The following is a 111878-nucleotide window of genomic DNA, read 5'->3' as shown; positions in this document are numbered from 1 at the left end:
AAAGCATCCAGATCATGAGCGTGCGTTTGCGGTAGATGCCTGAGAAGAGTTCGCGCCAGTCGGTCCGGGCGGTCGCTTTCGGGTCCACGGGGCGCACAACGGGCTCGGAAAGGGCGTGGCCTGCTTTTCGGGCTTCATTTTCCAGCATGGTGACAACCATGTCAGCCCTGTTTACGTGTCCCCGGGAGGCGAGCCAGCGGGGGGATTCGGGCATCAGCCAGCGCATGGGAATGGTGAGCAGGGCGGGGACGATGCCGACGATAAACATCGCCTTCCAGCCCACCACCGGGACCAGGAAGTACCCGGCGATGCCGGCGAACATGAGGCCCACGGGGAAGATGACCTCGTAGAGGAGGAAGAACCTGCCGCGCTTTTTCGCCCCAACGAATTCGTTGATGTAGGCGCTGGCCACCGGGACCTCACCACCGGTTCCAATGCCCTGGATGAAGCGGAAGACGATCATCGACGCGGCGCCCCACGCGAACAGGCAGGCGACGTCCATGGAGACGAAGAGCAGGATGGTGATGAGCAGGACGGGAAGCCTGCCGATCCTTTCGGCCAGCTGGCCAAAGAAGAGTGAGCCGAAGATCTGGCCGACGTATCCGGCTGACAGGATCATCCCGATCTCCCCGGCCGTCAGGTGCCATTCCGTGGACAGCTGCGGCATGGCGAAGGCGATGGCCAGGACGGTATAGGCGTCGAAGAACGTGGCGGACCCGATGATCACGCGGATCAGGGTCAGGCGCCGGGTGAGCGGAAGCCTTTCGAGACGGGCTACGAGCTCTGCATTTATCCGGGCGGCGTTGGGGCCGCCAGCCATGGTGGTGGTGTTGTTCGGCTCGCGCATTGCGAGTCCTCCTTCTCCAGCGCGGTGCTGGGGTCCTCATTGACCAAGAGTGGAGATGGCAAAAGCCTAGGGGAGGATGGCGGGAGTTGTCCCCGCCATCCTCAGGATCCGTGGATCAGACAGTGGCGGTGACCTTGCCGATGTTTGCGGCGGCGAAGGCTTCCGCAATTTCGGTCTCGGCGCCTTCCGGCAGGGGAAGGAGCGGGGTGCGCACTGTGGCGTGCTCGAGGATTCCGCGGTTCACCAGGCCCCACTTCAAGGCGACGGTGCCCTCCATGTGGGAGCCGCGGTGGTAAACGTTCTTGGTCACTGGCAGCAGCCGCTCATGAATGGCGTGGGCACGCTTGTAGTCCTGCGCCTTGCCGGCCTCGATCAGTTCGACGAGCAGTTCGGGGGCGATGTTGCCGTAGCCGACGAGCAGACCGTCGACATCGAACATTGTCGGGAGCAGGTACTCGTCATGGCAGGACAGCACCTGCAGCTCGGGGTACGCGGCGCGCAGTGCGGGAATCTCGGTGTACCACCGGCGCATGTTGCGGACACCGTTCTTCGTGGCAAAGACGCCCTCCTGGCCGGCGATCTCCAGCTGGGTGTCGAGGTCGTAGGTCGCCTTGGTGTTATCGGGGTACTGGAAGAGGATCAGCGGCAGGCCCGACTCTTCGTAGATCTCCTGGTAGCGCGACTGCGGGGCACCCTTCTGGTATCCGAAGCGCAGCCACCCGTGCGAGGGGTAGACGAGACCAGCTGACGCGCCGGCCTCGACGGCCTTCCTGGCCTCGAGGGCCGCGGTCTTGTTGCCCTCCTTCGTGATGCCCGCCACGACCGGAATGCGGCCGTCGGTGGACGCCACGAACGCGCGGATGACGTCCAGCTGCTCCTCTTCGGTAAGGAACGTGCCTTCGCCGGCGTGGCCCAAGACGACGAGACTCTTCACGCCCTCAATCGATCCGAGCCACGAACCCAGACGCTGGATCGCAGCGAAGTCGACAGCGCCATCTTCGGTGAACGGGGTGACAGGTGCGGGGCTGAGTCCGCGGAGATCGAGTGTCATTACAGCTACCTTCTTGTCTTCTTTGATAGTTGGCAGTTCCGCTAGTATGGGAACGTTTGCAGGAACGTTTTCAAGTTTGCACGTGTCGCAGCTCACTGTCAAGGGAACGTTTGCATGTTGGAGGAATAGAGTGTCTGTTACACCCTTGCTGAAGAGGAGAACCGCGATGGAACGGGCCTTACCGGCTGAGATCGTTACCCTGAAGGACGTCGCAGCTGCCAGTGGCGTCAGCATCTCCACGGCCAGCCGGGCCCTGGATGAACGCACCCCGTCCCGTTCAGCGGCCGCAATACATGTCCGGAAAATCGCCGAGGAGCTCGGCTATCGGCGGAACTCCTTCGCCTCCAGTCTTCGCCGCGGCGAGACCCGGACGTTGGGTGTCTTGGTCCCCCGCCTGAGCGACACCGTCATGGCCCTGATGTTCGAAGAACTCGAAAAGGCCGCGTCTTCCCGCGGCTACTTCGCCATGGTCGCTACCAGTGGGGATGACCCCGAGGATGAACGACGCGCAGCCGAAACACTCCTGGACAGAAACGTCGACGGGTTGATTCTCGCCACGGCACGCCTCGATGACGAACTCCCCCGGCGGCTGCGTGAGCGCCGGGTAGCCCATGCGCTGGTGCTGCGCACCGACGGTATCAGCCCCTCCGCGCTCGGAGACGACGAGATTGGCGGATACCTCGCCGCACGCCACCTCATTGACCTCGGTCACCGTGACATCGCGGTTGTTACCGGTCCCGCCTTCACATCAACCGGAACCGCACGCCTGGCAGGAGCCCGGAAAGCACTGAGCGAAGCAGGGATACAGCCGCGCGAAGAATGGCTGATCGCGGCCGGATACGGCATCGAGAATGGATATTCGGCAGGTGAAACCCTGCTTGGACACACTGCGGGAAACCGACCCACAGCCATATTCGCAGCCAATGACAACATTGCCATGGGGGTCATTGCCGCTGCGCACCATCACCGGATCGAGATAGGGGAAGACCTGGCCCTCGTGGGCTATAACGACATCCCCCTGGCTGCCAGGCTCTCCACGCCCCTGACGTCCGTGCGGGTACCCCTGGACCAGATCGCCGCCACCGCGATCGACCTCATTGTGAATCCCGGAAAGGAACCGCGCATACGGAAATCCCTTCCAACGCTCATTCCCCGCGAATCCAGCGGCGCCCCCAAACACTTTCCGCGGTAAGGGGGCGTCTACCCTTACGCCTGGAGCCTCAGCTCCATGAACACGCTGTTGGGGTCCAGGACGTAGTCGGCGAAGGGCGGGCACTCGGTGAAACCGTGCCGGGCGTAGAGACGCCGTGCGGGCGCGAAGTAATCCTCTGTTCCGGTCTCCAGGAAGACGTGCCCAAGGTTCCGGGCACGGGCGTCCTCAAGGATATGCCGAATCATGAGGGTGGCCACACCCCGTCCCCGCGCCGTTGCCGTGGTGCGCATCGACTTGATCTCGCCGTGCCTTGCGGTGCCGGCGGGGGAGGGCAAAAGTTTGAGGGCGCCGCACCCCAGCAGCGCGCCGTCCTCGCGTGCGGTCCAGAACGAGATGGACGGCCCGGACAGCGCGGAATGGTCCAGGGCGTGGACGCTTTCGGCGGGCGAGGTGACGAACATGTCCGCCAGGTGCTCGCTCAGGAGCAGACGGACGTCATCACGCGCGGGGCTGTCCCGCTCAATCAAAATCATCGCTACAAATTTACCCGTTGCGCCCGGCCCAGCAGGTGTGCCAAGATTCCCATGATCGTGACCAGGCCGCAGGAGGTGAGACCCATGAATGCTGTATCCGCAATGGGTGCTCCCCGCAGTCCACGATCGAGCGGCTGAACTAGTCGCCACCGGGAGCGCCGAATCAGGCAATTCGCGAAGGGCGACTCCCATGAACTCAACACCTTCTTTAACCCCGCACGGCACCTCCGCGGTGTCTTCCGGGCGGGCACTGGTCCTTGGCGGCGGCGGCTCAACAGGAAATGCATGGCTGATCGGCGTCCTCGCCGGGCTGGCCGATGCCGGTTTGGACGTGGCCGGCGCCGAGCTGGTCATCGGCACCTCCGCCGGGTCAACAGCTGCAGCCCAGATCGCCGGCGCCCCTCCCGCCGAACTCTATGCGGCCGTCCTTGACGCTGCGCCGCAGCAACGAACGGCTCCGGCCGGAGCAGCTGCTGGGGTGAGTCCCGCCAGGCCGGTGTCCGACCACCTCGAGCGGACTGACAGGATCATCGCCTCAGCTGCAGATCCAGCCGACATGCGCCGCAGGATGGGCGCGCTGGCGCTGGACCTCGCTTCCGCGCATGACGCCACCGGGCGGTGGCGCGAAACCGTCGCCAGCCGGCTGCCAATCCGGGAGTGGCCGCAGCACAGGCTGCTCATTACGGCGGTCGATGCCCGCACCGGCGAACCGGCCGTCTTCGACCGCAACAGCGGCGTGGACCTGGTGGACGCCGTCGCCGCCAGCTGTGCCAGCGGGTTCGCCTACGGGATCGGGGACAGGCGCTATATCGACGGCGGCTACCGGCGCAACGAGAACGCCGACCTTGCCGCGGGGCACGGGCGCGTCCTGGTGCTTTCGCCCTTTGGCGGCAGGACCCGGATGCCGCTCGAATGGGGCATGCAGCTCACCGCGCAGATGGCGGAGCTGACCGCAGGTGGGAGCAGGGTGGAAACGGTCTTCCCGGACAGCGGTTCCGAGCACATGTTTGGCGCCAACGCCATGGATCTGTCACTTCGTCCGGCCGCGGCCCGGGCTGGGTTCGGCCACGGTGAAAAGCTGGCCCCGCAGCTCACTGAATTCTGGCGTTGAGTGGGTGGTTTTCCTGCGGCAATTTCGGAAATTTCGGCGCCATGCCCAAATCAGCAAAATCATCAATCTAATGTTTTTGTACTCCGCTCCGAAAATGACCAGACCCCGCCGCAGGGCAGGCGGAGGCGGCTGCGTGGGGCGATTTTGGGAGGGCTGGATAAATAAATAAAACGGCGTAGGGTGGCGGGTATCGCAAGCAAGGAAAGGCGTGATTCCGATGTCCGGAAAATCTCCCAGGGGCTCCGCTGCCAAAAAGGTCGGCAAGTCGATTCTTGAAAAACGGGCCGACAAAAAAGCGAAACATGAAAGCGGCATACTCAACATCGTGAAGCCGCGCAAGAACCAGCGCTGACAGGCGCGCGGGCGGCCGGAACTCCTAGCCCGGCCGCCCGCTGCTGACGGCCGGGATCAAAGCAGGAAGGACGACGGCGGGTGCCCACCCGCCGTCGTCCTTCCTGCCTGACTGCCAGTCCTCCGATGGTGACGCCGCGCCAGAAGGTGTTTTTGCCGCTCTCCCGCAGGTAGCCGGCGTTGACAGTGTCGCGCGGGAAGTAGTGGTGCCGGCGGCGGGCTTGTTTCCGGTGACGGCGCTATCGCGGGCTTTTGTCGATGACGCAGAACCGGTTCCCGTCCGGATCCTCCAGGACCACGAAGTCCGGGTCATCCGGGTACAGGTCCCAGTCCACCCGCTGGGCGCCCAGCGAGACCAACCGGTCAACCTCCGCAGCCTGGTCATCCGCGTAGAGGTCCAGGTGGATCCGCGGGTGGTCCTGGACGGGCGTTTCGCTGAGCTGGAGGGACAGTTCCGCGCCAGGGCCCGACGCCGGCACGAGGGTCACCCACGTGTCGTCGCCAGGTTCCCGCGGGACGTAGCCGATGGCGGCGTTCCAGAAGTTGGCGGCGGCGGCAACGTCGTTGACGCCGAGGACGATGGTTCCGATGGTCAACATCCGCCCAGCCTAAACCCGGTCCTTGGGGCCCGGCCAGGTTCCTGCGCATGGGGGAGCGCCGGTGTCTGCGAAAGCTGCGCGCCCACGGCAATAGGCACGAAAGAGTAAATTCTGAAGATATGACAGAGATCCGCTGGCTGGAAGCATTTGTTGCGGTTGCCGAAGAACTGCATTTCGGCCGTGCCGCACAGCGCCTGCACACTTCGCAGTCGCCGCTGAGCCAGACCATCCGGAAGCTGGAGGCGGACCTGGGGATGCGTCTCTTTGAACGCAACACCAGAAGCGTAGCCCTCACACCGGCAGGGTATGCCCTGCTGCCGCGGGCGTACCGTGTGCTCCATGAAATGCGCCTTGCCCGGGAGGCGGCCCAGACCGAGGAGGCGGGCGTCCGTGGCAACATCAGGATTGGATTCTCAGGTGCTGTAAACCATCTCACTCTTCCGCCGCTCACCCGCGCCGTCCGGCGTCGCTATCCCGACATCAAGATGGACCTCACCAGCCGGGTCCGAACGGCTGATGGACTGGCCAGCGTCGCGAAGGGCGCTCTCGACCTTGCTTTCGTTGGCCTTCCCGAATCCCCGCCAGCGTCGGTGATGACCAGGCTGGTTGCCAGTGAGGAAGTCGGCGCGGTACTTCCTTTGGACCATCCGCTGGCCCAGGAACAGTCCATCCCATTGAAGTCACTGGCAACCGACGACTTCATTTCCCCGCCGCTGGATGGCTCATCGTCAATGACCGACGTGATGCTCGCGGCCTGCCAGGCGGCGGGATTCCGTCCCCGCATCGTCCAGGAGTTGTCAGACCCCTACATGGTGTTGACCTTCGTCGCCGCCGGTGTGGGCGTCACCCTGATGAGCAGCGGGATAGCGGGCATCATTCCCTCCGGAGCCACATACGTGGCCCTGGATGACCCGCCGCATTTCATGAACCATGCCATCGCGTGGTCGGCGGAGAACGATTCAGCCGTCCTGGCCGCTGTGCTCGGAGTTGTCGAAGAGATCTTTCCGGAGATTCCCCGCTGACGGCACCTAACTCCACTTAGTGGAATAGCAGCATAGTGATAGATCATTTTAGTCGTGGACTAGCTAAGTGATGACAGCCACACTGGATGGAGCAGCCGCATCAAGCGGCGAACCACAAGAAAGGGAACTCCATGTCAGTGTCGACATCGGCTCCAGCACGCCCCAAAAACAACGCGAAAATCGCGGCCGTATCCGGCTTCGTGGGCAGCGCACTTGAGTACTACGACTTTTTCATCTTCGGCTCCGCGGCAGCGCTGATCTTCGGCAAGCTGTTCTTCGCGCCCGGTCCCTCCGCCATGCTGCTGTCCTTTGCAACGGTGGGCGTTGCCTACATCGCCCGCCCGCTCGGAGCAGTGGTCTGCGGGCACCTCGGCGACAAGTTCGGCCGCAAGCGGGTCCTGCTCCTGACCCTGCTGCTAATGGGTACCTCGACCTTCCTCATCGGCTGCCTGCCTACCTATAGCCAAATTGGGATGGCAGCGCCCATCCTCATCGTGGTTCTTCGCCTTGTGCAGGGACTTTCGGCGGGCGGCGAATCACCCGGATCAAGCTCACTGACCCTTGAGCACGCCCCTGACGGGAAGCGCGCCTTCTACACCAGCTGGACGATGAGCGGCATCATGTTCGGCATCGTGCTTTCCACCCTCGTCTTTATTCCGGTGGCATCCATGCCCGAAGACCAGCTGTTCTCCTGGGGCTGGCGCATCCCCTTCCTCGCCAGCGCAGTAGTCACAGTCATCGCCTTTATCCTCCGCCGCCTCCTCGAAGAGCCTGCCGTCTTCGAGGAAGTCAAAGAGCACGACGCAGTGGTCAAGGTACCGCTTGTTACGCTGTTCCGGCATCACTGGGCAACCGTCATCCGCGTCACGGCAATGTCGCTGTTCACCATCATCAACACCATCATCAACGTCTTCGCCCTCTCCTACGCCACCTCGGTGGTCGGCGTGGAAAAGGGACTCATGCTGACGGTGATCGCCGTCGCGAACCTTGCCGCCGTCGCCATGGGTCCGCTGGCAGGCATGCTGTCGGACCGGATCGGCCGCAAACCCGTCTTCGTCTCCGGGCTGCTGCTGCAGATCGGCATGATCTACGTGTTCTTCATGGCCCTCTCCGCCGCGAACGTCCCGCTGATCTTCCTCACCGGCATCCTGCTGATCGGTGTCGCCTACACGTCCACCAACTCCATCTACCCCGCCTACTTCCCGGAGCAGTTCCCGGTCAGGGTCCGGTACTCGGGCATGGCCATCAGCCTCATGTTTGGACTGCTCCTGGCCGGATTCGCCCCGGTCATTTCCGAGCTGCTGATCGGTGGGGACAAAGCCAACTGGGTGCCGGTCGCAACCTTCGCCGCGGTGGCCTGTGCCATCTCCGCGGTCGCTGCGCTGATGGCACCCGAGACCTTCAAGACTCCAACTGCCCAGCTGGGACTGAAGAAGTCTGACCTGGCGCGCCACCCGGCGTCGTCCGCCATTCCTGCGGCAGCCACCGCCAAGGTGCAGGCATGAGCCAGCTCGCGCTGCCTGGCCTGTGGTCATTCCAACCACGTGAAGCCGATACCGGCCACCGGTTTGTCGTCGGACTGCTCGGATCGGGGATCGGCGGCTCACTGACCCCGGCCCTGCATGAAGCGGAAGCCGATAGCCTGGGCCTTTCCTACACGTACCGAGTCATCGATCTGGACGTCATCGGAGAACCCGCAGAGCGGTCCGCGGCACTGGTGCGGCGCGCAGCAGACCTCGGATTCGACGGCCTGAACATCACCCATCCGAGCAAACAACTGGTGCAGGACGGCCTCGACGAACTCTCACCCGAAGCCCGGATCCTCGGTGCCGTCAACACCGTCACTTTCCACAACGGAAGGGCGGTGGGCCACAACACGGACCACGTTGGCTTCATCGGCGGTCTCCGGGCCGGCCTTCCGACCGCAACGACCGGCTCAGTGGTTCAGATCGGTGCCGGGGGAGCCGGTGCGGCAGTGGCCTTCGGGCTGCTCAGCGCCGGAACCAGGAACCTGGTCATTGCTGATATTGAACCGGCAAGGGCCGAAGATCTCGCCGCCAGGCTCGCCCGGCACTTCCCGGGCAGCCAGCTGTCAGTGAGCGGGACGGATGCCATCGCCGGAAGCCTCCGGGAGGCCGACGGGCTGGTGAACTCCACGCCCATCGGCATGACAGGCCACCCCGGTACACCGGTGGATCCGGACCTCATCCACCCCGGCCTGTGGGTGGCGGACGTGGTCTACCGGCCGCTCGAAACCCAATTGATCAGGGCAGCGCGTGGCAAGGGCTGCGCTGTACTTGACGGCGGCCGCATGGTGGTTGGCCAGGCAGCCGCCGCCTTCGAACTCTTCACCGGGATTCCCGCAGACGCTGACCGCATGCTTGCCAACTTCCGACGGGCGGTTAGCCGATGACACGCCAGGCACCGGCCACCATCACCGGGTCCCGCTGCCTGGTGGTCGGGGCAGCCAGCGGCATCGGGCGTGCGACGGCGTCATGCCTTCGGGCGTCCGGGGCGGCGGTGGTCGGCGCCGACCTGCCCTCGGCCACCTGGCCCGGAGAAGCCGGGACCTCGTCACTGGCCATGGACGTCACCAACCCGAGGTCCGTTGCTGCGGCCGTGTCCGCCGCAACGGAGGACATGGGAGGGCTCGACGCGGTGGTGAACTGCGCCGGCATCCTGGGTCCCGTGTCCCCTGCGGCGGACATGTCCGTGGAAGACTTCGAACGCATCATCAGGATCAACCTGACCGGGGCGTTCATCGTCTCCCGGGCCGTCCTGCCGCGAATGGCAGAAGCAGGCTACGGCCGGCTGCTCCACATTTCCTCGACAGCCGGCAAGGAAGGCGTGGCCAACATGGCCGCCTACTCCGCCAGCAAAGCCGGGATCCTGGGCCTGGTCAAGTCCCTCGCCAAGGAGTTTGCGCTGTCAGGGGTCACCGTCAACGCCCTCGCCCCGGGCAATGTTGTAACCCCGCTCTTCGCCGAAGTTCCGCAGGAACAACAGGCAGCCCAGGCCGCCAAAATCCCGATGGGCAGGTTCGGCACGCCCGCCGAGGCGGCCTCGCTCATCCAATTCATCATTTCGCCGGCGGCCTCTTACACCACTGGCTTCGTTTTCGACCTGTCCGGCGGCCGCGCCACCTACTAGGCCGGAACCAGCCGGCCGCCCGGACCCACACACTTTCCCACCGCACCAGAAAGACGGCACCAGTCGATGAACACCGCACCACCTCCCACCGCCCGCCCTCTCCGGATTGGAATCGCAGGATGCGGCGCAATCTCCCGCAACCACCTGGAGGCCTTCCGCGCCCTTGACCACGTCACCATCGCCGGGGTCTGCGACATCGACCTGGACCGTGCGCGTGGCACTGCCGGGGCGTGGGGGATCCCGGCGGCAGTGAGCACCGTCCGGGAGCTCCTGGACCTGGGCCTGGATATCATCTCCGTCTGCACGCCGCACCCCACCCATGAGGATGTGGTGTTGCAGGCCGCTGCGGCAGGCGTCCATGTTCTTTGTGAAAAGCCCATCGCCATTGAGCTGGCATCGGCTGAGCGGATGGTGAAGGCCTGCGGGGATGCCGGGGTGAAGTTGGGCGTCCTCTTCCAACGCCGGTTCTGGCCTGCCGCGCAGCGCATCCGTGCAGCGATTGACGACGGCACGCTGGGCCGGCCCATCATGGGCCAATGCTCGGTGATGTTGTACCGCGAAGCGGAGTACTACTCCCGGGATGCCTGGCGCGGAACGTGGGCCAACGACGGCGGCGGCGTCCTGATGACCCAGGCCATCCATTACATCGACCTGCTGCAGTGGTTCATGGGAGATGTGGCAGAGGTCTACGGGAAGATCACCACCTACAAGCACGGCGGGCACATCGAAGTGGAGGACTCAGCGACGGCCGTCATTACCTTCACCTCCGGTGCCATGGCCACCCTTGAAGCGTCGACGGCGGTGTCCCCGAGCCTTGGCGTGCAGGTCAGGATCACGGGGGAGACCGGTGCCTCCGCGTCCCTCACCGAATTCCCGGAAGGCAGCGACGGGCGGGTGGACCTGTGGGCAGTATCCGGGACGGTCAGCACCGAGCCTGCCTACCCGGAAGGAATGCAGGCGAACGTTCCCCTGGAAAGGATCAATGGCCAACTCATCGCCCACCACACCTCCCAGGTCAAGGATTTTGTCCGGGCCGTCCGTGAAGGAGGCGAACCGGCCATCACAGGCCGGGACGCCACGAAGGCCCTGCGGATCCTGCTGGCGGTTTACGAATCGTCCCGTACCGGCAAACCCGTCCACTTCACCCAACTGCCGTCAGATACCCTGCCCCGTGTTCGGGTTGCAGGTTAAGGAACGTCATGGAATCCAACACACGCCACGCCGCCCGTCCGCTCACCCTGGGCCGCAACGGCCGCACCCCAAAAACTCTCCGTAACCGCCTCGCCTCCGCTCCCATGGAACGCAATTACGGAACCGCCGACGGCCGGATCACCGAGCAGTACATCGACTATCTGGTGACCCGCGCCAAAGCCGGGCTGGGGATGGTCACCACCGAGGCCACGTATGTCCGCGCCGACGGCAAGGGCCGCACCCACCAGCTGGGCCTGCACAGTGATGCCATGATCCCGGGTTTGCGCAGACTCACGGACGCCCTGCACGCGGAAGGTGCGCTGGCCGCCGTCGAACTCAACCATGGTGGGCGCACCGCCCAGGCCGCCGTGTCCGGTCTCCGGAACGTGGCGCCCTCACCGGTGGCGTGCGAGGTGGCCGGCGGCGAGGTTCCGCGTGAACTCACTGTGGAAGAGTGCCACGAACTGGCGGAAGCCTACGCCCACGCCGCCCGCCGGGCGGTCCAAGCAGGGTTCGACGTCATCAACATCCACGGCGCCCACGGCTACCTGATCCATCAGTTCATGTCGCCCATTTCCAACCACCGCACGGATGAATTCGCCGCCCCGGAACGTTTCATGAACCTGGTCATCGATGCAGTGCGGGCGGCTGTCCCGGACACCATTGTGGGCATGAGGGTGTCAGTTGTTGAAGGTCCAGCGGACGGCATCACCGCCGAGCAGCAGGTGGCCATCATCGCCAGGGCCCACCTGGAGCACCTGGACTTCCTGGACCTCTCCGCCGGCAGCTATGAAGCCGGCGAATGGATTGTGCAATCCGGCGAATGGAAGCCTGGAATCCTCGCTGACTACGCCAAGGCGTACCGACAGTTCAGCCTGCCCCTTGGGATGGCGGGGCGCCTGAACTCCCCGGCCATCATCGAAGAAGTACTCCGGGAGGAAACCTGCGATTTCGTCAGCCTTGCCCGCGCCATCCACGCCGACCCGGCTTTCGTCGGCGGCGTCCTCCAGGGCGGCCGCTACCGTCCCTGCATCGCCTGCAACGTCTGCATCGACAACCTGGGGCTCGGCCAGGTGACCTGCACCGTTAACCCGGCCGTGGGACGTTCCCGCGTTCCCGTTCCCACACCTGCCGTTCGCGAAGGATCCCGCGTTGTCGTGGTGGGTGCCGGCCCTGCGGGCCTTACGGCAGCCCGGGAACTTGCTGAAGCGGGAGCGCAGGTGACCGTCCTCGACGACGGCGCCCGCGCGGGCGGTCAGTTCGCCCTCGCCGAGCGGATGAAGTCCACGCCGGACTTCCACCGTTTTGCCGAATGGTCCGCGGAGGAGAATACACGGCTGGGCATCGATGTCCGGCTGGGGGTCCACGTGAATACCGGCCGCCTGGACGACCTTGTCCGCGGCATGGAAGCAGACGCCGTCGTGCTGGCAACGGGGGGTCTCCGACCCGCGGCAGGATTCACCGGGGCAGACTCCGCCAACGTTATGGATGTCCGCGAGTGGCTCGCCAAGCACCCGGAGGTTCTCGGCGCCAGTCCGTCAGACAGTGAAGTCCCTGATGCCGTGACCATCTGGGGAGCGGACTCCGTCGCCATGAGCGTCGCTGACACTTTGGCCCACAGGGGGACGGCTGTGCTCCTGGTGGGCCCGCAGGAGGCCATCGCGCCGGAATCCGGGCGGAGGGCCAAGATCCTGGCCGTGCCCCGGCTTGAGGCCAACCCACGGGTACGGATCCGGCTTGGCTCGACGATTGAAGAGTACGACGGCGGCCGGGTCCGGATCAGCGGTCCGGGCCTGGCTCCCGAGGGGGAGTGGCTGGACGCGCCGGGACCGCTCCTGGTTTCGCGCTCCGTGGTTCCGCTTGACGGGTCCGTCCCGGCGCAGATCCGGGACGGAGAGCTGGGCCGCCAGGCCACCGTGCCGGTGACGCTGGCCGGGACCGTGGCGGACCAGGCCCCGGCCATTGCCTCCAACGCCGTCAAGAGCGGCTATGACGCAGCGCAGAGGATCGCCGGGCTGCTGGCGTCCGGCGCCGCCGCAAACACCGAATTGAGCCTGAACGGAGCATCGTCATGACCGGAAATGCGCACAGGCCCATCGGCCTGGCCCAGCTGTCCCTGCTGAACACGGCCCCGCCTGAACTTGTGGGCGTGGCAGCCCGGGCGGGCTTTGATTTCGTCGGCGTCCGGGTCCGGCCCGTAACGCCGTCCGAACGGCGTTACGAGCTGCAGCCCGGTTCACCGATGCTGCGCGAAACGCTGGCCCGGATCCAGGACACGGGCGTCGGCGTACGGGACATCGAATTCCTGCTTCTTGACGGAAGCGACCAGCGCGACGCGTGGCTGCGGATGATGGAAGCCGGCCACGCACTCGGTGCCAGTTCCCTGACGGTGGCCGGCGGCGATCCGGACAGCACCCGCCTGACGGACACACTGGCGCGGATGACCGAGGACGGTCGAGGTTTCGGCATCACACCCACCCTGGAGGCGATCTCCTACCAGCCGGTCGCCTCCATCGCCCATGCAGCTGGCATCGCGCGACAGGCGGGCTGCGGGATCGTGGTGGATACCCTCCACTTCAACCGCTGCAGCGGTCCGGGCGCGGCCGCCCAGTGGAAGGAGCTGCGCGCCAACGCGGACCTCGTGCCGCTCCTGCAGCTGTGCGACGGGCCGGCAGCACAGCCGGTCAGCCGTGAGGCGCTGGTCTTAGAGTCGCGGTGTGAGCGCGGGATTCCCGGCGAGGGCGGGTTCGGCCTTGCGGAGGCGGTTGCCGCGGTGCCGTCCGGACTTCCGGTCAGTGCGGAGGTGCCCTCGGACCGGCGCGTGGCGGAATTCGGCGAGCTCGGCTGGGCACGCCGGCTCAAGGCAGGCGTTGACACTGTGCTGGCGCAGGCCGGCAGTAGGCAGTCGAACAGCTCTGTCCGCGCGGTGGCCGCGACATGAGCGCCACCACAAGCGAGATCACGACGGCGGAGCTTACGCCGGGTCTGCGCATTCCGCTCGTCGGCCTGGGAACATGGCCCTTGACTGGTGAGGGCGCCGCAGCGGCGGTGCAGCAGGCCATCGGCAACGGCTACCGGCATATCGATACGGCCGAGAACTACGGCAACGAAGAAGCGGTGGGGGAGGGGATCCGCCGCAGCGGTATCGGGCGCGGAGACCTTTTCCTCACCAGCAAATTCAACAGCCGGTGGCACAGCCGCAGCGGAGTGCGTGATGCCTTCGGCGAGGCTGTAAAGCGGCTCCGCGTCGACTACCTGGACTTGTTCCTGGTTCACTGGCCCAACCCAACCCAGGGGAGGTTCGTCGAAGCCTGCGAAGGACTGCAGGAACTTGTCAATGACGGCTCCATCAGGGCCTGGGGCGTCTCCAACTTCAAGCCGGCGCATCTACGGCTCGTTCAGGACGCAGGCCTTGCCGTCCCGCTGAACCAGGTCCAGGTGGACCCCGAGCACGGCCAGCCGGCGCAACTGGCCTGGCACCGTCGGCACGGGATAGTCACTGCCGCCTACAGCCCGTTGGGCCGCAACGGTAAGTTCCTCGGCCATCCTGCGGTGACCGGACCGGCGCGGCAGCTCGGCAAAACCCCCGCCCAAATTGTCCTGCGCTGGCATGTCCAGCACGGCCGGGTGGCGGTGCCGAAGTCCGCGGACGGCCAACGCCAGCGCGAGAACCTGGACGTTTTCGGCTTTGCCCTGGCACCGGAACAGCTTGAGGCCATCGACGCCCTGGAGACCGGCGCGCCGCCGCGCCTGGACTCCGATACCTTCTTCCATTAAGAAAGCACCGAAATGACTGCATCATCAACAACACCTTCATCTGCCCTGCCGACGATAGACTGCGACGTCCTGGTGGTCGGCTCCGGGGCCGGCGGCCTGTCCGCCGCCGTCACGGCTGCCTACCACGGCTTAAAGGTCATTGTGGTGGAAAAAGCCGAGGTCTGCGGCGGGGCCACATCATGGTCCGGTGGGTGGGCCTGGACGCCGGGAAATCCATTGGCCAAAGCCGACGGCGTCGCCGAGGACCGGGAACTGTTCCGTACGTACCTGCGCCACTGTCTCGGCCGGAACTATCAGGAGGAGCGGGTAGAGGCCTTTCTGGAAGCGGTCCCGCACATGGTTGGCTTCTTCCAGAACAAGACAAGCCTCCAGTTCGTGCCGGGAACCAAGATCAAGGACATCTACGGCAACACCCCGGGCGCGGGCGCCGGCCACCGCTCAGTGGGGCCCAAGCCAATGAACGCCCGCCGGATCAAGCCAGAGCTGCGCGCCAAGATGCGCCACCAGCTCTACGAAACCTCGTTCCTTGGAATGGGGATCATGGCGGGTCCTGACCTGACCAAGTTCCTCTCCGCCTCCCGTGGCAACATCAGGGGCATCGTCCATGCAGGTTGGCGGGTGGGCTTCCACCTCCTGGACCTCCTCACACACCGCCGGAACATGCAGCTTGTCAACGGCACGGCCCTCACCGGGCGCCTGCTGAAGTCGGCAGATGACCTGGGGGCGGAAATCCGCGTCTCCACCCCGGCCAAGCACCTGCTTACCGACGGTTCCGGCACGGTGACGGGCGCCGTCGTAAGTTCCCCGCAAGGTGAGCTGCAGATCAATGCCTCCCGCGGCGTCGTCCTGGCCGCAGGCGGCTTCCCCAATGACATCTCCCGGCGCAAGGCGCTGTTCCCCGGGAACCCCACGGGCCGGGAGCATTGGACACTGGCACCGAAGGAAACCACCGGGGACGGCATCACCATGGCCCAGGCCATTGGGGCACGCTTCGAGACCGATGTCGCGTCGCCCGCTGCATGGTGCCCGGTGTCGCTGGTCCCGTACCGGAACGGACGGACCGGTACGTTTCCGCACATCATGGACCGTGCCAAGCCGGGCAGCATCGGAGTCCGCCGGGATGGCAAGCGGTTCGTCAACGAGGCAAACGGCTACTACGACTACGTTGAAGGCCTGCTCAATGCGACCCCCGAGGGTGAGCCCGTAGAGGCGTGGCTAATCGCCGATGCCGCGTTCGTGCGGAAGTTCCCCCTGGGCATGGCGAAACCCCTGCCGGTGCCTCTCTTCCCGTACATACGGTCCGGCTACCTCAAGAAGGGCAACACCCTTGAGGAACTGGCGGCAGCATGCGGGATTGATCCACAAGGGCTCACGGCCACAGTGGCAGCCTTCAACGCCAATGCCCGCCTGGGCATCGACCCCGACTTCAACCGCGGAGAGACCGAGTTCAACAGGTACGGCGGCGACCCCGGAAACACCCCCAACCCTTCATTGCGTCCCCTGGAGAAGGGCCCCTTCTACGCAGTGAAAATTGTCCCCGGATCCTTCGGTACCTTTGCCGGACTCGCAGCCGATCACCACGCACGGGTCCTGGATACGCAGGGCCAGCCCATCAGCGGCCTTTACGTTGCGGGCAACGACCAGGCCTCAGTCATGGGTGGGCACTACCCGGCTGGCGGAATCAACCTGGGCCCCGCGCTGACCTTTGGGTACATTGCGGGGCGCCGCCTCGCGGACGCTACGGAGTATGAAGACGACAACACCCCCGAACCGGGAGTACAGGGGAGCCAAGTTCATCCAGGTTGAGAGACGTGCAAGCTGCGAGAGCCCGGCTCCCCTGCCGGAACCGGGCTTTCCCGTCCCGGGACTAAACGGCAGGCACCACGCTGCAATCCGCCCTTGAACCAGCGAGCTGCGGCGCCCACCCGTCACTTCCCTGCAGGTAGGTCCTGGCCGTGTACTTGGCCGCCTCAGCCGCGGGCAACTGCGGACGGTCGGGGGTAACCTGCGCGCCGGGGCCGTGGTTGTTGTACTCATGGAACCGCGCCTCGCGCCAGGAGAAGCCGCTCATGTCCGTCCACGGCGTGCCGGAGATGTGGGCGCCAAGCCAGGAGTCCCGCACCAGGACCTGGGCAACGGCTTTCGGGTCGCCGCTGGGATGCCACGGCCTGCCGAGATGGACGGTGTCCCTCGCCGCGTCCGACACCAGCCGGCACTGGTCGAAGAGGTAACCGTGCGGGATGGACAGGTCCTGGCTGCCCGCCGTCACGTAACCGTTGTTGGTGGTGGAACCCCGATCCAGGGATTTGATTTCGCAGCCTCTGAAGACGGCCGTTCCGCGGCCGAAGATGAAGTCCACGTCGCCTTCCACATAGCAGCCGTCAAAGTAGAAACGGGCCTGGACGCCTGCAGCCGGTGAGTTGACCAGCAGGGTGTCCTGGTTGCCCAACAGCCTGATGTTGGACAGCACCGACCGGTCCGCCGTGATGTGCAGCGCCACGGCCTGGCGGTCCTTCATCCCCGTGTTGGCTGCCTCGTCGAAATCGTTGCTGATGGTCAGGTTCCGGGCCACAAAGTCCGGCCCGTCGATCCGGACGGACGCGCTGCCGGAGGTGCCAAAGTTCCCGCTGCCACCCGGCTTGGGGGTGCCGGACGCGTTGTTGAAGACCAGCACCACATCCTCGGGACGTCCGCCCTGGCCGATGAAGGAGATCCGCGGCTTGTCAGCCGGAACCCGCACGGCTTCGCGGTAGGTGCCGGGCTGGATCCTGATGACGGCCCGCTGGAGGCTCCCCGCAGGCGCGGAATCCACGGCGGCCTGTACGGTAGCGAACGTCCTGCCGGGTCCGACGTCGAGCGTCATCGGGACGTCGATGGGCCGCTCGGCCGGCCAGTACATGTCGAGCAGGGGTTCCGTGACGGCATCGATGTTCTGGAAATAGCCCGGCGGGACGATCTCCTTGGACTGCAGTTCACGTGCCACGAGGCGGGCCACCGCCACCGCGCCGGCGGCCTGAAAATGCGTGTTGTCCTCCGAACCCTGAGGGTACTGCGGGTGCTCGCCGGGAGCCAGGAAAAAGAACTGCGACTTGGTTCCTTCCGGCCCCAGCTGCTGCCAGAGCTGCTTCGAGGACGCGGTGAGGTCCACCAAAGGAGTGCCGGACGCGGCGGCAAGCTCCCGGACAGCCTGCGGATACGCTCCGTGGGAGTCCTTCGCATTGCCGAACGAGTCGAAGCGGCGGCGTTCCACCGGGGTGACCAGAACAGGTTTTCCCCCGCGTGCCCTGGCCCCGTCGATGTACCTGCCCAGGTACTCCTTGAACGTGGTGTCCGGGAGCGTTCCGCGCGCTGGGTCCGCCACCTTTTCGTCATTGTGGCCGAAGGAGACCAGCAGGTAATCGCCCGCCTGCATCAAGGTCAGCACCTGGTCCAGCAGCCCGGCGTCGGCAAAGCTCTTCGAGGAGGCGCCGGACCATGCGTAATCAAAGACGGTTGCCTGCGACCCCAACAGGAGTGGCAGGGCCTGGCCCCAACCGGCGCGGGGGCGCTCGGACTGCTGGTAGGCCGACGACGTCGAGTCCCCGACCACGAAGATGACCGGCCTGTTGCGGGGTTTCGTGGGGTCGGGGCCAGCTTGGGCGAAGGCCGCCGCCATGCCCGTTCCAGGGAAGGCTGCGGCGCCGGCGGTGAGTGCCAGCGCTGTCAGGACGCTGCGGCGGCTGGGCAGGATGGCAGCCATCAGAGGTCGCCTCCGGCCGTGAAGACCGGGCCCGTGGAGTCCTTGAGCAGTGCCGGCACGGCCTGGGCCGGGTGGACCTGGGTGCGCAGGGCAGGTAGCCAGGACGTGTCCTCGGCCAGCTGGTCTGCGGGCGCCGCGGCGGCGTTGTACTCGGCGCGAATGTCGGTGATCTTGCCATTGACTGCATTGGCGGTGGTGGTAATGGCCGTTCCCTTGTAGCGGCCGATGATCTCTGCCGCATCAACGCCGGCTGGAAGCGTGAAGGCGTTCGCCTCCGCGTAGAGGTGTGAGCTGAACCCGGCGCCCAGGCTGTATTCGTAGGGGATGGCGCTGTCTTCGGTCACCTTGAAGTGGTTGTTGTACACATCCACGTGGCCGAACCGGACGCGTGGCGCGCGCTGGCCCACATTTTCAAAGACGTTGTGGTGGATGGTGACCCGCAGTTTGCCGGGGTCCCCGCGCGTGGGCGAATCGGTGGAGCCGATCAGCAGCAGCTTGTCGTGGTCGGAGAACCGGTTGTAGGACATGGTTACCAGGTCCGATCCGTTGGTGACATCGACGGCGCCATCATGCACCTGGTAGGGGCGGCCGAAGTAGAGCGGCTGGGAGCTGTCGAGACTGGGGGCGTCCGTGAAAGCAGAGTGGTCGATCCAGACGTGCGTGGCCTTGTTGATGACTTGCAGCAGGTCGTATTCGCTGTTCCAGTTCCCCTCAGTGCCATCTGTGGGATCCCACGCGGGAAAGCAGTCGGCAGCGTCCCGCAGGGTGAGGTTACGGACGATGACATTGCTGGCTCCGTTGATGCGGAGGGCTGCGCCGGTGATGCTGCTGCCGGGAGTGGCACCGACGATGGTGGTGTTGCCTGGGATGTCCCACCGGATGGTCTTCGCCTGCTTTGCGGCGGCCAGGCGCCTCGCGTCCTCCTGCGGGCCCTCCGGCTTGCGGTCCCGGCCGTAGGTTGCCGGATCAAAATCCTCGAGGTATTGCGCCAGGCTGTAGTTCGTGCCGTCCGCGTAGCTTTCGCAGGTGAGTGGCGAACCATCCGCGGCAGTGTTGGCGTCGATGCTGCCGTGAACACGGACAATCTTGGGCTGGTTGCCGCCGGTGGCGAATGCAGCCAACAGTTCCGCCTTTGTGGAGACGTCGTAAACATTGGCGGCCTCTGCTGCCGAGCCGCCGGTGGTTCCAGTACCTTCGGATGCCCAGCCGTTTCCAGTGGGAAGAATCTGGCGCTCAAGCGGCGTCTGGGCGGTCTGGGCCGTGGGATCCGCCACTGGAACTGGGGAAGCTCCTGCCGGTCCGGCAACGAGGAGTGCTCCTGCAATGGCAATGGCTGCAGACATGGATAAGTGCGTACTGCTTTTTCGCATGTTCTCTCTTCCGTCATTGGAATGAACTGCGCCCAGGACCGGGGCCACTATGCCGCCGACATTTGTGAGCGCTGACAAGGACCATATCCAGAAAACGGTTTCTCGGCAATAGTTCTACTCCGACTAGACTCGCCTGCATGGGGGAGAACAACATGCCTGAAGAGCGCCAACCGTCCAAACGCGGCAAGCTTCCAGCCGCCGTCGTGCCAGTGCTCGGTGCGGCGGCGGTGCTGCTTGGCTGCCTGATCGCGTACCTGAACCGCAACTTCACCGGCTGGTTTGCCTATGCGCCGCTGAGCAAGACGCCCTTCAGCGCCAACGGCGCGGCCTTCGTCACCCAAGGGACCCAGATAGGCCTGGCCATCATGGCCGCCGGGCTGCTGGTGCTCGCATTCTGGGCCGGCTACCGGTTGGGACGGCGGGCGAAGCCCGGACGCTAAGGCGTCGCCAGACCCGAGCCAGCGGAGCCGCCCAGCGGAACCCGCCTTGATACGTCGGGAAATTCCGACATATACTTTGGGTGTGCTTCCCGATGTCTTTGCCGCCGTAGCCAACCCGGCACGGCGCACCATCCTGGACGAGCTTCGGCAGGGACCGCGGACGGCCGGTGAGCTTACCGGCCTGCTGGACCTCAGCCGCCCCGCCGCGTCCGAACACCTGGCCGTGCTTCGCGAGGTGGGGCTGGTCCGCGAGGAGCGGCAGGGCCGGAACCGGGTGTACCACCTCCAGCCTGCCGCCCTCGCCGAGGTCGGCGGCTGGGTAAAGAACTTTGAGCACTACTGGAACCAGCGGCTGGACGCGCTGGCAGACCTTTTGGACGAGGAGAATCCGTCATGACCGAGAATGCCATCCGGCTGGAACGCCACTACCCGCACCCTGCCCCGGCGGTGTGGGCTGCACTGACCACACCGGAACTGCTGGCGCGCTGGTGGGCGCCCGGCGATATTGAGCCCGTGGCGGGACATCGTTTCACCATGGACATGGACGCCTGGGGCCGGCAGCAGTGCGAGGTCCTTGCCGTGGAGGAGGGCAGCTCCATCAGCTTCCTCTTCTCCGAAGGCCAGCTGGACACCACCATCACCTGGCGGCTCGAACCGGTCGACGGCGGTACCGTCCTCCACTTCGAACACGCGGGCTTCCAAGTCGATACCCCTTTGGGCCGCCATGCCATAGAAGGCATGGGCAACGGCTGGCCGGGCCTGCTGGCCCGCATTGACGGGATCCTCGCCGAAGTCTCCTGACGCCTAGGGGGAGCGGACGACGGCGGGACGCGCCCGCCGTCGTCCGCTCCCTTCGGCGCCTTCCGCGGGTTTACCGCCCGAAGGAGAAGGGTAACGATGGAGTATGACTGATTCAGGAGCGGGCGGCGCCAACGACCCCTTTGACGGCAGCGACGGGATCGTGGCCGGAACCGAGCACCTTGAGACGCCTGAAAGCATCGCCGAGGATGTCCGCCACGACATCCAACTGGGCCACGTCCAGGACGATGTTACCCACGTCCTTGAGGAGCGGTTCGAGGAAGCAGGCATTGAGGCCCGCCCTGAGGAAGTGGATGACCTCGCCGAAGAAATCGAGCGGGACGCATCAAGCTAAGCCCCTGGCGTCGACGCCAAGGAGCAGGTGCTTCACCGAGCTTGTGAGTCCTGTGCATTGGGCGCTGCGACCTGCTGCACGTCCTGGTTTGCAGCGTCTTGAGGACCATCGGCGATGCTTTTCATTTATCCCCCTTGGCAAGCGTGTGTGCCCACCCTAGGCACCTCGGAATGCCAAAGGAAGAGGGTTAATCCACCAGCGGGATAAACTGCGCAAATCTTGAGTATCAGCGCGATTGTTCCCGCATCCGGCACCGCAGCTCACATCCCGGCATGCGAGAAAACAGTGCTGAAGAAGGCGGCCAGCGCGTCTGCTTTGGCCTGCGTTTCGGACTGTGATGCCGTGTTGCTGTTTGCCTCCATCGACAGCGTCCCCTTGCGCGCGCCGGCCCGGATATGCCATGCACCCGTCCCGTCGGAGAGCTGATAGGCCACGGCGTAACCCGAGTCGGCAGCCACCCCAAGGTTCAAGGGGGACACCGAGGTCCACGCCCGGCTGCCCCCACCGAACAGGCTTTCGTTAACGTTCGTGCAGCCCCGGAGGCGCTCCGCCCTGGAGTCAAACGGATAGGGTGGCCCCATGGTCGAGGGCATGCTGATGACGGTGAAATCGGTGTAGTCGTTCTTGCTGGCCCCCGTAATCTGTCCCTGCCCGTAGACGGACCCAAGCAGCGAGGCGGTGTAGGTCTCGTCGCTGATGGTGCAAGGGGAATCAGGCAGCTGGGATGAGGCGCCAGGGGTGAAGCCGGGAGGCGGCCCAAGTACCGTGGCCTGCGGCAGGCTGACCGGTTCCCCGTTCGGGCCGGTGATGCCCTTGAACAGGGCCACCAGCCGGTCCGGGGTCAGGGAGTTTGGCGGCGGCGCTGCCACTGATGAAGCGCCCTTCCCTGCCTGGTCAATGAGCTCCTTGGCAAGTCCTGCCATGGCCTCAAGGGCGGGCTTCGCATCAGACTCAGAGTTGAGACTGGCCACCCCAAGACTGAGGGTAATGGACAGTGTGCCATCCAGGACCCGAAGCCCCACGGTGCCTATATCCCCATGGCTCGTCGGCTTGGTGACCTGCATGAAGCCGTGCTGCTTTTCCCCGACTTGGGGAGCGGCAAGCAGTTGGAAGGCGGATGTGGAGGTCCGGCCGGCCTCGGTGTAGGCCAGGTCGAACTGGCGGCAGCGGGACACGAGATCATCCGCGTAACCGAAATCAGCCTTTGCAATGGTGTCCTTGTCCGCGCTCCGCAGGATGATCATGATGGTGGTGGTGGGGCCGGACTCACCACCGGCCGGCGGCATGCCGCCTTCCGCAAAACCGATGTCCTTGTCAGCCCAGCGGGCGAAGGGATCCTGCGGGACGAAGGCGACGCAATCCCCGGGTGTCGTTTCCATTTTCGTGGAGGGAAAGGACCCGCTGACGGCGCCGCTTCGAAGCGAAGCCGAATCATGGGCGGCGGGGAAGGGCAGGTTGCGGGTCTGGCCCACGCCGTTGATGATGGCCACAAGTTCAGCATCCGAGACAGGCTTTGACAGGGATGCCGTTGCGCCGGGGCTGCTGGGCGCCAGGGGGGTTTGCGGGGCAGGCCCGGAGGTGTTGGAAGGGCTGCTGCCCTGGGTGGTGCTACCGGAGGAACAGCCGGCCACGGCGAGCAGGACGGCCGCCATGCAACTGAACCACCCCCTGCCGTTCCTTCGTGGAGCAGCAACGCTGCGCTTCGCGGCTCCACGAGCTGCCATGGCCGGCCTCCTTTGCCAGCACCCACGCTAGGCCGCCACCCGGACGCCAGCTAGGGCCGTAGGACCCGGCCCGGCGCCGTGCCACCAGGGACGGCAGAACCCCCGGCGGCAACCAGCGGCGTGACTTCCAGCCGGGTTCCCGGCCCTGCCAGCACCAGGACATGCTGGGCTGCCACGCCCTCCAAGGCGGCAGCCACCTGCGGGACGATGTCCTCCACCCCGGCAGGAAGGACGGACGACGGCGGAAGTCCGGCGCCGCCGTCGTCAGCCCTCAGCCACGTGGTCACCTTGGCGCCGCCGGTGGCATCAGCGATGCCACGTGCCAACGCCTCCGGGTCCACGGTTCCCGGCGCGTAGCCGCTGATGAGCGTGACCCGCTCAATCACCCGTTTATGGATGGGTGCGGCGGCGGCAAGCAGGGCCCGGTCCTGCCGCCACAGCGCAAAGTGGTAACCCGCCACCAGCCCGGCCGCCACCAGGAGGCCCAGCGGGGCCCGGATCCGGTCCAAAAGGCTGCCGCCCGAAACGTCACCCAGCAGGAATTCGAAGAGCCGGTAGCCAATGACCAGCAGCGTAATGAGCGCCACCACCGCACTGACACCGAAAAACGCCACCAGGTAGACGCGCCGGCCGGGAGGGATATCGGCTGCCGTCCGCGGCTGGTGCCTCGGCTTCCACGCCTGCCACCAGACCGGGCCGCCGACGGCGAGGGAACTGATGCCGCCCAGGAGCAGGGTGCGCGTGGCACCACCGGCCAGTGGCGATACCGCAGCGGCCAGCAACGCGTTCACCACCACCCCGATGCCGGACGCGGCCGCGGCAAGCGCCACGGCCGACGTCACCAGGAGACTGGCGCGGCGGGTCCGGGGTGATCGGTGGACGGACGTGGTGCGGTGGTACCGCCACACCAGGGCGCCGATGACGGCGGCCGCAATGGCCGGGGCGAGCGGTTCGAGCAGGTCGTTCAGCGGGTCGCTCCGGTCAAACGCCAGCCGCAGGAGGACAAACAGGATGACACCCAGCCCGCCCAAAGCGGAGATCCCGGCGACGAAGATGCCGACAACGATGATGGTGACGTCCACCAGCCCCGTTTGGTAGCGCCGGCCACCCTCCCGGAACCAGTGCCACCACCACACCACTGCTCCGCCGGCGGCCCAAATGAGGGACCGGAGGACGTCGACCCACCACGGCTCAAAGGTGGCGGTGGCCGTGAAACCGCGGATGGCGACATCCAGCAGCGTACTGAGCGCGGCAATCGAGGCGCCGGCGGCCAGCAACAGGCCAAAGACGAAGCCGACGACGGCGCGCACGTCCTCAAGGTGCGATGAAGGTTTGCGGGGGTGCTTCCACATCCACCGGTGCCACCACCAGATAGCTGCCCACACAAGGGCGTTGGCCAACGGGGACTGCCACTGGCTTTCCTTCGCATCAACAAAAGATGAGGCGAGGTCCAGCAGCGATGTGGTGCCGATGATGAGCGAGACCGCGTACATACCGGTCAGGTAGAGGCCCCATCCGGGCGCAGTCCGCTCCGATTCGTCGTCGAGCCTCCGCCACACGAACCACCAGAGAAGCAGTGCCAGCGGTCCGCCGATCAGGGTGAAGGCCAGCGACAGGGCCAGCCCGGCCACGTCGCCCGCCGCCAGGACAGACGCCGTTCGGAACAGCCGTTCCAGCAGTCCGCTGAGGCCTGACGCCGTGATGACCACCAAGGCAAACAGCAGAACGTACAGGATCAGGCGGCGAAGTGTGGCCAGGCCGCTGGCGGGAGCGGGAGCCAATGGTGCTGCCGGCGCCGTCATTGCTTCACCGGCGTCACGGTGCAGGCCATCAGGGGGTACGGCGGCTGGTCGATCATCCATGTCCCGTTCACCTTGAGGAGCGAGAAGGCGTCCTCCATCTCATACTCTGAGGGGCCGAACGGTCCACCCTGTGATGACCGCACGATCGAAACTTTGACGGTGGCTGAATCGGTGCGCTCCGTCGTCGAAATCAATACCACCCGGGCAGGGCGCGGCTCGCCCGCATAGGACCCGCTGCACCTGCTCCGGGCACCCTCGGTGAGGAAGGACTGCGCGGTGGGGATGTCGCCGTCGATCACGGCTTTGCTGTACTGCTGGACCACTCCGGCGGGGCTCGCCTTATCCAGCGGTGCCGGCTCACCCCGGGTAAACACCACGGCCAGCGCAACCACCACCAGCACCACCACAACGCCCGCCAGCGCGAGCAGGATCCGGTCCGGTTTTCGCGCTGCGTCATCCATGGCGCAAGTATGCGGCAGGTCGGCGGCTTTCGCCCGTGTCTTAGGACCTGATTTTCCGCCGCCACTCGAAAACTCAACAACGTTGCGCCTCACGCAACTTAATCGGGCATTGCTGGCCGATTGCGTTCGTCCTGCGACGGCGTTGCCACTCCGTGGAATGGGCTAAGAAACTTTATAGGCGGCTATTGACTGTGGCACGCGTCACGGCCTATCTTGAAACAACCATGTTGCAACAGCTGCAACTCCTACTTTTACTGGTGGTTCCATGAGTAACGAATCAAACTCACCCGTCGCAGGAGTCATTGCCAATGACGTTGATGCTCCCTCCGCGGCAGGCCACGGCGCGGACAACCCGGTGGCCAGCAAGGACGTTCGACGCCGGGTGGTCACGGCGAGCTTCATCGGCAACTTCGTCGAGTGGTTCGACTACGCCGTGTACGGCTATCTCGCGGCCGTAATTTCCTCGGTATTCTTTCCCGAAGCCGACCGGCAGACCGCGCTGCTGGCAACCTTCGGCGTCTTTGCCATTTCCTTCTTCGTCCGGCCCCTGGGCGGCTTCTTCTGGGGCCACATCGGCGACAAGCTGGGCAGGCGCAAAGCCCTGTCGCTCTCCATCGTCATCATGTCCGTCTCCACCTTCTGCATCGCCCTCATTCCGGGATACTCAACCATCGGCATGCTGGCTCCGGTCCTGCTGCTCCTGGTCCGCGTGGTGCAGGGCTTCTCGGCAGCCGGCGAATACGCAGGCGCCTCAGCCTTCCTGGTGGAATACGCCCCGGCCAACCGCCGCGGACTCTACGCCGCGGTGGTCCCGGCCAGCACCGCAGCGGGCCTGCTCCTGGGTTCCCTGATCGCTGCGCTCCTCAGCTCTGTGCTCAGCACCGAACAGCTGCACGAGTGGGGCTGGCGGCTGCCGTTCCTCCTGGCGGCCCCCATGGGCCTGATCGGCCGCTACATCCGCACCAAGCTGGAGGACACACCCGCCTTCCGCGCCCTGGCCGACCAAGCCGAATCAGCGCCTAAGGCTCCTGCGCTGGACATGTTCCGGACCTACCGCAAGCAGCTGATCATTGCCTGCGGGGCAGTGCTGCTCAACGCCGTCGGCTTCTACGTCATCCTCAGCTACATGCCCACCTACCTTTCCGAGGAACTGGGCTTCGGGCCCACCGAATCCTTCCTGGCCACCACCATCGCCCTGGCCAGCTACATCGGATTCATCTTCCTGACCGGCATCGCATCGGACCGGTTCGGCCGGAAGAAAATGCTGATCACCGCCTCCGTGCTGTTCATCCTCCTGACCGTCCCCGCCTTCATGCTCCTGGACACCGGCAACTTCCTGGTCATCGTGCTGGTCCAGATCCTGCTGGGCGGCATGCTCACCCTGAACGACGGCACCCTGCCCAGCTTCCTTGCCGAACTGTTCCCCACCAAGGTCCGGTACAGCGGATTCGCAGTCAGCTTCAACCTGTCCAATGCATTGTTCGGCGGCACCGCACCCTTCATGGCCACACTGCTGATCGGCCTGACGCAGAGCAAGCTGGCCCCCGGCTGGTACCTGGTGGCGGCCTCTGTCGTATCCCTGGTGGCCGTGCTGTTCGCCGCCGAAACGTCGCGGAAGCCCCTTAAACACCTCTGAGCGACCAGAGGCCCCTCAACCAACCCCTCGCACAAACAACACCAACTGCAGCGCAATCACCTGCCGCGGCATGCCCTGGCAGCAGCTGCATCCATTAGAAAGGCACACCCGTGACCATCACTGCCGACAACGCCTCATCCATCGCCGAGCTGGAGCGCCTCAAGGTCCTGCACAACGGCACCAAGGGCAAGCTCACGTTCTCCGACGCAGAGTTCGAGCGCCGCCTGGGCGGGCTCCGCCGGATCATGGCCGCCAAGGACCTGGACGCGGTCATCCTCACCAGCTACCACGGCATCAAGTACTACTCCGACTTCCTGTACACCACGTTCGGCCGCAACTACGCCCTGGTGGTCACCGCTGACGACTCCGTCACCGTCACGGCCAACATCGACGCCGGCATGCCCTGGCGCACCTCCTACGGCGAGAACATCGTCTACACCGACTGGCGCCGCGACAACTTCTACTTCGGCCTGCAGGAGGCACTGCGCCAGCGCGGCGTCAAGGCCTCCCGCCTGGGCGTCGAGGACGACTTCCTCCCCGGCCTGACCCGCGAGAAGATCGCCGCCGCCTTCCCCGGAGCGGAACTCCTGGACGTTTCGCAGGACGCCATGCGCCAGCGCATGATCAAGTCCGCCGAGGAGATCGAGGTCATCAAGCACGGCGCCCGCATCGGCGACCTGGGCGGCGAAGCCATCCGCAACGCCATCCGCGAGGGCATCACCGAGTACGAGGTGGCCCTGATCGGCACCGAGGCCATGGTGCACGAAATCGCCCGCACGTTCCCGCACCGCGAGGTCCGCGACACCTGGGTGTGGTTCCAGTCCGGCATCAACACCGACGGCGCCCACAACTGGGCCACCACCCGGAAACTGCAGCAGGGCGACATCCTCTCGCTCAACTGCTTCCCGATGACCTCCGGCTACTACACCGCCCTGGAGCGCACCCTCTTCCTGGGCCAGCCGGACGAACGCTCCCTGGAACTGTGGAACATCAACGTGGAGGTGCACCGCCGCGGCCTGGAACTCATCAAGCCCGGCGCCGTCTGCAAGGACATCGCCGCCGAGCTCAACGAGATCTACATCAGCCACGGCCTGCTGGCCAACCGCACCTTCGGCTACGGACACTCCTTCGGCGTCCTCAGCCACTACTACGGCCGCGAAGCCGGCCTGGAACTGCGCGAGGACATCGACACCGTCCTGGAACCCGGCATGGTGGTCTCCATGGAACCCATGATCACGGTAGCGGACGGCCTGCCCGGCGCCGGCGGCTACCGCGAGCACGACATCCTGGTCATCGGCGAGGACAACACGGTGGAGAACATCACCAAGTTCCCGTTCGGCCCGGAACACAACATCATCCAGGCATAACCATCACACTGGGAGGCGGCGCCACGGACACGTGGCGCCGCCTCTGCCGTCCATGAGGAAAGATGGTGTCCACCATGACTCCTGCAAAAACCTCCGACAGCAACGGCAACGGGACCGGCACCAACGGCGGGACGGACGCGAAAGGCGCCTCCGTCGTCGTCAATGCCATCGCCGTCCTGCGCACCTTCACGGCTGACGAACCCCTGCTGGGCGTCACCGAAATCGCCAACCGCGTAGGCATGCACAAGAGCAGCGTCTCCCGGATCCTGGCCACCTTCGAGCAGGAAAACCTGGTGGAACGGGACCCCGAAACCAAGCGGTTCCGGCTGGGGCTGGGACTCATCGCCGTCGCCGGGCCGCTGCTGGCCGAGATGGAGGAACGGCGCGTGGCGTATCCGGTCCTGCGGCAATTGACCGAGCAGACCGGGGAAACCAGTGCGCTGATGCTCTGGAACGGGGATGAGGCCATCTGCGTGGAGCAGATCGCCAGCCACCATCAGATCAAGCACACCACGCCTTTGGGGGCGCGCTACCGGGACGCCATGAGCGCCTCCGTCCAGGTATTCCTCTCCACCCTCCCGGCCGAGCGGGTACGGGAGCTGCTGCGCAGCGGAACCATCACCTTTCCAGGACTGGACGACGCCGGACTGGCAGCTTACGAAGCCAGGCTCCAGGATGTGGCGGAGCGGGGATGGGCGGGAAACTACGGCGAATCGTCCATGGACGAGGTTGGCGTCGCCGCCCCCGTCCGGGACCACCGCGGCGACATAGTGGCCGCCGTCCTCATCCCAGCCCCCCGCTTCCGGGTATCGAAGGAACAGTTCGAAAGCCTGGGGGAGGCCTGCGTGGCCGCCGCCGCCAAAGTCACCACCCGCCTGGGCGGGCGCCCCACAACCTGAAGCGGCGTGGCGGTGTTCTGCGTCTTTTAGCTGGGGTGTTCGAGCGAGATGGTTTCCAGGTGCTCGGGGACGCGGGCTTTCCAGCCAAGTTGGCGCTTGATGCGGGCCCGGAGGGTGTCTGCGGCGTCCGGTTCACCATGCGTGACGTAGGTCATGGCCGGCGCCTGGGAAGCGGTCTTCATCCATTGGATCAGCTCGTCGGAATCCGCATGGGCTGACAGTCCTTCCATTTGGATGACTTCTGCTCCGATTTCAACGTCCTGTCCGTAGATGCGGAGGTGTTTTTCACCCGCGGCGAGCGATGCTCCGCGCGTGCCTCCGGCCTGGTATCCGCTGAGGATGATGGCGTTGCGCCGGTCCGGCCCGTAGGCCGCGAGGTGGTGCAGGATCCTGCCGCCAGTGAGCATGCCGCTGGCGGAGATGATGATCATGGGTCCGCCGCGAAGGTTGAGCAGCTTGGATTCGTCAGCGCTTCGGACGGGCGTAGCCACTTTGTACATGCTTTCGAATTCGTGCTGTTTGAGCCTGTGTTCCTCGCGGTGGCGCTGGTACATACCGGAGGCGTCAATGGCCATCGGGCTGTTGAGGTAGATCGGGATGGAGGGGATGGCATTCCTGGCCAGAAGGCGTGAGAGGTGCAGCAGGACTGTTTCGGCCCGGCCGACGGCGAACGCAGCGATCATGATGACGCCGCGTCGTTTGGCCACCCGGCTGATGATCTCGCCCAGTTCGGTTTCAGGGTTCCCCGCGGGATGTGCCCTGTTGCCGTAGGTGGATTCGGTGACCAGTACGTCCACGGGCTCAAGGTCACGGGGCGGGTACATCAGTGGGTCGTGGGTGCGGCCCAGATCCCCGGTGAAATGGATCGTCCTGCCGCCGAGTTTGAGGTGCACCTGTGCGGCGCCCAGGATGTGGCCGGCGGGAAGGAATGTCGCTTCGATGCCCCCGGGCAGGGAAAACGGGGAGTCGAAGCCCTGGGTCCTGAAACTGTTGAGCGATCGGACGGCGTCTTCTGCAGTGTAGAGGGGCACTGGCGGATGATGTGTTGATGATGCTGTGCGGTCCGCATACCGGGCTTCCTCTTCCTGGAGGTAACCGCTGTCGGGAAGCAGCAGTGAACACAGTTCTGCCGTACCAGGGGTCGCATAGACAGGGCCGTTGAAACCGTCGCGGACCAGGGCAGGAACATACCCGGTGTGGTCCAGGTGGGCATGTGTGAGGACAACGGCGTCGATGTTCGCGGGGCTGACCTGGAACGCTACCCGGTTACGGTCGCGGAGGTGTTTATAGCCTTGGAACAGACCGCACTCGATCAGGACCCGGTGGCCGCGTGAACGGATCAGGTACCTGGAACCCGTCACAGTGTCGGTTGCACCGAGGAACTGCAACGTCGGGGGATGCTGGTCCCTTGGCTGGGGCACTGCCCGTTACCCGCGGGTGATGGGAAGTTTTTTCGGTTCGGTGGGTTGGGCCTGCTCGGGCAACGGGGTGCGGACTTCCAGGACCCCGTTGGTGTAAGTGGCTTTGATGTCTTCTTCCTTGACCCCGTCAGGGAGCGGGATGTTCCGGCTGAAGGACCCGTAGCGGAACTCTGACCGATAGCTGCCTTTGTCCTTGTGTTCTTCCTTTTCCTGGCGTTCAGCGCGGATCCGCAGGAACCCGTCATCCATTGTCACTTCAATGTCTTTGTCAGGATCGACGCCGGGCATCTCGGCACGCACCACAAGGGTCTTGTCGTCGACGAACTCTTCGACCCTGATCGGGGCAGGGCTGGCCGGTGACTCAAACATGCGCTCTATGGAGTCCAGCAACTCCGCCGGGGAGCGCAGGGCAGACGTGAAGGGGGAGGGCCACCGGGAGGCTGCGAAGGGGGACCATTTGAGCAGATCAGACATGACAAAAACTCTCCAGATTCGGTGCGGAGGACGCCCGGAAGGGGCCGTATCAATCCAGTAAATACCCGTGCAGCCGGGGCTGGCAGGGGCAAAAGACCCGCCCGCCCGGAGCCCTCACGCACAGCCCTGAAATTCATGGATACCTGAGGACTAAAGCCTCTGAAGGCAAGACGCGCCCGGCTCGAAGCTGGAACCATAGGGAGGCTTGCCCCACCCCGGCAGCCGAACTTAAACACAACAATTTCCCTCCCTGCGTACAAGGAAGCAAGCCATGTCTGCATCATCAGCACATCCGGGCGTAGGCGCACGTCACCACCGCACGGCCATCGAAATCACTGCCCTGGCGGCGGGAGCAGTTTTCGCCCTGGTGGGCGTTCTCGGTTTCATCCCTGGAGTCACCACGAACTATTCGGAACTGAGTTTCGCCGGCCCCGACTCCGGCGCGATGCTCCTGGGTGTCTTCCAGGTATCCATCCTGCACAACATTGTTCACCTCCTCTTTGGAGCAGCCGGCCTGCTCATGGGCAGGACCGCGTCCCAGTCGAAGTACTATCTCATCGGCGGCGGCGCCCTCTACCTGGTTATTTGGCTCTACGGACTCCTGATTGACCAGGCATCCTCGGCCAACTTCATCCCGGTGAACACCTCAGATAACTGGCTCCACGTGGTGCTGGGAGTCGTCATGCTCGCAGTGGGGATTGTGCTTGGCCGCGGAACCGGCCCGGCGAAAGCACCCTGATCCCTCTGACCCAGTACGGCTCGGGGCAGTGAAAGGAAAGACGAATGACCAGCACTGGTCCATTCCTGATTGTTGTCGGCTTTGACGGTTCCGAACCCTCCCAGGCAGCACTGGACTGGGCGATGGATGAGGCCCGCCAACGCAATGGCCAACTCCGCTTCGTCACCGCCTGGAACAAGCCGCCAATGGCGTGGTATCCGGCTGTCCTGGAAACGGCCGCAGATGAAATTGCCGCCGAAGAGTCTCCGGAGCACATCGCCCGGACGCTCCAGGGTGAGGCGCTGAAGGCCGCCGCAGATGGCGGCGTGACCGCTTCGGGGCAACTCGTAGACACCCATTCACCTGCTTCGGCGATTCTTGACGCCGCCAAGGACGCGGATCTCATTGTCGTCGGCTCCCGGGGCCATGGGGGATTTCCAGGGCTGCACATGGGCTCCGTATCCACCCAGGTGGTCAACCACGCCCCCTGTGCTGTCCTGGTGGTCCAATCCAAGGCGTAATGCCCCTGGAGCCTGCTCAGCTGGGCCCTGTCAGCCGCTGCAGCTGGGCGCGTGGAGGGGACGCACACCAAAAGTTCAAGCGGAATGCGCTCTACCTCTGGTGGAGTGCCGGGGCCGGTCGTAAAGTGGAAGTGCCTGCAGGTAACCATCAGATGACGCCGGGTTGTTCAGGACATGAGAATGTCCGAGCCGTCTCTTAGCGAGATCGCGAAGGTACCTGCAGGTTCTGCGTTTAAACACTTTTCTCCGCTGGAAATTTGGCTCTTGCGTCCCCGCAAAACCAGGCGTAACACTGTTAATACGTTCTTCGAAAGAAGGGCGGGAACGGACAACAGGGAACCCTGGAACACACCGTGGATCTGATCCAGGTGGTCTGCCGGTGACGAGGCAGGAAGCACCAGGATTCCCGCAAGTTCGGGAGATGATGTTCGTCATAACGGAATCAAAACAGTCGAAGCCCCTTCAGCATTGCTGGTGGGGCTTCCCCTTTGTACTGCCAGGTCAGGGCAGTCCGGCCATCCGGGCCGCCAGGTGCAGTGCCGCCAGCCGGCCCGTGCCGCGCGGATCACCGCCGCACAGCTCGAAAATGCGCTGCAACCTGTGGTGCATCGACTGGCGCTCCAAGTGCAGTTCCCGTGCAGACTGCGCTGTGTTGCAGCCTGAGTCCAGCCACACCTGCAGGGTCTCCAGCAGCTGGGACTGCCGCTGCGCATCATGCTCAAGGACCGCCCGCAGTTGCCGGTTGACGAACGCCTCCCGTGATGAGGCATCAAGGCAGGTCAGGGACAGGCTCTCCACGGCAGCGTCCTCCGCATCCACCACCACCAGGCCGCGGGCCGGATAGCGCCTGCGCGCCGACGCGTTCCTGCGCCGGATCTGGCGCACCTCCAGGGTGCGGCGGGCTTCGGCCAGGGACCAGGCGGCTTCCGCCACGCCGCCGGCCAGGGGACCGACGGCGATCACCGCATCATGGTCCCCTTCCAGCCCCTTCAGCGATTCCACAAGCTGCCGCCGTTCACCGACAGTGTCAGCGCAGGGCAGGCCGATCATCACCACCAGTTCGGCATCATCCAGATAGGCGGCGCACGGAATGCGCCGTGAGCTGAGGAAGCTTTCGACGGCGCCACGCAGCTCCTGCGGTGACGCGGCGTGGATTGCCGCCACCACGGAGGGGGAGTCCGTGGGGAAGCCGGCACCCGGAGCCAGCTGCTCAAGGCGCCACTCCGGAGCTGCGTTCAGGACTGCCCGCATCAGTTCGGCGCCAGCCAGGGCATGCAGTCCGGGAGGCGTGTGCTGCAGCAGCGCCAGGCCCAGGATGTCCACGGCGCGTTCCCCCGCCACCTGCGCCAGGGCCACGTCCGCGGCATCCGGAACCCGCACCTCCAGGCGGCCCATGAGGACACCCCGCACGGGAATGTCCACGGTGATCACCGTTCCGCCGGCCCTGCCGTGAAAGCCGCCGTGCCCGCCCGGCCCGGAGCCGCCGTCGTCCGCAGTATCGCCAGCTGCCGCCGCCCCGGCTTCCGCGCCAATGTCACCGTTCCAGCCCTCGGGCATGGCGCTGCCCATGGTGACTCCCCAGGGGGAGGTGAGCTTCACCGCGGAGCTGGTGATGCCGGCCAGTACGCCCAGGATCTTGTCGAGTGAAGCGCCGTGGGCCAGCTCCGCCGCCATGGCCCGGGTGGCAGCGTCAGCCTGCTGCAGGTGTCCCACGGACTCGCTCACAAGCAGGGAATTGATGGCCTGCATGACGCCCACGAACGGCACCACCTTGCGCAGCTCCACCACCGGAAGGCCATATTCCTCGGCCTTTTCGAGCATGTTGGCCGGGATCTCCGGCAGGGCGCCACCGGTCTCGATGGCGAGCGCTGCAATCCCGCGCTGGGCCAGTTCGAGCACGTAGTCCTCGCGCTTGGCAGGCGTGGCCGTGGCCAGGGTGATCCCGCCGCACAGCAGCATTTCGCCGCCCCGGAGCAGGGGTGCAATGTCAAGCACTTCGCTGGAGTGGACCCAGCGGACCGGTTGCGCGTCGGCCGCCACACCCAGGGGATGGACCAAGGGATCGGCGGCGGCGAGGGCGGGGTGGGCGAGTATTTCGCCAAGAAACACTGACACGACAGTCCGTAACGTAGTAGGGGAATCTGTTCGACACATCGTATCTTGTTCCTTGTGATGGGGGCCACATAGCCTTTTGGTACTTATCCACCTCACGGAGGCCCCCATGCAAGAAAAGCTTTCACCAGCCACGCACGGCCAACCCGGCCAGGCCACGCAGGACCACAACGCCGTGGACCACGAAGCCTGGCTCCAGCCCATCCCCGAATCAGCACGCACACGCAAGGTATCCGGCCAGTTCTGGATCTGGGCGGGCGCCAACCTGGCACCCATCAACTGGGTGCTGGGGGCACTCGGGATCCAGCTGGGCCTCGGGTTGGCTGACACCGTCACCGTCCTGGTCCTGGGCAACCTGATCGGCATGCTGCTCTTTGGCTGCTTCGTCCTCCTGGGCCAGAAGACCGGCGCCACCGGCATGGTCCTGGCCCGTGCCGCATTCGGACGGCGCGGCAATTACCTCCCGGCCGCCATCCAGGCCCTCCTGGTCATCGGCTGGTGCGCGGTGAACACCTGGATCATCCTGGACCTGGTCATGGCGCTCTTCGGAACCCTTGGGTGGGTTGACCCGGAAGCCCCCAACTACGCCTGGAAGATCGGCGTCGCCACCTTCATCATGGCCCTGCAGGTAGCCATCGCTTGGTTCGGCTACAAGGCCATCGCGGCCTTCGAAAAATGGACCGTACCGCCCACCATCCTCATCCTGGCCGTCATGTCGGCCGTCGCCTGGTTCGGCATGGACATCGACTGGGGCTACGCCGGACCGGCCGGCGCCATCCTGGGAGGCTCGGAGCGGATCGCCGCCATGAGCGCCGTCATGACCGCCATCGGCATCGGCTGGGGCATCACCTGGTTCACCTACGCCGCGGACTACTCCCGGTTCGTCAGCACCAGCGTCCCCAAGAAAAAGGTCTACCTCGCCTCGGTCCTTGGCCAGTTCATCCCGGTGGTGTGGTTGGGTGTCCTGGGCGCCAGCCTGGCCACCAACTCCGGGGAGATCGACCCCGGCAAGCTGATCGTCCTCAACTTCGGCGCCATGGCGCTGCCGGTGCTGCTCATGGTGCTCCACGGCCCCATCGCCACCAATATCCTCAACATCTATACGTTCTCCGTCGCAACCCAGGCACTGGATATCTCCATCAGCCGCCGCAAGCTCAACCTGTTCGTCGGCGTCTTCTCGCTGGCCGCCGTCGTCTTCTTCATCTTCCAGGAGGACTTCGCCGCGGTACTCGACGCCTGGCTGATTGGCCTGGTGGCCTGGGTGGCCGCCTGGGGCGGCATCATGCTGGTGCACTACTTCTGGCTGGACAAGCGCTGGCCGGGCGAGCCGGAGCGCCTGTTCGACGCCGTGGGCACCAAGCGGCTGCCCGGCGTCAACTGGGCCGGTGTCATCTCCCTGGTGGCCGGGATTTTCGCAACGTGGCTCTTCATGTACGGCCTGATCCCCATCATGCAGGGCCCCATCGCGGTGGCGCTGGGCGGCTGGGACCTGTCCTGGCTGGCCGGTGGACTGACCAGCGCCGGGGTGTACGCCATCCTCGGGCCGCGGCAGCACATCCGCTACCTTGCCCTGCAGCCCCGCATCAAGGAGGCGGCGGACAGCGCCCCTGGAGCAGACGGCAAGGCAGCGGACAGCGCGCCCGCCCTTCCCGCCCTCTAAACGGCCCTGCCCTTCTTCCCCAGCACCTGGCGGGCGCACTGCGCCCGCCGAAAGGATTTCCCGTGAACCAGCCCGCCATCGCAGACCCGCTGCACCCCATCACCTGGCCCGACGGCGCCAAGGCCGCCGCATCCTTCACCTTCGACGTGGACGCAGAGTCCTGCACCATCGCCCACAACCCCACAAGCACCCGGCGCATGTCCCTGATGAGCCACCAGTCCTACGGTCCCAAAATCGCGGTGCCGCGGCTCCTGGCCATCCTGGCGCGCCAGGACATCCAGGCCACCTTCTTCATCCCGGGCTTCACCGCCGAGTCCTACCCGGACGTGGTGCGGCAGATCGTGGACGGCGGTCATGAAGTGGCGCACCACGGCTACCTGCACGAACCCATGCAGGGCATCGACGCCGCCACCGAGGCAAGCTACATCGACCGGGGCCTTGAGGCCCTGGCCACGGTGGCCGGAGTCCGGCCGGTGGGCTACCGGGCACCGTGGTGGGAGCTGAACTGGCACTCGCCGGGCCTGCTGGCCGACCGCGGCTTCCTCTACGATTCCAGCCTGCTCGACGGCGACGCCCCCTACCGCTTCGCCGTCGCCGCCGATGATCCCCGGGACATTGTGGAGATTCCGGTGGACTGGACCCTTGACGACTGGGAGCAGTACGCGTTCTATCCCGGCGTGACGGGCAGCGGGGTGATCGAGAGCCCGGCCAAGGTCCTGGAGATGTGGACCCTTGAAGCCGAGGCCCACCACTCCCAGGGCAGCTGTTTCGTGCTGACCAACCACCCGTTTATCTCCGGCCGGCCGTCCAAGGCGGTGGCGCTGGAGCAGCTGATCGAGCGGGTTAAGGCGATGGACGGCATGTGGGTAACCACCATGGAACAGATTGCCCGGCACACCAAGGAAACCGTGACGGAGGTCCACACCCACGCTCGGATCGACGTGCCGGTATTCCCGGGCGCGGGTGCACAGTTCCAGCCCGCCTTGGTGCGGCAGGGGGTGCTGGCCTAGCGTCCTGGGGTAACGTCCGGGCCCAGCGACCCGGGCGAGGAAAGCGGCCGACGGCGGGAGTTCCCGCCGCCGGCCGCTTTCGGTTGTTTACGACTGGTCAGCCGTGGTCATCAGGGACTGCATCTGGGCGGCGGCGCCGCTGCCCGGGGCGGGCGTGTAGACAACGATGTGCAGGTCCGGCCGGTCCGAAGGCGACACCTGGTGGTGTTCCAGCTGGAGGACTCCGACGGCGGGGTGGTGGAAGAGCCGCTCGCGGGATTCGAAGCCCAGGATGTCGTACAGGTCCCAGCCCTGGCGGAACTCGGGGCTTGCCTCCTTGAGCCGTTCCACCTGGTACTGGATGTCCGGATCACCCAGCCGCTGTCCGGTTTCGGCGCGGAATTCGGCAAGGAAACGCTTGCTGGTGGTGTCCCAGTCCGGGAGCAGGTCCCGGACGTAGGGGTCGGTGAACACCAGCCACAGCAGGTTCCGGTCCGCCGGGGGCACCGTGGCGATGTTGGGGTACAGCGCCGCATAGGCCTTGTTCCAGCCGGCTACGCCCCAGTCCGGGAACAGGGCAAAGGACGGATTGGGATCAAGTGCATCCAGCAGCCGCTGGATGTGGGGCGGAGCAGTATCGGCGGCGGGGCCCGAGGGCGCCGCGGACGCATACCCGCCCAGGGACAGGACATAGCCAAGGCCGGTGGTGGAAAGATGCAGCGCGCGGCTGACGGCCTCCAGGACCTGGCGGGAGGGACTGATGTCCCTGCCCTGCTCCAGCCAGGTGTACCAGGTGACGCTGACACCGGAGAGGAAAGCCACCTCCTCGCGGCGCAATCCCCGGTCGCGCGAGCGGCCGATCGGCGGCAGGCCATAGTCGGCCCGCAGCGCCTGGTCGCGGCGGGCGCGCAGGAAGAGGCCAAGTTCCTTGCGCCGTCCGGGATCACTCACCCGGAAATACTATTACTCTGGTACTCCTACTACTAGTAGCAGGAGCGTCTTCCACCCCGGCCCATGAGCCCGCAGGATGGTAGGCATGCCTGCACTTCGCTCTAAAACAGTCACCCATGGCCGCAACATGGCCGGCGCCCGCGCACTGCTGCGCGCTTCCGGCGTCGCCAACTCGGACATCGGAAAGCCGATCATCGCCGTGGCCAACTCCTTCACCGAGTTCGTCCCCGGCCACACCCACCTCGCCCCCGTGGGCCGGATCGTCTCCGACGCGATCCTCGCCGCCGGCGCCGTGCCGCGCGAGTTCAACACCATCGCCGTGGACGACGGCATCGCTATGGGCCACAGCGGCATGCTCTACTCGCTGCCGTCCCGCGACCTGATCGCCGACTCCGTGGAGTACATGGTCAACGCACACTGCGCCGACGCCCTGGTATGCATCTCCAACTGCGACAAGATCACCCCCGGCATGCTCATGGCCGCGCTGCGCCTGAACATCCCCGTGGTCTTCGTCTCCGGCGGCCCCATGGAAGCAGGGCGCGTGACCCTGACCGACGGCTCCGTCCGCTCCCTGGACCTGGTGAACGCGATTGCCGATGCCGTGGACGAGTCCATCTCCGATGCCGACGTCAACCTCATCGAAGAGAACGCCTGCCCCACCTGCGGCTCCTGCTCCGGCATGTTCACCGCCAACTCGATGAACTGCCTCACCGAAGCCATCGGCCTGTCCCTGCCCGGCAACGGCTCCGTGCTGGCTACCCACACCGCACGCAAGGCGCTGTACGAGAAAGCCGGCGCCACCGTCGTCGAGCTGGTGAAGCGCTACTACGACGGCGACGACGACTCTGTGCTGCCGCGCTCCATCGCCACCGCCAAAGCGTTCGACAACGCCATGGCCCTGGACATCTCCATGGGCGGATCCACCAACACCATCCTGCACCTGCTGGCCGCGGCCCAGGAGGCGGGAGTGGACTACGGCCTGGCCGAGATGGACGCCAAGTCCCGCCAGGTGCCCTGCCTGGCCAAGGTGGCCCCGAACGTGGCCAAGGACAAGACCTACTACATGGAGGACGTGCACCGCGCCGGCGGCATCCCCGCCCTGCTGGGCGAGCTGAACCGAGGCGGCCTTCTGCACAAGGACGTCCACTCCGTGCATTCCGATGACCTGGACGGCTGGCTGGATGACTGGGACATCCGGGGCGGCAAAGCCACCGAGGAAGCAAAGGCCCTGTGGCACGCCGCTCCCGGCGGTGTCCGCTCCTCCACCGCGTTCTCCCAGTCGAACGAGTGGACCTCCCTGGACACCGACGCCGCGGAAGGCTGCATCCGCTCGGTGGAGCACGCGTACTCCAAGGACGGCGGACTGGCCGTGCTCCGCGGCAATGTGGCCATCGACGGCGCCGTGGTGAAGACCGCCGGCGTGGACGAGTCCATCTGGACCTTCTCGGGCCCGGCCGTGGTGTGCGAGTCCCAGGATGAAGCCGTGGAGAAGATCCTGAACAAGACCGTCAAGGAAGGCGACGTGGTGGTCATCCGTTACGAAGGCCCCCGCGGCGGTCCCGGCATGCAGGAAATGCTCTACCCGACGTCGTTCCTCAAGGGCCGCGGCCTGGGCAAGAAGTGCGCCCTCATCACTGATGGCCGTTTCTCCGGCGGCACGTCCGGCCTGTCGATCGGGCACATCTCGCCGGAGGCTGCCTCCGGCGGCGCCATCGCCCTGGTGGAGGACGGTGACATCATCAGCATCAACATCTCGCAGCGTTCCATGCAGCTTGAGGTCTCGGACGAGATCCTGGCCGAACGCCGCGAGAAGCTGGAGGTCAACGGCGGCTACAAGCCCAAGGACCGGGACCGCCAGGTCTCCGCTGCACTGCGCGCCTACGCCGCCATGGCCCTGTCCGCGGACAAGGGCGCAGTACGGGATGTGTCGCTGGTAGAGCGGTAAGGCGTCCACGGCGGGGAAGGGGAGAAGCAGGTCCTCCGGCCCTCCCCCGCCCGGGCCCGGCGCGCCACACTTGAAGGGTCATCGGCAGGCCCAAAGGAGGGTGTGGTGCGCAGGCTCATCACGGCGTTTTCGACAGCGGCCCTGGCAATGCTGTTCCTGGCCGGCTGCTCACCGCAGCCGGGAAGTCCACAGCCCTCGCCATCCACGGCGGGCTTTGCCGCCACGTCAGCAACGGCCACCGGTACGGCCGCCGGGCCGACGCCGTCGAGCGTCCCTTCCACACCAACAGCCGCGCCCGGCACTTCTGCGGCCGGTTCTGCCGCGGCTGCCTGGACCACGTTCACGACGGCGGATGGCGCCATGGCGTTCGACTTACCTGCCGCCTGGAGCGTCAAGGATCCGGCAGGGGAGTTGGCGGAGGGCGGAGGGGCCTTTGCGGAGGTGCGGAACCAGGCCGGAAAGGTGATGGCGACGCTGCGGACCAACATGGCCACCGGCTCCACGTGTACCGAGAGGTACCCGTATGAAGTCCTGGACAGCGCGGACATCCCGGTACTGGTCCAGGGCGGCGTGGTGCCGCAGTTCGTGTTCGAGACCCGCGCAAACGCCGCGGCGCCGGGCATGTACCGCACCCCGGCGGCCGGCTACGGCATTACGTCCGGCCCTCCGCCGAGCGGTCCCGACGCCTGCCCCATCTTCCAGTTTTTCCGGTGGCCGCCCAACGCTGCCATGTTCGGCGCCTCCTACGACCCGGAAATCAACGCGACACCCGGCGACCAGTCACTGCCGTACCTTGAGCTGGCGCGGAAGTACCGGGACACGGCCGAGTACGCGGACATCAAGAGAATGATCACCTCGCTGCGGCCGGTAAACCGCTGACCGTACGATACGTGGGCCTTGCCCCTTGTCAACGGGCCAAAGGTCCGGTCCTGCCGTCCTGCCGTGACGGTACCCTGTTGACATGGTGCAGGAATTTTCCGACTACCGGGCGGAAGGCATCCTGCTTGCTGGGGCAGGGCGGGCCATTCTGCTGCAGCTTGCCAATCCGGCCATTGGCCGGGGCGTGGCGGAACACAGCACGTTCACTGAGCGCCCCGTCAACAGGCTCAAAGGCACACTGACGTATGTCTACGCGGTCGTCTATGGAAACGACGCCCAGGTTAACGAGGTCCGCCGCAGGGTTAACCGGGCTCATGTTCCGGTGCACGGCACTGCGGACAAAACGTCCGCCGGGTACAACGCCTATGATCCGGAACTGCAGCTCTGGGTGGTAGCCACACTCTACGACACCGCTCTGACCATCATCGAGAAGATCTACGGCCCGCTGGACGATGCAGCTGCCGACGCCATGTACCTGGACTACGCGCGGATCGGCACCGCGCTGCAGCTTCCGCCGGGCATGTGGCCCAAGGACAGGGCGGAGTTCGGCCGCTACTGGGCCGAACACGTCTCCACCCTGCACGCGGAGGCCCCCGGGGTCCGCGTTGGACGCGGCCTGCTGTTTCCCAAGCACACAGCCCTGTGGTACCGGGCCATCATCCCCCCTGCCAGGTTCCTCACCGCCGGACTCCTTCCCCACCAGTTGCGGAAGGACTTCGGCCTCGGCTGGAGCGACCGGCACGAACGGCGCTTCAACCGCACCTTTCGCATCCTGGCCGTTGCCTACCCGCGGCTGCCGCGGGGCATCAGGTACTGGTTCAAGAACTACTGCCTGCGCGAACTCGACAGGGACCTGAAGAGGAACACCCGGCCAAGCCAGCGCCAGGGGATCAGTGCCTAGCCCCAGACGCGGTTCACCACCGGTGGAGCAGCGGATCGACGAACGGGCCAGGAGGTTCCTGGCAACTGCTCCGGCCGGCGGCGGCAAAACAAGACTCACTGAGTTCGTGGTCTTTGGCCTCAAGCAGGGCTGGGCCTGCATCTTCGGCGCGGCGCTCCTGGCAGTGCTCATGGCCGCCAGGATCTGGTATCCGGACACTGCCGGCCTGGCGCGCAACGACTTCCTGACGATCGCCGCCGTCGTCATCCAAATCCTGATGGTGGCGTTCAAGCTGGAAACCCTGCGGGAACTGCGGGTCATCGTCCTGTTCCATCTGGTGGGGACCGTCATGGAACTGTTCAAGACGGACGTGGGTTCGTGGTCCTACGATGCCCAAGGCTTCCTGCGCATCGGGGCCGTGCCGCTCTTCAGCGGGTTCATGTATGCCGCCGTGGGCTCGTACATGGTGCGCGTCTACCGGCTGTTCGACCTGAAGTTCGCCGCCTACCCCCGGCGCTGGATCACCGCCGTCCTCGCCGCCGCGATCTACGCCAACTTCTTCACCCACCACTACATCTGGGACCTGCGCTGGGTGCTGCTCGCCGCCGTCGTGCTCATCTACGGCCGGTGCGTCATGCACTTCCGCGTGTTCCGCCGGGAGTTCCGCATGCCGCTGCCGGTCTCTTTCCTGCTGGTGGCGCTGTTCATCTGGCTCGCCGAGAACATCGCCACCTGGTCCGGTGCCTGGCTCTACCCCAGCCAGTTGGACGGCTGGCACCCGGTGGGCCTTGAGAAACTCGTGGCTTGGTTCCTGCTAATGATCATCTCTGTGGTGCTGGTGGCCTGGGTGTACAAGCCGCAGCCCCCGGTGGCGGCCACGGGAGGGCGGCGGGAGGCCCCGTCGTCCGCTGTGCTGCGGTAAGGGGGGTCTGCCAAGACCCGTTTCAGCAGGGCCCTCGCTAGGGCTTCGGAAGCGCGCTTTGATGGAGGCTATGGCCTCCGAAACAACCGTCATCAACACCAGCGGGCAGCAGCGACCAGGCATCCCCGGGCACCAGCAGGCCCACTGGGGAGGCGTCTTCGCGATGTCGCTGTGCGTCTTCGCGCTGATCGCCTCCGAGTTCATGCCGGTCAGCCTGCTCACGCCGATGGCCTCGGAACTGCAGGTTTCCGAGGGCATGGTGGGACAGGGCATCGCGGTCTCCGGCGTGCTGGCCGTCCTGACCAGCCTGTCCGTGTCCACTCTGGCCGGCGGCATAAACCGCAAGACCCTGCTGCTGGGCCTGACGGCGCTGATGGCCGCCTCCGCGGCGCTGGTGGCCACGGCCCCGGGGTACCTGCTCTTCATGATCGGCCGCGCCCTCATCGGCGTGGTGATCGGGGGGTTCTGGTCCATGTCGGCAGCCACCGCCATGCGGCTGGTGCCGGCCCACCAGATGGCGCGGGCCTTGGCCATCTTCAACGGCGGCAACGCCCTCGCAACCGTGCTGGCTGCACCGCTGGGAAGCTACCTTGGCTCCGTCATCGGCTGGCGCGGGGCGTTCTTCTGCCTGGTGCCGGTGGCCGTGCTCGCGCTTCTCTGGCAGTGGATCAGCCTGCCGTCCATGAACGTCCAAAGGCAGGCGCGTGCGGCGGGAAACATCTTCGGGATCTTCGCCGCGTTCAAGAGCCGGCCGATTGCCTGGGGCATGGCCGCCTGCGGCGCCTTCTTCATGGGGCAGTTCGTCCTGTTCACCTACGTCCGCCCGTTCCTGGAAACGGTGACCCGCGTCGATGCGGGCATGGTGTCCCTGGTGTTGCTGGTCATCGGTGCGGCGGGATTTGCAGGCACCCTGCTGATCGGCCGGTTTCTCGGCACCGGACTGTACCGGACGCTGGTCTTTATTCCGGCGCTCATGGCAGTCCTTGCCGCAGCGCTCGTTCCCTCCGGCGGGTGGATCGCCGCCGTCGTGGTTCTCCTGGGCCTGTGGGGCCTGATGTCCACGTCCGCGCCGGTGGGCTGGTGGAGCTGGATTGCGAAGGCGATGCCCCACAACGCGGAGGCGGGCGGCGGCCTGATGGTGGCCGTCATCCAAACATCAATCGCCATCGGATCCACGCTGGGCGGAGTGCTGTTCGACTGGGCCGGCTACCGCGTCACCTTCCTGGTGGCCGCAGCGGTCCTTGCGGCGGCGTCCGTCCTGGCCTTCGTGACGTCCCGGGCCACGCCTGCCGGCCCCGGGCAGACAGCATGACCAACGCACACCTTCCCATCTACCCGAACCATCAGGAGGAGAACATGAAGTACACCCAGAGCGGCGGCCAGACGGCGGCCGGGCCCACGGAATGGTTCACGGGTACGGTCCAGATCGACGGGATCCGGAATCCGGATGAACAGTCAGCCATTGGCTGCGCGCACGTCCGGTTCGCGCCCGGCGCCCGGACCGCCTGGCACCACCACCCCATGGGCCAGACCCTCTACGTGACGGACGGCATCGGCCTGGTGGCCCGCCGCGGCGGCGCGGTCCAGGAAATCCGCCCCGGCGATGTGGTCTACATCGAACCCGGCGAGGAGCACTGGCACGGGGCCACCCCTGAGCGGTTCATGGCACACATCGCCATGCAGGAAGCCGACGGGAACGGACAGGTTGTCACCTGGCTCCGCCACGTGACCGATGAGGAGTACGGGGCGTAACTGACCGTTGCGCAGAAGGAGGGCGGACGACGCCGGGAGTTCCCGCCGTCGTCCGCCCTCCTTGTGTGTGGGGCAGGTCAGTCCTCGTACGTGTTCGCGATGTAGACATCGCAGGGGGCATTGTGCGCCACACTGTTGGCGACGCTGCCCAGGAGCCGGCCGATGCCGCGCATCCTGCGGTTGCCCACCACGATCAGCCGGGCATCCAGGCGGATGGCTTCCTTGATGAGGGAATCGGCTGGCTTGCCGCGGGCAGCGAAGTGGGTAATCTCCACTCCCGGCCGCGAGGCGCCGAGCGACTTTGCCACCATCTCCGAGCTGTCCGCGTTGGAGATGCGCACCTTGTCCGAGCCCACCCCGAAGGTTTCGGCGTTCTCCATTTCAAAGGCGGTCACCACATGGAGTGTCGCTCCCAGCGACTCCGCCAGCCCCAGCGCCACTTCCGCAGCCTTCCGTGCGGACGGGCTGGCGTCCACACCTACAACGATTACACCGCTCATGTCCTGCTCCTTCGTCCAGTCCTGGCCTTAATGTTCACTGCCAGTCTAGGGACTACGCCTCCCGGGCCCTCGTATCACACGGCCTGGGGCATCGTCTCATGGATCCCGGCAGTCAGAACGCGGATCCAATCGAGGCAAGGCCGGCGGCGGACGCCCCCGCGTACCGGTTGGCCGGCCGTGGCAGGCCGTAGTGCTCCCGCAGGGTCCGGCCCGTGTATTCGGTGCGGAACAGGCCGCGCTCCTGCAGGATGGGCACCACCTGGTCCACGAAGGTTTCCAGCCCGGACGGGAGCACCGGCGGCATGATGTTGAAGCCGTCCGCCGCTCCGCCGTCGAACCATTCCTGGATGGCGTCCGCCACCTGCACCGGGGTGCCGGTGAAGGTGCGGTGCCCGCGGCCGCCGCCCAGGCGGCCGATCAGCTGCCGCACGGTGAGCTGCTCCCGGCGCGCCAGCTGGACGATCAGGGTGTAGCGGCTCTTGGCGCCCTCGATCTCATCCTCGCTGGGCAGGTTGTCCGGCAGTTGCCGGTCCAGCGGCAGGTCCTCCGGGTCCACGCGCAGGGTCTTGGCCAGCTGGATCCGGGCGTATTCGGGCTTGATCAGCCGGTCCAGCTCGCGCTCCAGCTCCTGGGCTTCCTCCGCTGTGGCACCAATGACCGGCACGATGCCCGGCAGGATCTTGATGGCCTCCGGATCACGGCCGGCGGCCGCGGTGCGGGCCTTCAGGTCGCGGTAGAACTCCTGCGCATCGGCAAGGGTCTGGTGGGCGGTAAAGACGGCGTCCGCGTACCGGGCAGCGAGGTCCTTGCCGTCCTCGGACGAGCCCGCCTGGACGATCAGCGGGTGCCCCTGCGGTGAGCGGGGAACGTTCAGGGGACCGCGGACCTTGAAGTGCCTGCCCTCGTGGTCGATGGTCCGGATCTTGTCCGCGTCACCCCACACGCCTTCGGCCTTGTCGGCCAGCACGGCGTCGTCCTGCCAGCTGTCCCACAGCTTCTGCGCCACCTCGATGAACTCTGCGGCGCGCTCGTACCGGACAGCGTGGGCGGGCTGGTCGTCCACGCCGAAGTTGCGGGCGGCGTCCGGGCCGGCCGTGGTCACCACGTTCCACCCTGCCCGTCCGCTGCTGGCCCAGTCCACGGACGCGAAGCGGCGGGCCAGGTTGAAGGGCTCGTTGTAGGTGGTGGACGCGGTGGCGATCAGCCCGATCCGTTCGGTGGCGCCGGCGATCGCCGTCAGCAGCACCGTGGGCTCGAGCTTGCCGGCAGGACGGCGGCCCACCTCGCCGAACAGGACGGGGGAGTCGGCAAAGAAGATGGAGTCCAGCTTGCCGCGCTCGGCAGTCTGGGCGAGCAACTTGTAGTGCCCAATATCCGTGCTGGCCTGCGGATCGCTTTCCGGCAGCCGCCATGAGGCTTCGTGGTGGCCGGTGCTCATCAGGAACGCGTTCAGGTGGAGCCGGCGCCGGGGAGGGTTGTTGGAAGTCATGGGTAGTCCTTCGGGTCTTGAGGTTCAGTGCGTGGCGCCGACGACGCCAAGATCGGTGAGGAGGCCGCGGCGGAGGGCTTCATGCCCGGCCGCATCGGCGGAGGAGCGGATCTCCGGCGTTACCGGGCGGACGGTGGCGATGCGGCCGTGGTCCAGGACCACGATCCGGTCTGCAAGCGCGATGGCCTCGTCCACGTCGTGCGTGACCAGCAGGACGGCTGGGCGGTGCGCGGCCACCAGGTCCTGGAGCAGCCCGTGCATCCTGATCCGGGTCAGCGCATCCAGGGCGCCGAACGGCTCGTCGGCCAGCAGCAGCTGGGGTTCGCGGACCAGTGAACGGGCCAGCGCCACGCGCTGCTGTTCGCCGCCGGACAGCTGGTGCGGCCATGCTTTTTCACGTCCGGCGAGCCCCACTTCGGCGAGGGCCTTGCGGGCGCGGGCTTCGGCGTCGTGCTCCCGGACGCCCAGGGTGACATTGCCCAGCACGCTGTCCCAGGGCAGGAGCCGCGAGTCCTGGAAAACCACGGAGACGCGGTCCGGGACGCTGATCACGCCGCTGCCCCGGACGTCGTGGTCCAGGCCGGCCAGGGCGCGCAGCAGGGTGCTTTTGCCGCAGCCGCTGGGTCCCAGCAGGGCCACGAACTCGCCGGGGGCGATGTCCAGGTCAACGCCGTTCAGGACTCCCTTCGGGCCGAATCCCCGGACCAGGTCCCGGACGGAAACGGCGGAACGTACGGGACGTGCGGGGCCGATGGCGGTCAGCCCGCCAGGGTGCGCTGCCATGAGAGGGCCTTTCGTTCGATGAAGCGGACAATGCCGTCGGAGAGGAGGCCAAGGATGCCGTAGAGGGCCAAGCCCAGGACGATGATGTTGGTCTGGCCGTAGGTGCGGGCGAGCTCCATCATGTAGCCGATGCCGCTGGTGGCGTTGATCTGCTCCACCACCACCAGGGACACCCAGGCGCCGGTCACGGCGAAGCGCAGGCCCAGGAAGAACCCGGGCAGGGCACCGGGGAGGACCACCTTGCGGATGAAGCCGGCCCGGCTGAGCCCCACGGTCTGTGCGAGCTCCACGAAGCGCAGGTCGATGCCGCGCAGGCCCGCATGCGTCTGCAGGTACACCGGGACAAAGACGCCCAGGGTGATGGTGAGGACCTTCATGGTCTCGTCGATGCCGAACCACAGGATCAGCAGCGGGATCAGGGCCAGGCCGGGGATGGCGCGCTTGATCTGCACGGGCCCGTCGATGAGGGCCTCACCCACCCGGCTCAGCCCGGACAGGAGCGCCAGGACGGCGCCCACCAGGATGCCGAAGAAGAGCCCCAGGCCGGCGCGCTGGGCGGAAATGGCCAGGTTCTCCTGGAGCCGGCCGTCCGCGATGAGCTCACCGGCGGTGGCCACCACGGTCCAGGGTTCGGAAAGGATGCGCGGGTCCAGGAGCCCTGTTGCGGAAGAGACTGTCCACAGCAGCAGCAAGGCGGACGGGCCCACCCAGGCGAGCTGCCGGCGTCGTCCGGGCCCCAGCCGCTTCCCTGCGGGCCGCACATCCGGCCGCCCTGCCGGTGCCGGATCCTGGTGGGCTGCCACCACGGGCCGGTCCAGTACGGCGCTCATGCGGCACCTGCCTTTCCGGCGGGCGCAAATGCCGTGCCGGCGAGGGCTTCAAACCTGCTGTCGTACAGGTCGGCCGCCGTCAGCTGCGGCTTCTTCTGCTCGCGGGCCAGGAGGTCGATGGTTTCCTGGTGCCTGGCGATCGCTTCGGTCCAGGCGGTGGGCAGGTCGCGCTTGCCGGTTGCATCGATCAGGTATTGGCCGTCCTCGCGGGACAGCCCCTGGTCCTTGACGTAGTAGCCGTCAAGCCACTGCGCCGGGTGGTCTTCGATCCAGCGCTGCGCCTTGCCCCAGACCTTCACGTAGGCGGCCAGGGCGGCGGCCTTGGCCGGATCGGCCAGGACCTTGGCGGGGGAGTAGAGGAGGCTGGGATCATCGCGCAGCCCGTGGCGGATGGTGGTGGCGCCGTCGGCCTTGAACTTGGCCAGGTAGCGCTTGATCTGGACCCCGCCCAGGGGAGCGGCGTCCACCTGTTTGCTGGCGAGTGCCGTGGCATAGGCGTCCCCGGTGCTGGGCAGCTCCACCAGCTTGACGTCCTCCTGCCTGAGCCCGGCCTTGTCCAGGATCCGCAGCACCAGCGCACCCTGCGCCTGGCCCGGGCTGTAGGCCACTTTCTTGCCGCGCAGGTCTTCCAGGCGGCTGATGCCCGCTCCCGGGGCGACGCCCAGCTCATAAATGGGATGGTTCACGGCATCCTGGCGGTAGCCCGCGGCGATGATGCGGACGTCGAGGCCGGTCCAGGTGGCGTGGATGGGCGGGATGTCCGCCACGGACCCCACGTCCAGGGCGTTCGCCCGGAACGCCTCGGTTGTCTGCGGGCCGCCGGAGATGTTGGCGAACTCCACCGTGAAGCCGTCCAGGTCCTTGATCAGGCCGGACAGTTCCAGCGCCACTTTGATGCTGGGATCGCCCACCTTGATGGTGGTCCCGGCGGGCACCGAGGCAGCCAGCGGTTCCAGGGCGCCCTGGCTGATGCGGGCGCCGCCTGCGGTGGCGGTCCCGCCGCAGGCGGACAGCAGGCCGACGGCGGGAATCGCCAGAAGTGCGCCCAGCGCACGGCGGCGGGTGAATGCCGGGGAGCCGGGGCTGGAGTGGGGCGGGGGTGCTGGGAAGGACATGGTGTTCCTTTCGGGGAAAGATTCCGGGTACGACGACGGCCCCCGGGGTGTGTGCCCGGGTGGACGTGTGAGGTGGGTGGGGCCGTCGGCGCGGCGGCGTGCCCGCGCTTTGGGCTGGTGCTTACGGCCTGGCCGGTGCCGTGAAAACACTCAAGCACGGTCCGCAGGGCGTTGGCCAGCAGCACGCAATGGAGGCTAAACGCTGCGAAACGGCGCTACTTATGGCGCCATCCGGCCGACAAACGCGGACCAATGGGGACAAGCCAGGCAACGCGGAGCCACGAACCGCAACGGAGGTTAATGTGACTGGACGGCAAGGCGCGGGCGAAGGCCGGCGGCCGGTGAAGCCCTGTGGCCTAGGCGCGGACTTGGCCCTGGGCCATGTCCGCGATCTTTTCGGTGGCCGCCCAGGAGGCCAGGAGCTTGAGGGCCTCCTCGGAAGGGCTGCCGGGAGTGGCGGGATACACGGTGAGCGTGTGCCCGGGGTCCTCTTCCAGGCCCAGGACCTGGTAGTTCAGTTCCAGGAGGCCCACCACGGGGTGCTGGAAGAACTTGGTCCCCGCGTAGTGGCGGCGGACGTTGTGCGCTGCCCAGAGCGTGCGGAACTCGTCACTCCGCATGGACAGCTCACCGATGAGTTCGGCGATGCCCTTGTCATGCGGGTTGCGGCCCGCCTCGCGGCGGAGGATGGCCACATTGGTGTTGGCGGCCCGGTCCCAGTCGGTGTAGAAGTTGTGGGCCCGGGGGTCAAGGAAGATGAACCGGGAGTGGTTGGCCGGCCGTGACGGGGCACGGTACATGTCCGAGTAGAGGGCGTAGCCCAGGGTGTTGGCGGCCACGATGTCCATCCGGTTGTTGCCGATGAACGCAGGTGCCCCGGTGATGGTGTCCAGGAGGTACTGCAGCTCGGGCCGCACTTTCGAGGGCGCGGACCCGCCTGCGCCCGCAGCCCTCTTCCGGCCCGACGTGTTGGCCGCCCGGGCCAGGTCGTAGAGGTGGTCGTGTTCCGCGCGGTCCAGTTCCAGGGCACCGGCAATGGCATCCAGGACACTGTCCGAAACGCCGCTGAGGTTCCCGCGTTCCAGCCGGGTGTAATAGTCCACGCTGACGCCCGCCAGCCGGGCCACCTCCTCGCGGCGCAGCCCCGGTACGCGCCGCCGGCCGCCGTACGGTTCAATGCCGGCCTGCTCAGGGGTGATGCGCCCACGGCGGGAGGACAGGAACTGTCGGACCTCGGCTCGGTTATCCATGGGGACCACGTTACGACCATCGGCATCGCCCTAAGGAGGTTCTGCCAGAACCAGTTACAGCAGGGCCCTCGCTAACGTTCACCGGGCCGGGTTTGATGGGATTGTCCGTTTTCAGCTTTCCACCCCTTGGAGGACCCAGCATGCGCGCAGCCATCATGCACGCCCCCGGAGACGTGCGCGTCGAGGACCGTGACAAACCCGCCATCAGGCAGCCCAGCGACGCGGTCATCAAACTCGTTGCCGCCTGTGTCTGCGGGTCCGACCTCTGGCCCTACCGGGGCGCAGACAAACTGGCCAAACCCATGCCGATGGGCCACGAATACGTGGGAATCGTCGAAGAAGTGGGCGCCGACGTGAAGAATGTCCGCCCCGGCCAATTCGTGGTTGGCTCCTTCTTCGCCTCGGACAACACCTGTGAGATCTGCCGCTCCGGCTACCAAAGCGGCTGCGTCCACCGGCAGGGCGTGGGCGGTGCGCAGGCTGAGTACCTGCGCGTCCCGCTGGCGGACGGCACCCTGGTGGCCACGCCGGAGATGCCCGACGCCGGCATGGTTCCGTCGCTGCTTGCCGCCTCCGATGTCCTGGGCACGGGATGGTTTGCCGCCAAGGCGGCCGAAGCGGGACCAGGCAAAACCGTGGCGGTGGTGGGCGACGGCGCCGTGGGGCTTTTGGGGATCCTGGCCGCACAGCAGATGGGCGCCGAACGCATCATTGCCATGTCCCGCCACGCCGACCGGCAGGCCCTGGCCCGCGAATTCGGCGCCACCGACATCGTCGAGGAGCGCGGGGACGCAGGCGTGAAGAAGATCAAGGAACTCACGGGCGGGCTCGGCGCACACTCGGTCATCGAGGCCGTTGGCACGCAGGAATCCATGCTGCAGGCAATCCACGCCACCCGTGCCGGCGGCCATGTGGGCTTCGTCGGTGTCTCCCATGACGTGGCGCTGCCAGGCCGGGACCTGTTCTACTCGCACGTCCACCTGCACGGCGGTCCCGCTCCGGTCCGGCAGTACCTTCCCGAGCTGATCGACCTGATCCTCCGTGGCGACATCAACCCCGGAAAGGTGTTCGACCTCGAACTCCCCTTGGACCAGGCAGCAGAGGCGTACAAGGCCATGGACGAACGCCGCGCCATCAAGGTGCTCCTCCGGCCCTGACGTTTCACCCGGCTTGGCCAGGCTGCAGAGGGTAGGACTGCCAAGACCAGGTACAACAGGGCCACGCTGGCCCCACCTTTTCCGGGGTTTGATCCGAACAACCCCGGTAGCATTTCAGTTATCCCCCAACAGATCACAGGAGAACCATGACTACCGTCAAGGCTTATGCATCCCCGTCCGCCACGGAGGACCTGGTGGCAACCACCATTGAGCGCCGCGAGGTGGGTCCCCACGACGTCATGATCGACATCAAGTTCGCCGGCATCTGCCACTCGGACATCCACACTGTCCGCGGCGACTGGGGCCGGCAGCAGTACCCGCTGGTTCCCGGCCACGAAATCGCGGGCATCGTTACAGAGGTGGGCTCCGCGGTGACCAAGCATGCCGTTGGCGACCGTGTTGGTGTTGGCTGCATGGTCAACTCCTGCAAGGAGTGCGCCAACTGCCAGAAGGGCGAGGAACAGTACTGCCTCAAGGGCAACGTTGGCACGTACGGCGCCGTTGACCGCGACGGCACCATCACCCAGGGCGGCTACTCCACCCACGTTGTGGTGACCGAGGACTTCGTGGTGACCATCCCCGAGGGCATCGAACTCGATGTCGCCGCACCGCTGCTGTGCGCCGGCATCACCACCTACTCACCGCTGCGGCACTGGGGCGCCGGTCCCGGCAAGAAGGTCGCCGTCGTCGGCCTCGGCGGCCTGGGCCACATGGCCGTCAAGCTCGCCCACGCCATGGGCGCCGACGTGACTGTCCTGTCCCAGTCGCTGAAGAAGCAGGAAGACGGCCTGCGCCTGGGCGCTGACAGCTACTTCGCCACCAGCGATCCCGCCACGTTTGAGGTGCTCGCCGGCTCCTTCGACCTCATCATCAACACGGTCAGCGCTTCAATCGACATCAGCTCCTACCTCGGCCTGCTGAAGCTTGACGGCGCACTGGTCAACGTTGGTGCTCCTGCCGAGCCGCTTCCCGTCAATGCGTTCGCACTGATCGGCGGCCGCCGCTCCTTCGCCGGTTCCATGATCGGCGGCATCCGCGAGACCCAGGAGATGCTCAACTTCTGCGCCGAGCACGGCCTGGGCGCCGAGGTCGAGGTCATCCCGGCTGAGAAGATCAACGAAGCCTACGAGCGCGTCCTTGCCTCGGACGTCCGCTACCGCTTCGTGATCGACACCGCCACCCTCTAAAGCACCACCCCCGCGCGGCGGGCCGGCTCCGAAAGGGGCCGGCCCGCCGTCGTCCGTGGCAGAAGCAGCAGCCGTGGCAGAAGCATCAACCCGCTACGGGGCGAGGCTCTTGAGGATCGCCGCCGCGGGGCCGTCCACGGCATGCCGGTAGTTGATGCCGGCCCACAGGTTCAGCCAGTCCGGCTCGCCGGCGGCTGCAGCCGCTGCCCGCAGGGGAGTGGTCAGGTGGTGGATCTCCGGGTAGCCGTAGGGGGCATCGGGGTCGTGGCGGCGCATGAATTCGTTGTAGAGGCCGCGGGCGTTGCGGCCCGAGAAGGCGCGGGTGACGGCGGTGGTGGTGAACCGCTCCGATGACGACAACGCGGCCCGGTGCGCCGCCTTGGTTCCCGCTTCATCCGCGCGGAGGAAGGCGGTTCCGGCCTGGACCGCCGCGGCACCCACGGCGAGGGCAGCCCGCGTGTCATCGGGCGTGGCAATCCCGCCGGCCGCGATGAGCGGCACCTCAAGGTCGGAGAGCTCTTCGAGGATGCCATGCAGGGGCACCTCGGGAGGCGGAACATCCGCCTTGAACGTCCCGCGGTGGCCGCCGGCTTCCGGGCCCTGGACGCACAGGGCGTCGGCGCCTGCCTCAAGCGCCTGAAGCGCTTCGCCGCGGTCCGTCACCGTGGCGACCACATACACACCCTGCTTTTGGAGGGCCTGGACCACGCCGGTAGCGGGAACGTCGAAGGTGAAGGACACAACGGCCGGCGCGAGCTCCAGCAGGACCTCGAGCTTTTTGTCCCAGTCGTCATGGTCATGCCGTGGCTCGCCCAGGCTGACACCGAAGCGCTCGGCGTCAGGGGCCAGGGACGCCGCGTACTGCTGAAGGGACGCCGGGCTGATGACCGACGGCTGGGGAACGAACAGGTTGACCCCGAACGCCCGGCTGGTGAGTGAGCGCACCGTCTCAATCTCGGAGCGCATCGCCGCGGCGGTCTTGTATCCGGCCGCGAGGAAGCCGAGGCCGCCGGCGGCAGTGGCAGCCGCCGCGAGCTGAGGTGTGGAGGGCCCGCCTGCCATCGGTGCCTGGATGATCGGCACTGCCAGGGACCCGAGGTTGAACCGGCCGGGCTTTTGCTGGGTATCCATGTTTCCTCCCCGTCCTGCTGCGCGTACCTCACGAATGCTACGCCGTTCCGCGGCGGCGGGCTGCGCCAGGCTGTGCGGTCAGGGCCCCCGTCCCCGCGGGGCAGCAAAAAAAGCGCGGACGACGGCGGGTGGTTCCCCGGCGTCGTCCGCGCCCCTTGGTGGTGGGAGTGCCTAGAGGGCCAGTGCCGCCTCGTCGCCGCGCACACTCAGGGTGAAGGTGTTGGGCCCGCTGCACGTGACAGCGATGCGGCAGGTGGTGGTGTTGTGGCGCGACGACAGGTCGCTGACCGCGGAATCGAGGGTCTCGTGGAGTGAGGTACGGTCCCAGATCTTCAGGGTCACGGATTCGGCAGTATTAAACGTCATTGTTCAGACTTTCCTGTATCAAGCCGGCGCTGCGTCCGGTCAATTGGCCTGTCCGCGCTCAGAGGATCGGTGGCCGGTGCTCACCGGTGGGCCTCATTGCGTCACCAGGATGTCGAGGGCCGATGTGTCCTGCCCTGCCCTTCCATAGTGCCCATGACGAAAGTGCCTGCTCAACCAAAATGCCCTATTATTGCGAGTGATTCTCATCACTTGTGAGCGGGCGCACAGTCCACTCCGGCGTTACGGAAGCGCAGTGCTGCTCCACGCCTTTGCTCGTCGGCTTCGATCAGCTGGTCCGGCCCCCGGTCCATTCGACATTCATCTTTTACCCCCACCCGGATCGGCATTAAGGCTGCCCCTCGCCACGATCTCCTGCGCAATCTCCTGGATCCGGCGGTTGCCGGATGCGGCAGCGGCCTGGAGGAGGTCCAGTGCGCCGTCCCGGCCGCCGCGGGCCTGGAGCATAACCAGCGCAATGGCCGCGTCAACCACCGCGCGCGACTTCAGTGCGGCCCGCAGGTCCTCGGAAAAGACCTCAGGGGCGTGGAGCCGCAGTGCGAGCCGAAGGATGCGGGACATCGACGCCGCCTGGTCCTCCACCAGCTTGACGGTCTCGGGGTCGAAGGCATGGACAGCATGCGCGTAGCAATTGAGGGCCGCTTGGGAAAGGGGCTCCGTGCGGATGGGTACCGCCAAAACCGAGCGCACACCCAGCTTTGCAACGGCATAGGTGTACGGTGCCCACCTCTGGTCAAGCTGCAGGTCGTCGATCAATACGCTGCGCTGCTCCCTGAGCGCGGCGAGGCATGGGCCTATGCCAAAGGCGTACTGGGTCTCGTCCAGCCGGCGGCCCTCTTCGCTGCTGTAGGCAAACGTGGACAGGGCGCCGTCGCGCTCCACGGTGACCGTACATGCCACCGGCGTCCCGTCTCCCCCCAGCTGCGACGCGGATATGGTCGCAAGGCCCAGGAGGAACTGCGAAAATTCCGGGGTGTTGAGCAATAAATCCTGATACTGGTCTGCGGTGGTGACTGCATCGTTGTTGGCCATAAGGCCTCAATCCCTAGTTGCGCCAGTGATCCTTTATTCGACACTACGCCTGTAAAGGGGATTCCGAACAGGGTTTGATGCCCGTCTCACTGATGCTGCTTCAGGGGCCTGGCGCGGCGGCGCCTGGTTCGCTGCCGCCGTCGTCATCCCCTTCCGCATCCCCATCCGCATCCTCTTCCGTGGCCTCCGGCCTGGATGTGAAGTCATTGGAGTAGGGCGCACGCGGCCGCGGCCGCTCGTCAATCAACTCGTTCGCCGCAAGCGCCAGCAGGTCGCGCTGGATCGGCGGCAGCGAGAGAAGGCCCTGCAGGTAGGCCTCCACCTCATATTCGCCTGCGTCTCCGGACATGCCAAAGTACTTCAACCACAGCTCCGACACGGAGATATCCGCTGCCCTGAGGGCTGCACGGAGCCGGCGCCTTTGTTCCGGTTCGTGTGGATCGAAACCCATCCGCGCTGCCTAAATCCCGGACGCCGGCGTCCCGGCCAGAATGGATTCGCTGATGTTCAGCAGGGTGGTGCGCTCGTTCCGCGCCTGGTTCATCAGCTGTTGCAGCGCCGCCTTGTGCGTCGTGCCCAGGCGTTCCATCACCACACCGCAGGCGCGGTTGATGACATCCCTGCTGTGGAGCGAAGTCTGCAGCCCTTCCGTCATTTTGCGCGGAGCTTCGCTTCCTTGGACGTGCGACAGAAGGGTCGCGGCCGGCCCGGCGAACAGTTGAATCAGCCGCACGCTGGTTTCGTCGTAGCCGGACGGTGTGGCGGCATACAGTTTGAGGGCGCCGATCGCTTCCTTGCCGGCCATCAACGGTGCACTCACCACTGACCGGATGGGTAGTCCCCGCACCGAGTCCCGCCATAGCGGCCACCGCATGTCGTCGTGGAGGTCCTGGACCAGGACGGGAATCTCTGCCGCCCAGGCTGTCAGGCAGGGACCTTCGCCATGGCGGTACTGTTCGGCGTCAGCCTGTTCCACCACCCCGTCGGTGTAGCCGCTGCTGGTCCGCCGGCCCCGGGAGTCAAGCAGGGACACGCCAGCACCGATGGTGCCCGGGACTGACTCCTTGGCGGCCCGCGCCAGGAGGCTGACCGCGGTGCCCACCTTTTCCTCTGTCAGCAACAATCCCTGAATCCGAGCAATCACAATGCTGAGCTCGTCAATGGGCAGGTGCTGGGGCATCTCTCCAGCATAGGTTAACCACTTGGCGTCTCCACGCGCCGCTTGGCTGCAACAGTAGGATTGCAGCATGTCGACATCAGCAGATAACGAGTCGGTCCGTCAGCTGCAGGAAATCCTGGTGGGCGCGGAGGGCATTGTGGATTTCCTGTCCGGGCTGTCGGGCATGGCTGCCGCAGCGGTCTCCGAAGCTGCGAACAACACGATCGAGTGTGCTGTCACCCTCAAAGTCCGGCGGCGTCCTGCCACTGCAGCCGGCAGCAGCGACCGTGCGCTGGAGCTCGACCACATAGAGCAGCTGTTGGGCGACGGGCCTTGCGTCCGTGCCCTCCGGGAGATGACTCCGATCATGATTGACGACGTCGCAGAAGACCCGAGATGGCCGGACTTCAACAAGAAGTTGGCCGAGCACAGCGTGCGCAGCAGCCTTGGCGTGCCGTTGGTGATAACCGGTGATGCAAGGGCGGCGTTGAACTTTTTCGCCGCCAAACCCCACGCGTTCACCGCTGATGTATACGATAAGGCGGTTGGTTTCGCTGGTGCCGCCCACAACACCATGCAGCTCTCCGTGCGCATCAACACGAGCGAAAACCGGGCCGACGACCTGGAAGCCGCCCTTGAGAGCAGGACCGCCATCAATCTGGCCTGCGGCGTGATCATGGCGCAGAACCGATGCTCGCAGGAAGAGGCGATGGAGATCCTCACCAAGGTCTCAAGCAACCGCAACCGTAAGCTCCGGGATGTTGCCAAGGAACTGATTGAGCAGTTGTCCGGCACCAGCGTCCGCACGCACTTCGACTCGTAGCCGGCAGGTGGCCAACCTGATCCCGGCCTGGTCAGGGTGCAGCTCTCAAGGATACGACGGCGGTCCCTCCGCTTCGGTGAACGTCCCAGCAGTGGCCGCTGCCGATGACGTCGTAGTCCCCGTCGCCCAAGGCCGCTAAAACCACGGCTGTGTGCTCGTCAATGGCCACCGTCCTTTCCACCAGGCCAGCTGCCACGGCGCCCACGGCACGGCTCAGGGTCCCGGCCTGGGCGGCATGGACATCCACGGAAAACCCGGCCAGCCTCAGACCCTCGCGGATATCCACTGAGTCCAGGCCCTCCGAGCACTCTTCGCCGCAAACTTCCACTCCGTTGACCTTGTATCCGCCAACCAACGCCCGCCGGGGTGCCACCATGGCGCCGGCGGAAAACCCCAGATAGGGTGCGCCGTCGGCAACCAGGCGCCGTATCGTTGCGGCCGCGGGGTGCAGGGCCTCCCAATAGGCCGGTGTGAGACCGCCGCCCACCACCACCGCATCGACTTTCGCGAAAGCGCCGGGGTCGGCAGGCTTGCCGTCTGGAAGCGGTACGGCAGCAATTTCGCACTCGATCCTGGCCTGGAGGGGTTCGGCGCAGGCGGCCACGAGTTCCTGCAGGTTGCCGCCGCGTTGGTGCACGGCTACGGCGATGCGGGGAGTCCGGCGGCCGGCATGTTCCCGGACGTCGAGTGCGAACCGGTCGAAGACCTCCTGGAATGCCAGCGGATCCGGGCCCGCCCCGGCGAGGAAGATGCTCATGGCCTTCAAGATACCGGCACGGCCGGGGTGCCCACGGCAGGACCATTGACGCACGTCCAACTGAGGGCTAATCTACAACCAAATGGTTGTAGATACGCTGACTGAGACTGAACTGGACCGCCTCTTCCAGGCGTTCGCCGATTCCACCAGGCGGGACATCGTCCGCCGGGTGACTGTCGGCGAGTACTCCGTTTCCGGCCTGGCAGCGCTTTATGCCATGAGTTTTGCGGCCGTCCAGAAGCATGTGGCGGTGTTGGCGCGGGCATCCCTGGTCGCCAAGGAAAAACGCGGAAGGGAGCAGATCGTGCGGGGCAATCATGAAGGACTGCGGAAAGCCCGGCAGCTGCTCGACGAATATGAACAAATCTGGCGGCAGCGCGCCGCCAGGATGGCAGACATTCTCGCTGAAGGTTAGGAAGGCTTTGCCATGGCAGTCATCACTATGGACAAGAACCCGGAGGCGCTGACCCTCACCCTGGTCGCAGAGTTCGACGCCGGCGTCGATCGTGTGTGGCAGCTGTGGGAGGACCCCCGCCAGCTGGAGCGCTGGTGGGGCCCACCCACCTGGCCGGCCACATTCCACAAACTGGAATTCGTCCCCGGCGGCCGTGCCAACTACTACATGACCGGCCCGGAGGGGGAGAAGGCCCACGGCTGGTGGGAATTCACAGCGATTGATGCCCCGCGGACGCTGCAGTTCGACGACGGGTTCGCGGACGACGACGGCAATCCCACCGGCGACCTGGGCGTCACCCACGCCACGGTCACGTTGGAGCCGCTGGGGGAGCGTACCCGCATGACCATCCAGTCGTCCTTTGAATCCGAGGAGCAGTTGGAGCAGATGGTGGCCATGGGCATGGAGGAGGGCCTGAAGGGAGCCGTGGGCCAGATCGACGGCATCCTCGCCGAGCACGCCAACGCCTGACTGCACGGCTGCCACGACGAACTCCCGCCACAGCATCTGGTGGGCGGACGACGGCGGGACGTCCCGCCGTCGTCCGCCCACCTTTGCCGTTGAACAAGGAAGCCGCCCGTTGAAATACTGGAAGGTGGTTCAGGCCGAGGGAAGGCGGTGGCAGCAATGAGCGGCGGGACAGGGGATTTCCGGAAGCGCCTGGAGAGGGCAGTGGAGCTCCGTTCATACCGCGGCGCCGGCATCAGTGCCGAGGAGGAAGCCGCGCTGGACGCCCTCGACGAGAGGGAGCGTGAGAAGCGGAGGAAAGTCAGTGATGCCGCCCGCGCCGAGTACCTGGTCCGGGACGCCATGGCACAGGGCAAGTTCGACAACCTCAAGTACGCGGGCAAACCGATCCCCGGCCTGGGGGACTCGTACGATCCCGACTGGTGGGTCAAGGGGCTGATCCAGCGGGAACATATCAGCGGCCTGGGCCCGGCTGCCATCCTGCTCCGCGCCGAGGACGCTGAGCTCGAAGCCAAGCTGGATACCCAGTACACCGAGCAGCAGGTCCGGGACCTCCTTCAGGATTTCAACCGGCGCGTGATCGATGCCCGCCGCCAGCTGCAGGGCGGGCCGCCGGTGGTCACCAAGACCCGTGACGTGGAGGAGGAAGTGGAGCGCTGGCGCAGCCGGCGTGCGGCGCGGAGTGTGGAAGTTCCTGTCGAACCGGAGCCCCAGCGTTCGTGGTGGAAGCGGTTGTGGAAGGGGACGGGCCAGGAATAAGGGTTCCACTGCTCATGGAGCCGGCTGGCAGATGGGGGGACAGTTATCGGCGGTCAGCTGGTTTTCCACATAGGGCTTCTGGGTGGCTGTCGCTGTCGGACCCTGAGGTCTGCCGCTCCGCTGAAGCCAGGGCCTACGGCTTCGGGGTGGGGCTGGGACCAATCATCGAAGCGGGAGGCGGCGCGAACGGGGTTGCGGGATAAAGCGGCGCCACCTTGAGCATGTAGTTGGCCCACTGTGGACCGGCGATCATGTATCCGTCCAGCCGGGGGTAGAAGGTGCCGTTGATGGTCACGTTTTGTCCTGGCCGCTTTTGGCCTTCCAGGGCATCCCCGAAGAAGGAAGCGGTGACCATGCCGGTGGTGTATCCCACCACCCAGGTGGAACCGTTGTTGTTCGAGGTCCCGGTCTTGGCTGCGGTGGGGACCTTGTCATGGACCTTCGGGTTGATCCAGACACCGGAGCCCCTCTTCAGGACATCCTGCAGTACCGAGTTGACGCCGCGGGCTACGTCCGGTTTGACGGCATCGTGGCAGTCCGGGGCCTGGGCAGGCAGCTTCGCCCCGGCTGCATCCGTGACATCAACCAGTCCAATGGGTGCGCAGAAGCGGCCGTCCGTGGCGAAAGTGGCAAAGGCATTGGCAAGGGTAAGGGGGGCAACGCCGGTTCCGCCCAGCAGGTTGCCCAGCTGGTGCATGTTGACCGGGGTGCTGTCGAGGCCACTGTGCAGCCCGACGGCATCCACCATCTTCTGGATGCCGCAGAAGTCCAGCTGCGCTGCCGCGGCGAAGGTGGCGGTATTGATCGAGTTGTACAGGCCGTAGTTGACGGGCATCGGCCGGTAGAAGCCGTCCTCGGCATTCTGCAGGTCGTCGGCAGCACCAAGGGCGGGGTTTGCCTGCGCGGTGCTGTAGGCTCCCAGCACCTTTCCGCAGCTGTCCTTCCACGGGAACCCCAGGGGATAGACGCGGCGTGAGGCGTCCACTTCGGCGGTGATCGACTTTCCCTCGTTCAGCCACTCCGCAAAGGTGAAGGGCTTCATGGTGGACCCGGGCTGGAAACCTCCGGCGCCGTTCAGGTCGTTGCCCTGGGCGTCCTTGGCATCCACGTTGAAGTTGAGGTTGGTGTCGAACTTGCCGGGTTGCGGAAGGAACACCGTGTTTTGGGCCATCGCCAGGATCTTGCCGCTGCCGGGCTGGATGGTTACCAGCGAAGCTGCCCACCGGTCAGGATTTGCGCCTGCGGTGCCGTCAACCTGGGCCTGTGCGGCAGACTGAAGCCTGCTGTCCAGGGTGGTGACGATAGTGAGCCCACCCCGGTACAGCCTTCGTTCCCGTTCAGGTTCCGTCGGGCCGTAGGCGGGATTGTTGAGGATCAGGTGCGAGATGTAATCGCAGAAGTACGGCGCGATGGCCGCATTGGCGCAACCCTGCTGCTGGGGCGTGATCTTCAATTCAATCGGAGCGGCCACGGCCTCGTCATGCTGGGCCTGGGTGATCTTGCGCAGGCGCAGCATTTCGGACAGGACCTGGTTGCGGCGCACAATGGACTTGTCCGGGTTGGTGGCCGGGTTGTACAGGGTTGGGCTGTTGACCAGCCCGGCCAGCAAGGCTGCCTGGGGAAGGGTGAGGTCTTTCGCGCTGGTGCTGAAGAAGTAGCGTGCCGCGGCTTCAATTCCGTAGGCGTTGCTGCTGAAGAACACGATGTTGAGGTAACCCTCAAGGATCTGGTCCTTGGTGTACTTCTTCTCCAGCGTGATGGCGAGCTTCATTTCCCGCAGTTTGTCGCCAAGGGTCTTCTGCCCGTTCAGGACCACCGCGTCCGGCCTGTCCTGTGAGAGCTGTGCCTCGTTCAGGACGTTGGTGACGTACTGCTGGGTGATGGTCGAGGCGCCCTGCTCGCCGCCCTTGGTCAGGTTGGACACCATCGCCCGCAGGATCCCCTGCGGATCAACACCCGCATGGTCGTAAAACCTGCTGTCCTCGATGGCGACAATGCCGGTCTTGATGAAGGGCGACATCTGGTCCAGCGGTACCCGCACACGGTTCTCCGCGTAAAACGTGGCGATCGGTTGCCCATCGGCGGTCAGGACCTTCGTAGCCTGCGACGGCGGCTGCACCGTCAATTCCGCCGGCAGGCTTTCGAAGAAGCCAATGGAGGAACTGACGCCCATCCCGGCGGCTGCCACAGCCGGAACCACCAGGCTGGCTGCCAGCACGCCGCACATGACGCTCGCTGCGAGGAACCCCAGGATCCGTCCCAGGGCCGCGCCAAAACCGCCCCTGCGCTTCCGCTTCTTCACCATTCCTCAGCCCTCGTCCTGTGAGGTGGGAACAGGATACGCCCCTGCCAAGGGCCGAAACAGTGGCGGAAGGTCAGGATTTGGTCACACCGAACCATTGACCAAGCGATAGTTACCGACATATCGTTAGCTATCGCTGAATAAAACAGCGAGCTTCTGAAAACGAAAGGACCATGCCACCATGAAAGGCATATTTGATGACAGGAATCCCGGCCCGGAATTCGGCAAGGGCCGCTTCGAACGGGGGAGGGGCCACAGGGGACCGCACGGGCACCGGGGTCCGGGCTTTGGTCCCGGTTTCGGACCTGGTTTTGGACCTGGTTTCGGACCCGGATTCGGGCCGGGCTTTGGCCCGGGTTTCGGGCGGGGCGGCCGGCGGGCCAGCCGGGGCGATGTCCGTGCAGCCATCCTCTCGCTCCTTGCGGAGGCGCCATCCAATGGTTACGGACTGATCAAGACCATCGCCGCAAAGACCGGCGGAATGTGGCGGCCAAGCCCGGGATCCATTTACCCCACGCTCCAGCAGTTGGTGGATGAGGGCCTGATCGAGGCGCTCAGTGAAGGCCGCGGGACCGAGTTCGCACTCACGGACGCAGGCAGGGCCTATGTGGCAGAGCATGCCGAGGAGATGGAGAACGCCTGGAACGCCGAACCGGACAGCGCCGACAGGGACTTCCACCAAAGCATCGGCAAGCTCCTGGGCGCCATCCATCAGTTCCGCACCGGCGTGACCCAGGAACAGCGTGCTGCTGCGATCGAGAAGATGGATGAAACCCGCCGGGCGCTTTACAAAATCCTTGCGGACTAGATTCTTAGGCCGCGGCTGCGGAAGCTACGCGAAGGAGTCTTCCCGGGCGTGCCGCTCCGCGGGAGCAGCAGCGGTCGGGATGTGCGCAGCTGCCTGGCGCAGGGGGTTGAAGCCTGCTCCGATCTCGCCGAACGCGTAGGCGGTCTCGGCGTGCTCGGACAGGTCCACGCCGGCGGTCTCGGCCTCGTGGCTGACGCGGAAGCCCACCGCCTTGTTGATGATCCGCGCAATGACCGCCGTGCCAAGTCCGGACAGCAGCAAGGTGATGACGACGGCGGCTGTCTGGGCGATGAGCTGCTGGACACCGCCGCCGTAGAAGAGGCCGCCGCCCTGGCCGTTCACGGGGAGGGCGATGAATCCCAGGGACAGGGTGCCAATGAGGCCGGCCCCCAGGTGGACGCCCACCACGTCGAGGGAGTCATCAAGGCCGAACCGGTACTTGAGGTCCACGAATACGCAGCATGCCGCTCCCGCCACCAGGCCCAGGCCGATTGCTGCCACCGGGCTGACGTTGGCGCAGGAAGGGGTGATGGCCACAAGGCCGGCCACAACGCCGGAGGCGGCGCCCAGGGAGGTGGGGTGCCCGTGGCGGATCTTTTCGGTGATGAGCCAGGTGAGCATGGCCGCGGCGGGGGCCACCAGCGTGTTGATCCAGATGAGGCCGGCCTGTTCAGCGCTGGTTGCGGCGCCGCCATTGAAGCCAAACCAGCCGAACCACAGGATGGCCGCGCCCAGCATGATGAAGGGCAGGTTGTGGGGGCGGTGATTGGGGTCCTTAGCGAAGCCGTGGCGCTGGCCCACGATGATGGCCAGCACCAGCGCGGCAGTTCCTGAACTGATTTCCACCACGGCGCCACCGGCGAAATCGATGACCTGGCCGAAGATTGCGGTGACGGCCCCGCCTGCACTCATCAGCCCGCCACCCCAGATCATGTAGGCGAGAGGGCAGTAGATCAGGGTGATCCACACGGGAACGAACAGTGCCCATGCGCTGAACTTCGCGCGGTCGGCGATGGCGCCGCTGATCAGGGCCACGGTGATGATGGCGAAGGTGGCGCTGTAACCGGCCTTGAGGAGGTCCGGCGAGCCCATCAGGTTCTGCAGGCCGAAACTCGTGAAGGGATTGCCGAAGAGCCCCAGGATGCCGTCTCCGGTAGTCATGGAGTAACCCCAGAGAACCCACACCACGCCCACGATCCCGGCGGAGATGAAGCTCATCATGATCATGTTCAGCGCGGCCTTGGCGCGGGTCATGCCGCCGTAGAAGAGGCCGAGCCCAGGGGTCATCAGCAGTACCATGGCGGCCGAAATCATCAGCCAGACGTGTTGGGCAGTGATTTCCACCGGTGGGTCCCTTCGCAACGTGATCTTGGTCCGGGGCCTGTTTTGGCCCCAAGCATTTCCCCCGGGATCCATTTTTGGCGTCGCGTGTTTCAGTCAATGCCGCTTAAAGTTGCAGGCACGTTACACAAATCGCTCCCGCGTGAAGTTCACGTATCCGGTATGTTTCGGGAATGTAAACGGCTTCTCTGGCCGGAGCCACCCACGCTGGCACCTTCCCAAAACTTCCCCGCCGGCACAGGCGACGCAGCGCACCTAAGGTGAGAAACGCCGTCGTACCCTGCTTGGCCTTCTGTTTCAGAGCTATGAACGGCAGCTCACAGGGTCAGAACCTGCGCGCGTTGGCCAGGACCGGCAGGTTGGCCCGTACGTCGGCCACCGTGGCGGGGTCAATATCGACGACGGCGAGTTCGGGTTTTCCGCCAAGGGTCACCAGCGGTTTGCCGAGTGGGGTCACAACCGCGCTGTGGCCGATTCCCGTGGGTGCTGTTCCGGCGGGACCAGCGCCGACGGTTTCGGGATCCCCTTGGCCGCAGGCAATCACGAACGCGGTGCTGTCCAGCGCCCGTGCGCGAACCAGCAGGTCCCACTGCTCGGCCTTGCCCTCCCCGGCGCCCCAGGAAGCGCACACGATGTTCACCTGCGCCCCCGCGTTCGCGTTTGCCGTGAACAGGCCGGGAAAGCGCACGTCGTAGCAGGTGGCAAGGCCGAAGACGGTCCCGTCCAGTTCGAACGTAACCGGCCCTTCCCCTGCGTCCACTGTCCTGGACTCCGTGAACCCAAAGGCATCGAAGAGGTGGATCTTGTCGTAGGAAGCATCCACACCGGGTCCGGTGATCAGCAGCGTGTTGCGGACGCGGCCGTCCTTCCCCGGCGTGAACATGCCGGCCACAATCGTGATCTCCAGCTCCCGGGCCATCCTGCGGACCTCGCTGGCCCACGGGCCGTCGAGGGGCTCGGCAATGTCCCTGAGGGAGTGCCCGAACGCGCGCATCGTCGCTTCGGGAAAGACAACCAACTGCGCGTCCGCATTACTGGCCTGCGCGGCGTAGTCCCACATCAGTTCAAGGTTGGCGGCGGTGTCTGCACCGCTGATGATCTGCGCTACTGCAATACGCATTACTGCCGGTAGCCCTCAACCTCGCTGATGGGGCGGGCCTCGGCGTCGTTCGGGTTCTCCCCGGAATCCTTCTTGGCCCGGCGCTGGCGCAGCAGGTCCCAGCACTGGTCCAGGCTTTCTTCCACGTACTTCAACCGCGCCGGGTCCGGGGCCTGCCCGCTGCCCGATCCCTCGCGCAGCGAGTGCTCCTCCTCCACCAGGGCCTGGATGTGCGTCAAAATGTCCTGATCATTCATGGCTTCCCCTAACTCCGGACCGGTCACCTTCAGCGTACGGATCAGGTGCTGAAGCCACCAGTCCCCGCGCGGTACCATCAACTTCATGCCCACTGCGCTCGATATGGCAGGTCCCATCCTGGAAGTGCTCACCTGGTTGTGCCTGCCCGCCGGGCTGGGACTGCTTTTCTACACCGGCTTCCTCCGCCGCTTCGTGCACCCCTGGGACGTGGCCGAGGCCGTGGTGTACTCCGATTCCACCGGCGTGGGGTTCCGCTGGTTCGACCGGAAGCACCAGGTCCACAACGCCCCCATGTCTCCCTACGACATCAGGGACATGGCGGCGGGAGACACCCTCCCCATCTACTACCACCCCAAGCGCCCAACGCAGTGGCAGACCACCGCGCCGGAGGAAGCCGGCAGGACAGCCTCGGTCCTGGGCCGCTGCCTGACGGCGATCGGCTCGGTAGCGCTCCTGGCCGGCTTCGTCCTGCCGATGTTCTAGGAACCGGCTGTGTTCCAGGGGCTGGCTGTGTTCTACGGACTGATCAGGACCACAACAATGCCAAGTCCGCCAAGGACCACTCCGGCGAGAGCGGTCCAGAGCACGGCAGGCAGGTCCGCTTCGATGCTTTCGCCTGCCAGGCCATGGGACCTGGCCCGGTACCGGCGGCGCTGCGTGAGGTAGATGGCAAGGGCGGCGCCGCCGGAAATCGCCGGCAGCATCAGGATGGGTAACCCGTAGACGGGTAGCCAGCGCAGGAAGAAGGCGCTCGCCGTCACCAACGCCAGCATGGTGCGGCCCCATGCCAGGGCGGTCCGCTCGGGCTGGAGGCCGGGATCGCCGTGGGGGCTGGGAACATGGGCTGCCACAGGCTCAGCGCCAGAGGATAAAGACCAGGACGACGGCGGCAGCCAACGCCCCTGCCCCGGCCAACAGGGGCACGAAAAACGGCAGGGGCAGCGGGGCCCTGGTGCGCATGCTCCGCTCCACCCGAAGCCACCGCACCGCGGCACCACCGCTGAGCATCATGCCCAGCAGCAGCAGGAGGACCGCAAGGCCTTTACGGACAGGCTCAACAAAAAGTCCGGACGTGAACGCCTCAACGGCAATGCCGCCTGCCAGCAGCGCCAGCGACGTGCGGATCCAGGCGAGGAAGGTGCGCTCGTTGGCAAGCGTGAAGCGGGGGTCCGGTTCCTCGCCGCCGGGGAGCAGCCGTTCGGCCATTTTTCCGCGCGGGGGCGGGCCGGGCGGCTGCTCACTGTTGGTCACCGGGCCAGTTTAGCCGCCGCTCCGCGGGGCAAACATGATCACGGCAACACCCAGCAGGCAAACCAGGGAGCCTGTGATATCCCACCTGTCGGGGCGGAAGCCGTCAAAGACCATGCCCCATGCCAGGGAACCTGCCACAAACACCCCGCCATAGGCCGCCAGGATCCGGCCGAAGTGCGCGTCCGGCTGCAGGGTGGCCACGAAGCCGTAGGCGCCGAGCGCGGCCACGCCAAGTCCGGCCCACCACCAGTCCCTGCCTTCGCGGACGGACTGCCACACCAGCCAGGCGCCGCCGATCTCCGCTGCCGCGGCCAGCACGAACAACACAATGGCCTTGAAAATACTGACGGTTTCCTCCGGTATGCCCACGGAGCCATCTTTCCAGCCGGGAATGCCACCGGTATCCGGACAGTTGGGCAAGGTATGCAGCGCATAGGATTCCTTTCATTCGGCCACTGGGGCCCCGGCCAGGGCTCGCGCACCAGGACGGCGGCGGACGCCCTGCTCCAGGGGATCGAACTGGCGGTTGCCGCTGAAGAACTCGGCGTGGACGGGGCATTCTTCCGGGTCCACCACTTCGCCAGGCAGCAGGCATCACCTTTCCCGCTCCTGTCAGCCATCGCAGCCCGCACCAGCCGGATCGAAATTGGCACCGGCGTCATCGACATGCGCTACGAAAATCCCCTGTACATGGCGGAGGAGGCTGCAGCGGCAGACCTGATCAGCGGTGGCAGGCTGCAGTTGGGCATCAGCCGCGGGTCACCCGAGCCGGCCCGGGAAGGCGCGTCGGCATTCGGCTACCGGCCGCAGCCGGGGGAGACCGACGCCGACATGGCCCGGCGCCACACCGCCGTCTTCCGCAAGGCCATCACGGGTGCCGGCATGGCTGAGGCGGACCCCAGGTACGCCGGCGGCGCCACCGGCCTCCTCCCCGTCCAGCCCCAGTCCCCGGGCCTCGCGGAACGGATCTGGTGGGGCGCCGGCAGCAGGAAGACCGCCGTCTGGGCCGCGGAACTGGGCATGAACCTGATGAGCTCCACACTGCTCACCGAGGACACCGGTGTCCCCTTCCATGAACTCCAGGCCGAACAGATCCAGCTGTTCAGGGACGCGTGGGCGGCAGCAGGACATACCCATGCCCCGCGTGTTTCGGTCAGCCGCAGCGTCCTTCCCATCGTGGATGAGGAGGACAACTACTACTTCGCCGGCAGCGCCCTTCGTGACGGCCGCGACCAGGTGGGCGTTATCGACGGACTGACTGCCAGGTTCGGCAAGAGCTACGTGGGCGCGCCGGACCTCCTGGCGGAACAACTCGCAGCCGATGCGGCAGTGCAGGCAGCGGACACCCTGCTGCTGACCGTTCCCAACCAACTGGGCGTGGACTTCAACGCCAAGTTGCTGGGAAACATCGCCGGGCACGTCGCCCCGGCCCTGGGCTGGAGCCGCCAATAACGTGCGGAAACCAGGTGCGGGAACAATTTGTGAGACCGAACCGTTACTCTTATAGTGCGGCGTGGGGGCTTCGCGCCCTTAACTAGTGTGTGACTGCGGAACGGTCATATGACGGAGAGAGAGATATATGGCTCGCACCGCTCTAGGCTTAACCGTATGATCCGGCTACGTCAGCTGGCCCAGGCGGCCTCAGTGCTTACCACCCCTTTGGCGCCGGAAGACATTCTGGCACTATTCAACCCTGTCTACTCAGCCAGGCAACTGCGCGGCGTGGTCACCCGCGTGGTCCAGGAGACGGCCCAGTCGGCCACCATCTTCTTCCGCCCCGGCCGCGGCTGGAAGGCGCACCTTGCCGGTCAGTGGGCCCGCATCGGCGTCGAACTGGACGGCGTCCGGCACTGGCGCTCCTATTCGCTCAGCGCTCCGGCAGGCAAGGATCCTGCCATCACCGTCACGGACGTCGGCGCCGTGTCCGGCACGCTGGTGCGCACCACCAAGCCCGGCGATGTCCTGTTCCTGGCTCCGCCGCAGGGCGACTTCGTGCTTCCGGAGCACCCCCGGCCCCTGCTGATGGTTACGGCGGGCAGTGGCATCACCCCGGTGATGTCCATGATCCGTACCCTTGTGCCGCGGCGTCCGGATGCCGACGTCGTGCTGGTCCACTCCGCACGCACTCCGGGCGACAGCCTGTTCCGTGAAGAGCTGGCCGAACTCGCGGACCAGTTCCCCAACTTCCGCCTGGCCCACTGGTACACCGGTGAACAGGGGCGGATGGACTTCTCCAGCACCAAGGAGCTGGACGAAATCTGCCCCGACTGGAAGGACCGGGCTGCCTACGCCTGCGGTCCGGACAGCTTCCTGGACGACGCCGAGGCCCTCTGGAAGCGCGCTGCGCTGACCACCCGGGCGCCGGGGACCGACGTCGCCGTTGCCGGAGACGCCGGCAACCTCATGATCGAGCGCTTCAACACCACCTTCAACGCCGGTGTAGGGCACGACGGCGGCTTGGTCACCTTCGAAGCCTCGGACCGGGAGGTGGAGGCCGACGGCGACACCCCCATCCTGGACATCGGCGAGGACGCCGGGGTGCTGATGCCCAGCGGCTGCCGGATGGGCATCTGCCACAGCTGCCTCACACCGCTCCTGGCCGGCCAGGTCCGCGACCTGCGGACCGGGGAAATCCATGGCGAACCAGGCCAACTTATCCAAACGTGTGTCTCGGCAGCCGCCGGGCCCGTCAACCTCGAACTCTGAGGAGCAGTACCGTATGACTGTCATCTCACCCACAAAGACCACGGCCGCCGGAGGAGCCAGCGCCGGCACCTCACGGACGCGCCCGGGCAAACTCGCCGAATCCGGGAGCCCCACCGTCCGCCCGCCGGCCGCCGCGCACCTCAGCGACGAGCAGGTAGCTGAACTCGGCCGCGAACTGGACGCCATCCGGGACGAGGTCCTGGCCAAGCGCGGGGCCGAGGATGCTGCCTACATCCGCCGGATGATCAAGATCCAGCGCGGCCTGGAGATTTCCGGCCGCGCCGCCCTCCTGGTCAGCAAGAACAAAGCCGCCTGGGTTACCGGCACCACCCTGCTGAGCCTGGCCAAGATCCTGGAAAACATGGAGCTGGGCCACAACATCCTGCACGGCCAGTGGGACTGGATGCGGGACCCGGACATCCACTCCACAACCTGGGAATGGGACTTCGTCACGCCCTCGCGGTCCTGGCAGCACACCCACAATGACCTGCACCACCGCTGGACCAATGTGGTGGGCAAGGACAACGACGTCGGATACAACCTTCTGCGCATGGACGAGAACCAGCCGTGGAAGCCCATCAACCTGGCCAACCCGCTGTTCAATGCCATCCTGGCGCCGGTTTTCGAGTGGGGCATCGCCATCTACGACCTCGAGCTGACCGAGTACAAGGAAGGCACCAAGTCCAAGGAAGCCCTGCTCAAGGACCTCAAGGCGCTGGGCAAGAAAGTCGTTACCCAGTTCACCAAGGACTACGCGGCCACTCCTGCCGTCGCCATGCTGACCGGATCCGGCAAGCAGGCGCTGTTCGGCACGATCACTGCCAACGCCGTCCGCAATGTGTGGGCCCACGCGGTTATCTTCTGCGGCCACTTCCCGGAAGGAACCGACACCTTCACCGAAGAGATGGTTGACGGCGAAACCCGCGGTGACTGGTACGTGCGGCAGATGATCGGCTCGGCGAACATCTCGGGCTCCAAGTTCATGCACCTCATGACCGGCAACCTCTCGCACCAGATCGAGCACCACCTTTTCCCCGACCTGCCCTCCAACCGGTACGCCGAGGTGGCGCCCAAGGTCCGCGAGATCTGCCAGCGCTATGGCCTGAAGTACACCACCGGCCCGCTGCTGAAGCAGGTGGGTTCGTCCTGGGCCAAGGTCTTCAAGCTGGCCCTGCCCGGCAAGGCTGCGCGGGCCTAGAAGCCTCAAAGCAAAACCCGGGAAGTGACCCGGCCGGCGCTGCCCGGCCGGGTCACTTCTGCGTTGGCGGCCTTTAGCGCCGGGTGCCTGGAACCAGGAGCACGTGGTCCAGCTTGGGCAGTGCATGACGCAGTCGGTGTTCGGCGCTTTCAAGGACCGCTTCCGCCCGGGACAATGCCATGTCCGCCAGGTCAATCCGTGCCGAGCCCTGCAACCGGTGCCCGGACCACCGCAGCTGCAGGTGCCGGACTGCCAGGACGCCCGGCGTCGCCGCCAGCGCGGCTTCGGCACGCGACACCAGGTCCGGCTCGATGCCATCCATGAGCCGGCGCCCAATGCTGCGGACCGTTCCCCACAGCAGGACCATGATGGCAGCGGAGATGATCAGCCCGACGATCGGATCAGCCAGCGGGAAACCCAGCATGACCCCCACCGCTCCGATGACCACCGCGAGCGAAGTGAAGCCATCCGTCCTGGCATGCACACCGTCCGCCACGAGCGCCGCGGAACCGATCCTCCGGCCAACCCGGATGCGGTAGATTGCCACGGCCTCATTCCCGGCGAAGCCGATCAGGCCGGCGGCGATGACCCAGCCGAGGTTTTGCAGCGGCTGGGGATGGATCAGCCGGTCCACGGACTGCCAGCCGGCCACCACTGCGGAGAGGGCCACCACGGCCACGATGAACAGTCCGGCCAGGTCCTCAGCCCTGCCGTAGCCATACGTGTAGCGGCGGGTGGCGGCCCTGCGTCCCAGGATGAAGGCCACCCACAGGGGCACCGCGGTCAGGGCGTCCGAGAAGTTGTGGATGGTGTCCGCGAGCAGGGCCACCGAACTGCTGAACAGGACCACCAGGAACTGCAGCGCCGTCGTGGCCAGCAGGACGAACATGCTGATCTTCAGCGCCCTGATGCCCTCGGTGCTGGCCTCCATGGCATCGTCAATGGAATCTGCGGCGTCATGCGTGTGCGGAACGAAGAGCTCCATCAGCCAGCCCTTGAAGCCGGTGTGGTGATGATGCCCGTGGTCGTGGTCGTGGTCGTGGTCGTGGTCGTGCTGGTGGCCGCCGTGGTCCGTCCCGTGCGGGTGGCTGTGGCCGTGCGTTGACCCGCGGTGCGGGCCGCTCACGACGCGTTCCCCTGTCCGGTGTGGACGAAGCCCTGGTTGTGGGGGACCTGCTTGTGGGGAGCGCGGTGGTGGGCAGGTTCGCCGCCGAGTGCATGCTCGGCCTGGAAGATGGCGTCCGCCACCAACTGCCGCGCGTGTTCATTTTCCAGCCGGTAGAGCACCCGGGTCCCGTCCTGCCGCGTGGAAACCATTCTTGCCAGCCGCATCTTGGCCAGATGCTGGGACACGGCGGCGGGGGACTTGCCCACCACGTCCGCCAGGGCACCCACCGCCATCTCGCCGTCACGGAGGGCCAAAATGATCCGCACCCTGGTGGCGTCCGCCAGCATGGCAAAGACCTCCACGGCCAATTCCACGTACTGGCTGTCCGCCTTCAGTGAGCAAGCATTACTATCTGCATTCATGCGCATATAGTGTCACACTACTTCACAGCAGCGCGTCCAGGCCGCCGCGGGCACCGAACGGCGCGACGAATCGAGGCTGCTGGAGCGGGGGTCGCCCCCTAGAGTAGGAGGTGCAGGGCCCGGCGTTCCGCCGGACCGCTCCGATCAGATCAGTCTCGAAAGGAACTTGCCTCCATGGCTTTCATTACCGTAGGTACCGAGAACAGCACTGACATCGAGCTCTACTACGAGGACCACGGCTCCGGCCAGCCCGTCGTGCTGATCCATGGCTACCCGCTGGACGGATCATCCTGGGAAAAGCAGACCGCCGCCCTCCTGGATGCCGGGTACCGTGTCATCACCTATGACCGCCGAGGCTTCGGAAAATCCAGCAAGCCCACCGAGGGCTACGACTACGACACCTTCGCAGCGGACCTCAACACCCTGCTCAACACCCTGGACCTGAACAACGTGGTGCTGGTGGGCTTCTCCATGGGCACGGGAGAGGTGGGCCGCTACCTCGGTACGTACGGCTCGGCCCGCGTGGCCCGCGCGGCGTTCCTCGGGTCCCTGGAGCCCTTCCTGCTCAAGACCGATGACAACCCCGACGGCGTACCGCAGGACGTGTTCGACGGCCTCAAGGAAGCGGTCACCGCCGACCGCTACGCCTTCTTCACCGAATTCTTCAAGAACTTCTACAACTCCGACACCTTCCTGGGCACCCCGCGGCTCAGCCAGGAAGCCGTCAACGCCAGCTGGAACCTGGCTGCCGGCGCCGGAGCGCATGCTTCTGTTGCAGCGCAGCCCACCTGGCTTACGGATTTCCGCCAGGACATCCCCAAGATCGATGTTCCGGCGCTGATCCTGCACGGCACCGCTGACAACATCCTGCCCGTCGATTCCACCGGCCGGCTGTTCGCCAAGGCCCTGCCGAGTGCCGAGTACGTGGAGATCGAGGGTGCACCGCACGGCCTGCTCTGGACGCACGCCGCGGAGGTCAACGAAGCGCTGCTGGCCTTCCTTTCGCAGTAGGGGGTCAAACGGACAAACGGCGACGACGGTATGCCGCCGTCGCCGTTTGCTCACCACCGCGGTCCGCCGAGGTGTCATGCCTCATGTCCAGGAGGCGAACTTAGCAGGCGGGTTTGCCCGTTATGTGCGGCTCCTGGGAAACCGGCGGCGGTGTCACCAGTTGTACGGCGAGATCCCGGAGCTCCTGCGGACGGAAAGGCTTGGTGAGGTACCCCGCGGCCCCCGATGCCATGCCGGCCAGCACATCGTCCTGCTCGGAACGGGCCGTGAGGAACAGCAGGGGCGCGCTGGTAAGGGCGCGGATGGCGCGGGCCACCACGTACCCGTCCATATCCGGCAGCCCAACGTCCAGGGTCACCAGGGCGATGGCGGGATCAGCCGCGGCGGCAATGGCCTCGGCCCCCGTGCCCACCATCCTGACCTCAAAGCCCGCGCGCGACAGGACCACTTCGATCAGTCCGCGGATATCGTCGTCATCCTCCACGACAAGGCAAACACGCTGCTGTTCCATCAAGCCCCCCGGCGAAAAGTTGGCACCAGTCTACCTGCGGGAACGCTGCCGGCATGACCGACGCAAAAGATGGCCGCTATCCGTCGTAATGCGTGCGCGCCGGGCCCTGGCCCAGGGCGTTGACGACCGCCGCGGCCACATCATGCAACTTGGTGTTCCGGGTGCTGGAAGCGGTCTTCAGGATGTCGAAGGCTTCCTGCTGGCTGCACCGGTTCTGGGCCATGATGATGCCGACAGCCATGTCAATGACCGTGCGGGACTCAAGGGTGGCCCGAAGGTTCGCGGCCGTTTCGCTGTAGTGCGCGAACCGCACCGCAAGGCGGAGCGCCAGCGAGGTCTGGCTGACGAAATCCTCGGCAAACTTCAGCACGCGGCCCTCGAACCGGTGCGGGCGGCGGGAGTACAGCAGCAGCGATGCCTTGGTTTCCCCCTCAAGCCGGAACGGAACTGCCGCCACGGAGCGGATCCCCTCGGCAGTCGCGGCGGCGGCGTACTCAGGCCAGCGGCCATCCGCGGTGAGGTCCGGAGCGTGCACGATCTCCTGGGCCGTGGAAGCCGTGAGGCCCGGGGTGTCGCTGTACCTGTGTTCAAGCCGTCCGATGGACTTTGCATCCGGGCTGCTGCTGGCGACCGTGGCGGCCTTGCGTTGCCGGAGGAGGGTGATGGCGCACAGCATTTCGTCGCCGGGCTCGGAGAGATTGCGTGCGGAGACCTGTGCCAGTTCATTAAGGAAGTCCTCAACGTCGGAGCTGTTGAGGACAAGTTCATGCAGGTGCTCAGTGATGGATGTATCGGTTTTTGCTGTTGACTCGCTGGCCACGATTTTCTGGTGCCATTCGCTCAGGTCAAAACGAGCCGGCAACACGCCAACACCCCGCAACTGGGCGGGGAGCCGGTGATGGTCGCTGGATCGACGAACTTTCCAACGGCCTGCTGCTAAACCGATAACCAGAAGTATATACATCCCCGTGCCGCCCAAAGCGTCATATATGGCTGCCCCGGAGCGGGCAAAGGCTGGCGCGGGGCCGGGCATACCGGCACAATGAAGCAGGCGCCGGTGCTGCTGCGGGCTGGCCGCGGGACCAGGGGCTGCTCAGCGGCGGAGGGACAGGAACATGACCAGGCTGCTCATCATTGGACCACCAGGGTCCGGCAAGGGAACCCAGGCCGAACACCTCGCGCGGCACTTCCGGGTCCCTGCCGTTTCCACCGGGGATATTTTCCGGAGCAACGTCAGCCAACAGACCGACCTGGGGAACCAGGCCGCCCGGTACCTGGATGACGGCCATTTCGTACCGGACCACCTCACCAACGCGCTGGTCAAGAACCGTCTCCTCGAAAGCGACGCGATGCACGGGTTCCTGCTGGACGGCTATCCGCGGACAGCTCAACAGGTACTGGAACTCGACCGCATGCTTGAGGCACAGGGGCATGCGCTGGACGCCGTGATCGAACTGCAGGCGCCCGACGAGGAACTGGAGCAGCGGATGCACCGCCGCGCCCTGGAGCAGGGGCGCACGGATGACACCATCGACGTCTTCAGGCGCCGGCTGGACCTCTACCACCGCCAGACGCATGAAGTAGTCTCGGTGTACGCGGGCCGGGGCATTCTTGTGTCCGTCAACGGCAGCGGGGACCCGGGCGGGATAACTGCACTGGCAATCGCCGCCGTCGAAAAGTTCCTTGCAGCCCCGCAACCCCCGTCCTGACCGAAAACACCGCACGGTGAACGCACTCGAGCAAAAGGAAACAGTGATGAGAATTGCCGTTACAGGCGGAAGCGGAAAACTGGGGCGGCACGTGGTGCGCCGGCTGACAGGCGACGGCCACCAGGTCCTCACCCTGGACCGTGCGGGTGCCCGCAGCCCGGAACTGCTGGTGGTTGACCTGCGCAACTACGGCCAGGTGGTGGACGCGCTGCTGGGCGTTGATGACCGGCATGACGGGTTCGACGCCGTGGTGCACCTGGGTGCCATTCCCGCCCCGGGCATCCTTCCGGACGCAGCCACCTTCGAAAACAACATGCTGTCCACCTACAACGTCTTCCAGGCGGCGCGGCGCGCCGGCATCAAGAAGGTGGTGTACGCCTCCAGCGAGACGGTCCTGGGGCTGCCGTTCGACATCGACCCGCCCTACATCCCGGTGGATGAGGAGTACCCGCCGCGGCCGGAAAGCACCTACTCGCTGGTGAAGACGCTGGAGGAGCAGATGGCTGTGGAGATGACGCGGTGGGACCCCGAACTGAGCATCACCGGCCTGCGGTTCTCCAACGTCATGGACGAGGCCGACTACGCCAAATTCCCCTCCTTCGACGCCGACGCGACGCTGCGGAAGTGGAACCTGTGGGGCTATATCGACGGCAGGGACGGCGCGCAGGCCGTAGTACGTGCGCTGGAGAACGCCAAACCAGGGTTCGAAGCCTTCATCATCGCCAACGCTGACACGGTGATGAGCCGGTCAAGCGCCAGCCTGGCGGAAGAGGTCTTTCCCGGCGTCAAGGTCACCAAGGACCTGGGAGAGCACGAAACGATGCTGTCCATCGACAAGGCGCGGCGCCTGCTCGGTTTCGAACCCGAGCACAGTTGGCGTAACCACGTGGCGGCCGGCTCCAACACGGTGGAAAGCCAGCGATAACCACCCGTCCGCAGGAATCGCCGAGGGTTCGCGAAGGATCATCCAAGGAGCCGGAAGCCGTGTGCTTCCGGCTCCTATCCTTTTGGTATCCCCCCTTGCCCCGCCACCACAAGGACCCCAAAATTCGTACCCGATTCTTCGTGCTGCCGGCCCTCACGGCGCTGCTCTCCGCCGTCGGCCTTTCCACCGTGTCCCTGCCGGCGGCTGCTGCTCCTGCCCTCGCCGCCGCAACCGGCCGTTACATCGTGCAGTACGCCGCCACTGCCGACCTCGCAGCCGAGGTGTCCGGGCTGCGCGGCCAGGGCCTCGCCGTCGGCCGTACCTTCGAGCATGCAGTCCGCGGCGCCGTCGTCACGGCCAACCCCGCGCAGGCGGCAGCCCTTGCCAGGTCCGGGAAGGTGCTGTCCGTGGAGCCCGACGCCCCCGTCAAGGTTTCCGGGACCGAGCAGCCCGCCCCCTGGGGCCTGGACCGCGCAGACCAGCGGACCCTTCCGCTCTCCGGTTCGTACTCGTGGACCGCGGCGGGCGCCGGGGTGACCGCCTACGTGGTGGACACCGGCATCCTGGCATCGCACACCGACTTCGGTGGCCGGGTTGCGGCAGGCTGGACAGCGGTGGCGGACGGCAACGGCACCACCGACTGCAACGGCCACGGCACCCACGTGGCCGGAACCGTGGCCGGAGCCACGTATGGCGTCGCCAAGAGCGCCACGCTGGTGCCCGTGAGGGTGCTCGACTGCAGCGGGTCCGGCTACAACTCGGACGTGGTGGCCGGCCTGGACTGGATCGCCGCCAACCATGCGGCCGGAACCCCCGCCGTGGCAAACCTCAGCCTGGGCGGAGCGGCCAGCAGCACCGTGGACGCCGCCATCCAGGCAGTTCTTGACGACGGCGTCACCACAGTGGTTGCCGCAGGAAACTCCGCCGTGGATGCCTGCACCGCTTCGCCCGCCCGCGTCCCCGGGGCTGTCACGGTGGCAGCCAGCGACTCCGCCGACAAGCAGGCCTCGTTCTCCAACTTCGGGTCCTGCGTGGACCTGTATGCGCCCGGCGTCGGCATCACCTCCGACTACTACACCTCCACCACCGCCACCGCATCCATGTCCGGAACCTCCATGGCCGCGCCGCACACCGCCGGAGCAGCCGCCGTCCTGCTGTCGCAGAACCCTGCCCTGGCACCGGCCGACGTAGCAGCGGCACTGGTAGCCAATGCCACGTCCGGCGTCATCGCCGGCGCCTCCGCGGGAACCCCGAACCGCCTGCTGTACACCGGCGCAACGGCACCTGCACCTGCGCCTGCCCCTGCACCCGCTGTCACGTCTGTTTCACCGGCCGCCAAGGCCACCGCCGTGGCAGCTGGAACGAACGTCACGGCCACCTTCAGCACCGCGGTTCAGGGCGTGAGCGCCGGGACGTTCGTGCTCAGGAATGCAGCCGGCAACAGCATCGCGGCCACCGTCACGTACAACGCCACCACCCTGACCGCCACCCTTGACCCGGCAGCAAGCCTTGCCCCCGATGCCAGCTACACCGCAATCCTGACAGGAGGAGCCTCGGCCATCCGCGATGCCGCAGGTACCCCGCTGGCGTCCACCAGCTGGACGTTCACCACTGGCCCCGCGCCCACCGTCACCAGCTACTCGCCGGGCAGCAACGCCCTCCTGGTCCGCAGGAGCAGCAGCATCAGCGCCACCTTCAGCGAGGCGGTCCAGGGCGTTAACACCACCACGTTCACCCTGAAGAACCCGGCCACCGGCGCCGTGGTGGCAGCAACGGCCTACCGCAACGGCACCACCAACCAGTGGATCCTTGACCCCCAGGAGACCCTCGCCGCCAAGACGCGGTACACCGTGACCCTCACGGGCGGGACCAGCGGCATCCGGGACCTGGCCGGCAACCCCCTCGCCAGCCGGAGCTGGCAGTTCACCACCGGCTCTTTCTAGCCGCCTGATGGAGTGAATGGGCCGTGGCCGGGATAATCTTCACCCTAGGCATTCATCACGGCACGCATCTTCCGCGGCGTAGGGACGGGCAGCACATTGGCACAGAAATCAGCAGGTTCCGCAGTCTCTGAACGGAAAGCGGGAAGGTGGCACGCCTTCCACGAGAAGTTCGTGGTGGAGGAACGCTACGTGGACCCTGCCGACCGGCGGGGCCTGTACCGCGCGTCGATCATCCTGGCCGTCGTGGGGCTGGCACTCTTCATTGCCACCCTGGTCAGCGTGGTGCAGGCCGACGGCCTTTCCGTTGCCGACGCTCCCGTGCATGACTGGCTGCTGACCACCCGTTCAGCGGCCGTCACTGCCATCATGATCTTCCTGGCGGTGATTTTCGGCCCCATCGCGCTGCCCATCATCGTGCTGGTGGTGATCCTTGTCTGGGGATTCGCAGCCAAGCACGCCTGGCGCCCCATCCTGCTCGCCTCCGCGATGCTGACCGGAGTGATCATCTCGCAGATCATCCTCCACATCGTCCAGCGCTCCCGGCCCCCCCTGGACCAGATGCTGTTCGGCGCGGACCAGACCTTCTCGTTCCCGTCCGGGCACGTCCTGGGGGCCTGCGACTTCCTGCTGGTGGGCGCCTACCTGATTTTCTCCCGGCGCCGGAACCCGCGTGCCGCGGTGTTCGGCTTCATCGGGGCCGGGATCGGCATCATCCTCGCTATCGCCAGCCGGTTGTACCTTGGCTACCACTGGCCCACGGATGCGTTGGCGTCGTTCGCGCTCTCGCTGCTCATCCTCTCCGGGGTCATCACGCTTGACACGTGGCGGACGGCCAGGATTCCGGGGGAACCGATCACCGGAGAGCTGTCAAGGGCCGAATCCACCGGAGAGTAGGAACTTACCGGGAGCAGTCCGGGAACCGGATCCCGCTTCCTGGGCCGCTTCCTGGCCCCCTCTTATTGCGGCCGCGATTTTGCCCGCTTGAGTGCCCGGTGCAGCTTCACGTTGGCTGCCTCCAGCTCCAATACCTTCGCAACGCCCGCCAGGTTCAACCCCTCCTGCAGGAGTTCGCCGATCCGCAGCAGTACGGCGATATCGTCGTCGCTGTACTGCCGCGTGCCGCCCGCCGTCCGCGAGGGCGTCAACAGTCCCTTGGTTTCGTACAGCCTGATGTTCTGCTGTCCGGTTCCCGTGAGCTCCGCCGCCACCGAGATGGCGTACAGGGCCCGTGAACCGGGGGAGCGGCCAGCCCGACCTGCTTCAGGATCTGCCATTCTTTCTCCCAAAAATCGCTTCCGCTGGTACCTTGCTTCAGTTTTGCACGAGTGCTATAAAAAATCTATATCCACCACCATAGATTAAAGGAGATGGTGGGTAGCTGCAGATCCAGCACCTGGAAGCTAAAGGAGTGGGAAATGATGTTGATGCGTACGGACCCGTTCCGTGAGCTGGACCGGCTCACGCAGCAGGTCTTTGGAACCTCCGCCCGCCCGGCAGCCATGCCCATGGACGCGTGGCAGGAAGACGGGGAATTCGTGGTGGCGTTCGACCTTCCCGGTGTGAACGTGGATTCCCTGGACCTGAACGTTGAGCGGAACGTCCTGACCGTCCGGGCGGAGCGCAAGGACCCCACGCAGCCCAACGTGGAGCTCGTGGCCTCTGAGCGTCCCCGGGGCGTGTTCAGCCGCCAGTTGATCCTGGGTGACACCCTGGACACCGAGCACATCAAGGCCAGCTATGACCGGGGTGTCCTGACCCTGCGGATTCCGGTTGCCGAGCAGGCCAAGCCGCGCAAGATCGAGATCCAGACCCAGCAGGGCGAGAAACACCAGATCGGCAGCTAGGACCATGCTTTCGTGCCGGCGCCCTTGACCCTCCGGGCGGGGCGCCGGCGAAACAGGAGGCAGGATGACTGATCTCCCCGACTACTACGCCATCCTGGGCGTAGGCCGGGACGCCGGCCGCCAGGAAATCTCGCATGCCTACCGCGCCCTCATGCGCACCCACCATCCGGATATGGACGGCGGGCGGGCTTACGAAGGCATGGAGACCAAGGGGGATACGACGGCGGAGAAGGGCAACACTGCACAGGGGGAGGAACTTCTCCGGATCATGCAGGCGTTTAACGTGCTGCGTGACCCCGGGCGCCGCGCCGACTACGACAGGAAGCTGGCGGCAGCTGCGCCCACCATCATTCCGGTCCGGAAAGTCCGCAGCCGTGGCGGGCAGTCCGGACCTCCCATCCGCGTCACCCCGGTGCGGTGGGAAAGCGGGCCCTGGTCCTGATCCAGGCCCTGGGCCATTGATCCAAGGAGGCGGAAAACTGCATGGGCGACTGGCGGCGCTACGATTCACACCTCATTCCTGCATTCTTCGAACGCTTTGAGCAGCGGTGGGGCGAGGGAACCGCGCCCTTCCTGGACCCGGAGGCGCACGAACAGCCTCTGCCGCGGGCACAGTGGATCAACCCCACCACGGGTGCCGCGCTGGCGGTGGTTCCGGTATGGACCGCCGATGAGAGGCAGCAGCGTTCCTTCGGCGTGTTCTACCTCCCGCCGGGCGGGGACATCTGGGTCCTGCGGCCCGGGTACACCGGCTACCTGGAGCCGTCCGACGACGACACGGACCACCTGGTGACGCTCCGGAATGATGCCTTCCGCAAGGCAGTGGCGCACGCCAAGGAGTTCCTGTTCGGCACCCAGTAGTTGCCGGCGCCGGGAGCGGAGTTGCTGCTCGTCAGCCGACCTCCGCTGTGACATTCTGGGACGTACCCTAACTACCGTGACCAAAGGCTGGACCCCAATGCACATCACCGCCAAGGACCTCGCAGCGCTCATCCCCCCGGGGTTCACGCTTGGCGTCGCAACCGCAGCATTCCAGATCGAAGGGGCGCTGGACGAGGATGGACGGGGACCGGCGGGCTGGGACAGGTTCGCTGCCCGGCCCGGTGCCATCGTTGAGGACCACAGCCCGGTGGTGGCCACGGACCACTACCACCGGATGCCGCAGGACGTGGCCCTCCTGAAGCAGCTCGGCGTTGACTCCTACCGGTTCTCCTTCTCCTGGCCGCGCATCCAGCCGGGCGGCACCGGCCCGGCCAACCGCGCAGGCATGGCGTTCTATGACCGGCTCCTGGACGAGCTCCTGGCCAACGGAATCTCGCCCATGGCCACCATCTACCATTGGGATACGCCCCTGGAACTGGATGAGGCCGGCGGCTGGATGAACCGGGACACCGCCTACCGGCTGGGGGAGTACGCGGCGCTCGTGGCGGACGCCTTCGGTGACAGGGTGGCCCGGTGGGTCACCATCAACGAGCCGGCAACGGTGAGCGCCAACGGCTACTCCCTGGGGCTGCACTCCCCAGGCAAGGAGTTGGCCCTGGGTGCCTTCCCCACGGTCCACCACCAGCTGCTGGGCCACGGGCTCGCCGTCCAGGCCCTTCGCGCGGCGCGGGTGCCCGGCGAAATCGGCATGACCAACGTCTACTCACCCATGGTGCCCAACTCCATCAACCCGCTGGACAAGATCAGCGCGGGACTTATGGACCTGGGGCAGAACCGGCTCTACGCGGACCCTGTCCTGACGGGCAAGTACCCGGACCTCATCCGCGCGGCCAAGTTCTTCAGCTCCTTCGAACATCCCGAAGAGGACATGGAGATCATTTCCCAGCCCCTCGATTTCTACGGGCTCAACTACTACATGCCCACCAAGGTGGCCGTTGGGCCGGGCAACGGCGCCGTGCCGGCCAGCATGGCCGAGGCCATGGGCAGCGACCTCAGCGCGGCCGGAAACGGCGCTACGCCCTTCCACGTGGAGACGTGGCCGGAAGCGGACGTCACCGCATACGGCTGGCCGGTCAAGCCGGAGTACATGGCCGTGGCCCTGAAGGAGATGGCCGAGCGGTACCCCAACCTGCCGCCCGTGATCATCACCGAGGGCGGAGCCAGCTTCGAGGACATCATTGTCCGGGACAAGTCCACCAACACCAGGTTCATCCCGGACGAGCGGCGGCTGAAGTACATTTCAGACCACCTTGAAACCGCGCTCCGGGCCACGGCGCCCGGTGGGGTGGCCGAATCCGTGGACCTGCGCGGCTACTACGTGTGGTCCTTCCTGGACAACTTCGAGTGGTCCGCCGGCTACAACCAGCCGTTCGGCCTCCTGCACGTGGACTTCGAAACGCTCGACCGCACACCCAAGGCGTCCTACTTCTGGTTCCAGGAGCTCATCGAGGAACGCGACCTGGCTGCCGCGGCCGGGGCGGCCATCGCGCAGGCAGCGGTTCCGGAGCTGTTGGACAGTGAATTGCCCGACGACGGCGCACCCCTGGGTGCCAACGCGCAGTAAGGCTGCGCAGCCGGGAGCCGTTCAGCCCCGGAGCAGGTCCAGCATGGCCAGCTGCTTGGCGATGCCGGCGCCGTCGGGCGAGTAGATCCACGGCACGCGGGAGGTGGTGTGGTCGCCGTCCTCGGAGTGGCCGCCGGCGAACACGGATTCGCTGACGGACAGCTGCCGGATGGCGATTGCTGCAACCTTGTCCGGATTTTCGGCGGCAAAGGCGGAGTAGATGGCCTCGTCATGCTGTCCGTTGTCGCCGATCAGGAGCCACCGCATGTCCGGGAATTCCTGGGCCAGCCGCTCCAGGTTGCGGTGCTTGTGGTCCTGGCCGCTGCGGAACCAGCGGTCCTGGGTGAGTCCCCAGTCCGTGAGCAGCAGCGCGCCCTTGGGGTACATGTTGCGGGTCAGGAACCGTGCCAGGGTGGGGGCCGCGTTCCAGGGGCCGGTGGACAGGTAAATGACCGGGGCTTCAGGGTGCTCGATGGTCAGCCGGTCCAGCAGCACGGCCATCCCCGGAGTGGCCATGCGCGCCCGTTCGCTGAGCACGAAGGTGTTCCACAGGGCCAGGAAGGGCCGGGGCAGGGCGGTCACCATGACGGTGTCGTCGATGTCCGAGACGATGCCGAACTGCACGCCCGGAGCGATCACCTGGATCAGTGCCTCCGCCGGCTCGGTTCCCTCGGCCCGCAGCACGGCAGTGTGCCAGCCGGGGGACAGCTGCACGTCCACCTCGGTATCGATCAGCCCGCCCCGGTCCGCCGTGACGTGGGAGACCACATCACCGATGGTGATTTCGACGTCGGAAAACTGCAACGGCACCCCCGTGAACGCCCGCCAGCCGCGGATGTTCTGGTTGCCGTTCCTGGCCGCGTGCTCGGCCTTGCTTCCGGGCGGCGGCTTCTGTGTCAGCAGTACCCTGCCCAGGACGCGCACCCGGGTGGTGGAGCCATAACCCTGGTACGCGATGGTCTGCGGCACGAACTTCCACCGCTTGGCGAGCTGGATCCGGACGTCGTTGACCGCGTCCGACAACCGGTGTGCCAGCCGGAAGAACTGGCTTCCGGACAGGGCGGTGCGGCCCTTCGTGTTCCGCCGGGGTGGGCGTGCCGTGTCCTGGTCGGGGTTCTGCGGGGCCGAGTCCATGCCACCACTCTGCCACAGGGCGGCAGCGGGCATCAGCCGTTGCCGAGGATCGCGCGCAGGGTCCGGGCATTCCACACGGCGTTCCCGCCGCCGTCGTTGTTGAAGTACGCGTAGACATCGATGCCCGCGCCGTCCCACTCACGGATCCGGTCGGCCCACCAGTGGAGGTCGGCGTCCGAGTAGGAGCCGCCGTAGAGGTGCTGGTGGTCGGGTCCGTGCAGCCGGACATATGCGAAGGAGGCGGTGGTCCGCAGGATGCAGGGCAGGTTGGCGCCGCTCATGATGCAGTAGGCGGCCTGGTGCCGCTCCAGCAGGGCAAACACCTCAGGGCAGTCCCAGCTCGGGTGCCTGAACTCCACGGCAACCCTGATCCACGGCGGAACCGCAGCGAGGAAGTAGTCCATCCTGGCGTCGTCGCGCTCCAATTGGGGCGGCAGCTGGACCAGGAGCACGGCACGTTTGTCCCCCAGTTCGTGCCAGCAGCGGGCAATCCGCTCCACCCAGACTTCCGGTGAATACAGTTTCCGCGCGTGCGTGAGTCCCCTGGGAGCTTTGACGGACATGGCGAACCCGGGCGGCAGGCGTCTGTTCCATCCGGCGAAGGTGGTATCCCTGGGCCAGCGGTAGAAGCTGGCGTTCAGTTCCACCGTGCTGAATTCGGCGACGTAGCACTGGAGCCGGTCCCGCACGGGCAGCCCGGGCGGGTACAGGACGTTCTCCCAGTGGTCGTAGCTCCAGCCGGAGGTGCCGATGTGGATTCCCATTTGCCTCAGGCTACACCGGGCTTCCCCTTCCGTTCGGGCCCGGGTGTGGCAGGGTAATGTCATGGCGCGAATCGAAGATTATGCGGTTGTTGGCGACCTTCAGACCGGAGCCCTGGTCAGCAGGGAAGGCTCTATCGACTGGCTCTGCCTCCCGAGGTTCGATTCCCCTGCCTGCTTCAATTCGCTGTTGGACACGCCGGACTCGGGGCGCTGGCTGCTGGCTCCGGAAAGAGGGGGCGAATGCACCCGCCGGAGCTACCGCGAGGGCACCCTCATCCTGGATACGGAGTGGGAGACGCCGGACGGAACCGTGCGCATCACCGATTTCATGCCGCCGCGTGATTCCGTCGCTGACATCGTCCGGATTGTGGAAGGCATCAGCGGCAGCGTCAGGATGCACGGCGAACTGGTCCTGAGGTTCGACTACGGGCACATCATTCCGTGGGTGCGCAAGGACAAGCGCGGGCTGCACGCGATCGCCGGTCCGGATGCCGTCTACCTGGTCACTCCGGCACCCCTGCATGGCGAGAACATGCACACTGTCAGCGACTTCACCGTGAATGCAGGCGAAAAGGTACCTTTCGTGCTGACCTGGGCGCCCAGCCATGTGGGACGCCCGGTATCCGTGGACGCGGAAGTAGTCCTTGACAGCACCTTTGCATTCTGGCGGGGCTGGTCCTCGCAATGCACCGTCAAGGGCAAGTACCGGGAGGCCGTGGTCCGTTCCCTGATAACGCTCAAGGCGCTGACGTATGGCCCAACCGGCGGGATCGTCGCGGCCGTCACAACGTCGCTGCCGGAGCAGCCGGGCGGCCAGCGTAACTGGGACTACCGCTACTGCTGGCTGCGGGATGCCGCCATGACGCTGCAGGCGCTGCTGGCGGCCGGCTACACCGCGGAGGCCGCTGCCTGGCGGGACTGGCTGCTCCGGGCCGTGGCCGGCGACCCCGCCGACCTGCAGATCATGTACGGGATCCATGGCGAGCGGCGGCTGCCGGAAATGGAGTTGCCGTGGCTGAAGGGTTACGAGAACTCGGTACCGGTGCGGATCGGGAATGCGGCGGCTGAGCAGTTCCAGCTGGATGTATGGGGTGAGGTCCTTGACTGCCTGGCGCTGACCCGGAACTCGCTGCTGACGCATACGGACGAGGCCTGGGACGTGCAGATTGCGCTGATGGAGCACCTTGAAACCATCTGGGACCAGCCGGACAACGGGCTCTGGGAGATGCGAGGGCCGCGCCGGCACTTCACCCACTCCAAGGTCATGGCGTGGGTGGCTGCGGACCGGATGGTGAAGGGTGTGCGCGAGTCCGGCCTGCCGGGCCCCGTGGAGCGCTGGGAGCTGCTGCGGGACCAGATCCGCAAGGACATCATGGCCAACGGCTTCGACGCGGAGCGCAATACGTTTGTCCAGTCCTACGGCCGTCCGGAGCTGGACGCCAGCCTGCTGTTGATTCCCAGGGTGGGGTTCCTGCCGCCCGATGATCCCAAGGTGGTGGGAACCATCGAAGCAATCCAGCGGGAGCTGACCCAGGACGGGTTTGTGCTGCGGTACCGGCCGGAGCAGAGCGACGACGGCCTGCCGGGCGACGAGGGCGTCTTCCTGGCGTGCTCGTTCTGGCTGGTGGAGGCGCTTCTGGGGGCGGGCCGCCATGAGGAATCCCGCGAACTCTTTGAGCGGCTGCTGGAACTGCGCAACGACGTCGGGCTGCTAAGCGAGGAATGGGCGGTGAAAGCCAGGCGTCAGCTGGGCAACACGCCGCAGGCGTTCAGCCATTTTGCCCTTGTGACTAGCGCCCTGGAGCTGCATCAGGATACGGTTCGGCGCAGTGACAGCCCCATTCCGCCTGAAGGGGTGGATTCGCGCTGAGGCGGCGCGGACCGGGGCTGGAACTTCTCCTTCGCAGGATAGATAAGTATACTTACTAATACCTCATGGAGTGCTCCCAAGCACAGCGCCGTGATTGATGGAGGAGTGATAGTTATGGCCGGATATTTTGAGCTCGTTGATGCCCCCGACGGCGGGTACCGGATCAGGATGATGGACGGAAGCGGGAACCTGATGGCCATCTCGGTAACCTTTCCCACCAAGAGGGCTGCTGTGGCGGGCGTCGCGATGGCCCGGGAAATTGCCGGCACCGGCCTGATCCGGGACAAGAGCCTGGACGGGGCCGGATCGGTCATCCGCGACCGCGTGCGGCCCGTCAACTCCCCCAAGGAGGAGGCGGCCCGGCGGAAGAAAGCGCCGGAGGCACGACGGGCAGCCGTGAGCTGATGCCGGGTTCCACTCCACCCCCGGGCGGCCCGCGCCGGGGGGTCCTCTTTGACGTTGACGGGACGCTGATCGACTCGTCCTACATCCACACCGTCGCCTGGTGGGGGGCGTTCCGCCAGTACGGCCACGACGTGCCCATGGCGGCCATTCACCAACTCGTTGGCATGGGCGGCGCCCGGCTGGTGGACAATCTCCTGCCATCCGGCCGCGACCGCGGCGAGGATGAGGACATCATGGCCAGCCACGGCGCGCTGTATGCCTCGCACTGGCCCTCCCTCCGCGCCCTCGACGGGGCCAAGGAACTGTTAGGCCGGTGCCATGCAGGCGGGCTGGCCGTGGCCCTGGCATCCTCGGCGAGGGACCGCGACCTCCAGGTGATGCGGTCCGTCCTCGACGCCGACCCCTTCATCGATGCCGCCACCAGCGCGAATGATGCGGAGGAAAGCAAGCCTGCGCCGGACATCCTGGAGGCGGCCCTGGCGGCCACCGGCCTCGATGCCGCAAACGTTGTCTACGTCGGGGACGCGGTATGGGACATGAAGGCGGCGGCGGCGCTGGGGATCCCTTCCATCGGCGTGACCTGCGGTGGAATCCAGGCCGGCCAGCTGCGTGACGCCGGCGCGGCGGAGGTCTACCAGGGACCACGCGACCTGCTGGAAAACCTGGGCTCAAGTGCCATTGGCCGGCTGCTCGCGCTCCAGCCGAACGCCTGACAGCACCCCGCTTGACGGCACCCACGCCTGGCGGCGGTCATAACGGCTGGCCGCCGGGCACCGAATCCTCGTTGCCGGCGACGGCGGGCTTCGTCCACGACACCACCACCTTCACCGAGCCGTCGTCATTCCGCTCGATGTCAGTGGCCACCTCTGCTGCGGGCGCGCCCATTTCCGCGATCCGCGCGCGGTAGGTGCTGACCAGCTCAGCCAGGCTTTCTTCCGTCCATTCACCCGGACGCATGCGGGTGGAGATCTCGACTGGTTCCGGCTGGTACAGCGACATGGCATTCCTCTTTCCCGTTGTCTTTTGCCTGCCCTTCCTACGCTAGGAGCAGTCGACGGCGGTCACAAGGTTTTCATCAGCATGCTTACTTTTTTCCCCTAAAACAGATAGCGTCGAAGAAAGGGTGCCTGCAGGCGCCCTTCGCACGCCCCCGGAGAGAGCCCGGCGGCAGGACAGAGTGAAAGGGAGACTGTGAAAGCACTGACGTGGCAAGGAAAACGGTCGGTAAGCGTTGAAGAAGTACCCGATCCCGTCATCCAGGAACCGACGGATGCGATCGTCCGGATCACCTCCACCGCCATCTGCGGCTCGGACCTGCACCTCTACGAAGTCCTGGGGCCATACATGCACAAGGGCGACGTCATCGGCCACGAGCCGATGGGCATCGTGGAAGAAGTGGGAAGCGGCGTCACCAACCTCCGCAAGGGCGACCGCGTGGTGATTCCCTTCAACATCTCCTGCGGTTCCTGCTTCATGTGCAGCCAGGGCCTGCAGTCGCAGTGCGAAACCACACAGGTGCAGGAGAAGGGTTCCGGCGCGGCACTGTTCGGTTTCTCCGAGCTGTATGGATCCGTACCCGGCGGGCAGGCGGAATTCCTTCGCGTCCCGCACGCGGATTATGGCCCCATCAAGGTAGGCAGCGAGCTTCCGGATGAACGCTACCTGTTCCTTTCCGATATCCTGCCCACGGCGTGGCAGGGCGTGGAGTACGCCAATGTCCAGCCCGGTGGCACCTTGACGGTTTTCGGGCTGGGGCCCGTGGGCCAGTTCGCCACCCGGATCGGGATCCACCGCGGTTACCGGGTCATTGGTGTGGACCCGGTCCCGGAGCGGCGTGAAATGGCCGCCCGCCACGGCGTGGAAACCCTTGACTACAGCAAAGGCGTCGCCGACGAACTGCGGGAGATAACAGACGGCAGGGGCCCGAACGGCATCGTGGACGCCGTCGGTATGGAGGCGCACGGTTCCCCGGTGGCCGGCTTCGCCCACCAGGCCCTTGGCCTCCTGCCGGACAAGCTCGCACAGAAAGCGATGGAGACTGCCGGCGTGGACAAGCTGGCCGTGCTGCATACCGCAATCGACGCGGTCCGCCGCGGCGGCACCCTGTCGCTGAGCGGCGTCTACGGCGGCGAAGCCAGCCCCATGCCACTGATGACCATGTTCGACAAGCAGCTCCAGCTGCGCATGGGCCAGTGCAATGTCCGTAACTGGACGGACCAGCTCATCCCGCTGGTGGAGGACGACGCCGATCCGCTTGGCGTCATGGACCTGGTCACCCACCGCTCCGGCCTGGAGGGTGCGCCCGCCCTGTACGAAAAGTTCCAGAAGAAGGAAGACGGCTGCATCAAGGTGGTCCTCAACCCCGGCGCCTGATGCCCGGGTGTCTGTACACACAAGCAGGGGCGGTTACGGAAATCCGTAACCGCCCCTGCTCCTGTCCGGACAGGCCGGAAAACTCCTAGGTGAGCTTCACCTGGCGGTTCATGTCCTTGTAGAGCAGGTAGCGGAACTCACCCGGGCCGCCGGCGTAGCAGGCCTGCGGGCAGAAGGCACGCAGCCACATGAAGTCGCCGGCCTCCACCTCCACCCAGTCGTTGTTCAGCAGGTACATGGCCTTGCCCTCCAGGACGTACAGGCCGTGCTCCATGACATGGGTTTCCGGGAACGGGATCACGCCGCCCGGCTGGAAGGTCACGATGTTGACCTGCATGTCATGGGCGAGGTCGCTGGAGTCCGTGAAGCGGGTGGTCTTCCAGACGTCGTTGGTGTCCGGCATGGACGTGGGCGCCACGTCCTTTTCGTTGGTGACGAAGGACTTGGCCTCATAGCCTTCCAGGCGCTCGTAGGCCTTGCGGATCCAGTGGAAGGACACGATGTCGTCGGAGATGTTCTCCAGCCCCCACTGCGCGCCGGCCGCCAGGTAGGCGTAGCCGCCCTCCTCCAGCTGGTGCAGCTCGCCGTCGAGGGTCAGGTTGACCGTGCCCTTGGTGACGAAGACGACGCCCTCAACGCCTTCCTCGAACTCCGCCTTCGGCGCCCCGCCGCCGGGAGCGATTTCCACGATCAGCTGCGAGAACGTGGTGGCGAAACCGGAGATGGGGCGGGCAATGATCCAGGAGCGGGTCTTCGAGAAGCCGGGCAGGTTGGACGTGACGATGTCCGTCAGCACGCCCTTGGGGATGACCGTGTAAGCCTCGGTGACGATGGCGCGCTCGGTGGTGAGGTGGGTCTGCGGCGGCAGGCCGCCTTGCGGGTAGTAGTACTTGCCCATGAACGAAGGTCCTTTTCTTAGGAGTTTGACGTGGTGGCGAGCCGCGGGTGCGCCAGCGCGGTGAGCTGCGGAATCCCGACGCCGGCAAGCGCCTGGACTTCATCCGCACCGACTGCGCCGCACTGGACGCCGCGGAGCACGAAGGCGGCCAGGGCCCGTGCGGTGGCGGGCTCGTCCATGACGCCGCCTTCGGTCCGCTCCACATAGTTCCGCAGGCGGGCGGCGGCGGCCGGCAGGCCCTCGCGGTAGAACGCATAGGTGGCGGCAAACCGGCTGGGCAGCTGGGCCGGATGCAGGTCCCAGCCCTGGTAGTAGCCGCGTTCCAGCGACCGGCGGACCAGGCGCCCGTGCAGCTGCCAGGCGTTCTCCACGTTGTCGCCCACCGGGATGATGTTGGTGGACCCGTCGGAGAGCCTGATGCCGGTGCCGGCGACGGCCAGCTGCATGACCTCCTTGGCGAAGTCGGCCACCGGGTGCTCCATGGACTGGTACTCGGCAGAGATCTGCAGCGACGCCGAGTAGTCGTAGGTGCCGTAGTGCAGCCCGCTGATCCGGCCCGGCACGGCATGCGGCAGCTGCGCCACCGGGGAGGTGCCGTCGGGGCCGAGGATCAGCTGTGGCGTCTCCACCTGGACCTCGAAGCGGAGCCGTCCGGCGGGCAGCGAGTGGACTTCCTCCAGCCGCGACACCGCGTAGTCCATTGCCTGGACCTGGGCCACGGTGGTGACCTTGGGCAGGGTCAGGACCAGGCCCTCCGGCAGTTCGCCGGCGGCGGCGAGGCCGGAGACAAACAAGTCCAGGGTGCGCAGCCCCCGCGCACGGGTGGCCGCCTCGAAGCACTTGAAGCGGATGCCGATGAACGGGGGAGCGGACCCGGCCGAGACGGCGGCGGCCACCGCGGACGCCGCGGCAACCGCGGCGGCGTCCTCGGCGTCGTCGCCCCGGTCCCCGAAGCCGTCCTCAAAATCGAGGCGCAGGTCCTCGATAGGTTCGCTGGTGAGCTTCGCTTCCACGCGCCCGGCGACTGCTTCGGCGAGGCTGCCTTCCTGGCCCAGGAGCCGGCCCAGTGCTTCCAGGCCGCCGTGGGCGTTGGCCACAGCCAGCGCCTGGGCGCCCCAGTCGGCAGCGAACGACGGCGTGAACCGGTCCGCGGGCACGTAGACCGTATGCACGGGCTGGCGGGAGCCGTCGTCGCCCGGGTAGTTGCGCTCCAGCAGCCGGTCGGTGGCGGCCAGCTGCCCGTCGATGTGCGCGAGGTCCCCTGCGGACAGCGAGGGCCTGGATGCTGCGGCCATGCCTCAGCCCACCAGTTCGTAGGCCGGCGTGGTGAGGAAGTCCGTGTAGTCGTCGGAGAGGCAGATGTCCGCGATCAGTTCGCTGGCCGGCTGGTAGTAGCGGCGGAACGCTTCGTCGCCGAACTCCGTGCGGAGCCGTTCCGTCTCCTCGGCCAGGATCCGCTCCACCAGTTCCCTGGTCACGGTGTTGCCGGTGTCGGCCAGGACGGACTTGTTGCGGATCTGCTGCCATACCTGTGAGCGGGAGATTTCCGCGGTGGCGGCGTCCTCCATCAGGTTGTGGATGGCCACGGCACCGTTTCCGGACAGCCAGACGGCCGTGTAGGCGACAGCCACGTAGAGGTTCAGGCGCAGGCCGGCCTCTGTGACCTGGCCGTCGGCGGAGGAAACATCCAGCAGCTGCTCCGCCGTGACCGAGACGTCCGGGCGCTGCTTGTCCACCTGGTTGGGCTTGTCACCCAGCACCGAGTCGAAGACTTCGCGGCAGGTGGGGACCAGGTCCGGGTGGGCAACCCAGGAGCCGTCGAAGCCGTCGTTTGCCTCGCGGGTCTTGTCCGCCCGCACCTTTTCGAAGGCAGCCTCGGTGACTTCCGGGTGGCGCCGGTTGGGGATCACCGCGGCCATGCCGCCCATGGCGAAGGCGCCGCGCTTGTGGCAGGTCTTGACCAGGAGTTCGGTGTAGGCACGCATGAAGGGCGCGGTCATTACCACGGACGCGCGGTCCGGGAGGACGAATTCCTCGCCGGCGTCCCGGAAGTACTTGATGATGCTGAACAGGTAGTCCCAGCGGCCGGCGTTCAGGCCGGAGGCGTGGTCCCGCAGTTCGTACAGGATCTCGTCCATCTCGAAGGCGGCCGGGATGGTCTCGATCAGTACGGTGGCGCGGATGGTGCCCTGGTGCAGTCCCAGGAAGTCCTGCGCGAAGACGAACACGTCGTTCCACAGCCGGGCTTCAAGGTGGCTCTCCATCTTGGGCAGGTAGTAGTACGGCCCCTGGCCGTTGAGCACCAGCTGCTTGGCGATGTGGAAGAAGTGCAGGCCGAAGTCCACCAGCGCACCCACGGCCGGCTCGCCGTTGACCAGCAGGTGCTTCTCCTGCATGTGCCAGCCGCGGGGGCGGGCCACCACCACGGCGAGCGGCGCGTCGGTGCGGAGGCGGTACTCCTTGCCTTCCTCCGAGGTGTAGCTGAGGGTGCCCTGGGCGGCGTCCCGGAGGTTCAGGATGGCGTCGATGACGTTGGCCCAGGTGGGTGTGCTGGCGTCCTCGAGGTCCGCCAGCCACACCTTGGCGCCGGAGTTCAGGGCGTTGATGGCCATCTTCGCCGGCGAGGCGGGCCCGGTCATCTCAACCCGGCGGTCCTGCAGGGCTGCCGGTGCGGGCGCAACCTTCCAGTCGCCGTCGCGCACGTCCTTGGTTTCCGGCAGGAAATCCAGCTTGCCGGTTTCTGCCACCCGCTGCCGCTTGACGGCGCGGGCCGCCAGCAGCTCGTTGCGCGTGCCGGCGAACCGGTTGTGAAGTTCCTCCACGAAGGCCAGTGCCTTGGGCGTGAGGATCTCCTCTGCGCGTGCGATGGGCCGGGGGTCTGTGACGGTGATGGCCATTTCTGGTCCTTTCCTTTGGCTGGACGTCGGGCGGTCAGGCGGAAGCCAGTGCTGCTGCTGGTTCCAAGGCGGAATCGGCCGGTTCAGCCGTTGCAACGTGTGCGGACCGGGCGGCCGCGGCCACCGCTGCGGCAACGTCGGCAGCCACATGGGGATCGAAGACGCTGGGGATAATGTAGCTGGCATTCAGCTCATCGTCAGCCACGCGGTTGGCAATGGCCTCCGCGGCGGCCACCAGCATGTCCGGTGTGATGTCCGAGGCTCCGGCGTCCAGCAGGCCGCGGAAGAAGCCGGGGAATGCCAGCACGTTGTTGATCTGGTTGGGGAAGTCGCTGCGCCCGGTGGCCACCACGGCGGCGTGCCGGGACGCGATGACGGGATCGATCTCGGGCGTGGGGTTGGCCATGGCGAACACGATGGCGTTCTCCGCCATGGCTGCCACCTGCTCCTCGCCGATCACGTGCGGTGCACTGACGCCGATGAAGACGTCCGCGCCCACGAGGGCCTGGTGCAGGCTACCGGCAAAGCCTTCCCCGTTGGTGTTCGCGGCGATCCAGCTGCGGTGCTCATCCCCGTAGGTCTCGCCGGAGTGGATGGCACCGGAGCGGCCGGCGGCGATGATGTGCCGCGCACCCTGGGCTTTGAGGAGCTGGATGATGGCGGAGCCGGCGGCGCCGACGCCGGAGACCACGATCTTGACGTCCTCCAGCTTCTTGTCCACTACGCGCAGGGCGTTGACCAGGGCTGCGAGCGTGACGATGGCGGTGCCGTGCTGGTCATCGTGGAACACGGGGATGTCCAGCTCCTCGCGGAGCCGGTTCTCGATCTCGAAGCAGCGCGGGGCGGCGATGTCCTCAAGGTTGATGCCGCCGTAGACGGGGGCCATGGCCTTGGCGATCATGATGATTTCTTCGGTGTCCTGGGTGTCCAGGCAGACCGGCCACGCGTCCACGTTGGCGAACTGCTTGAACAGGGCAGCCTTGCCCTCCATTACGGGGAGGGCTGCGGCGGGGCCGATGTTGCCCAGGCCCAGGACGGCCGAACCGTCGGTGAGGACGGCGATGGTGTTGCGCTTGACCGTCAGGTTGCGGGCTGCCGCGGGATCCTCGGCAATGGCCAGGCAAACGCGGGCGACGCCGGGCGTGTAGGCGCGGGAGAGGTCGTCCCGGTTGCGCAGGGCTACCTTCGGGACGACCTCGAGCTTGCCGCCCAGGTGCATCAGGAACGTGCGGTCCGAGACATGCTGGACCGTGACGCCGTCGAGCGCGTCCAGGGCGTCCTTGACGCGGGCGGCGTGGGCGTCGTCGGTGGTGTTGCAGGTGACGTCCACCACCAGGGTCTCGTGGTGGGATTCGCTGACGTCCAGGGCGGTGATTGCTGCGCCTGCGGCTCCCACGGCTGCGGCGAGTTCGCTGGTGGCGCTGAAGCTTGACGGTGCTTCCACGCGCAGGGTGATCGAATTTCCGGGGCTGGGGTTCGCCATTGAATGTCCTCCTGTTGGGCCTTGGGCCGGCTGCTGCTCGGATCCGAATGTTTTCGTATTATGGATATTATTATCTACTTTATGGAAACACAACCCCTCCGATTGCGACCGGAGGCCAACGTCGCCGTGGAAACCCGCGTGCTGTATCTTGGGTGTTCTAAGCAACTCTTTTCACGATGCGGATAAGAGTTGTCGGATTCCGAGCCGTAGGAGACAACGGAATGGCAGAAAAAGCCTCTGGTGGGGTGCAGTCGGTGGAGCGCGTTTTCGAACTGCTGGAACTCATCACCGATGCCGGCGGCGACGTCACGCTCAGCGAGCTGTCGTCCTCCACGGACCTGCCGCTGCCCACCATCCACCGCCTGCTGAGGACGCTGGTGTCGCTGGGCTACATCCGCCAGCTGCCCAACCGGCGCTACGCCCTTGGTCCCCGGCTCATCAGGCTGGGGGAGGGTGCCAACAAACAGCTGGGTGCCCTGGCCCAGCCGCAGCTGAAGATCCTGGTGGACCGGCTGGGGGAGACCTCCAACATGGCTGTGCTGGACTCGGACATGGTGATCTACGTGGCCCAGGTGCCGTCGCTGCATTCCATGCGCATGTTCACCGAAGTGGGCCGGCGCGCCCATACCCATGCCACCGGCGTGGGCAAGGCCATCCTGGCCCAACTCGACGACGACACGGTCCGCGGCATCGTGGCCAGGGCCGGGATGCCCACCCCTACCGCCAAGAGCATCGGAGACGTGGACGAACTCCTGGCGGACCTTAAGCTCATCCGCGAGCGGGGATACTCCATTGACGAGGAAGAGCAGGAACTGGGTGTCCGCTGCTTCGCCATGGCAGTGCCCAACGCGCCCACCCCCACGGCGATTTCCGTATCCGGTCCCGTATCCCGGGTGGACGAGGACTTCGCCGACAAGGCCGTGCCGGTCCTCCGCGAAGCGGCCGAGGCCATCTCCCGCGAGCTCAACCGCACCTGACGCACCTGCCCTGCGCGGGCGGTGCCAACCACGCGCGACGGCGGCCCCTCCTTTCCGGAGCGGGCCGCCGTCGTCGTTTGCGTGGAAGGTCAGTGCTCTGTTGCCTTGCCGGCTGACTGGATGGGGACTTCCTTACCGTCGCAGTCGATGAGCTTGCCGTTCTCGAAGCGGTCGCCTTCGGCCAGGCACCGGAGGTCCTCCGAGCGCACCAGCCGCTCCGTGCCGGCCACGAAAACGGACTGGTTGTCCGAATTTCCGGCCCGGAGGTGGTTGAACAGCAGGTTCAGCAGGATGGCCATCACGGCGGCCGAGCTGATGCCGGAGTGGAAGATGGTGCCGAACCAGGACGGGAACTGGTCGTAGAAGGCCGGGGCGGCGATGGGGATCATGCCGAAGCCGATGGAGGCGGCCACCACGATCAGGTTCATGTTGTTCTTGTAGTCCACCTTGGACAATGTCCGGATGCCGCTGGCCGCAACTGTGCCGAAGAGCACGACGCCGGCACCGCCCAGGACGGGGGTGGGCACCGCGGCCACCACCCGGCCAAGGACCGGCAGCAGGCCAAGGACCACCAGGATCACGCCGCCGGCGCTGACCACGAACCGGCTCTTGACGCCGGTGATGGCCACCAAGCCTACGTTCTGCGCGAAGGCGCTCTGGGTGAAGGAGTTGAACAGCGGGGAGACGGCGCTGGACAGCATGTCCGCCCGCAGGCCGTTGCCGATCCGCTTGGAGTCCACCTTGGTTCCAACGATCTCGCCCACGGCAATGATGTCTGCGGAGGTCTCGGTGAGGGTGACCAGGATGACGATCAGCATGGAGATGATGGCGGCGAGTTCAAACGTGGGCGGTCCGAACGCGAAGGGGGTGGGGAAGGCGACGATCCCGCCCTGGCCCACCTTGGAGAAGTCGGCCATGCCGAACGCGACGGCAATCAGCGTGCCCAGGACCATGGCCAGCAGGATGGACAGCCGGGAGATGGCGGCGCTGCCCACCTTGCTCAACAGCAGGACGATGCCCATGGTGGCTGCTGCCAGGCCGATGTTCGCAACGCTGCCGTAGTTGGGCGCCTTGTTGTTGCCGCCCATGGCCCAGTTTGCGGCAACCGGCATCAGCGTCAGGCCGATGGTGGTGATCACCGTGCCGGTGACCACCGGCGGGAAGAACCGGATGATCTTCGAGAACAGGGGGGTGATCAGCAGTCCGATCAGGGAGGCCGCGATGACCGAACCGAAGACGGCCTGGATGCCCCCGCCGCCGTGGACGATAGCCACCATCGTGGAGACCCCTGCGAAGGAGACGCCCTGGACCAGCGGCAGCTGCGAACCGAAGAAGGGGACGCCGACCGTCTGCAGGATGGTGGCCAGGCCGCCAACGAAAAGGCAGGCCGCAATGAGCAGGCCAATGTCCTGGGAGTTCATGCCTGCGGCCGCGCCGATGATCAGGGGTGGGGCAATGATGCCGCCGTACATTGTGAGGACGTGCTGGAAGCCGTAGGCAAACATGCTTCCGATCGGGAGGCGCTGGTCCTCGGGGCGGGCGGGCCGTGCGCCTTTCTCGGCGGCTGGAGTGGCCAGTTTCTTCTTGGTGTTCATGGCAGACTTTCTTGGTTCATGGCAGACGTCATCGTCTGGCTAACGTTGTCTGGCTAACAGGTGAAGCTGTGGGGTGGCCTCGACGGGCCCAGCCGCCAATGGTGGTTGGGCCCGTCGAAACCTGTTGTCGTGCTTTAGCAGAAGCCGGCGATACCCGACCAGGCGGCCGGGGCCGCCGCAGCGTCCTCGCGCTGGACGGTGGCCTCGATCAGGCCGTACGGGCGGTCGGCCGCGTAGAAGACCTCATTGGGGTTGTCCAGGCCGAATGGGGAAAGGTCCACCAGGAAGTGGTGCTTGTTGGGCATGGAGAACTTGATCTCGTCGATTTCGCTGTGCGCCTCCAGGACCTTGGCGCCCATGTCGAACAGGGTCTGCTGCAGTGCATGGGAGTACTTTTCCGTGAAGCCTTCGAGCAGGAGGCCCTTGACGTCGTCGTAGCTCTTGTTGAAGTCCAGCGCGCTGAAATCGGTGCCGGTCTTGAAGCGCCAGCGGGCCGAAACGTCCGTTGCAAGGATGCGGTCGGTGGTCTCGGGAAGCGTGGTGTAGCGGTCCCGGGGGTAGCCGACAAAGCCGGACTGGGTGGACTTGAGGACGGTGAGGTCCTTCAGCCCGGAAATCAGGTGGCTGGTGGCCCCGTCACGGACCAGGACGGCGGTCCGGACTTCCTGGCCGTTGCGGACGAACGAGTGGTCGTGTTCGCTGCCGTGGGCCTGGATCCGGTTCCATGCGTAGGACTCGGCTTCCCAGCGGCCCCCGGTGACCCAGTCGAAGCTGGACGTGAAGTGCTCGCCGAGGCGCAGCAGGAACGCTTCCGGCGAGCCGATGCCCTCACGGGCGAAAGCGTAGATGGTGTTTTTCTGGGTGTCCGTGGCCACCACGTGGGCGTTGTCGCCCTCAAGGTGGGCCGCGGCAAAGTCGCCCCGCAGCTGCGAGGTGACGTTCAGGTCCTCGATCTCGTGGCGGTTGGTGTCGCGGGTGATCTTGACGACGCGCACTTCTGCCTTGCCGTACTGGTTTTCGCCGAGGATGATCTTGCTGCTCATGGTCTTTTCCCAACTTCCGGTAAGTGGAACCTAGGTTCCATCACTGAAATTAAGCGCGCATTTCATGCGCGTTTCCGATGGAGCCGACCCAACAAAAAAGAGCCGGCATCCGTTGATGCCAGCTCATTACGACCCTGCCTGCTGCTCCCAGGTTACGTGACGTGCGCCACGAGTTGCCTAACAGCGTACCTCCGCAAACCGGTGGTGTACATCACAAGGCCAAAAATCATTTTATGACTGCCGTATGCCCAGCCGGCCCCGGAGCACCATTGACGGAACCGTTGACGTCAAGCTGCTCCACTACCTACACTTTTCATATAGCAATAAATAAATTCCGAGATACGGAAACGCTATAGGAACAGGAGGAGCAGATGAACCCCCAGGAACAGAACCAGGTTGTGGAATTCCCGGCGCCGGGCCAGGAGTTGTACCTGCCCTTCGGAGCCAGTGATCCCGACTTCTACATTCCGGCCGACCACGAGCGGCGGTCCGGAGGCTTTTCACGCTGGCTCCGCGCCCTTCCGGTGTTCGGGCGCCGCTGACCCCGGCCGCCGCTGACCCCTGGCCGGGCGTCAGGAGCCGGGGCCTCCGGGCCACTGCTTGCCCGCCCAGGGGTCGTAGTCCGCGACGAGCTCCTCCTGGGGCGGGCGGTCCGCCTCGGGTACATGCTGCAGGTTTACCCGCACCCGGTACCAGAGCGAGCTGGATCCACGCATCCCGTCCACAAGGACATCGGCGGGCTGAAGGGCCGCCACGACTCCGGCGTGCCGGGACCTCCATTCATCGAGCGCGGCGAGCGCCTCGGGCTTGGTCCTGGTCCGGGCCACTTCGATGAGCGGCATCACCGACTGCCGGCGTCCGGATCCGTTGCCGCCGCGCGGTGCCTTCTCTGCGGGACCCAGTTTTTCGGCAAGGGCCAGGAGGCCATCGAGCCTGCCCACCGCGCCGTCAATACCCGCATGCGGATCGCCGATCTCGGCGAACCGCTCCAGGACGGTGGGCACCGTGAACTGTTCCGGCCTGGCGGTGCGCACCTCTTCCCAGGTAAGCGGCGCCGAGACCCGGGCATCGGGCAGCGGCCTGACTGAATAGGCGGAGGCCACGGTGCGGTCCTTGGCGTTCTGGTTGAAGTCCACGAACACGCTCTCGCCGCGCTCCTCCTTCCACCACCGTGCCGTGGCGAGTCCGGGAGCGCGGTTTTCCACCTCCCGGGCCAGGGTTTCCGCAGCGAGCCGGACATCGCGGTAGGACCACTCCGGGGCAATGCGCACCAGGATGTGCAGCCCCCGCGAACCGCTGGTCTTCGGCCACCCCTCCATGCCCACGTCCGCCAGGACCTCCTGCGCCACGTAGGCCACGTCCACGATCTGCGGCCAGTCCACTCCCGGCATGGGGTCCAGGTCCACGCGGAGTTCGTCCGGGTGTTCCAGGTCCTCTGCCCGGACCGGGTGCGGGTTCAGGTCAAGGCAGCCGAGGTTGATCACCCAGGCCAGGCCGGCCGCATCGCGGATCACTGCCTCCTCCGCCGAGGTCCCGGACGCGTAATGCAGCGTGGTGGTGTCAATAAAGGGCGGGTGGTTTTCCGGGACGCGCTTCTGGAAGAACGGCTCCGCGTCGATCCCCTTGGGAAACCGCTTGAGCACCATCGGCCGCCCTCCCGCACCCCGCAGCGCTCCGTCCGCCACAGCCAGGTAATAGCGCACGAGGTCAAGCTTGGTCAGCCCCGGCTGGGGGAATACCACCTTGTCCGGGCTGGAGATCCGGACCTCAACACCCTCGATATCCAGGACTTCGGCCGGCGTCTTTGACGGAGTCATGCCGCCACGGTAGCAGCGGCCAGTATCCCTGTCAGCCGTTTATCAGGCGTCGTGCCGCGGCGGAGTGCTCCGCGATGAGCCCCGCCACGTCCAATCCCGGAACCTGGCCGTCCACCACACGCCACTGGCCGCCGACCATCACCCGGTCCGCCCGGTCCGCGGCGCACAGGAGGAGGGCGGCCACGGGATCGTGGCTGCCGGAGAAACGCAGGTCGTCGAGCCGGAAGAGTGCCAGGTCCGCCTGCATCCCGGGTGCCAGCTGGCCCAGTCCGGTTCTGCCCAGGACCGCGGCGGATCCGCGGGTGGCCCAGCCCAGGGCCCGTTCCACCGGTACGTCGGCCCCGTACCGCAGCCGCTGGAGGTAGAGGGCCTGCCGCGCTTCCAGGATCATGTTGGAGGCGTCATTGGATGCCGAACCGTCAACGCCCAGCCCCACCGGAACTCCGGCGTCTTCCAGTTCCAGGACCCGGGCGGTGCCTGACGCCAGACGCATATTGGAGGTGGGGCAATGCGCCACCGCGGTCCCCGCGGCACCCAGCCGGGCGATCTCCGCGTCGCTGAAATGGATGCCGTGGCCCAGCCAGGTGCGGTCCGTCAACCAGCCGACGCTGTCCAGGTAGTCCACCGTCCGCAGCCCGAACATCTCCCGGCAGAAGTCCTCCTCGTCGAGGGTTTCTGCCAGGTGGGTGTGCAGCCGGACGTCCAGCCGCCCGGCGAGGGCCGCGCTTTCGGCCATGATCTCCTTGGTTACCGAGAACGGGGAGCACGGCGCCAGCGCAATCTGGATCACCGCGTCATCGCCGCGCTCGTGGTACCGGCCCACCAGGCGCTCGCTGTCCGCCAGCACCACTTCCGGGGCCTGCACGGTGGACTGCGGCGGCAGGCCGCCGTCGTCCGTTCCCAGCGTCATGGACCCGCGGGTGAGGGTGGCCCGCATGCCCAGCCGGCGCACCGCCTCCACTTCAATGTCAATGGCGTCCTCAAGGCCCGCGGGAAAAAGGTAGTGGTGGTCGGCAGCGGTGGTGCAGCCCGAGAGCAGCAGTTCGGCAAGGGCCACCGTGGTGGCCAGTTCCAGGTCTTTCGGCGTCAGCCGGGCCCACACCGGATAAAGGTTCTGCAGCCACGGGAACAGCGGGGCGTTGGCCACCGGACCCCAGGCCCGGGTGAGGGTTTGGTAGAAGTGGTGGTGCGTGTTGACCAGGCCCGGCAGCAGGACGTGGCTGCCGGCGTCGAACGTTTCGGTGCAGGGCGCGGCCGGCTTCTGCCCCGCTGCCAGGACTTCTTCAATCACTCCGCCGTTGACCACCACGCCACCCGAGGCGTCAAGAGTGTTGGCGGTGAAGGCGGCCAGGGGGCTCCGGATCCACAGGCGGGAGGCGGGCGCTGGATGGGGCTGGGGCATGGGATGTCCTGTTCTGGGCGCAGTGGCAGTTGTTCCAGCTCAGTGAGGCCCTGTCTGCTGATCCAGGTGCCCGCCACCTGCAGGCAGGACGGGTGGGATCAGACTAGGAAAACGCCTCCACCTGCGTCAATGGACGTGATTGTCACTGCGTGGCGGCATCCGCCGTGAAGGCGTCGAAACATGGATTTCACATTGCGAAATTAAATTTCCAGAAAACTATGGCGCAGCCCACAAAGCGGTGCTAATCTCGATTCTGCCAAAGGCGGGCGCCCCTCCTCGGGGAAGCTATCTACCAGGCGCAACTTAACCTTCACAGCACATGCTGAAGCCTGGTAACCGTTCGCACCTGGTTCTACTGGTACTGCACGGCATCAGGCTTCCCGGCAAAAGGAAGTCGCATCATGAGTACCACCGTCACGGCCGAACAATTTCTGGCCCGCTCCATCCGGCTGGCAACGGCCAACGTCCTTAACAGCGGAGGCCCGTTCGGCGCCATGATCGTCACGGCGGACGGCCAAACGTTCGACGGCGTCAACCGTGTCACAGCGGACAACGATCCCACCGCCCACGCCGAAGTCACCGCCATCCGCACCGCCTGCCGCGAACTGGGCACCTTCGACCTCAGCGGCGCAGTCCTGTACACCAGCTGCGAGCCATGCCCCATGTGCCTGGCGTCCGCACTTTGGGCCCGGGTGGGCCGCGTGGTCTACGCCGCGGACCGCCACGACGCCGCCTCCGTCGGCTTTGACGACGCCGTCTTCTACGAATACTTCGAAAACCAGGACAGGGACTCCCTGATGCCGGTATCCAAACTGGAGCTGGGCGATCCCCAGGCCCCGGCACCACTGGAGCCGTTCAACACCTGGAACACGCTCGAATCCAGGATCGACTACTAGGCGGCTGGGATGACCATCCTGGACCATTCCCACGAGGAGCATCCGGCTCCAACCACCAGCACCTCCCGGCGGGCGCCGCGCACTTCGGCACAGGGACCGCACGTCCCGCTGCCGCCGGCCCCGGAATCCTTCCTGGACCGCTTCTTCCAGGTCACCCGGCGCGGCTCAACCCTTGCCCGCGAATTCCGCGGGGGCCTGGTCACCTTCTTCACCATGGCGTACATCGTCATCCTGAACCCCCTCATCCTCGGCGGGTTCAGCGCGGACAACGCCCCCACCGACGTCGCCGGGGGCTGGCTATCCGCAGCCCAGGTGGGTGCCGTCACCGGCCTCACCGCCGGCGTCATGACCATCCTCTTTGGGCTCATCGCCAACCTGCCCTTCGGACTTGCCGCCGGCCTGGGCATCAACTCCTTCCTGGCCGTCTCGGTGATCCAGGAAGTCACCTGGCCCGAGGCCATGGGCCTGGTGGTGATCAACGGCATCCTGATCGTCCTCTTCGGCGTCACCGGCGCCCGGACCGCCATCTTCCGGGCAGTGCCCAAGGAACTGAAGGCCGCCATCACCGTGGGCATCGGCCTGTTCATCGCCTTCATCGGCTTCGTGGACTCCGGCTTCGTCCGGCCCACGGCAGGCGGTCCGCCGGTCCAACTGGGCGACGGCGGCTCCATCACCTCGGTACCCACGCTCGTCTTCGTCATCGGCCTCCTTGCCATGGGGATCCTGGTGGCGCGCAAGGTCCAGGGCGGCCTGCTCATCGGCATCGTCGGCACCACCGTGCTGGCCGCCGTCGTGGAAGCCGTCCTGAAGCTTGGCCCGGCCAGCGCCACCAACCCCGGCGGCTGGCACCTGAACACCCCCGTCCTGTCCGGCCGGCTGGTCTCGGCACCGGACCTCGGTTTGGTGGGGCAGTTCGACCTGTTCGGCTCGTTCGCCCGGATCGGCGGCCTGGCCGCCACCATGCTGGTGTTCACGCTGGTGTTCACCAACTTCTTCGACGCCATGGGAACCATGACCGGCCTGGCCAGGAGCGCCGGCGTCGCCCACAAGGACGGCACGTTCCCGCGGCTGAAAGCGGCCTTCATCGTGGAAGGCTTCGGCGCCGTGGCGGGCGGGGCAACCTCCGGTTCCTCCAACACCGTGTACATCGACTCCGCCGCCGGCATCGGCGAAGGGGCACGGACCGGCCTGGCCTCGGTGGTCACCGGCGTGCTGTTCCTCGGCTCGATGTTCCTCACCCCGCTCACCAGCGTGGTGCCGCTCGAGGTCGCGGCCGCCGCCCTGGTGGTGGTGGGGGCGATGATGATGGCGCAGATCCGGGAGATCAAGTTCACCAAGTTCACCGTGGCCCTGCCGGCATTCCTGACCATCGTCACCATGCCGCTGACCTACTCGATCGCCAACGGCATCGGTGTTGGCTTCGTGAGCTGGGCCGTCATCGGGGCTGCGTCAGGCAAGGCGAAGAAAATCCATCCGCTGATGTGGGTGGTGAGCATCGGGTTCCTGGTGTACTTCGCCCGCGGTCCGATCAACCACCTGCTCGGAGGCTGAGCTTGCCCCAGCCACACCGGGGGCCGGGCCAACCCTTGGCCCGGCCCCTGCCAGGACCGACAATGGACACCACCGCCGCGCGGAAGAAGGAGTGCCGCCATGCTTGACCTGATCCCTTCGCTGGGCCCGTGGCTGCACCGGCTTGCAGACGGGCAGTTCGCCGTTGCCACCATCGTGGCGGCGTCCGGTTCCGTGCCCCGGCCGGTGGGAACATCCATGCTGGTCACCGAATCCGGCGAGGTGCTGGGCAGCCTCTCCGGCGGCTGCGTGGAAGGCGCCGTGGTGGTGCTCGCCCAGGAGGCAATGGACGACGGCGGCCCGCGCCTTGAGTCCTACGGGTTCAGTGCCGCCGACGCCTTCGCCGCCGGGCTCACCTGCGGGGGACGGCTGGACATCCACATCCAGCCGGTGCCTGCCGCGGTTCCGGCCGAACCCGCCCATCCGCTGCGCACCGCCCTGCTGCAACTCGCCGAACCCGGCCCGGACCAACCCATGGCCCTGGTACGGCTGCTGGGCAGCCCGGGAGGCGCCGCCGTCGTACTGCACCATCCCGCCACGGCCGGCGTGGCCGCATCCCCGGAGCTGTCCTTCCTCCAGGGGGAGGCGGCACTGCAGGTGGAGGCCATCCTGCGCCTCGGTGGCACCGGACTGGTCAGTATTCCCGGGGCAGGGGACTGTCTGCCAGACCGGACAGCGCAGCCTATGGACGGGTCCGCCGTCCTCGTGGAGTCGCGGCTGGCCCCGCCGCGGATGCTGGTGTTCGGCGCCAACGACTTCGGCGCGGCGCTGGTACCGGCTGCGAAGCTGCTGGGCTACCACGTGACCCTGGTTGATGCCCGGCCCGCCTTCGCCAGGCAGCCCCGTTTTGCCGCCGCCGACCAGGTGGTGGCCGAGTGGCCGCACCGGTACCTGGCGGCGGAAGCGGCTGCGGGCAGGACGGACCACCGCACCGTGGCCGCCGTCCTGACCCATGATCCGAAGTTCGACATCCCGTTGCTGGAAGCCGCGCTGGCCCTGGACCTCGCCTACGTTGGCGCCATGGGCTCCCGCCGGAGCCACCTCCAGCGGGTGGGCGAACTCCTCAGCGCGGGTGTCCCGCCGGAGCGGATCGCCCAGCTGCACTCACCCATCGGGCTGGACCTTGGTGCCGCCACCCCCGCCGAAGTGGCGGTGTCCATCACCGCGGAAATCATCGCTGCCCGCAACCGCGCCGCCAGCTGCCTGCCGCTGCGCGAAACCTCCGGCACCATCCACCCCCACCCCGCGCCCACGCCGGCGCCTACAGACTCTGACAAGCAGGAGATTGCATGGACATGAACACCATTGAAGCGGTGGTCCGCACCACCGACCCCGCGGAATGGCGCGACGGCGACGCCTGGCTTGCCGGCGGGACGGTCCTTTTCTCCTACGGCAGCTACGCCTTCGGGCCCCAGCCGCTCAAACGGCTCCTGGACCTCGGCGCCGCAGGCTGGACGCCCATCACCGTCACCGACGACGGGATCGAGCTTGCCGCCACCTGCACCATCGCCGGGCTGTACAGCCTTCCCGGGCTTCCGGATGTGTCGGACCGCGGCTGGCGGGCGCTGGACCTGGTCCGGGCATGCTGTGACTCCTTCGTGGCTTCCTTCAAGGTGTGGAACATGTCCACCGTGGGCGGCAACCTCTGCACCTCGCTGCCCGCCGGGCCCGTCATTTCGCTTTGCGCCGGACTGGACGGCACAGCCACCCTCATCGCACCGGATGGCGGCAGCCGCACCCTTCCGGTGGCGGACTTCATCACCGGCGACGCGAAAAACGCCCTGGCACCCGGTGAGCTGCTCCGCAGCGTCCACCTCCCGGCGTCGGCCCTTTCCGCCCGCGTGGCGTTCCGCCGCCTGTCCCTGAGCAACCTGGGCCGGTCCGGCGTGCTGCTCATTGGAAGGCTCGACGGCGGCACCTCCCTGGTGCTGACCGTCACCGCCGCCACCAAGCGGCCCGTGCAGCTGCGCTTCGACGCGCTGCCGGACGCGGACCGGCTGGCGGCCGGACTCGATGACCATATTCCGGCGGAGCTCTACCACGACGACATCCACGGGCTGCCCGCCTGGCGCCGCGACATGACGTACCGGCTGGCCGAGGAAATCCGCGGCGAGCTGGCAGCGCCGCAGGGAACGCCGGGACTGGCTGTGTCCGGGGACTTCTGGCCGCCCCGGACCGGCGGGATGCCGGGGCCCGGGCCCACAACTCTTTCGAAAGGGGCCTGAGCATGGCCATCGAGATTAACGGAATTTCCGCGGACGCGGCACCCCGTCCCGGGCAGTGCCTGCGCACGTTCCTGCGGGAGCAGGGAAACCTTGGGGTAAAGAAAGGCTGTGACGGCGGCGACTGCGGTGCCTGCACGGTGCACGTGGACGGCACCCCGGTCCACAGCTGCATCTACCCGGCTGTCCGGGCGGAGGGCCATGCCGTCACCACTATCGAGGGGCTCGCGGGTGCCGGCGGCCCCGACGGGCAGCTCCACCCGGTGCAGCAGCAGTTCCTGGAGCGCCAGGGCTTCCAGTGCGGCTTCTGCACGGCCGGCATGGTGATGACGGCCGCCACCTTCACAGATGAACAGAAGGAGAACCTGCCCCGGAACCTCAAAGGCAACCTCTGCCGGTGCACCGGCTACCGTGCCATCGCGGATGCCGTCTGCGGGGACGCCGGGCGCCCGGATCCCCAGGGGCCGGGCTCCGGCATCGCAGGGGACGGGCAGCCGGATCCGGAGCCGGGCCGGCTGGGCGATGACGTCCCGGCGCCGGCCAGCCGCGCGGTGGTCACGGGCGCTGCCCGGTACACCCTGGACGTGCCGCCGGAGCAGCTGCAGGGGCTGCTGCACCTGAAGATCCTCCGTTCGCCCCATGCCCACGCGCGGGTGGTGTCCATCGACAAGGCTGCGGCGCTGAGGGTTCCCGGCGTGGTAGCCGTCTTCACCTCCGAAGACGCCCCGGAACAGCTGTTCTCCACCGCACAACACGAGCTGTTCACGGACGACCCCGATGACACCCGGGTGCTCGATGACGTGGTCCGGTTCATTGGGCAGCGGGTGGCCGCCGTCGTGGCTGAATCGGTGGGCGCCGCGGAAGCCGGCGTCCGTGCCCTCCGGGTGGACTATGAGGAACTCCCGGCGGTCCTCTCACCGCAGGATGCACTGCTGCCCGGCGCCCCGCTGGTCCACGGTGGCAAGGATGCTGCAGGCTCCCGGATCGCCCGGCCTGAGCGGAACGTGGTGGCGGAGCTCCACTCGGAGCTGGGCAGCGTGGCCGACGGTTTCGCTGCCGCCGACTTCATCCACGAAAAGACCTACCAAACCCAGCGGGTCCAGCACGTGGCACTGGAAACCCATGCAGCCATCGCCTCGGTGGACGCTGAAGGACGGCTGCAGGTGCGCACCTCCAGCCAGGTCCCCTTCCTGGTCCGCCGCACCCTGTGCCGGATCTTCGGCCTGGAAGAGGACAAGGTGCATGTGGTGGCCGGCCGCGTGGGCGGCGGGTTCGGCGGCAAGCAGGAAGTGCTCACCGAGGACCTCGTGGCGCTCGCGGCCCTCAAGCTCGGGCGGCCCGTCCAGCTGGAACTGACCCGCACCGAACAGTTCACCGCCACCACCACCCGGCACCCCTTCACCATCAAGCTGAAGGCCGGAGCCAGCAAGGACGGGAAGCTGACGGCCCTGGAGCTGGACGTGGTGACCAACACCGGCGCCTACGGAAACCACGGCCCCGGCGTCATGTTCCACGGCTGCGGCGAATCGCTGGCGGTCTACAACTGCGCCAACAAGAAGGTGGACGCGCATTCTGTGTACACCAACACCGTGCCGTCCGGAGCTTTCCGCGGGTACGGGCTGAGCCAGATGATCTTCGCCGTCGAGTCCGCCATGGATGAGCTCGCCGCCGGGATCGGCATGGACCCGTTCGAGTTCCGCCGCCGGAACATGGTCCGGGAAGGGGACCACATGCTGTCCACCCAGCCGGACCCGGAAGAGGACGTCCATTACGGCAGCTACGGGCTGGACCAATGCCTGGACCTGGTCAGGGACGCGCTGGACCGCGGCCGCGAACGCTACCGGCAGGCCGGCCTTGAGGACCTGGGGCCTGACTGGATGGTGGGCGAAGGCACGGCCCTGTCCATGATCGACACCGTGCCGCCGCGCGGCCACTTTGCCCATTCAAGGCTCCGGCTCCTGCCGGACGGAACGTACCAGGCCGACGTCGGGACCGCCGAGTTCGGGAACGGCACCACCACGGTGCACGCCCAGCTTGCCGCTACCGCCCTCTCCACGGAAGCGTCCAGGGTGGCGGTGCGGCAATCGGACACGGACCTGGTAGAGCACGATACCGGCGCCTTCGGCTCGGCCGGCACCGTAGTGGCCGGCAAGGCCACCCTCGCCGCAGCAGAGGAACTGGCCGTCCGGATCCGTGCATTCGCCGCCGGCATCCGGCAGACCCAGGCGTCCGCCTGCGTCCTTGAGGACGACGTCCTGGTGGTCGACGGGACTCCCGTGGCACTGTCTGAACTGGCCCAGGCCGCGGAGAGTGCCGGCGTCGAACTCGCCGCCGAGGGGCGCTGGGGCGGGACTCCGCGCTCCGTCGCATTCAATGTGCACGGCTTCCGGGTGGCGGTGAACCGCGGCACCGGCGAGCTGAAGATCCTGCAAAGCGTGCAGGCGGCCGACGCCGGCGTGGTGGTCAACCCGCGGCAGTGCCGCGGCCAGATCGAAGGTGGGATCGCCCAGGCCCTTGGCGCCACGCTCTACGAGGAGGTGGTGGTGGACGACGCCGGGAAGGTCACCACGGACATCCTGCGGCAGTACCACATCCCTACTTTTGCGGACGTGCCGCGCAGCGAGGTGTACTTCGCGGACACCAACGACAAGATGGGGCCGCTGGGGGCCAAATCGATGAGCGAAAGCCCCTTCAACCCGGTGGCGCCGGCGCTGGCCAACGCCATCCGCAACGCCACGGGCGTGCGCTTCGCGTCGCTGCCAATTGCCCGGGACCGCATCTACCTGGGGCTGAAGGAGGCGGGGCTGGTGCCCAAGCTCGAGCACGCCCGGTCATAACGCCGGGGCCCTGCCCGCACCGTGCGTGCGGAAGGCCCAAAAGGTGTTCGCAGCGGGGCAACCTGACTGCGGGTTGCATCGTTGCATATAGTCAGGGGATGGAACAGCGGATTTTAGGCAAGACCGGACGGAACGTCTCCATCGTGGGGCTCGGCACCTGGCAGCTCGGCGCGGACTGGGGCAACGTGGACCCGGCACAGGCGCAGGCCATCCTCGCCGCCTCCGTGGAGGCCGGGGTCACCCTCTTCGACACCGCAGACGTGTACGGCGACGGCAAGAGTGAGCAGGCTATCGGGAAGTTCCTGGCGGACAACCCGGGCCTCGGCGTCACGGTTGCCACCAAGATGGGCCGCCGGATGGAACAGCGGCCGGAAAACTACAGGCTGGCCAATTTCCGCCAATGGGTGGACCGCTCAAGGAAAAACCTGGGCACGGACACCCTGGACCTGGTCCAGCTGCATTGCCCGCCCACCCCGGTCTACAGCAACAACGAGGTCTACGACGCCCTGGACACCCTTGTGGCCGAAGGCGCCATCCGTAACTACGGCGTCAGCGTGGAGCGGACGGACGAGGCCCTCGAAGCCATCCGCCACGAGGGAACTGCCTCGGTGCAGATCATCCTGAACGCCTTCCGGCTCAAGCCGCTGGACGAGGTGCTTCCGGCCGCCAAAGCGGCGGGGGTGGGCATCATCGCCCGCGTGCCGCTGGCGTCCGGCCTGCTGTCCGGGAAGTACTCGAAAGAGACCACCTTCGCGGAGAACGACCACCGGAACTACAACCGCAAGGGCGAGGCGTTCGACGTTGGCGAGACTTTCTCCGGCGTGGACTACGAACTGGGCCTGAAGGCCGTGGCGGAGTTCGAACAGCTGGTGCCGGAGGGCGCCACCACCGCGCAGGCGGCCATTGCCTGGATTGCCGCGCAGGACGGCGTCACCTCGGTGATCCCCGGCGCGCGCAACGTGGATCAGGCCAGGGCGAACGCCGCTGCGGCCACGGTCAGCATCAGCGAAGAGTTCGACGCCGGCGTCCGCTGGATCTACGACCACTACTTCCGTGAGGCCATCCACCCCCGCTGGTAAGGCAGCACCTGTGGGCGGCAGGGAGTTGAACGATGACCAAGACGTCGGACTACCGGGCGGTCCTGGAAGCGCTGCCGTCGGCGCAATGGGAGGCGTACCTCCGCGCCGAGTCAGGATTGCCGGGGCCGCGCGGCAACCTTGAACTGGTTGCGGCGTTCGCCGACGTGGCGGATCCCGGCCTCATCCGACGGCTCGTTGACAGTCCGGACGAGTACCTTGCCATGTGCGCTGCTGTCGGCCTCGGCCGCCTGCTTGCCGCGGGTGACCAGCGCGCCGCGGAAACACTAAGGGTCATGGCGGAGGACGGGCGCTGGCGGGTTCGTGAAGGTGTTGCCATGGCCCTGCAGCGGCTGGGAGACGCGGACATGCGGGCACTGTGGGCGTTGGCCAGGGAATGGGTGGACGGGAAGCCCCTGGTCCAACGTGCCCTTGCAGCCGGGGTCTGCGAACCACGGCTGCTCCGCGTACCGGAAGATGCAGCCAAGGCAGTGGAAACCCTCGACCGGATCACGGCGTCGGTCGAAGGAACCGGCCCGGAATCGCGGAAGCTGGATCAATTCCGCGTGCTGCGCCAGGGGCTCGGCTATTGCTGGAGCGTTGCCGCGGCCGCTTCCCCTGCCCTGGGCTTCGCGCGGCTGGAGCGGTGGGCAGCCAGCCAGGACAAGGATGTCCGCTGGATCGTGCGCGAAAACCTTCGGAAAGCCCGGCTGTCCCGCGCGGACGCACCGGCAGCGGAACGCGTTGCGGCGGTCCTGGACCACTCCGGCGGATGACAGCGCCAGCAATTCAAGCCTTCGTTGAGCGGCTGGCCGCCGTCGAGGCCGGGCCGGCCTGCAACAACTTCTTCAACCGTTCCGTCCCGGCGAATGAGCTGCGCCGGCGCAACCTTGAGATCTACCTGCAGGAAATGCTGGACCGGCGGCCCAGGGTACTGCTGGTGGGTGAGGCCCCGGGCTTTAGGGGCATGCGGATCACGGGCGTGCCCTTCACCAACAGGACCATCATCGAAGGTCCCGTCAACAGGTTTGGACTCTTCGGCCCCGGCAAAGGCTATGTGCTGCCGCCGGACGCCGCGGGAATAGCCGCCGAACCTACTGCAACGGTGCTGTGGCAAGTCCTCGAAGAAGTGGACATCGTACCGCTGCTCTGGAGTGCTTTCCCCTGGCACCCCCACCAGCCCGGCAAGCCCTTGTCCAACCGCACACCAAAACCCTCGGAAACCAAGCTCGGAACATCCTTCTGGCAGGAGCTCGCGGAGATCTTCGGGATCAGCTCCATCGTGGCAGTGGGAAATGTGGCCCAGCACAGCCTGCAGCGCAGCGGCCTGGCTGCCCCTAAGATCCGGCATCCTGCCCATGGCGGCCGGTCCGGCTTCAAGCGGGGACTCGAGGAGTTGCTTGAGGGAAGGCTGCAGGATTGACCTGACTCTTCACGGCCAGAATGTCGGACCCCCTTGCCATGATGGGTTTATGGGGAAAGCGGCGGTGGTGAGGGCGTTCGAGGAGATCCGTGCTGCCCTTGCTGTGCTTCAGGCTGAGGNCTGGATGAGGCCATGGCGGGAGAAGACCGCAAACTCCTGCAGGATGAAAGATGTCGGACCCCCTTGCCATGATGGGTTTATGGGGAAAGCGGCGGTGGTGAGGGCGTTCGAGGAGATCCGTGCTGCCCTTGCTGTGCTTCAGGCTGAGGTGGATGGGGAGGGTCTGGAGGCGTTCGCGGATGCTGATGCGGTTTCTGATCCGCTGGCCGGTTTGGCGGATGGGTGCCTGGACATCCTCGCCGGGGCCCGGGAGGTCG

The 111878-nt window shown here is 66.3% G+C and carries 111 protein-coding genes and 1 pseudogene (1 of these 112 only partly in view); 64 read left to right on the top strand and 48 right to left on the bottom strand.

Annotation, left to right across the window (positions count from 1 at the left end):
- Together ASG79_RS12675 and ASG79_RS12670 are read right to left on the bottom strand one after the other, a co-directional pair.
- Window positions 1-847: the 5' portion of an MFS transporter gene (locus tag ASG79_RS12675; protein WP_082581750.1), read on the bottom strand. The gene continues 551 nt to the left of window position 1, outside the view; 847 of the gene's 1398 nt are visible here — the first part of the coding sequence; it begins with the start codon at window positions 845-847; the stop codon falls past the left edge of the window.
- A 115-nt stretch (window positions 848-962) separates the two neighbouring features.
- Complete coding sequence (locus ASG79_RS12670) at window positions 963-1898, bottom strand: dihydrodipicolinate synthase family protein (RefSeq protein ID WP_026265982.1); 936 nt, start codon at window positions 1896-1898, stop codon at window positions 963-965.
- A gap of 166 nt (window positions 1899-2064) precedes the next feature.
- Between ASG79_RS12670 and ASG79_RS12665 the strand changes: the two genes are divergently transcribed.
- The gene (locus tag ASG79_RS12665; RefSeq protein ID WP_056391590.1) at window positions 2065-3090 is read left to right on the top strand and encodes a LacI family DNA-binding transcriptional regulator; all 1026 of its coding nucleotides are present in this window, start codon (window positions 2065-2067) and stop codon (window positions 3088-3090) included.
- A gap of 14 nt (window positions 3091-3104) precedes the next feature.
- Here the strand turns inward: ASG79_RS12665 and ASG79_RS12660 are convergent, their stop codons facing one another.
- Complete coding sequence (locus ASG79_RS12660; protein ID WP_056391587.1) at window positions 3105-3584, bottom strand: GNAT family N-acetyltransferase; 480 nt, start codon at window positions 3582-3584, stop codon at window positions 3105-3107.
- Between the two features lie 190 nt (window positions 3585-3774).
- On the opposite strand from ASG79_RS12660, the gene ASG79_RS12655 reads away from it, so the two are divergent.
- Window positions 3775-4695 carry a patatin-like phospholipase family protein gene (locus ASG79_RS12655; RefSeq protein ID WP_056391584.1) on the top strand — a complete coding sequence of 307 codons (921 nt, stop codon included), beginning with the start codon at window positions 3775-3777 and terminating at the stop codon, window positions 4693-4695.
- 208 nt (window positions 4696-4903) lie between these two features.
- Window positions 4904-5047, top strand: coding sequence for a hypothetical protein (locus ASG79_RS23520; protein ID WP_155845608.1), 144 nt, complete (start codon window positions 4904-4906; stop codon window positions 5045-5047).
- A 238-nt stretch (window positions 5048-5285) separates the two neighbouring features.
- Here ASG79_RS23520 and ASG79_RS12650 read toward each other — a convergent pair whose 3' ends face one another.
- Entirely contained in the window at window positions 5286-5645 is a 360-nt protein-coding gene (locus ASG79_RS12650) for a VOC family protein (protein WP_018770654.1), read from the bottom strand.
- A 119-nt stretch (window positions 5646-5764) separates the two neighbouring features.
- On the opposite strand from ASG79_RS12650, the gene ASG79_RS12645 reads away from it, so the two are divergent.
- The 9 genes from ASG79_RS12645 to ASG79_RS12605 all read left to right on the top strand — a co-directional run bounded on the left by ASG79_RS12645 (window position 5765) and on the right by ASG79_RS12605 (window position 16591).
- Window positions 5765-6667, top strand: coding sequence for a LysR family transcriptional regulator (locus ASG79_RS12645; RefSeq protein WP_056391581.1), 903 nt, complete (start codon window positions 5765-5767; stop codon window positions 6665-6667).
- A 131-nt stretch (window positions 6668-6798) separates the two neighbouring features.
- Complete coding sequence (locus tag ASG79_RS12640; RefSeq protein ID WP_018770652.1) at window positions 6799-8172, top strand: MFS transporter; 1374 nt, start codon at window positions 6799-6801, stop codon at window positions 8170-8172.
- The gene (locus ASG79_RS12635; protein ID WP_018770651.1) at window positions 8169-9080 is read left to right on the top strand and encodes a shikimate dehydrogenase; all 912 of its coding nucleotides are present in this window, start codon (window positions 8169-8171) and stop codon (window positions 9078-9080) included. The genes ASG79_RS12640 and ASG79_RS12635 overlap by 4 nt, the downstream gene beginning before the upstream one ends.
- Window positions 9077-9817, top strand: a complete 741-nt coding sequence (locus ASG79_RS12630) for an SDR family NAD(P)-dependent oxidoreductase (RefSeq protein WP_056391576.1) — start codon at window positions 9077-9079, stop codon at window positions 9815-9817. The genes ASG79_RS12635 and ASG79_RS12630 overlap by 4 nt, the downstream gene beginning before the upstream one ends.
- A 66-nt stretch (window positions 9818-9883) precedes the next feature.
- On the top strand, window positions 9884-11008 hold the full coding sequence (locus ASG79_RS12625) for a Gfo/Idh/MocA family protein (RefSeq protein WP_056391575.1): 1125 nt from the start codon (window positions 9884-9886) through the stop codon (window positions 11006-11008).
- Between the two features lie 8 nt (window positions 11009-11016).
- Window positions 11017-13083, top strand: a complete 2067-nt coding sequence (locus tag ASG79_RS12620) for an FAD-dependent oxidoreductase (RefSeq protein ID WP_056391572.1) — start codon at window positions 11017-11019, stop codon at window positions 13081-13083.
- Window positions 13080-13949, top strand: coding sequence for a sugar phosphate isomerase/epimerase family protein (locus tag ASG79_RS12615; RefSeq protein WP_056391569.1), 870 nt, complete (start codon window positions 13080-13082; stop codon window positions 13947-13949). Before ASG79_RS12620 ends, ASG79_RS12615 begins: the two co-directional genes overlap by 4 nt.
- Window positions 13946-14785, top strand: a complete 840-nt coding sequence (locus ASG79_RS12610; RefSeq protein ID WP_056391568.1) for an aldo/keto reductase — start codon at window positions 13946-13948, stop codon at window positions 14783-14785. The genes ASG79_RS12615 and ASG79_RS12610 overlap by 4 nt, the downstream gene beginning before the upstream one ends.
- Window positions 14786-14797: 12 nt before the next feature.
- Window positions 14798-16591 (top strand): FAD-dependent oxidoreductase, encoded by a 1794-nt coding sequence (locus ASG79_RS12605; protein ID WP_056391566.1) that lies wholly within the window; start codon window positions 14798-14800, stop codon window positions 16589-16591.
- 61 nt (window positions 16592-16652) lie between these two features.
- Here ASG79_RS12605 and ASG79_RS12600 read toward each other — a convergent pair whose 3' ends face one another.
- Together ASG79_RS12600 and ASG79_RS12595 are read right to left on the bottom strand one after the other, a co-directional pair.
- Window positions 16653-18524 carry a pectinesterase family protein gene (locus ASG79_RS12600; RefSeq protein WP_056391563.1) on the bottom strand — a complete coding sequence of 624 codons (1872 nt, stop codon included), beginning with the start codon at window positions 18522-18524 and terminating at the stop codon, window positions 16653-16655.
- Window positions 18524-19867, bottom strand: a complete 1344-nt coding sequence (locus tag ASG79_RS12595) for a polysaccharide lyase family 1 protein (protein WP_043425184.1) — start codon at window positions 19865-19867, stop codon at window positions 18524-18526. The genes ASG79_RS12600 and ASG79_RS12595 overlap by 1 nt, the downstream gene beginning before the upstream one ends.
- A 164-nt stretch (window positions 19868-20031) precedes the next feature.
- On the opposite strand from ASG79_RS12595, the gene ASG79_RS12590 reads away from it, so the two are divergent.
- The 4 genes from ASG79_RS12590 (at window position 20032) to ASG79_RS12575 (ending at window position 21487) form a co-directional block, all read left to right on the top strand.
- Entirely contained in the window at window positions 20032-20334 is a 303-nt protein-coding gene (locus tag ASG79_RS12590) for a hypothetical protein (protein WP_056391561.1), read from the top strand.
- Window positions 20335-20416: 82 nt separating this feature from the next.
- Entirely contained in the window at window positions 20417-20731 is a 315-nt protein-coding gene (locus ASG79_RS12585; protein ID WP_018770641.1) for an ArsR/SmtB family transcription factor, read from the top strand.
- A complete protein-coding gene (locus ASG79_RS12580) occupies window positions 20728-21135 on the top strand; it encodes an SRPBCC family protein (protein ID WP_056391555.1) in 408 nt (135 codons plus the stop codon). The genes ASG79_RS12585 and ASG79_RS12580 overlap by 4 nt, the downstream gene beginning before the upstream one ends.
- Window positions 21136-21238: 103 nt before the next feature.
- Window positions 21239-21487, top strand: a complete 249-nt coding sequence (locus ASG79_RS12575; RefSeq protein ID WP_018770639.1) for a hypothetical protein — start codon at window positions 21239-21241, stop codon at window positions 21485-21487.
- Window positions 21488-21747: 260 nt separating this feature from the next.
- On the opposite strand, the gene ASG79_RS12570 is transcribed toward ASG79_RS12575, so the two are convergent.
- From ASG79_RS12570 to ASG79_RS12560, 3 genes are read right to left on the bottom strand one after another with little or no spacing between them, the layout of a single operon-like run.
- A complete protein-coding gene (locus ASG79_RS12570) occupies window positions 21748-23211 on the bottom strand; it encodes a hypothetical protein (RefSeq protein WP_235509802.1) in 1464 nt (487 codons plus the stop codon).
- A gap of 50 nt (window positions 23212-23261) precedes the next feature.
- A complete protein-coding gene (locus tag ASG79_RS12565) occupies window positions 23262-25013 on the bottom strand; it encodes a DUF5671 domain-containing protein (RefSeq protein ID WP_056391550.1) in 1752 nt (583 codons plus the stop codon).
- The gene (locus ASG79_RS12560) at window positions 25010-25474 is read right to left on the bottom strand and encodes a hypothetical protein (RefSeq protein WP_056391547.1); all 465 of its coding nucleotides are present in this window, start codon (window positions 25472-25474) and stop codon (window positions 25010-25012) included. Before ASG79_RS12560 ends, ASG79_RS12565 begins: the two co-directional genes overlap by 4 nt.
- Before the next feature lie 265 nt (window positions 25475-25739).
- Between ASG79_RS12560 and ASG79_RS12555 the strand changes: the two genes are divergently transcribed.
- From ASG79_RS12555 to ASG79_RS12545, 3 genes are all read left to right on the top strand, one after another.
- Window positions 25740-27110 (top strand): MFS transporter, encoded by a 1371-nt coding sequence (locus ASG79_RS12555; protein WP_018770636.1) that lies wholly within the window; start codon window positions 25740-25742, stop codon window positions 27108-27110.
- 110 nt (window positions 27111-27220) lie between these two features.
- Window positions 27221-28477: an aminopeptidase P family protein gene (locus ASG79_RS12550; RefSeq protein ID WP_018770635.1), complete on the top strand. Its 1257-nt coding sequence runs from the start codon at window positions 27221-27223 to the stop codon at window positions 28475-28477.
- Window positions 28478-28539: 62 nt separating this feature from the next.
- Window positions 28540-29376: an IclR family transcriptional regulator gene (locus tag ASG79_RS12545; RefSeq protein ID WP_056391544.1), complete on the top strand. Its 837-nt coding sequence runs from the start codon at window positions 28540-28542 to the stop codon at window positions 29374-29376.
- Between the two features lie 26 nt (window positions 29377-29402).
- On the opposite strand, the gene ASG79_RS12540 is transcribed toward ASG79_RS12545, so the two are convergent.
- A complete protein-coding gene (locus ASG79_RS12540; RefSeq protein WP_223992714.1) occupies window positions 29403-30737 on the bottom strand; it encodes an MBL fold metallo-hydrolase RNA specificity domain-containing protein in 1335 nt (444 codons plus the stop codon).
- 66 nt (window positions 30738-30803) lie between these two features.
- Window positions 30804-31271 (bottom strand): Hsp20/alpha crystallin family protein, encoded by a 468-nt coding sequence (locus tag ASG79_RS12535; protein ID WP_018770632.1) that lies wholly within the window; start codon window positions 31269-31271, stop codon window positions 30804-30806.
- A 271-nt stretch (window positions 31272-31542) separates the two neighbouring features.
- On the opposite strand from ASG79_RS12535, the gene ASG79_RS12530 reads away from it, so the two are divergent.
- The gene (locus ASG79_RS12530) at window positions 31543-32010 is read left to right on the top strand and encodes a DUF4383 domain-containing protein (protein WP_056391542.1); all 468 of its coding nucleotides are present in this window, start codon (window positions 31543-31545) and stop codon (window positions 32008-32010) included.
- A gap of 44 nt (window positions 32011-32054) precedes the next feature.
- Window positions 32055-32510, top strand: coding sequence for a universal stress protein (locus ASG79_RS12525; RefSeq protein ID WP_056391539.1), 456 nt, complete (start codon window positions 32055-32057; stop codon window positions 32508-32510).
- A 501-nt stretch (window positions 32511-33011) separates the two neighbouring features.
- Here ASG79_RS12525 and ASG79_RS12520 read toward each other — a convergent pair.
- Entirely contained in the window at window positions 33012-34625 is a 1614-nt protein-coding gene (locus ASG79_RS12520) for a PucR family transcriptional regulator (RefSeq protein ID WP_056391535.1), read from the bottom strand.
- Window positions 34626-34731: 106 nt separating this feature from the next.
- On the opposite strand from ASG79_RS12520, the gene ASG79_RS12515 reads away from it, so the two are divergent.
- Both ASG79_RS12515 and ASG79_RS12510 read left to right on the top strand, forming a co-directional pair.
- Window positions 34732-36282: a purine-cytosine permease family protein gene (locus ASG79_RS12515; RefSeq protein WP_056391532.1), complete on the top strand. Its 1551-nt coding sequence runs from the start codon at window positions 34732-34734 to the stop codon at window positions 36280-36282.
- Between the two features lie 62 nt (window positions 36283-36344).
- Window positions 36345-37292 carry a polysaccharide deacetylase family protein gene (locus ASG79_RS12510; protein ID WP_056391529.1) on the top strand — a complete coding sequence of 316 codons (948 nt, stop codon included), beginning with the start codon at window positions 36345-36347 and terminating at the stop codon, window positions 37290-37292.
- A gap of 87 nt (window positions 37293-37379) precedes the next feature.
- Here ASG79_RS12510 and ASG79_RS12505 read toward each other — a convergent pair whose 3' ends face one another.
- Window positions 37380-38222: a helix-turn-helix transcriptional regulator gene (locus tag ASG79_RS12505; RefSeq protein WP_018770626.1), complete on the bottom strand. Its 843-nt coding sequence runs from the start codon at window positions 38220-38222 to the stop codon at window positions 37380-37382.
- Window positions 38223-38307: 85 nt separating this feature from the next.
- On the opposite strand from ASG79_RS12505, the gene ilvD reads away from it, so the two are divergent.
- The 6 genes from ilvD to ASG79_RS12475 all read left to right on the top strand — a co-directional run bounded on the left by ilvD (window position 38308) and on the right by ASG79_RS12475 (window position 44600).
- On the top strand, window positions 38308-40167 hold the full coding sequence (gene ilvD, locus ASG79_RS12500) for a dihydroxy-acid dehydratase (RefSeq protein ID WP_056391526.1): 1860 nt from the start codon (window positions 38308-38310) through the stop codon (window positions 40165-40167).
- A 105-nt stretch (window positions 40168-40272) separates the two neighbouring features.
- The gene (locus ASG79_RS12495) at window positions 40273-41046 is read left to right on the top strand and encodes a hypothetical protein (protein WP_082581749.1); all 774 of its coding nucleotides are present in this window, start codon (window positions 40273-40275) and stop codon (window positions 41044-41046) included.
- Window positions 41047-41128: 82 nt separating this feature from the next.
- Window positions 41129-41947, top strand: coding sequence for an oxygenase MpaB family protein (locus ASG79_RS12490; RefSeq protein WP_056391521.1), 819 nt, complete (start codon window positions 41129-41131; stop codon window positions 41945-41947).
- A complete protein-coding gene (locus ASG79_RS12485) occupies window positions 41940-42848 on the top strand; it encodes a DUF817 domain-containing protein (protein WP_235509801.1) in 909 nt (302 codons plus the stop codon). The genes ASG79_RS12490 and ASG79_RS12485 overlap by 8 nt, the downstream gene beginning before the upstream one ends.
- A 70-nt stretch (window positions 42849-42918) precedes the next feature.
- Window positions 42919-44160: an MFS transporter gene (locus ASG79_RS12480; RefSeq protein WP_056391516.1), complete on the top strand. Its 1242-nt coding sequence runs from the start codon at window positions 42919-42921 to the stop codon at window positions 44158-44160.
- Between the two features lie 44 nt (window positions 44161-44204).
- Window positions 44205-44600 (top strand): cupin domain-containing protein, encoded by a 396-nt coding sequence (locus ASG79_RS12475; protein ID WP_056392053.1) that lies wholly within the window; start codon window positions 44205-44207, stop codon window positions 44598-44600.
- Window positions 44601-44677: 77 nt separating this feature from the next.
- Here ASG79_RS12475 and ASG79_RS12470 read toward each other — a convergent pair whose 3' ends face one another.
- The 6 genes from ASG79_RS12470 to ASG79_RS12445 all read right to left on the bottom strand — a co-directional run bounded on the left by ASG79_RS12470 (window position 44678) and on the right by ASG79_RS12445 (window position 50567).
- On the bottom strand, window positions 44678-45100 hold the full coding sequence (locus tag ASG79_RS12470) for a universal stress protein (RefSeq protein WP_018770619.1): 423 nt from the start codon (window positions 45098-45100) through the stop codon (window positions 44678-44680).
- Window positions 45101-45212: 112 nt separating this feature from the next.
- Entirely contained in the window at window positions 45213-46589 is a 1377-nt protein-coding gene (locus ASG79_RS12465) for an LLM class flavin-dependent oxidoreductase (protein WP_056391514.1), read from the bottom strand.
- A 24-nt stretch (window positions 46590-46613) separates the two neighbouring features.
- Window positions 46614-47372, bottom strand: a complete 759-nt coding sequence (locus tag ASG79_RS12460; protein WP_018770617.1) for an ABC transporter ATP-binding protein — start codon at window positions 47370-47372, stop codon at window positions 46614-46616.
- Window positions 47348-48202, bottom strand: coding sequence for an ABC transporter permease (locus ASG79_RS12455; protein ID WP_056391510.1), 855 nt, complete (start codon window positions 48200-48202; stop codon window positions 47348-47350). The genes ASG79_RS12460 and ASG79_RS12455 overlap by 25 nt, the downstream gene beginning before the upstream one ends.
- Window positions 48199-49317, bottom strand: a complete 1119-nt coding sequence (locus ASG79_RS12450; protein ID WP_056391507.1) for an ABC transporter substrate-binding protein — start codon at window positions 49315-49317, stop codon at window positions 48199-48201. The genes ASG79_RS12455 and ASG79_RS12450 overlap by 4 nt, the downstream gene beginning before the upstream one ends.
- Before the next feature lie 356 nt (window positions 49318-49673).
- Window positions 49674-50567 carry a helix-turn-helix transcriptional regulator gene (locus ASG79_RS12445; RefSeq protein WP_026265975.1) on the bottom strand — a complete coding sequence of 298 codons (894 nt, stop codon included), beginning with the start codon at window positions 50565-50567 and terminating at the stop codon, window positions 49674-49676.
- Window positions 50568-50707: 140 nt separating this feature from the next.
- Here ASG79_RS12445 and ASG79_RS12440 point away from each other — a divergent pair, with 140 nt between their 5' ends.
- The gene (locus ASG79_RS12440; RefSeq protein ID WP_018770613.1) at window positions 50708-51724 is read left to right on the top strand and encodes a zinc-dependent alcohol dehydrogenase family protein; all 1017 of its coding nucleotides are present in this window, start codon (window positions 50708-50710) and stop codon (window positions 51722-51724) included.
- Between the two features lie 146 nt (window positions 51725-51870).
- Window positions 51871-52911, top strand: coding sequence for an NAD(P)-dependent alcohol dehydrogenase (locus ASG79_RS12435; RefSeq protein ID WP_056391504.1), 1041 nt, complete (start codon window positions 51871-51873; stop codon window positions 52909-52911).
- Window positions 52912-53004: 93 nt separating this feature from the next.
- Here ASG79_RS12435 and ASG79_RS12430 read toward each other — a convergent pair whose 3' ends face one another.
- The 5 genes from ASG79_RS12430 to ASG79_RS12410 all read right to left on the bottom strand — a co-directional run bounded on the left by ASG79_RS12430 (window position 53005) and on the right by ASG79_RS12410 (window position 56638).
- Complete coding sequence (locus tag ASG79_RS12430; RefSeq protein ID WP_018770611.1) at window positions 53005-54042, bottom strand: nitronate monooxygenase; 1038 nt, start codon at window positions 54040-54042, stop codon at window positions 53005-53007.
- 171 nt (window positions 54043-54213) lie between these two features.
- Entirely contained in the window at window positions 54214-54408 is a 195-nt protein-coding gene (locus ASG79_RS12425) for a hypothetical protein (protein WP_018770610.1), read from the bottom strand.
- A 318-nt stretch (window positions 54409-54726) separates the two neighbouring features.
- On the bottom strand, window positions 54727-55458 hold the full coding sequence (locus ASG79_RS12420) for a GAF and ANTAR domain-containing protein (protein ID WP_056391502.1): 732 nt from the start codon (window positions 55456-55458) through the stop codon (window positions 54727-54729).
- Between the two features lie 100 nt (window positions 55459-55558).
- A complete protein-coding gene (locus tag ASG79_RS12415) occupies window positions 55559-55909 on the bottom strand; it encodes a hypothetical protein (RefSeq protein ID WP_056391499.1) in 351 nt (116 codons plus the stop codon).
- Window positions 55910-55918: 9 nt separating this feature from the next.
- Entirely contained in the window at window positions 55919-56638 is a 720-nt protein-coding gene (locus tag ASG79_RS12410) for a GAF and ANTAR domain-containing protein (protein ID WP_018770607.1), read from the bottom strand.
- Between the two features lie 67 nt (window positions 56639-56705).
- Here ASG79_RS12410 and ASG79_RS12405 point away from each other — a divergent pair, with 67 nt between their 5' ends.
- Window positions 56706-57440: a GAF and ANTAR domain-containing protein gene (locus ASG79_RS12405; protein WP_056391496.1), complete on the top strand. Its 735-nt coding sequence runs from the start codon at window positions 56706-56708 to the stop codon at window positions 57438-57440.
- 31 nt (window positions 57441-57471) lie between these two features.
- Here ASG79_RS12405 and ASG79_RS12400 read toward each other — a convergent pair whose 3' ends face one another.
- Window positions 57472-58197 (bottom strand): Type 1 glutamine amidotransferase-like domain-containing protein, encoded by a 726-nt coding sequence (locus ASG79_RS12400; RefSeq protein WP_056391492.1) that lies wholly within the window; start codon window positions 58195-58197, stop codon window positions 57472-57474.
- A gap of 82 nt (window positions 58198-58279) precedes the next feature.
- Between ASG79_RS12400 and ASG79_RS12395 the strand changes: the two genes are divergently transcribed.
- From ASG79_RS12395 to ASG79_RS12385, 3 genes are all read left to right on the top strand, one after another.
- Window positions 58280-58612, top strand: coding sequence for an ArsR/SmtB family transcription factor (locus ASG79_RS12395; RefSeq protein WP_056391489.1), 333 nt, complete (start codon window positions 58280-58282; stop codon window positions 58610-58612).
- Between the two features lie 12 nt (window positions 58613-58624).
- Window positions 58625-59122: an SRPBCC family protein gene (locus ASG79_RS12390; protein WP_018770603.1), complete on the top strand. Its 498-nt coding sequence runs from the start codon at window positions 58625-58627 to the stop codon at window positions 59120-59122.
- Window positions 59123-59278: 156 nt separating this feature from the next.
- Window positions 59279-59878: a DUF1992 domain-containing protein gene (locus ASG79_RS12385; protein WP_056391486.1), complete on the top strand. Its 600-nt coding sequence runs from the start codon at window positions 59279-59281 to the stop codon at window positions 59876-59878.
- Between the two features lie 133 nt (window positions 59879-60011).
- On the opposite strand, the gene ASG79_RS12380 is transcribed toward ASG79_RS12385, so the two are convergent.
- Window positions 60012-62183: a transglycosylase domain-containing protein gene (locus tag ASG79_RS12380; RefSeq protein WP_056391483.1), complete on the bottom strand. Its 2172-nt coding sequence runs from the start codon at window positions 62181-62183 to the stop codon at window positions 60012-60014.
- A 178-nt stretch (window positions 62184-62361) separates the two neighbouring features.
- Here ASG79_RS12380 and ASG79_RS12375 point away from each other — a divergent pair, with 178 nt between their 5' ends.
- Window positions 62362-62988 carry a PadR family transcriptional regulator gene (locus ASG79_RS12375; protein WP_018770600.1) on the top strand — a complete coding sequence of 209 codons (627 nt, stop codon included), beginning with the start codon at window positions 62362-62364 and terminating at the stop codon, window positions 62986-62988.
- Between the two features lie 24 nt (window positions 62989-63012).
- Here the strand turns inward: ASG79_RS12375 and ASG79_RS12370 are convergent, their stop codons facing one another.
- The 3 genes from ASG79_RS12370 to ASG79_RS12360 all read right to left on the bottom strand — a co-directional run bounded on the left by ASG79_RS12370 (window position 63013) and on the right by ASG79_RS12360 (window position 65685).
- Window positions 63013-64332, bottom strand: coding sequence for an ammonium transporter (locus ASG79_RS12370; protein ID WP_056391480.1), 1320 nt, complete (start codon window positions 64330-64332; stop codon window positions 63013-63015).
- Between the two features lie 322 nt (window positions 64333-64654).
- On the bottom strand, window positions 64655-65449 hold the full coding sequence (locus ASG79_RS12365; RefSeq protein ID WP_056391477.1) for a carbon-nitrogen hydrolase family protein: 795 nt from the start codon (window positions 65447-65449) through the stop codon (window positions 64655-64657).
- Entirely contained in the window at window positions 65449-65685 is a 237-nt protein-coding gene (locus ASG79_RS12360) for a DUF2630 family protein (protein WP_026265973.1), read from the bottom strand. Before ASG79_RS12360 ends, ASG79_RS12365 begins: the two co-directional genes overlap by 1 nt.
- Before the next feature lie 85 nt (window positions 65686-65770).
- Here ASG79_RS12360 and ASG79_RS12355 point away from each other — a divergent pair, with 85 nt between their 5' ends.
- Window positions 65771-66169, top strand: a complete 399-nt coding sequence (locus ASG79_RS12355; RefSeq protein WP_018770596.1) for a hypothetical protein — start codon at window positions 65771-65773, stop codon at window positions 66167-66169.
- Window positions 66170-66201: 32 nt separating this feature from the next.
- On the opposite strand, the gene ASG79_RS12350 is transcribed toward ASG79_RS12355, so the two are convergent.
- From ASG79_RS12350 to ASG79_RS12340, 3 genes are read right to left on the bottom strand one after another with little or no spacing between them, the layout of a single operon-like run.
- A complete protein-coding gene (locus ASG79_RS12350) occupies window positions 66202-66537 on the bottom strand; it encodes a DUF202 domain-containing protein (RefSeq protein WP_018770595.1) in 336 nt (111 codons plus the stop codon).
- A gap of 4 nt (window positions 66538-66541) precedes the next feature.
- Window positions 66542-66937: a YidH family protein gene (locus ASG79_RS12345; RefSeq protein WP_056391475.1), complete on the bottom strand. Its 396-nt coding sequence runs from the start codon at window positions 66935-66937 to the stop codon at window positions 66542-66544.
- A 9-nt stretch (window positions 66938-66946) separates the two neighbouring features.
- Window positions 66947-67306 (bottom strand): YnfA family protein, encoded by a 360-nt coding sequence (locus ASG79_RS12340; RefSeq protein WP_056392051.1) that lies wholly within the window; start codon window positions 67304-67306, stop codon window positions 66947-66949.
- Window positions 67307-67360: 54 nt separating this feature from the next.
- Between ASG79_RS12340 and ASG79_RS12335 the strand changes: the two genes are divergently transcribed.
- From ASG79_RS12335 to ASG79_RS12325, 3 genes are all read left to right on the top strand, one after another.
- A complete protein-coding gene (locus ASG79_RS12335) occupies window positions 67361-68389 on the top strand; it encodes an LLM class flavin-dependent oxidoreductase (RefSeq protein WP_056391473.1) in 1029 nt (342 codons plus the stop codon).
- A gap of 156 nt (window positions 68390-68545) precedes the next feature.
- Window positions 68546-69643: a ferredoxin reductase gene (locus ASG79_RS12330; RefSeq protein WP_056391470.1), complete on the top strand. Its 1098-nt coding sequence runs from the start codon at window positions 68546-68548 to the stop codon at window positions 69641-69643.
- Window positions 69644-69656: 13 nt separating this feature from the next.
- Window positions 69657-70841: a fatty acid desaturase family protein gene (locus ASG79_RS12325; protein WP_056391468.1), complete on the top strand. Its 1185-nt coding sequence runs from the start codon at window positions 69657-69659 to the stop codon at window positions 70839-70841.
- A gap of 73 nt (window positions 70842-70914) precedes the next feature.
- Here ASG79_RS12325 and ASG79_RS12320 read toward each other — a convergent pair whose 3' ends face one another.
- Together ASG79_RS12320 and ASG79_RS12315 are read right to left on the bottom strand one after the other, a co-directional pair.
- A complete protein-coding gene (locus ASG79_RS12320; RefSeq protein ID WP_200953178.1) occupies window positions 70915-71826 on the bottom strand; it encodes a cation diffusion facilitator family transporter in 912 nt (303 codons plus the stop codon).
- 137 nt (window positions 71827-71963) lie between these two features.
- Complete coding sequence (locus ASG79_RS12315; RefSeq protein WP_235509800.1) at window positions 71964-72371, bottom strand: ArsR/SmtB family transcription factor; 408 nt, start codon at window positions 72369-72371, stop codon at window positions 71964-71966.
- Window positions 72372-72545: 174 nt separating this feature from the next.
- Between ASG79_RS12315 and ASG79_RS12310 the strand changes: the two genes are divergently transcribed.
- On the top strand, window positions 72546-73382 hold the full coding sequence (locus ASG79_RS12310) for an alpha/beta fold hydrolase (protein WP_056391461.1): 837 nt from the start codon (window positions 72546-72548) through the stop codon (window positions 73380-73382).
- 100 nt (window positions 73383-73482) lie between these two features.
- Here ASG79_RS12310 and ASG79_RS12305 read toward each other — a convergent pair whose 3' ends face one another.
- Together ASG79_RS12305 and ASG79_RS12300 are read right to left on the bottom strand one after the other, a co-directional pair.
- A complete protein-coding gene (locus tag ASG79_RS12305; RefSeq protein ID WP_056391459.1) occupies window positions 73483-73893 on the bottom strand; it encodes a response regulator transcription factor in 411 nt (136 codons plus the stop codon).
- 76 nt (window positions 73894-73969) lie between these two features.
- Window positions 73970-74713 carry a GAF and ANTAR domain-containing protein gene (locus ASG79_RS12300; RefSeq protein WP_018770584.1) on the bottom strand — a complete coding sequence of 248 codons (744 nt, stop codon included), beginning with the start codon at window positions 74711-74713 and terminating at the stop codon, window positions 73970-73972.
- A 295-nt stretch (window positions 74714-75008) separates the two neighbouring features.
- On the opposite strand from ASG79_RS12300, the gene ASG79_RS12295 reads away from it, so the two are divergent.
- From ASG79_RS12295 to ASG79_RS12280, 4 genes are all read left to right on the top strand, one after another.
- A complete protein-coding gene (locus tag ASG79_RS12295; protein ID WP_056391456.1) occupies window positions 75009-75602 on the top strand; it encodes an adenylate kinase in 594 nt (197 codons plus the stop codon).
- A gap of 46 nt (window positions 75603-75648) precedes the next feature.
- Window positions 75649-76527 (top strand): NAD-dependent epimerase/dehydratase family protein, encoded by an 879-nt coding sequence (locus ASG79_RS12290; protein WP_018770582.1) that lies wholly within the window; start codon window positions 75649-75651, stop codon window positions 76525-76527.
- A gap of 95 nt (window positions 76528-76622) precedes the next feature.
- A complete protein-coding gene (locus ASG79_RS12285; protein WP_235509799.1) occupies window positions 76623-78470 on the top strand; it encodes a S8 family serine peptidase in 1848 nt (615 codons plus the stop codon).
- A 96-nt stretch (window positions 78471-78566) separates the two neighbouring features.
- On the top strand, window positions 78567-79364 hold the full coding sequence (locus tag ASG79_RS12280; RefSeq protein WP_056391450.1) for a phosphatase PAP2 family protein: 798 nt from the start codon (window positions 78567-78569) through the stop codon (window positions 79362-79364).
- A gap of 62 nt (window positions 79365-79426) precedes the next feature.
- On the opposite strand, the gene ASG79_RS12275 is transcribed toward ASG79_RS12280, so the two are convergent.
- The gene (locus ASG79_RS12275; protein WP_056391447.1) at window positions 79427-79744 is read right to left on the bottom strand and encodes a MerR family transcriptional regulator; all 318 of its coding nucleotides are present in this window, start codon (window positions 79742-79744) and stop codon (window positions 79427-79429) included.
- A gap of 144 nt (window positions 79745-79888) precedes the next feature.
- Between ASG79_RS12275 and ASG79_RS12270 the strand changes: the two genes are divergently transcribed.
- The 4 genes from ASG79_RS12270 to ASG79_RS12255 all read left to right on the top strand — a co-directional run bounded on the left by ASG79_RS12270 (window position 79889) and on the right by ASG79_RS12255 (window position 82820).
- Window positions 79889-80314: an Hsp20/alpha crystallin family protein gene (locus tag ASG79_RS12270; RefSeq protein ID WP_056392048.1), complete on the top strand. Its 426-nt coding sequence runs from the start codon at window positions 79889-79891 to the stop codon at window positions 80312-80314.
- A gap of 64 nt (window positions 80315-80378) precedes the next feature.
- Window positions 80379-80756, top strand: a complete 378-nt coding sequence (locus ASG79_RS12265) for a J domain-containing protein (RefSeq protein ID WP_056391439.1) — start codon at window positions 80379-80381, stop codon at window positions 80754-80756.
- Window positions 80757-80797: 41 nt separating this feature from the next.
- On the top strand, window positions 80798-81175 hold the full coding sequence (locus tag ASG79_RS12260) for a hypothetical protein (protein ID WP_056391435.1): 378 nt from the start codon (window positions 80798-80800) through the stop codon (window positions 81173-81175).
- Window positions 81176-81272: 97 nt separating this feature from the next.
- Window positions 81273-82820 carry a glycoside hydrolase family 1 protein gene (locus ASG79_RS12255; RefSeq protein WP_056391432.1) on the top strand — a complete coding sequence of 516 codons (1548 nt, stop codon included), beginning with the start codon at window positions 81273-81275 and terminating at the stop codon, window positions 82818-82820.
- 21 nt (window positions 82821-82841) lie between these two features.
- Here the strand turns inward: ASG79_RS12255 and ASG79_RS12250 are convergent, their stop codons facing one another.
- Both ASG79_RS12250 and ASG79_RS12245 read right to left on the bottom strand, forming a co-directional pair.
- Window positions 82842-83954, bottom strand: coding sequence for an App1 family protein (locus ASG79_RS12250; RefSeq protein WP_223992669.1), 1113 nt, complete (start codon window positions 83952-83954; stop codon window positions 82842-82844).
- A 32-nt stretch (window positions 83955-83986) separates the two neighbouring features.
- A complete protein-coding gene (locus ASG79_RS12245) occupies window positions 83987-84718 on the bottom strand; it encodes a DUF72 domain-containing protein (RefSeq protein ID WP_056391426.1) in 732 nt (243 codons plus the stop codon).
- Between the two features lie 43 nt (window positions 84719-84761).
- Here ASG79_RS12245 and ASG79_RS12240 point away from each other — a divergent pair, with 43 nt between their 5' ends.
- The 3 genes from ASG79_RS12240 (at window position 84762) to ASG79_RS12230 (ending at window position 87706) form a co-directional block, all read left to right on the top strand.
- Window positions 84762-86588: a glycoside hydrolase family 15 protein gene (locus ASG79_RS12240; RefSeq protein WP_268760773.1), complete on the top strand. Its 1827-nt coding sequence runs from the start codon at window positions 84762-84764 to the stop codon at window positions 86586-86588.
- A gap of 114 nt (window positions 86589-86702) precedes the next feature.
- A complete protein-coding gene (locus ASG79_RS12235) occupies window positions 86703-86993 on the top strand; it encodes a hypothetical protein (protein ID WP_018770571.1) in 291 nt (96 codons plus the stop codon).
- Window positions 86993-87706, top strand: coding sequence for an HAD family hydrolase (locus tag ASG79_RS12230; protein WP_056391421.1), 714 nt, complete (start codon window positions 86993-86995; stop codon window positions 87704-87706). The genes ASG79_RS12235 and ASG79_RS12230 overlap by 1 nt, the downstream gene beginning before the upstream one ends.
- Window positions 87707-87743: 37 nt before the next feature.
- On the opposite strand, the gene ASG79_RS12225 is transcribed toward ASG79_RS12230, so the two are convergent.
- Complete coding sequence (locus ASG79_RS12225) at window positions 87744-87992, bottom strand: hypothetical protein (protein WP_056391418.1); 249 nt, start codon at window positions 87990-87992, stop codon at window positions 87744-87746.
- Between the two features lie 192 nt (window positions 87993-88184).
- Between ASG79_RS12225 and ASG79_RS12220 the strand changes: the two genes are divergently transcribed.
- Entirely contained in the window at window positions 88185-89366 is a 1182-nt protein-coding gene (locus ASG79_RS12220) for a zinc-dependent alcohol dehydrogenase (protein ID WP_056391415.1), read from the top strand.
- A gap of 85 nt (window positions 89367-89451) precedes the next feature.
- On the opposite strand, the gene ASG79_RS12215 is transcribed toward ASG79_RS12220, so the two are convergent.
- The 4 genes from ASG79_RS12215 to ASG79_RS12200 are packed head-to-tail and all read right to left on the bottom strand — an operon-like array spanning window position 89452 to window position 94644.
- Window positions 89452-90264 (bottom strand): bifunctional allantoicase/(S)-ureidoglycine aminohydrolase, encoded by an 813-nt coding sequence (locus ASG79_RS12215; protein WP_018770567.1) that lies wholly within the window; start codon window positions 90262-90264, stop codon window positions 89452-89454.
- Window positions 90265-90281: 17 nt separating this feature from the next.
- Window positions 90282-91559 carry a DUF6986 family protein gene (locus ASG79_RS12210; protein WP_056391412.1) on the bottom strand — a complete coding sequence of 426 codons (1278 nt, stop codon included), beginning with the start codon at window positions 91557-91559 and terminating at the stop codon, window positions 90282-90284.
- A gap of 3 nt (window positions 91560-91562) precedes the next feature.
- Window positions 91563-93161, bottom strand: coding sequence for a malate synthase A (gene aceB, locus ASG79_RS12205; RefSeq protein ID WP_056391409.1), 1599 nt, complete (start codon window positions 93159-93161; stop codon window positions 91563-91565).
- 34 nt (window positions 93162-93195) lie between these two features.
- A complete protein-coding gene (locus ASG79_RS12200; protein ID WP_056391405.1) occupies window positions 93196-94644 on the bottom strand; it encodes an NAD-dependent malic enzyme in 1449 nt (482 codons plus the stop codon).
- Window positions 94645-94865: 221 nt separating this feature from the next.
- Between ASG79_RS12200 and ASG79_RS12195 the strand changes: the two genes are divergently transcribed.
- Entirely contained in the window at window positions 94866-95621 is a 756-nt protein-coding gene (locus tag ASG79_RS12195; RefSeq protein ID WP_018769696.1) for an IclR family transcriptional regulator, read from the top strand.
- Window positions 95622-95710: 89 nt separating this feature from the next.
- Here ASG79_RS12195 and ASG79_RS12190 read toward each other — a convergent pair whose 3' ends face one another.
- Together ASG79_RS12190 and pucL are read right to left on the bottom strand one after the other, a co-directional pair.
- Window positions 95711-97216, bottom strand: a complete 1506-nt coding sequence (locus tag ASG79_RS12190; RefSeq protein WP_056391402.1) for a nucleobase:cation symporter-2 family protein — start codon at window positions 97214-97216, stop codon at window positions 95711-95713.
- A gap of 134 nt (window positions 97217-97350) precedes the next feature.
- Window positions 97351-98259: a factor-independent urate hydroxylase gene (gene pucL / locus ASG79_RS12185; RefSeq protein WP_018769698.1), complete on the bottom strand. Its 909-nt coding sequence runs from the start codon at window positions 98257-98259 to the stop codon at window positions 97351-97353.
- Window positions 98260-98630: 371 nt separating this feature from the next.
- Between pucL and ASG79_RS23850 the strand changes: the two genes are divergently transcribed.
- Complete coding sequence (locus tag ASG79_RS23850) at window positions 98631-98801, top strand: hypothetical protein (protein ID WP_018769699.1); 171 nt, start codon at window positions 98631-98633, stop codon at window positions 98799-98801.
- 30 nt (window positions 98802-98831) lie between these two features.
- On the opposite strand, the gene ligD is transcribed toward ASG79_RS23850, so the two are convergent.
- Entirely contained in the window at window positions 98832-100076 is a 1245-nt protein-coding gene (gene ligD / locus ASG79_RS12180; RefSeq protein WP_056391399.1) for a non-homologous end-joining DNA ligase, read from the bottom strand.
- 31 nt (window positions 100077-100107) lie between these two features.
- Window positions 100108-101478, bottom strand: coding sequence for an 8-oxoguanine deaminase (locus tag ASG79_RS12175; RefSeq protein ID WP_018769701.1), 1371 nt, complete (start codon window positions 101476-101478; stop codon window positions 100108-100110).
- A gap of 401 nt (window positions 101479-101879) precedes the next feature.
- Here ASG79_RS12175 and ASG79_RS12170 point away from each other — a divergent pair, with 401 nt between their 5' ends.
- From ASG79_RS12170 to ASG79_RS24130, 9 genes and pseudogenes are all read left to right on the top strand, one after another.
- Window positions 101880-102374: a nucleoside deaminase gene (locus ASG79_RS12170; RefSeq protein ID WP_018769702.1), complete on the top strand. Its 495-nt coding sequence runs from the start codon at window positions 101880-101882 to the stop codon at window positions 102372-102374.
- Window positions 102375-102383: 9 nt separating this feature from the next.
- Window positions 102384-103925, top strand: coding sequence for an NCS2 family permease (locus ASG79_RS12165; RefSeq protein WP_056391396.1), 1542 nt, complete (start codon window positions 102384-102386; stop codon window positions 103923-103925).
- A gap of 99 nt (window positions 103926-104024) precedes the next feature.
- Window positions 104025-105242, top strand: coding sequence for an XdhC family protein (locus ASG79_RS12160; RefSeq protein WP_018769704.1), 1218 nt, complete (start codon window positions 104025-104027; stop codon window positions 105240-105242).
- Window positions 105233-106168 carry an FAD binding domain-containing protein gene (locus ASG79_RS12155; protein ID WP_018769705.1) on the top strand — a complete coding sequence of 312 codons (936 nt, stop codon included), beginning with the start codon at window positions 105233-105235 and terminating at the stop codon, window positions 106166-106168. Before ASG79_RS12160 ends, ASG79_RS12155 begins: the two co-directional genes overlap by 10 nt.
- A 2-nt stretch (window positions 106169-106170) precedes the next feature.
- Window positions 106171-109002: a molybdopterin-dependent oxidoreductase gene (locus tag ASG79_RS12150; protein WP_056391393.1), complete on the top strand. Its 2832-nt coding sequence runs from the start codon at window positions 106171-106173 to the stop codon at window positions 109000-109002.
- A 98-nt stretch (window positions 109003-109100) separates the two neighbouring features.
- Window positions 109101-110081 (top strand): aldo/keto reductase, encoded by a 981-nt coding sequence (locus ASG79_RS12145; RefSeq protein WP_056391390.1) that lies wholly within the window; start codon window positions 109101-109103, stop codon window positions 110079-110081.
- Window positions 110082-110113: 32 nt separating this feature from the next.
- Entirely contained in the window at window positions 110114-110854 is a 741-nt protein-coding gene (locus ASG79_RS12140; RefSeq protein WP_056391387.1) for a HEAT repeat domain-containing protein, read from the top strand.
- Window positions 110851-111501, top strand: coding sequence for a uracil-DNA glycosylase (locus ASG79_RS12135; RefSeq protein ID WP_056391385.1), 651 nt, complete (start codon window positions 110851-110853; stop codon window positions 111499-111501). Before ASG79_RS12140 ends, ASG79_RS12135 begins: the two co-directional genes overlap by 4 nt.
- A 199-nt stretch (window positions 111502-111700) precedes the next feature.
- A pseudogene (locus tag ASG79_RS24130) lies at window positions 111701-111878 on the top strand (endonuclease); the annotation flags it as partial.

It is taken from the genome of Arthrobacter sp. Soil761, from assembly GCF_001428325.1.
Classification (GTDB): Bacteria; Actinomycetota; Actinomycetes; order Actinomycetales; family Micrococcaceae; genus Arthrobacter.
The sequence above is the reverse complement of the archived record's forward strand: the minus strand, read 5'-3'. Positions and strand labels throughout refer to the sequence as shown.

Excerpts from the sequence above, each read along its gene's own strand:
- ASG79_RS12670 (WP_026265982.1), bottom strand. The coding sequence starts at position 1,898 with ATGACACTCGATCTCCGCGGACTCAGCCCCGCACCTGTCACCCCGTTC.
- ASG79_RS12665 (WP_056391590.1), top strand. The coding sequence starts at position 2,065 with ATGGAACGGGCCTTACCGGCTGAGATCGTTACCCTGAAGGACGTCGCA.
- ASG79_RS12660 (WP_056391587.1), bottom strand. The coding sequence starts at position 3,584 with ATGATTTTGATTGAGCGGGACAGCCCCGCGCGTGATGACGTCCGTCTG.
- ASG79_RS12655 (WP_056391584.1), top strand. The coding sequence starts at position 3,775 with ATGAACTCAACACCTTCTTTAACCCCGCACGGCACCTCCGCGGTGTCT.
- ASG79_RS12650 (WP_018770654.1), bottom strand. The coding sequence starts at position 5,645 with ATGTTGACCATCGGAACCATCGTCCTCGGCGTCAACGACGTTGCCGCC.
- ASG79_RS12645 (WP_056391581.1), top strand. The coding sequence starts at position 5,765 with ATGACAGAGATCCGCTGGCTGGAAGCATTTGTTGCGGTTGCCGAAGAA.
- ASG79_RS12640 (WP_018770652.1), top strand. The coding sequence starts at position 6,799 with ATGTCAGTGTCGACATCGGCTCCAGCACGCCCCAAAAACAACGCGAAA.
- ASG79_RS12635 (WP_018770651.1), top strand. The coding sequence starts at position 8,169 with ATGAGCCAGCTCGCGCTGCCTGGCCTGTGGTCATTCCAACCACGTGAA.
- ASG79_RS12630 (WP_056391576.1), top strand. The coding sequence starts at position 9,077 with ATGACACGCCAGGCACCGGCCACCATCACCGGGTCCCGCTGCCTGGTG.
- ASG79_RS12625 (WP_056391575.1), top strand. The coding sequence starts at position 9,884 with ATGAACACCGCACCACCTCCCACCGCCCGCCCTCTCCGGATTGGAATC.
- ASG79_RS12620 (WP_056391572.1), top strand. The coding sequence starts at position 11,017 with ATGGAATCCAACACACGCCACGCCGCCCGTCCGCTCACCCTGGGCCGC.
- ASG79_RS12615 (WP_056391569.1), top strand. The coding sequence starts at position 13,080 with ATGACCGGAAATGCGCACAGGCCCATCGGCCTGGCCCAGCTGTCCCTG.
- ASG79_RS12610 (WP_056391568.1), top strand. The coding sequence starts at position 13,946 with ATGAGCGCCACCACAAGCGAGATCACGACGGCGGAGCTTACGCCGGGT.
- ASG79_RS12605 (WP_056391566.1), top strand. The coding sequence starts at position 14,798 with ATGACTGCATCATCAACAACACCTTCATCTGCCCTGCCGACGATAGAC.
- ASG79_RS12600 (WP_056391563.1), bottom strand. The coding sequence starts at position 18,524 with ATGGCTGCCATCCTGCCCAGCCGCCGCAGCGTCCTGACAGCGCTGGCA.
- ASG79_RS12595 (WP_043425184.1), bottom strand. The coding sequence starts at position 19,867 with ATGTCTGCAGCCATTGCCATTGCAGGAGCACTCCTCGTTGCCGGACCG.
- ASG79_RS12590 (WP_056391561.1), top strand. The coding sequence starts at position 20,032 with ATGGGGGAGAACAACATGCCTGAAGAGCGCCAACCGTCCAAACGCGGC.
- ASG79_RS12580 (WP_056391555.1), top strand. The coding sequence starts at position 20,728 with ATGACCGAGAATGCCATCCGGCTGGAACGCCACTACCCGCACCCTGCC.
- ASG79_RS12575 (WP_018770639.1), top strand. The coding sequence starts at position 21,239 with ATGACTGATTCAGGAGCGGGCGGCGCCAACGACCCCTTTGACGGCAGC.
- ASG79_RS12570 (WP_235509802.1), bottom strand. The coding sequence starts at position 23,211 with ATGGCAGCTCGTGGAGCCGCGAAGCGCAGCGTTGCTGCTCCACGAAGG.
- ASG79_RS12565 (WP_056391550.1), bottom strand. The coding sequence starts at position 25,013 with ATGACGGCGCCGGCAGCACCATTGGCTCCCGCTCCCGCCAGCGGCCTG.
- ASG79_RS12560 (WP_056391547.1), bottom strand. The coding sequence starts at position 25,474 with ATGGATGACGCAGCGCGAAAACCGGACCGGATCCTGCTCGCGCTGGCG.
- ASG79_RS12555 (WP_018770636.1), top strand. The coding sequence starts at position 25,740 with ATGAGTAACGAATCAAACTCACCCGTCGCAGGAGTCATTGCCAATGAC.
- ASG79_RS12545 (WP_056391544.1), top strand. The coding sequence starts at position 28,540 with ATGGTGTCCACCATGACTCCTGCAAAAACCTCCGACAGCAACGGCAAC.
- ASG79_RS12535 (WP_018770632.1), bottom strand. The coding sequence starts at position 31,271 with ATGTCTGATCTGCTCAAATGGTCCCCCTTCGCAGCCTCCCGGTGGCCC.
- ASG79_RS12530 (WP_056391542.1), top strand. The coding sequence starts at position 31,543 with ATGTCTGCATCATCAGCACATCCGGGCGTAGGCGCACGTCACCACCGC.
- ASG79_RS12525 (WP_056391539.1), top strand. The coding sequence starts at position 32,055 with ATGACCAGCACTGGTCCATTCCTGATTGTTGTCGGCTTTGACGGTTCC.
- ASG79_RS12515 (WP_056391532.1), top strand. The coding sequence starts at position 34,732 with ATGCAAGAAAAGCTTTCACCAGCCACGCACGGCCAACCCGGCCAGGCC.
- ilvD (WP_056391526.1), top strand. The coding sequence starts at position 38,308 with ATGCCTGCACTTCGCTCTAAAACAGTCACCCATGGCCGCAACATGGCC.
- ASG79_RS12490 (WP_056391521.1), top strand. The coding sequence starts at position 41,129 with ATGGTGCAGGAATTTTCCGACTACCGGGCGGAAGGCATCCTGCTTGCT.
- ASG79_RS12480 (WP_056391516.1), top strand. The coding sequence starts at position 42,919 with ATGGCCTCCGAAACAACCGTCATCAACACCAGCGGGCAGCAGCGACCA.
- ASG79_RS12475 (WP_056392053.1), top strand. The coding sequence starts at position 44,205 with ATGAAGTACACCCAGAGCGGCGGCCAGACGGCGGCCGGGCCCACGGAA.
- ASG79_RS12470 (WP_018770619.1), bottom strand. The coding sequence starts at position 45,100 with ATGAGCGGTGTAATCGTTGTAGGTGTGGACGCCAGCCCGTCCGCACGG.
- ASG79_RS12465 (WP_056391514.1), bottom strand. The coding sequence starts at position 46,589 with ATGACTTCCAACAACCCTCCCCGGCGCCGGCTCCACCTGAACGCGTTC.
- ASG79_RS12460 (WP_018770617.1), bottom strand. The coding sequence starts at position 47,372 with ATGGCAGCGCACCCTGGCGGGCTGACCGCCATCGGCCCCGCACGTCCC.
- ASG79_RS12455 (WP_056391510.1), bottom strand. The coding sequence starts at position 48,202 with ATGAGCGCCGTACTGGACCGGCCCGTGGTGGCAGCCCACCAGGATCCG.
- ASG79_RS12450 (WP_056391507.1), bottom strand. The coding sequence starts at position 49,317 with ATGTCCTTCCCAGCACCCCCGCCCCACTCCAGCCCCGGCTCCCCGGCA.
- ASG79_RS12445 (WP_026265975.1), bottom strand. The coding sequence starts at position 50,567 with ATGGATAACCGAGCCGAGGTCCGACAGTTCCTGTCCTCCCGCCGTGGG.
- ASG79_RS12440 (WP_018770613.1), top strand. The coding sequence starts at position 50,708 with ATGCGCGCAGCCATCATGCACGCCCCCGGAGACGTGCGCGTCGAGGAC.
- ASG79_RS12435 (WP_056391504.1), top strand. The coding sequence starts at position 51,871 with ATGACTACCGTCAAGGCTTATGCATCCCCGTCCGCCACGGAGGACCTG.
- ASG79_RS12430 (WP_018770611.1), bottom strand. The coding sequence starts at position 54,042 with ATGGATACCCAGCAAAAGCCCGGCCGGTTCAACCTCGGGTCCCTGGCA.
- ASG79_RS12425 (WP_018770610.1), bottom strand. The coding sequence starts at position 54,408 with ATGACGTTTAATACTGCCGAATCCGTGACCCTGAAGATCTGGGACCGT.
- ASG79_RS12420 (WP_056391502.1), bottom strand. The coding sequence starts at position 55,458 with ATGGCCAACAACGATGCAGTCACCACCGCAGACCAGTATCAGGATTTA.
- ASG79_RS12415 (WP_056391499.1), bottom strand. The coding sequence starts at position 55,909 with ATGGGTTTCGATCCACACGAACCGGAACAAAGGCGCCGGCTCCGTGCA.
- ASG79_RS12410 (WP_018770607.1), bottom strand. The coding sequence starts at position 56,638 with ATGCCCCAGCACCTGCCCATTGACGAGCTCAGCATTGTGATTGCTCGG.
- ASG79_RS12405 (WP_056391496.1), top strand. The coding sequence starts at position 56,706 with ATGTCGACATCAGCAGATAACGAGTCGGTCCGTCAGCTGCAGGAAATC.
- ASG79_RS12400 (WP_056391492.1), bottom strand. The coding sequence starts at position 58,197 with ATGAGCATCTTCCTCGCCGGGGCGGGCCCGGATCCGCTGGCATTCCAG.
- ASG79_RS12395 (WP_056391489.1), top strand. The coding sequence starts at position 58,280 with ATGGTTGTAGATACGCTGACTGAGACTGAACTGGACCGCCTCTTCCAG.
- ASG79_RS12390 (WP_018770603.1), top strand. The coding sequence starts at position 58,625 with ATGGCAGTCATCACTATGGACAAGAACCCGGAGGCGCTGACCCTCACC.
- ASG79_RS12385 (WP_056391486.1), top strand. The coding sequence starts at position 59,279 with ATGAGCGGCGGGACAGGGGATTTCCGGAAGCGCCTGGAGAGGGCAGTG.
- ASG79_RS12380 (WP_056391483.1), bottom strand. The coding sequence starts at position 62,183 with ATGGTGAAGAAGCGGAAGCGCAGGGGCGGTTTTGGCGCGGCCCTGGGA.
- ASG79_RS12375 (WP_018770600.1), top strand. The coding sequence starts at position 62,362 with ATGAAAGGCATATTTGATGACAGGAATCCCGGCCCGGAATTCGGCAAG.
- ASG79_RS12365 (WP_056391477.1), bottom strand. The coding sequence starts at position 65,449 with ATGCGTATTGCAGTAGCGCAGATCATCAGCGGTGCAGACACCGCCGCC.
- ASG79_RS12360 (WP_026265973.1), bottom strand. The coding sequence starts at position 65,685 with ATGAATGATCAGGACATTTTGACGCACATCCAGGCCCTGGTGGAGGAG.
- ASG79_RS12355 (WP_018770596.1), top strand. The coding sequence starts at position 65,771 with ATGCCCACTGCGCTCGATATGGCAGGTCCCATCCTGGAAGTGCTCACC.
- ASG79_RS12335 (WP_056391473.1), top strand. The coding sequence starts at position 67,361 with ATGCAGCGCATAGGATTCCTTTCATTCGGCCACTGGGGCCCCGGCCAG.
- ASG79_RS12330 (WP_056391470.1), top strand. The coding sequence starts at position 68,546 with ATGATCCGGCTACGTCAGCTGGCCCAGGCGGCCTCAGTGCTTACCACC.
- ASG79_RS12325 (WP_056391468.1), top strand. The coding sequence starts at position 69,657 with ATGACTGTCATCTCACCCACAAAGACCACGGCCGCCGGAGGAGCCAGC.
- ASG79_RS12320 (WP_200953178.1), bottom strand. The coding sequence starts at position 71,826 with ATGGAGCTCTTCGTTCCGCACACGCATGACGCCGCAGATTCCATTGAC.
- ASG79_RS12315 (WP_235509800.1), bottom strand. The coding sequence starts at position 72,371 with ATGAATGCAGATAGTAATGCTTGCTCACTGAAGGCGGACAGCCAGTAC.
- ASG79_RS12310 (WP_056391461.1), top strand. The coding sequence starts at position 72,546 with ATGGCTTTCATTACCGTAGGTACCGAGAACAGCACTGACATCGAGCTC.
- ASG79_RS12305 (WP_056391459.1), bottom strand. The coding sequence starts at position 73,893 with ATGGAACAGCAGCGTGTTTGCCTTGTCGTGGAGGATGACGACGATATC.
- ASG79_RS12295 (WP_056391456.1), top strand. The coding sequence starts at position 75,009 with ATGACCAGGCTGCTCATCATTGGACCACCAGGGTCCGGCAAGGGAACC.
- ASG79_RS12290 (WP_018770582.1), top strand. The coding sequence starts at position 75,649 with ATGAGAATTGCCGTTACAGGCGGAAGCGGAAAACTGGGGCGGCACGTG.
- ASG79_RS12275 (WP_056391447.1), bottom strand. The coding sequence starts at position 79,744 with ATGGCAGATCCTGAAGCAGGTCGGGCTGGCCGCTCCCCCGGTTCACGG.
- ASG79_RS12270 (WP_056392048.1), top strand. The coding sequence starts at position 79,889 with ATGTTGATGCGTACGGACCCGTTCCGTGAGCTGGACCGGCTCACGCAG.
- ASG79_RS12265 (WP_056391439.1), top strand. The coding sequence starts at position 80,379 with ATGACTGATCTCCCCGACTACTACGCCATCCTGGGCGTAGGCCGGGAC.
- ASG79_RS12260 (WP_056391435.1), top strand. The coding sequence starts at position 80,798 with ATGGGCGACTGGCGGCGCTACGATTCACACCTCATTCCTGCATTCTTC.
- ASG79_RS12255 (WP_056391432.1), top strand. The coding sequence starts at position 81,273 with ATGCACATCACCGCCAAGGACCTCGCAGCGCTCATCCCCCCGGGGTTC.
- ASG79_RS12250 (WP_223992669.1), bottom strand. The coding sequence starts at position 83,954 with ATGGACTCGGCCCCGCAGAACCCCGACCAGGACACGGCACGCCCACCC.
- ASG79_RS12245 (WP_056391426.1), bottom strand. The coding sequence starts at position 84,718 with ATGGGAATCCACATCGGCACCTCCGGCTGGAGCTACGACCACTGGGAG.
- ASG79_RS12235 (WP_018770571.1), top strand. The coding sequence starts at position 86,703 with ATGGCCGGATATTTTGAGCTCGTTGATGCCCCCGACGGCGGGTACCGG.
- ASG79_RS12230 (WP_056391421.1), top strand. The coding sequence starts at position 86,993 with ATGCCGGGTTCCACTCCACCCCCGGGCGGCCCGCGCCGGGGGGTCCTC.
- ASG79_RS12225 (WP_056391418.1), bottom strand. The coding sequence starts at position 87,992 with ATGTCGCTGTACCAGCCGGAACCAGTCGAGATCTCCACCCGCATGCGT.
- ASG79_RS12215 (WP_018770567.1), bottom strand. The coding sequence starts at position 90,264 with ATGGGCAAGTACTACTACCCGCAAGGCGGCCTGCCGCCGCAGACCCAC.
- ASG79_RS12210 (WP_056391412.1), bottom strand. The coding sequence starts at position 91,559 with ATGGCCGCAGCATCCAGGCCCTCGCTGTCCGCAGGGGACCTCGCGCAC.
- aceB (WP_056391409.1), bottom strand. The coding sequence starts at position 93,161 with ATGGCCATCACCGTCACAGACCCCCGGCCCATCGCACGCGCAGAGGAG.
- ASG79_RS12200 (WP_056391405.1), bottom strand. The coding sequence starts at position 94,644 with ATGGCGAACCCCAGCCCCGGAAATTCGATCACCCTGCGCGTGGAAGCA.
- ASG79_RS12195 (WP_018769696.1), top strand. The coding sequence starts at position 94,866 with ATGGCAGAAAAAGCCTCTGGTGGGGTGCAGTCGGTGGAGCGCGTTTTC.
- ASG79_RS12190 (WP_056391402.1), bottom strand. The coding sequence starts at position 97,216 with ATGAACACCAAGAAGAAACTGGCCACTCCAGCCGCCGAGAAAGGCGCA.
- pucL (WP_018769698.1), bottom strand. The coding sequence starts at position 98,259 with ATGAGCAGCAAGATCATCCTCGGCGAAAACCAGTACGGCAAGGCAGAA.
- ASG79_RS23850 (WP_018769699.1), top strand. The coding sequence starts at position 98,631 with ATGAACCCCCAGGAACAGAACCAGGTTGTGGAATTCCCGGCGCCGGGC.
- ligD (WP_056391399.1), bottom strand. The coding sequence starts at position 100,076 with ATGACTCCGTCAAAGACGCCGGCCGAAGTCCTGGATATCGAGGGTGTT.
- ASG79_RS12175 (WP_018769701.1), bottom strand. The coding sequence starts at position 101,478 with ATGCCCCAGCCCCATCCAGCGCCCGCCTCCCGCCTGTGGATCCGGAGC.
- ASG79_RS12170 (WP_018769702.1), top strand. The coding sequence starts at position 101,880 with ATGAGTACCACCGTCACGGCCGAACAATTTCTGGCCCGCTCCATCCGG.
- ASG79_RS12165 (WP_056391396.1), top strand. The coding sequence starts at position 102,384 with ATGACCATCCTGGACCATTCCCACGAGGAGCATCCGGCTCCAACCACC.
- ASG79_RS12160 (WP_018769704.1), top strand. The coding sequence starts at position 104,025 with ATGCTTGACCTGATCCCTTCGCTGGGCCCGTGGCTGCACCGGCTTGCA.
- ASG79_RS12155 (WP_018769705.1), top strand. The coding sequence starts at position 105,233 with ATGGACATGAACACCATTGAAGCGGTGGTCCGCACCACCGACCCCGCG.
- ASG79_RS12150 (WP_056391393.1), top strand. The coding sequence starts at position 106,171 with ATGGCCATCGAGATTAACGGAATTTCCGCGGACGCGGCACCCCGTCCC.
- ASG79_RS12145 (WP_056391390.1), top strand. The coding sequence starts at position 109,101 with ATGGAACAGCGGATTTTAGGCAAGACCGGACGGAACGTCTCCATCGTG.
- ASG79_RS12140 (WP_056391387.1), top strand. The coding sequence starts at position 110,114 with ATGACCAAGACGTCGGACTACCGGGCGGTCCTGGAAGCGCTGCCGTCG.
- ASG79_RS12135 (WP_056391385.1), top strand. The coding sequence starts at position 110,851 with ATGACAGCGCCAGCAATTCAAGCCTTCGTTGAGCGGCTGGCCGCCGTC.